Below are 115,343 nucleotides of genomic sequence, written 5' to 3' on the forward strand. Positions count from 1 at the left end.
TAGACAATGGAAGTTTATTACACGATAGAAAGAAAGGCAGTAGCGGAGTTTAAGGACAGAGGCAGTAAATTCCTCGCATATGCATACCCCGTAAAAACCACAGATGAGGTGAAAGAATGTCTGCAGGAAGTGAAAAAAGAGCATCCTAAAGCCACTCACCACTGTTATGCTTACCGGCTGGGCACAGACGGGCTGCAGTTCCGTGCGGTAGATGACGGGGAGCCTTCGGGGTCTGCCGGTAAACCCATACTGGGACAGATAGACAGCAAGCAGCTTACAGACGTGCTGGTAGTGGTGGTGCGTTATTTCGGCGGCACCCTGCTGGGTGTGCCAGGGCTCATTAATGCATATAAAATGTCCTGCGCACTGGTATTGCAGCTCATCCCCGCTGTGCAAAAGAACGTGGAAGCCCGGTATAAACTGTCTTTTGACTATACTATCCTGAACGAAGTGATGATGGTGGTCAAGCAGAATAACTGCACCGTGTTGCAGCAAGACCTCCAGTTATTCTGCAGCATGGAGATCGGCATCCCCAAAGCCAGTCTTGACCTGTGTTTGCTGCGCCTCAAAGACATTTATAACCTGGATGTCAGCCCTGCTTCATAATTTCCGCCAGCGTAACGCCAAACAGTTTTTTCACCACCGGCCCCAGGCGTTTTTCTTCTCCCTGCAGGTGAATGGTGCGGTGGTAGTGCTCCAGTGAAGCGCCGGGTTTGAGGCTGGCAGCGGGAGAGGAGCTTTCCAGTTCAAAAAAGCGGCCTAATTGTGGCTGTCCTTCTGCGGGAGGCCCATCGTTGTAGGCATTCAATACGTCGCCGCCAAAAGGCGCGGCTGAAGGGTCCCACGCGGCATTGACATACCGTTGCGGGTTGCGGGGCAGGGTGAATTGCACAATGGTGAGCACTTTGTGCTCCGCGTCATAACTGCCCAGGTAATTGTAGCAGTCTGTTTGCCGCACGCCTATTTTGCTGCGGTAGCTGGCGTCAGCCCTGAAATACGCAATCTTGTTCCTGTCATCTATCACCAGCCGGTTGCCTGGTACTTTCCCGAAATATGCATCGTTTACCGTACGGCCGTTACGCAGCGGCACCATTACCGTGTTTTGGGCCCCGGCGGGGAACATGCCCAGTATCCAGATGGAGGGCATGCCATACGCCGTATCCCACTTGTGCTTACCGTTGTTGATGATGGTATTGGCGGAGTGGAAGGCCACGGCGTGAATGCTTTTGTGCAGGTCAAGGCCAAGATAGTTGCGGATGTCCCGGCGGGCAATCAGCGTAACTGTGCGGCGGGTTTTGATGTCAAACACATTGCCTTTATAGTTGGTGAGCTGCATGTTCTTTTCAAAAGATACCGATGCCCGGCTTTGCTGCACCACGTTGAAAGGTTCCGTATCAATGGGGGCGGGTACCTGCCAGCGGCTCAGGTCAAATGTATCTCCGGGAGCAAAATAAAAGCTGTTACGGCTGCCCTCAGGGCCCAGCCAGAAGCGGTCTTCCCCGCCGTAGGCGTTGATGCGCGGCTGTACCTTGCCGTCTGCTATCAGGCTATGGTTGAGCCAGCCCAGGCTCCGGCCTTCATCTCCCGCCGCTGTGCTGGTCATTACCCGGCCCTGCCATGCCGGTACAATAGCAATGGCGGCCTGGCTGGTACTGTCTTTCAGCACAATAGTGTTCACATGGCCCTGTAAAAAGGCCACATCCGCGCCAAAATTTTCCGGTCTTGAAATGGATTGCTGCTGGTTGGCCTGCTGTTGTTGTTGCTGCCGCTGCTGCTGGCCGGTGCCACAAGCTGCCAACAGCAGAACGCTGCAGATCAGGTAATTTTTCATGATATGGCGGAATAGTTCCATGCTTGAATAATTTACAAGTATAAAACATTAATTCCTTTAACAAGCGGATAATTACGGCCGCCAGAGCGGTTCTGCACGGTTGTTCCGGATTTTTTGCAATGGATGAAAAAATTATTTGCTGATTTCAATCTGTTTCCTATTTTTGCAATCCCAAAACGGCAAACGCGGAAGTAGCTCATTTGGTAGAGCACGACCTTGCCAAGGTCGGGGTGGCCGGTTCGAGCCCGGTCTTCCGCTCAGAACACAAAAAGCCTGGTTGTATCAACCGGGCTTTTTTTATGCGGCACATTTTGAGGTCTCCTTCATCGTACCCCTTTTCACCCGGGTACTGTTCACTTACTTTATTGTTTTATTTCATGCAAAACCGGAAAATTGATTTTTTTCAGCCTGAATAATTGTTGATGAAGGTGGTAAAACGCTTGCCTGTAGCGGATTTGGGCGCCCTAAAACGAGTAAGGTCCCTATCTGGCAAGGGTTTGGGCCGGTGAGCAACGAAGGAGTAACGAAGGAGTAACGAACAAGTAACGAACGAGCAACTTTTCGTTACTTGTTCGTTCATCTCCGGGGGAAGCTTCGTTATTCCTTCGTTCAAAGTGGTCTTTTTACCGGCTGGCGGCCCTACATTCTGCAGAAAAGCTAAATAATTCTCCGGTAGTGCTAAATTTTGCCCGGAGGGGTATGCTAACTTCGTCTGGCAGGCGGGGAGGTCCGGAATTCCCGGCGGCATACTGGCAAAACAATCTTTGCTCACAACCGGCAGGGCGGCGGTAGTAAATTGTTGATTTTCAGTTGTGATTGAGCAACGCGGGTTGGCATAAAAAAAGCCGCACCCAAGGCGCGGCTTCTATAAGAAGGTAGTGATCGCTTATTTGTATTTCGGCTCATACAGGCTGCTTTCCGGAACGCTCACTTTCGGCTTTTTGTAGCGGTGTTCGAAAAGTTTATAACAGCCACCCAGGAAAAACGCCAGAACGCAAGCCAGCTTTAAATAGAAAAGGAAACGGGAGGAAGAGACCCAGTCGCGGGTAAAATCGTTCTTATTTTCAACTGTATGATCCATATTGATTTTTTTCGCTCCGCAAACTTACAAAGGAAATTTACAAAGTCCAAATATGAGGTTTATTTCTTCTTTGGCCGCCACAGCTCGCGGAACGTTTTTTTATGCAGGAAATAATAGCGCCAGATCATGATGCCGTGAAACACGCCCTGCAGGTCGTAAAGCCGTTTGCGGGGGAGGGCGTCCTGCAGTTTCTTTTCTTCTGTACGCCGCCACCGGTAATAGTCGCGGTACGCCCTGAAAATGGCCATCATGTCTTTCGGTTTGCCTGAAACCAGGCTTTTAAAGGCGGCCAGCAGGTCCAGCACGAAGCGTTGGGATAAAATGATCCATTGCTCCTGGAAGTGCAGGTTTTTGCGGAGCATGATGAGGTTATTGCGGAAGTTGAGGTACAGCTTGCGGGGGTTGCCCTGCGGCAGGCTGCCGCCGCCCACGTGGTACACCACGGAGCCAGGGCAGTAGCAAATGCGGTAACCGGCGCGCTGCAGCCTCCAGCAGAGGTCTACTTCTTCCATATGCGCAAAAAAGAAGGGATCAAAGCCGCCTGCTTCAAAAAAGCAACGGGAGCGGATGAAGAGGGCGGCTCCGGTGGCCCAGAAAATGTCCTGCGCATTGTCATACTGGCCCCGGTCTGTTTCCGTGGTGTACAGTATGCGGCCGCGGCAGAAGGTATAACCCAGGATATCCATCCAACCGCCTGCCGCCCCGGCATATTCAAAACGCTCCCTGTCGTGGTACGCCCGAAGCTTCGGCTGGCAGGCGGCTATAGACGGGTCCCGCTCCATTTGCTCAATAACCGGGGTGATCCAGCCGGGTTCTACCTCTACATCCTGGTTGAGCAGTACGAATATGTCTGCCTGCACATGCCGCAGGGCCTCATTGTACCCGCCGGCAAAACCGCTGTTGTTGGCATTGCGGATGATGTGCACCTGCGGAAAGGCCGCAGCTACGTAGGCCAGGCTGTCATCAGTAGAAGCATTATCTGCCACGTAAATGCCGAGGTTGTCATAACGGGAAGCGCATACGGAGGGGAGGAAGCGCTCCAGAAAAGCTTTTCCGTTCCAGTTCAGAATAACTACCGCTACCGAAGGCAATACCGTCAAAAGACATTCGTTTAATCCGTGACAAAATATTTTTTAGCGTTGCAAATATGCAACAAAGCCTCCGAATATTATTAATTTAGTTGATAGTTAACGGCCGGGCGCCCGGCGGTGGCATTATAAAACAGCAGATGTTTAAACAGTATATTGGCTGGAGGTTTACACTGGTAGCAGTGGCCGTGGTGATCATTGTGGCCACCATCTGGTTCGTGAACAACCTGTCTGAGAAAATTCAGCACGAAGAAACCAAGAATGTGGCCACCTGGGTGGAAGCCAACCGGGAGCTCCTGCAGGCCCCGGAAGATGCCAACCTGAACCTGGCCGTATCCATCATTACCACCAATACTACCATTCCCCTGATATTGACGGACGATCATGGCAAGATCATTGACCACCGCAACCTGGACTCCGTAGAGGTAGCTAATAACCCTCATTATCTCGAAAAACAGCTGGCCAATTTCAAAAAGCAGCACCCGCCTTTTATCATGGCCATAGACGCCAAAACCAACAACTATATTTATTACGGAGATTCCCTCATCCTGAAGCAGGTGCGGTATTACCCTTACATCCAGCTGCTGGTGGTGGCTTTGTTCATTGGGGTGGTGCTGTTTGCCCTTTCCTCTACCAACCGGGCTACCCAGAACCAGGTGTGGGTAGGGCTGGCCAAGGAAACGGCCCACCAGCTGGGCACGCCGCTTTCTTCTATGGAGGCCTGGCTGGAAATATTGCGGGAGAATAATGAGAACCTTCCGCTGGTAACGGAGCTGGCCAAAGACGTAGACAGGCTGAAGCTCATTACAGACCGGTTCTCGAAGATAGGCAGCGTGCCCCACCTGGAGGAGCGCAACCTGGTGGCCCAGGTGGAAAACATGATGGCCTACATCCGCAAACGGGCGCCGCAGAAAGTAACTTTTTCCCTGCACAACACCGAGCCTGAAGTAATGGCCATGATCTCCCCGCCGCTGTTTGACTGGGTGCTGGAAAACCTGCTGAAAAATGCCCTGGACGCTATGGAAGGCACCGGCGAGATCTCCGTGGTAATTGAAAATCATACCGCCCATATTGTGATTGATGTGACAGATACCGGAAAGGGCGTTCCCAAGGGGCTGCACGACAAGATATTTACCCCCGGTTTCAGCACCAAAAAGAGGGGCTGGGGCTTGGGGTTATCCCTGGCCAAGCGTATCATCCAGGACTATCACAAGGGCCGGCTAACGGTGAAATGGTCAGAGCCGAACAAGGGCACTACCTTCCGGATCTGGCTCCGGAAATAAAATATATTTGCTTGTTTGCAAAAAGGCTTTATTTTTGCACACCTTAATACCCGCGGAGGTGGCGAAATTGGTAGACGCGCTACTTTGAGGTGGTAGTGCCTGAAAGGGCTTGGGAGTTCGAATCTCCTCCTCCGCACTAAAAAGGGGAAATTGCAAAATTTCCCCTTTTTTATTGTCCGGAAGATTGGCGCCATGCGCCGCCCGGCTATCTCTTCTCCCACTAAACTTTCTTACGATATTTATGTCCCTTCCCGGCCCGGGAAGCTGGCCGCCTGCTGGTATCCAGTATGGTTTCACCCAATGCCAGCTCTATTTTGGCAATGGTTTCCAGGGTGAAATTATGGGTGCCTTTCATCCATCGGCTTATTTCTGATTCTTTTTTTGACAGTTTCTCTGCCAGGTCTTTTTGTGTCCATCCCCGCCTGTCAAGGGCATTCAGGATTCTCTCCGAGATGTCGAAAGACTTTGACACCATCAGTTTGGTGTGTTCCGGTACTCTCTCGTAAATGACATCAAGTTTGGTGGCCATGGTTTAAAATTTAGGTGTTCCCAATTCAAAATGCAGATCTCCTGTCAAATCAAGGTAGTCAACTTCCCCATCTGAACGCACCTGCCAGCAAATGCTTTTTTCCTGCATCCTGCTCCTCAGCTCCTTGTCCAGCTCCACCATCAGCTCCCATGCGTTTCTACATTCGGGAGCATCTTGCAATCGCCTTTCATTTTTGAAACATCCGTTGCCTACGACCAATGCATTCCTGGAACACGGAATTACGTATAACCGCAAGCTGTCGGGGCCGGCCAGCAATGCATCTACGGGGCCTTCGCCTTTAGGTCTGAACCTTCTTCTGTCAACTCCCCGTTGTGCAAATTCCCGGAGGACTGCGGCAATGCTGTTGATATTCTCTGCATGTGCCGCCGTGTCATACCTTGACAGGAAATCATCAAACTCACATTCCGCTTTACCGGTCTCGTGAAAACTGTATAATGTAAATCTTCTGATACGCTGATACAAGAACAATCTGCCTGTAACTGAATTCACTTTTAAGTTAATTTCAAAGTTATACAATTTCTCCTGACAAACATCAAAAAACGCCAACTTTTTGCTCCGCCTGGTTACTTTAAACAAGAGACCCGCCAAAACTGGCGGGTCCGTATTTAAAAGTCATGTGTAGCTGCCCATAAAATGGGCGTATAATTAACCCCAAATACCAACGGTATGAAGCACCGCTGGAGAAGAAAACAATCCGCCAGGAATAACGGACCTTTTTAGATAACCATTCGATATACTTGAAGTAAATTTCTTGCCGTTTGTCACCTTTATTCCTCTCTTCAAAATTATTGCAGGCATCTTCCAGAACCTGAAAATAAACGCTATAATATTTCGTGAAAATCCTAGAATATTTCAGCTTTTCCGAATTTTTGAGCGGGGAATCAAAATCAACTAACTTTGTAGCACGCAAATACACTGCGCGGCAGTGCCTGTATTTTGGTTTTTGCGTATAATTCATGTTGAAACTATGGGAACTTCAATTACCTGTCCGAACTGCAAGCACCTTTTTGTAATGGAAGATGCCATTGCAGCGGACATCGAGAAAGAAATGCGGGCAAAGATGGCGGTAGAATGGCGTAAACAGCAGGATGGCCTCCAGGCTCAGAAGCAGGAGGTAGAACAGTTGCGCCAGCAAATAGCGTTAGAGAAGCAAAAAGTGCAGGAAGACCGCCGCACGCAGGAGGAAGAGCTGAACAAACGCCTTCAGGCGGAGAAAATAAAACTGCAGGAATCGCTGTCTGACAACATCCGCAAAAACCTGTCCGCAGAGTATGAAAACCAGCTTCGCGTAATGCGTGAAGCGCAGCACGAGAACGAAGAAAAGCTGAAAGAGGCCAGGCTGGCCCAATTGGAGTTCATGCGTAAAACGCAGGAACTGCAGAACAAGGAAGAAGAGCTGGAAATCAAGCTGCAGAAACAGATGATGGAAGAACGCGCCAGGCTGATGGAACAGATACGCCGTGAAGAGTCTGAGCGCAGCAGCCTGAAAGACACGGAATACCAGATGAAGCTGAAGGAAATGGAAAAGCAGCTGGAAGACCAGCGCCGCCTCGCGGAAGAAATGCGCCGCAAGGCGGAGCAAGGCTCCATGCAGTTGCAGGGCGAAGTGCAGGAGCTGGCGCTGGAAGAAATGCTGCGCAGTACTTTTCCCTTTGATGCCGTATCTGAAGTAGGCAAAGGCGTGCGGGGGGCAGATTGCATCCAGACGGTGCGCAACCAGTTTGGCCAAGAGTGCGGGAAGATCATCTATGAAAGCAAACGCACCAAGGGCTTTGAAAGGGAATGGATTGAAAAGCTGAAGTCAGACATGCGCAGCCAGGGCGCTGACGTGGCCGTGCTGGTAACGCAAACCATGCCAAAGGAAATGGACCGCTTCGGAGAAAAAGACGGGGTATGGGTTTGCTCCTTCCATGAAGTGAAGAGCCTTACCTACGTACTGCGGGACGCCATCCTGAAAGTGTACAACGTAGCCAAGTCGCAAGACAATAAAGGCGATAAAATGCAGCTGCTCTACCACTATCTCACCAGTGGTGAGTTTGCAGAGCAGTGGAGCGCTATCAGGGAAGGGTTCCGCTCCATGAAACTGTCTATCCAGAAAGAGCGGGAAGCCATGGAAAAACTCTGGAAAGCGCGGGAAAAACAATTGGAGAAGGTGTTACTGAACGCCGCTCATATCAAAGGCTCTATTGAAGGCATTGCCGGCAGTGATTCTGTAGACCTCCAGTTGCTGGACGATGCGGCTGAAGCGCTGCTTGGCGGCCCGGAAGATTAACATTTTATAAAATATTTCTATATAAATGCTTGGATACTACCTTGCGGCACCCTACATTTATGTTTATGAAGAACCACGCTTATCAATCCGTAATATTCGACCTGGGCGCCGTGCTGGTAGACTGGAATCCGCGTTATCTCTATAAAAAGATATTTGCTACACCTGAAGAGACCGAGCACTTCCTGGAACACATCTGCACGGCAGACTGGAACGAAGAGCAGGACGCCGGCCGCAGCCTGCAGGACGGAACGGAGATGCTGGTTGCCCGCCACCCGGAGTTTGAAGCGCAGATACGCGCCTATTACGGACGTTGGCGTGAAATGCTGGCGGGCCCTATTGCAGGTACCGTGGAAATATTGCGGCGGCTGAAAGACAGCGGGCACTTCAAACTCTACGCGCTCACCAACTGGTCTAACGAAACATTTCCTATTGCCCTCATGGAATATGAATGGCTCCAGTGGTTTGACGGTATTCTGGTATCAGGCAAAGAAAAACTCCGTAAGCCGCATGCTGATTTTTATCAGCTTTTGCTGGACCGTTACAGCGTGAATAAAAACGCCACCGTTTTTATAGATGATAACATCCGCAACGTAAAAGCAGCCGAAAAATTTGGCATAGAAAGCATTCTTTTTGAATCACCGGCGCAATTGCTGGCCGCCCTGGAGCAACGCGGCATCCTCAATAACCAGCAGCAACTTTCTGCGTAGCAGGAAATAATATTGTACTCTCTCCTTATATATTTAAAATGCCCCATGTATCGTACCCGGTGCGGTTTTTGATTTAACATTTCGTTAAGTTGATTTTAACTTTTCTGCTGTAAACGAGCAGTAACATTCTCCTGTCTATAGCGTTCAATAAAAGGAAGGTCGGAAGTGAGATGGAATGATGTGAAAGCGGTAATGTGTTGAAGTGCGGTTTTCGTGAAACAGTGAAGAGAGAAAATGTGCAATTGAACAAGTGAGGAACGGGGGAGCATGTTGATGCAGGTCCGTTGTAAACGGACCGCATCTTCCGGCCAAAGATCAATCACGGGTAAAAAATTAACACATATGAAAAGAACAGGAATGATTTTAAGTGCAATTGCCGTTGGCGCCCTGTTGTTCAGCAGTTGCAGAAAAGAACCGCTCAATGACATGACCGAAGAGGAATCACGGATCTATGTTACCAACTACGATGAGCAGGCCGATTTCACCACTTACAAAACTTTCAGCATAGTGGATTCAGTTGCCGTTATCAGCAACAGGGATTCTAAAAAAGAACTGACGGATTATGATGTCAAATTGCTGGGCAACCTCAAAAGTTCCCTGCAGGCAAGGGGCTACACCCTGGTAGACAAAAACGCCAAGCCTGATCTGGCGGTGAACGTAACACGTATAGACAATGCCCAGAGCGCCATCGGGTACAACCCCGGGTGGTGGACCGGCTGGCCTGGTTACTGGGATACCGGCTACTGGGGCTACCCCGGCTGGAACTACTGGTTCCCGGGTTACTACACGGTGTTCCGTTACAACGAACGGTCTGTGGCTATAGACATGGTAGACCTGAAAAACGCGCCGAAAGAGAACAACCAGCTGTCTGCCATATGGAACGCCATGTTCCGCGGTACCGGCGTATGGAACAGCGGCAACCTGGATTCCATGACAGCGGCAATATTTGACCAGAGCCCTTATCTGAAGGCCTCCGGTAACTGATTGGTCAAGCTAAACGAATAAAAACTACAACAATGAAAAGTATTAAAACCATCATATTGATCCTGATCGGCTCGCTGGGCGTGAGCAGCGCGTTTGCGCAAAGCAGTAGCAGCCGTCCGCCTTTTTCCTTCAACCTGAACTATTCCATTGCGCAGCCGTTTGGCTCCCTGAGTGATTACGCCAGCAAAACCAGCTTCCGCGGGTGGCAGGCAGGTTTCCAGTATGCGCTGAATGACAAGCTGAGCCTGGGCGCCAAGGTAGGGTTCGCTGATTTTTATGAAAGATTTCCCCGCGCGGTGTACCCTGGCAAAGGAGAAGATGTGTCTGCCGTACAAACGCATACGTTGCAGACCATTCCCATCCTGGCCACTGTACAGTATAATTTTGCCGGCCCTGAAGCAAGGGTGATCCCTTACGGCGGCCTTGGCATTGGTACGGCCAATATGAACTACGAAAAATTCTGGGGCGAGTTTGTGGAGAGAGAGAACAAATGGGCCTTCCAGGTAAGTCCTGAGCTGGGCATCAACGTTCCTTTCGGCAAATATTCACCCGTCATGCTGAATGCCAATGTGCAGTACAACTATGCACCGTTCAAAGTGCAGGAGATCAGCAATTTTAACTCGATACAGGCAAATATTGGATTGAAGTTCCATATCCAGTAGACCAAACATTAACAACGGAACATGTGAGAAAGGAAGGGGCTGCCCGCAGGGGCGGCCCTTGTTTATTGGTCTCGACCGTTAGTTAAAACTATGCACTTTAGTGCAAGGGCTTTAGTAATGCGAGAAAATCTATTGAGCAGCAAAAAACGGTCTAAGATTTACCTGGGTGCAGGACTTTCAGTCCGGCCCCAAACCTCTGCACTTTCAGTGCAGAGTATTTTATTCTGTGGCAAAGAAGCCGGGAGAGTATTTTTCCCTGATCTTGCCATCTTCGTCTTTGTACACATAATATGCGCCCAGCTGCAGTTTGGGATGGCGGGCAATAAAGGTCAGCCCTTCGTCAACACCCAGTAATATCAGCGCATTATCATAAGCGTCTGCCGTAATAGCGTCAGGCGCGGTAACGGTAACGGTGATGATGTTGTTATGTACGGCCTGGCCGGTACGCGGGTGAATAGTGTGGGCAAAGCGGGTACCGCCTTCGTCAAAGAAACGCCGGTAATTGCCGCTGGTGGCCACCGCCCGGTTTTTCAGCCGGAGTATGGCCTGTTCCGGGCCCTGCAGGCTGTCTGTTTCGGAAGGCCGTTCTATGCCCACGCTCCAGGGCTGGCCCTGTGCATTTAAGCCGGAAGCTACCAGCTCTCCACCCACATCTACCAGGAAGTTGCGGATACCTCTTGACAGCAGGAAGCGCCCCACCACGTCAGATGTAAAACCCTGTGCAATACCGTTGCAGTCTATTTCCACGCCGGACTTTTTTTTGATCAGGTAGCGGGAGCGTACCGTTAACAGGCGGTAGTCTACCACCTGCAGCGTTCGGCGGATGTCTGCAGCCGACGGCTGGCCCTTGCTGTGGCGCACCACGCCGAAGCCCCAGAGGTCTACCAGCGGTTTTACGGTAATATCAAACAGGCCGTTGGTAAGGCGGCTCACCTCTTGCGCCTTTTTCACCACGGTACGCATATGATCGTCCATCACCACCTGCTGGCCCTTGTTAAAACGGTTGATCAGCGAGCCGGGGAGATAGAGTGACAGGGAGCGGTCTATCTCCCGGAAAATACTTTCCACATCAGGCTGGAGCGATATGGAATCTTCTCCCAGGTATTTAACAATGTAGTAGGTGCCCTGTGCCTTTCCCTGGAAAGTGACGAGGCGCTGCGCCCCGGCACTAACTGTAAGGCATACACTGCATATCAGGAGCAAGGCTGTTGCTTTCATGCGCACAAAATAATAAAAGCTTCAGGAAAATGCGTTGAAACCGGTGATGTCCATGCCGGTGATCAGCAAATGCACTTCATGGGTGCCTTCATAGGTGATCACGCTCTCGAGGTTCATCATGTGGCGCATAATGGGGTATGCTCCTGAAATGCCCATGGCGCCCAGTATCTGGCGCGCTTCACGCGCTATGTGCACCGCTGTTTCGCAGGCGTTGCGTTTGGCCATGGAGATCTGCTCCGGTGTGGCCTTGCCTTCGTTCCGGAGCACGCCCAGCCGCCAGTTCATGAGCTGTGCCTTGGTGATGTCTGTGATCATTTCCGCCAGTTTTTTCTGGATGAGCTGAAAACCGCCAATGGGCCGGTCAAACTGCACCCGCTCCCTGGCGTAGCGCAGGGCTGTGTCATAACAGTCCATAGCCGCGCCAATAGCGCCCCAGGCAATGCCGTAGCGGGCGGAGGAAAGGCAGGAGAGGGGCGCCTTCAGCCCGCGAGCATCCGGCAGTATATTGGTTTTGGGCACGCGCACGTTGTCAAGCACCAGCTCTCCCGTAGCGCTGGCCCGCAGGCTCCATTTGCCTTTTGTTTCAGGGGTGGAAAACCCTTCCATGCCGCGTTCTACTATCAGTCCGCGTATCTTGCCCTCAGGGTCTTTGGCCCATACCAGGGCAATGTCTGCAAAGGGGGCGTTGGAGATCCACATTTTGGCGCCGTTCAGGCGTACATGGTCTCCGTCATCATCAAAATAGGTGAGCATACCGGCGGGGTTGGAGCCAAAGTCTGGCTCCGTGAGGCCGAAGCAGCCCATCAATTCCCCGGTGGCCAGGCGGGGCAGCCAGCGTTTCTTCTGCTCTTCGCTGCCAAAGCTGTGAATGGGGTGCATCACCAGGGAGCCTTGTACGGAGGCAGTGGAGCGCACGCCGCTGTCTCCCCGCTCCAGCTCCTGCATCATCAGGCCGTATGCAATATAATCCAGCCCGCCGCCACCGTAGGCCGCAGGAATGGTGGGGCCAAAGCAGCCCAGCCGGCCCAGGCCCGGAATGATCTGCGAAGGAAATTCCGCGCGCTGGCAATAGCCGTCGATAACGGGGGAGATTTCCTGCTTCACCCATTGCCGCACAGCTTCACGCACCAGTTTGTGCTCTTCGGTCAATAATTCGTCAATGAGAAAATAGTCGGGCGATTGAAACATGTCCTGCTGCATGGCTGATATTTTTAGAGGATGTTCCCAATTTACGGAATTACGGAGATTTACTACCTTAGGGCGAGCAAATCTGAGTGTATGGCCAAACTGTTACCTGTGTTTTTATTGGCAGTATTCCTGATCATTTTTATAGCCAGCTATTTACCTGAAAGGACCGGCCGCTCTGCCGCCGCTATTATCGATAAACAAGATTCCGTGCAGCATATGCAGGTGAAAAAATACTGGATGGTATTCCTGAAAAGGGGCGCCGTCAAACAGCAGGACGCCGTAACCGAAGCGCTGGTGCAGGAAAAGCACATGAGCCACATCCGCCGCCTGGCAGACGCAGGCAAGCTGCTGGTGGCCGGTCCTTTTGGAGATACCGGCACCTTGCGCGGCATATATATCATGGATTGTAAAGACAGTCTGGAAGTGGTATCCCTGATTGAGCCAGATACGGCTATTGTAACGGGGCGGCTAAAGTATGAGATCAAACCCTGGTGGACGGTAGAGAACTGCCTGTTTAAATAAAAAAGGGAGCGCTTCCCGGCTCCCTTTCGTTAAAATATTTTACATCGTTATCCGATGTGCCATTTTCGCGTCATCACTTAATATATTGCGCCATCTCCTGCTGGTAAGCCAGCGCCGCGGCCCTGGCATCTTCAGCAAATTGCTCGCCGTTACCGGCGTATATCACAGCGCGGCTGGCGTTCACCAGCAGCCCTATATCGTTATTCATCCCTTTTTCGGAAATCTCTTTCAGGCTGCCGCCTTGTGCGCCCACGCCCGGTACCAGGAAAAAGTGGTCTGGTACCAGCTTCCGGATGTCCGCTACTGCAGCGGCCTGCGTGGCGCCTACTACAAACATCATGTTGTCTGCGCTGCCCCAGGCGGCGGTGGTGGTCATTACTGTCTCGTATAACCGGGCATTGCCGGTGGTGAGCTGCTGAAAGTCAGCACTGCCGGCATTGGAGGTGAGACCCAGTACAATAGCCCATTTGCCGGGGAAAGCAAGGAAAGGCTCCACGCTGTCACGCCCCATGTACGGCGCTACCGTTACGGAATCAAAGCCGTAGGTCTCGAAAAACGTTTTGGCGTAGTAGGTAGAGGTGTTGCCAATGTCTCCGCGCTTGGCGTCGGCAATGGTAAAAATATTTTCCGGGATGTATTCCACCGTGCGTTGCAGGCTTTCCCAGCCGCGGATGCCCTGGCATTCGTAAAATGCCGTGTTGATCTTGTAGGCCACACAAAGGTCTTTGGTAGCGTCAATAATGGCCTTGTTGAAGGCAAAGATGGGGTCTGCGTGGGATAACAGGTGTTTGGGAATCTTTTGAATGTCCGTATCCAGTCCAATACAAAGGTAAGATTTCCGCTCCCTGATAAGTTGCACCAAGTCCTGTCTGTTCATAGTATAAATTGCAATTAGCCGCGAATTTCATGCATTTTTACCAAAACCCGATTTTGATTTTCCAATTTTAGTTCTTAATTTTTCCTCATCCACAGTTATCGAAAAAGCAACAATTCCATGAAACGGCTCTTATTTCTTACCCTTTTTCTCTTTTCCTCCGCACTTTTTTTGCAATCGAATGCACTACAGGCGCAGCTGCCCCGTATAGGCGTAGCCACTTCCATGGAAAATGACAGCCTGCTGAAAGCAGCGGGATTTGATTACATAGAGGAAGGGGCGCGCAAGCTGTTTGGCCCCGCCGTGCCAGACACTACGTGGGAGCGCACACTGGCGCGCATGGAAAAAATGCAGCTCAGGGTGCCCAGCTGCAACCTGTTCTTACCCGGTACGGTGCGCCTGATAGGCCCAACGGCCAACGAGCAGGTAATACTGGGGTATGTGGATACGCTGATGCAGCGCGCCCGCCAGGCAGGGGTACGCATTATTGTGTTTGGCAGCGCCGGGGCCCGGCAGCTGGAAGACGGCCAGGACCCTGAAGAAGCAAAGCGCCAGCTGATAGCTATTTCCCGCAAAATGGCCGTGGTAGCGGCCAAGTATGACCGTATCATTGCCATCGAGAACCTGAACAGAACGGAAGATAATTTCGTTAATACCCTGGCCATGGTTACAGACATTGTGAAGGCGGTGAACCATCCCAATTTCAGGATCACGGCAGACATTTATCATATGAAGAAGGAGAATGAAGCGCCGGCAGCCATTGCGGCGGCCGCGCCCTACCTGGTGCACTGCCATATTGCGGAAAAAGAAGACCGCCGGGCGCCGGGCACGCAGCCGGACGACTTTGTGCCGTACCTGGCCGAGTTGAAAAAAGCGGGCTACAAAGGGAATATCACTATTGAGTGCCGCTGGAAAGACATGAAAGAGGAATGCCGCTCTGCGCTGGCCTACCTGCGCGGCCAGCTGCAGCAGGCTTACCGGTAAACAATCAACATCACGTATAAAAACAGTTAAGAAAATGACAGAAACCAATAAGAGCCGCCGCGAATTTTTGAAGCTCTCCATGATGGGAGGGGCAGGTGTGGCCCTGAGCGCCATGGGCATGCCCGCCAGCAGTTACGCCCGCATATTGGGCGCCAACGACCGTGTAAATGTAGGCGTGGTGGGTTTTTCAGACCGTTTCCTCCAGGCTTTGATGCCCAGCTTCCTGAAAAATTATAAGGAACTGAACTTTGACATAGTGGCCGTTTCAGACATCTGGAACCGCCGCCGCGAAGAAGGCAAGAGCATACTTTCAGAAAAAATGGGCCATTCCGTACAGGCCTGTGTGAACAATGATGAGCTGTACCGTATAAAAGACCTCGATGCTGTGATGATTGCCACGGCAGACTTTCAGCACGCTTTCCATACCATTGAGGCGGTACGGAACAAAAAAGACGTGTATTGCGAAAAACCCTTTGCCGAAACCATGGAAGACGCGCGCAATGCGCTGAAGGCCGTGAAAGAAAGCAAAAAAGTGTTCCAGGTGGGTACGCAGCGCCGCAGCGGCCCGTCTTACCATGCCGCCGCCAAATTCATACAAGACGGCAAGTTTGGCCCCATCACCATGGTGGAAATGACCTGGAACGTAAACCAGCCGGGCCGCTGGCGCAGGCCGGAGCTGACGAAGATCATTAAAGAATCTGATGTGGACTGGAACCGTTTTCTCTGCAGCCGCCCCAAAGACAGCTGGGATCCGCGCAAATACCTGGAGTACCGCCTCTTCTGGCCTTATTCTTCCGGCATTTTCGGGCAGTGGATGACGCACCAGATAGACACCGTACACTGGTTCAGCGGCCTGAAACACCCGCGCAGCGCGGTGGCCAACGGTGGTATCTACCAGTGGAAAGACGGGCGTACCAATGCAGACACACTCACCGCGGTGTTTGACTACGGCCCGCAAAATGACCCCGCTAACGGCTTTCAGGTAGTGTACAGCTCCCGCTTCCACAACTCCGCGGGCGGCACCAAAGAACTGTATTACTCTAATGGCGGCATGATAGACATGAGCACCAATAAAATAAGCCCCACCGGCGGCTTGCGCGAAAAAGAAGCGAAAGAGATGGGTATGAAGGCCAACCTGCTGCCCAGCATGGACCTTTCTGCCACTGCCGCAGCCGTAGAAACCAGCGCCAACACCGGCGGTGACGATACCACCCTGGCCCACGTGCGCAACTGGATGGAGTGCGTGCGCAAGCAGGATGTGAATACCAACGCGCCCATTGAAGCGGCCTATTCCCATTCCATTGCGCTCATTATGGGTACAGCAGCGTACCGTACTGGTATGAAAGCTACTTTTGACGAAGCGAAGCAAGATGTGATGGTGGGAGGGAAAGTGTTTACGCTGTAACGAACATATTCAGATAAAAAAAAGCGGCATGAGTGTTTTTCATGCCGCTTTTTTTATGGATGGATTTAGGTGTTCCGTTCCCTCCGCTTCTCCATTTCCTCCGCAATACGCCGGGAGTGGTCATCTCCCGCCGCCCTGAGATGGTCTGTTACGCTGAAATAATCCTGGTCATTGCGGTTCTGGCTCAGCTTGAAACGGGTATCTACCCGGTCTATGCTCAGCTCAAAGCCGGTAATGGCCTTCAGGTTATTGCGCAGTTCTTTCTCCCCGATGTCAGTCATTTTAACGGGCTGTGCTGAAGCCGCCTCATAGCGGTCCATCAGGCGGGTGAGAGATTGCAGCAGTTCCCCCTCTTCCAGTATGCGGAGCTGGCCGTATACGTGCACGGCAATATAGTTCCAGGTGGGGATCTTCTCTTTGGCGTACCAGGAGGAAGAAATATAGCTGTGCGGGTCCATAAACACGGCCATAAAGGTTTGGCCGGAGGTGAAAGTATGTGATTGCGGGTTGGCATTGGCAATGTGACCGCGCAGTACAAAGTCTCCCTGGCCCGGAGTTTTCTCCTCCAGCTCAATAGGCAGGTGCGTCCCTTCCGGCAGTCCGTTCTGCACGCTTACCAGCAGGGCAAAGCTGTTTTGGCGAATGAAATCTGCAACGGTGTTCCAGTCTTTTTCCTGGTTATATTTTGGGGAGTACATAATGTTGGCGTATAAATGCCCGGCGCCGCATGCAGGCGCCGGGCCATGAATGATCTATACTGTGATTTCCACTACCTGGGTGGGCTCTATGTTGGCGTTGCGCATGGCTATGCTGCGGGCGGCAGTGCCGGCAAAATCCGCAAAAGCCTGCTGGGTAACGGCATCGCCGCCGGCAACGGCCGGTACGCCTTCGTCTCCGCCTTCGCGAATGCTTTGTACCAGCGGTATCTGGCCCAGGAAGGGGATTTCCAGCTCTTCGGCCAGGCGTTTGCCGCCTTCCTTGCCAAAAATGTAATATTTGTTGTTGGGCAGTTCCGCGGGCGTGAAATAGGCCATGTTTTCTACAAGACCAATAATAGGCACGCGTATTTGCGGGCTGCTGAACATGCTGATGCCTTTTTTGGCGTCTGCCAGGGCCACGTCCTGCGGTGTGGTCACAATGATAGCGCCGGTTACAGGCACGGTTTGCACCAGGGTCAGATGAATGTCTCCGGTGCCGGGGGGCATGTCTATGATGAGGTAATCCAGGTCATCCCAGTACACGTCTGTCACAAACTGCTTCAGCGCGCTGCTGGCCATGGGCCCGCGCCATACAATAGCCTGTTTTTCGTCTACCAGCAAGCCGATAGACATGAATTTGATGCCGAACTTTTCCATAGGAGCTATCATGCCCTTGCCTTCAATATTCACCATCATGGGCCTTTCCCCGCGTACGCCGAACATAATGGGAACGGAAGGGCCGTAAATGTCCGCATCCATCAGTCCCACTTTGGCGCCGTCTTTGGCCAGCGCCAGCGCCAGGTTGGCAGCCACGGTAGATTTTCCTACACCTCCTTTGCCGGAGGCTACCATAATGATATTTTTAACGTTGGGCAGCAACGCTTTCCCGTCTTTGCGGTTAGAGCTTACGTTGGCTGTCATTTTTACATCCACCTCCGCATCTTTGCTCACCAGGTGAACTATAGCGTTCACACAGGCGTTTTTGATCATTTCTTTCAACGGACAGGCGGGCGTGGTCAGCACCACCGTAAATTTAACTTTATTGCCATCGATCTCAATGTCCTTCACCATGTTGAGCGTCACCAGATCCTTGCCCAGATCGGGTTCCTCCACATTTGACAGGGCCTCAAGTACCTTCTCTTTTGTGATCATAAATTGTTGTTAAAATTGTTTCCGATCAGCAAAGTTAACCTAAAATGAGGTTTAATTTGTCGGTTTTATATTCGGGTTTCCGGGTGGAACTCTATATCTTAGTAGCTGCATGCACAAAAGACTGATCATACTTTTTTCCCTGCTGTTTCTGCCGTTTTTGTTAAAAGCGCAGCTCAAGGCGTTCAAAGACAGCATTATACAACTTTCCGGTATTACCATGACGGCAGACAGCCTGCGGGCCATTCCGGCCGTGAGCATACTGGTGAAAGGGCAAAACCGCGGTACTATTTCCAACAGCCAGGGCGTATTTTCCATTGTAGCTTTTAAGGGAGATACCCTTACCTTCAGCGCCATCGGTTTCAGGAAAAAAGATTACAAGATCCCCACAGACCTTATCGGCAACAGTTTTTCCATGATACAGCTGATGACGGAAGACACCGTGTACCTGGCAGAGACCATCATCAAGCCATATCCCTCCCGGAGGGAATTTGAGAAACTGTTTGTGAGCATGGACATCCCGAACGATATGTATGAAATAGCCCGCAAAAACAACGAGTCCGCCAAACTCAGGGCACTGGCCAAGTCTATGCCTATAGACGCGGGCGGCGCATACAACGTGTTCATGCAGAAACAGCAGCAGTCTCTCTACTACGCCGGGCAAACGCCACCGCAAAACATCTTCAACCCCCTGGCCTGGGCGCAGTTCATAGAATCCTGGAAGCGGGGAGACTTCAAGCGGAAAGATTAGCGGCGCGCCTTGTGAATGGTTTTTCCTTAAATTGCCGCTTTATTCAACCATTCACCAAAATAATTCCTTATGCAGAAAATAGCTGTGATTGGCGCCGGTACCATGGGCAACGGTATTGCACACGTATTTGCCCAGCATGGTTTTTCCGTTCACCTGGTTGATGTTGCGCAACCCGCGCTTGACAAGGCGCTGGCTACCATCGGGAAAAACCTTGACAGGCAGATTGCCAAAGAAGTGATTACCGCGGAAAAGAAACAGCAAACCCTTTCCAACCTGCAAACCTTTACCAGCCTCTCTTCCGGCGTGCAAGACGTGCAGCTGGTAGTGGAAGCTGCTACGGAGAACACAGATCTCAAACTGAAAATATTCCGTGAGCTGGATGAGCATACCGGCCCCGCCACCGTGCTGGCCACCAACACCTCCTCCATCTCCATCACCAAAATAGCGGCTGTTACCAGCAAACCCGGCAAGGTAATAGGCATGCACTTTATGAACCCCGTGCCGGTCATGAAACTGGTTGAGATCATTAACGGGTATGCCACGGAAAAGGCCGTTACGCAGCAGATCACAGATCTTTCCGTGCAATTGGGCAAGGTGCCCTGCGTGGTGAACGACTATCCTGGTTTTATTGCCAACCGCATCCTGATGCCCATGATCAATGAGGCTATTTATTCGTTGTACGAAGGCGTGGCGGGTGTTACGGAAATAGATACGGTGATGAAGCTGGGCATGGCGCACCCCATGGGCCCACTGCAGTTGGCTGATTTCATTGGGCTGGACGTATGCCTTTCCATTCTGAACGTGCTATATACCGGCTTCGGCAACCAGAAGTATGCCCCCTGCCCGCTATTGGTAAACATGGTAACGGCCGGGCACCTAGGCGTGAAAAGCGGCGCCGGGTTTTACACCTACACTACCGGCAGCAAGGAACTGACCGTGAGCGAGCGTTTTTCCTGATCAACCTGCGTATTTGGCCCGGTACTCTTTGGGGGAAAGGCCTACTATTTTGCGGAATACCTGCCGGAACGCTTTGGCGTCTTCATACCCGGCATGCATCATTACACCGGTAATATTTTCCTGCTTCTGCTCCAGCAGCTTTTTGGCCGCTTCAATACGTATGCGCTGCAGGTATTCAATGGGCGTAATGCCGGTAGCTATTTTGAAGCGGCGGATGAAGTTGCGGCGGCTCACCGGCAGGTCACGTATCACTTCTTCTACCGTTACCCGGTCGCGGAAGCGATTTTCCATACGCATTTGCGCTTCAGACACCAGCTCATCCTGGTGCCGGTGGGAGGGAGACCATACCGCAAAATAAGATTGCTGCTCGCGGTCCATGTCAATAGCAAACAGTTTGGCTACATAAATGGCCACCTTGCGGCCGCAGTATTTTTCAAGGATATGCAGCAGCAGGTGAAAGGTAGAGGTGGCGCCGCCGCTGGTGTAAACGCCGCCATCGTCTGTTACTATGGCCTTGGGCTGCACTTTGATTTCCGGGAATTTGCGCGCCAGCTCTCCGGCGGCGGTTACGTGGGTTGTAGCGCTTTTATTCTGCAGCAGACCGCTGGCCGCCAGCATGAATACGCCCGTACAAAAGCTGGCCACTTCTGCGCCGCCCTTAAATTGCTGCTGCAGCCAGGGCAGAAATTGCGCATTTTCCTGTAAATGGGTCACCATGTCTCCGGGCTGAAAGGCGGGCACCAGCACCAGGTCTGCCTGCGGGGCTTTGTGCAGGGGTACGGGCTGGTACATATCATACAGCAGCCGGGAATCCGGCTCTGCCTCCGGGCTCACGAGCGTAAGATCGAAGAAAGCCTCTCCGGTATTGTCATTGTAAAAGGCGTTGACGGTCTGGAATACGTCAAGAATAGCCGCAATACTGATGTGGCGGTACTTCCGGCTTAATAAAACAGATACTTTTTTCATAATCTTTGGGGAATAGCTGACCCTAAGGTAAGGTATTTTATTGGCACAAATGCCCCCTTTTATTGACTTTATTGCCATCTGTCCGGGTGTTCCGTTCCCCTTAATTTTGTATAAAAGGCTGACTTTCGCCGTTCGATTAATTGACAACAAAAAAAGGTATCTGCTGGGCGCGGATACCTTTTATTGTATGGGGCAATAGGAAATACTGCCTTCCTCATGGCCGGCATGTGGCCAGTTGTCTGTCAGGTGTTGTTGCCGGAATTCTCAAATTCGTACCCGCAATAGGCACAGTGGGTGAGGCCCGCCTGTTTGGCGCTGTGCGCCCCGCAGGCCGGACAGTCTTTTCCTTTCATGTGTTGCAATTTTTCCTCCTCTGCAGGTGGGTTTAACTTCAGGTTGTCAATGATGTTCAGCGGCTTGTTTGTTTCTTCGTTCATAGCTCTGATGTTTCCTTGTTCTATGTGGTCCCGTCGCTGAGCTAAATATAATAAAATAATTTAAATTAAAAAGTATTTATACACCACCGGGAATGGGATTCAGGAGGTTTTTTTCAGGCTGCGGGCGGTAGATGCCGGCGGCAATCTCTTCCACGAAAGATTTCGGGAAAAATTTCGGCAACAGTGCGTTGAGCCGGTTGGTAAAACCGGGTATAATTTCGGCTTTACCGGCAAAGAGGCCTTCCACAGCGGTTTTTCCTACGCTTTCCGCCGTCATGTTGAAACGTCGTGCAATTTTGAGCGTACTCGCGCCCATGCCTGCACGATTTACAAACGCTGTATCTGTGCTGCCGGGTATGAGGCAGCTGACGGAAACAGGAGATTGTTTCAGCTCATGGCGGAGGCCGCGGGTGAAAGAGAGCACAAAAGCCTTGGTAGCGGCGTATACGTTGAGGTAGGGTACAGACTGGAAGGCTGTAGTGCTGCCCACGTTCAGCAGGTAGGAGCGTGGAAAGCCCCTCAGCACGGGAATGAATGCGTGAGAAACGGCTACCTGCGTGCGGATGTTCAGGTCTATGATATTGAGCTGCGCTTCCAGCGGCAGTTCTTCAAAGCGGCCGTTGAGGCCGTACCCGGCATTGTTCACCACCACGTTCAGCAGGTGGTGGTAGCCGCCCGTCCACAGCTTCAACTGGTCTGCCGCGCCGGGCTGCGAAAGGTCTATCTGCAGGTACTGAACGTCTACCCGGTACTGCGCCGTCAGGTCTGCCGCAGTGCGTTGCAGCGCAGGGCCGTCTATATCTGCCAGTAACAGGCGGTATTTCTTTTCCGCCAGAGAGGCTGCAATGGCCCTGCCAATTCCTTTGGCCGCGCCGGTAATGAGAGCATATGACATGTTGTTGTTTTAACAGGTGATGGAGGATCAGGCGCGTACATTCAGCTCCGGCACCGGCGCTGTGTTTGCCGCCGGCGCAGGGCGCAGCCTGATCTGTGCCAGCCGGTGGTAAAAAGGAGTGGGGCTGCCGGCGTGTTTGGGCTGGTACGCCCCGGTAATCACCGGGATGTACATCACCCTGCGCCGGCTTTTTTCTCCTGTGAACGGCGACTGCTGTACACGGTGCCATAACCGCCCGTCGTGGATCGTGAGGTCGCCCGCCTCAATGTCGAAGCCCACTTCCTTTTTATCTGGTTGATGATCAATAAAATATTTTTTCCTGAACAGCAGGCGGAATAAGCCTTGCCGGTGCGTACCGGGCAACACCCGCAGACCGCCATGTGCATGCGGGCAATCGTCAAGATGAAGGCCCACGTTCAGCATGGGCATAATACGGCTGCCCAGGAACAGGTCTCGCGGACTGTCTGTATGCCAGCCCAGTTGTTTGAACTGGCTGTTTTCCGTGTTGAGATAGTGGTTCACCACCAGCCCGTCTTTCTCGTTCTCGCTGATGCGCCCGTTGTAAGGCTGCAGCAGCACTTTCAGTGCATCCAGCCGTTTGTCTTTGAGGAAATTACTGAGCACGCTGCTATATTGCGAAGCAAATGCAATGCGCTGGATGAAAGGCCGGCCTTCATCATCCTGACCGAACTTCAGGGGAATGCCATTCACTTTCCGGATGTCATAACGCAGCAGCTGCTCCTGCACCTGCTCTGTTTCCCGGATGAAACGTGCTACTGTGGCCTTGTCTACAAAATTTCTGAACTGGATGATGCCGTGTTTACGGAAGTGTTGCAGTTGGGACGGGGTAATGGCGCCCTCAAAATGGAACACAGGTTGGTTTGCTTTTTTCATAATAAAAAAAGTTTGGCTGGTTTTTGAAATACGATGAACGGGCCTGCCGCGGTGCAGGAAAAAATGAATGGTTGGTGCAAATGTTTTGAAAAGCAGTGGTTAGCGGCAACAACAACATGCACCGGGGCGCATGACGGTTATTGCCTGCAGGTAGCTTGCGGAGGGCGATGTGTGGTGTGCTGTCATGGTTGGAATTTTATTAGTCTACCAATCTTGTAGACAAATGTAAAAGGGAAAAACAACACCACAAAATTTTTTTTTTACCCGCGGGCATTTTTGCTGAAAAGTTTTACCTAACGGCGCAATGGTGTTACATTTGAAAATACAATGCATGCACTATGAACTACCAGGTATTAGGCCGTTCCGATTTGAAGATCAGCGAAGTGTCTTTCGGCTGCATGTCACTTGGCATGAACGATGCGGAGAACGAGAAGCTGCTTCACCACGCCATTGCGCGCGGCATTAATTATTTTGATACGGCAGACCTTTATGATAAGGGTTTCAATGAAAGCTCCGTAGGCAAAGCGTTGCGGGGCAAGCGTAAAGATGTGATAATAGCCACCAAGGCAGGTAACCAGTGGCGGGCAGACGGCAGCGGCTGGGACTGGAACCCGCGTAAAGACTATATCCTCTCCTGTGTGGAAGGCAGCTTGAAAAGGCTCGGCACAGATTATATTGATCTCTACCAGTTACATGGCGGCACTATAGATGATCCGATTGATGAGACCATTTCGGCTTTTGAGGAGCTGAAAGCACAAGGGAAGATCCGCTATTACGGCATCTCCTCCATACGCCCCAATGTGATACGGGAATACGCCCGGCGCTCCAATATTGTCAGTGTGATGATGCAGTACAGTTTGCTGGACAGGCGGCCGGAAGTAAGCTGCCTGCCACTGCTGCAGCACCATGGTATCAGCGTGCTGGCGCGGGGCAGCGTAGCAAAAGGCTTGTTGATCAACAAGCCCGCGGAGCCTTACCTGTCTTACAGCGAAGCGGAGGTGCAGCAAGCCAAAGACGCGGTGGAGGCCCTTTCAGGTCCGCAGCGTTCTCTGGCGCAAACGGCGCTGAAATATGTGCTGATGCACCCCGTGGTAGCCTCTGCCGTAGTGGGCATCCGCACCATGGAGCAACTGGAAGAGGCCACCGCCAATGCGCCGCGGCTGAACGAAGCGGAGTATGAGCAGCTCACCGCGTCTATCCCCATCAAGGATTATGACCAGCATAAATAACCACCTTTTACTTCAGCAGACCTTGTGTGGTAAGCTCATGTACAATGGCTTTGGTGTAGCTCCTTGAAAAATCGTCCACGCCGGCTGGATTGAACGTGGCAGACTGTACGGAAAAGAGCAGCGCTTCAGTCTCAGCATCATACAGGTTGGTTTCCATGTAGTACGTTTTGTCTGTAGTATAATAACCAGGGTTATACATCATGGGAGACCAGTAATTGTAATATCCCCAGAAACTGCCGTACCAGCCAAAGCGCGGATAAGGCGCATAGGGGCCGGAACCCGGCACATAACGGCTTTCACTTTCTTTTTTTACCAGCGTAACGGTGTAAATGGCATCGCAGCCCAGTTCCCGTAACTTTTGCAGCATGGCTTCCCGGCTGGGCGCTTTTTCACGCGTGAAATTAGGCGGGAAAATATCCCCGCTTTTAATGGCTTTTAGCCCTTTGGCTTCGGCCGCGGCGGCTACATTGTTCTCAATGGACGCCTTTGCGTTCACGCTGTTCACCAGCGCAGCCACAAAAACAGTGTGGTAAGTTTTATTAACAGGCTCATTGGTTTTCCAGAAATTGGTAACCTGTGTGGGAGTGCTGCAGGCACACAGTAACATGAGCAACAGCAGCCTTGTGATGTTTTTCATGAGCGGTAGGTTTTACTTACAACATCCGTACTGCCAGGATTGTTGCTGAATGTCCATTTCCGGACAACTGCTGTTCCGAAAGCGGACAAGCTCAATACTTGGAAAGATGGGATGTCTTGATTATCAATAAGTTCATACATGGTATCCCGTTTGTTGCATCCGGTTAACCACACTCAAAAACCGTACTATGTTCCGCAACTACCTCAAAACTGCCTGGCGCAACCTGTGGAAGAACAAGACCTATTCCACTATCAACATCCTGGGGTTGGCCATCGGTATGGCTGCCTGCATCGTGATCCTGCTGTTCGTGATCTATGAAAAGGGCTTTGACGGCATGCACAGCAAAAACATTTACCGGCTTTGTGAGGTACAGAAGTTTGAAGGCATGGTGGCGCCGCAAAATGTGGCCCTCAGTATGTACCCGATGGGCAACACACTGAAGGAAGAGTTCCCTGAGGTAAAAGACTTTGTGAGGGTAAGCGGCAACGGGAATGTTGACCTGAACTACAATAACAAACGCATCTTTGCGGAAAGCCTTTTTATTGTAGATTCTACCTTCCTGAAGATATTTGATTTTAAAGTAACGGCCGGCCAGCGGGAAAGTGCGCTGATGAAGCCGAACAGCATTGTGCTCACGGAGAAAACAGCCAGGAACCTGTTCGGGAATGAAGACCCGGTTGGCAAAACCGTGATGCGTTATATTGGTGACACTACGGCGCTGATGGTAACAGGTGTGGTGAGCGTACCGGAAAACTCGCACTTGCAGTTTGATGCGCTGGTTTCTTTCAGCACCATCTACAATCCCCGCATGTCTCAGAACTGGGGCGGCAACTGGCTCACCACATACCTGGTGCTGGAGAAAAACACGAACGTGGCAGCCCTGGAGCGCAAATTCCCCGCTTATCTGAAAAGGCATATGCAGGAAGGAGACCGGTGGAAAAACTATGAGCTGTTCCTCCAACCATTATCTGCCGTACACGCCGGCTCTACCAACATTACGCATGACTACCTGAATGCAAAGAAGTTTGACCAGCGGTACACCTATATCTTTTCTATTATCGCCGTTATCATACTGGTCATTGCCTGTATCAATTTCATGAACCTCTCTACGGCGCGGTCTTCAGAGCGGGCCAGGGAAGTAGGCGTACGCAAGGCCATTGGGGCACGGCGCGGCCAGTTAAGCTGGCAGTTTATGGGAGAATCCATCCTGCTGTCTTTACTGGCGCTGGTAGCGGCCCTGCTCGTAGTTTGGCTGGTACTGCCCTGGGTGTCTGATTTCAGCAACCGGAATATTGAATTACCGCTTTTCAGCAATCCTTTTGCACTGCCGGGTATTATTGCGGCAACCGTGCTGGTAGGTATGCTGGCGGGTTTATACCCTGCCGGCTACCTGGCTTCCTTTGAACCGGTAAAGGTATTGAAAGGCTCTCCACAAACCGGCCGCAACCGCGGTACACTGCGTAACATACTGGTGGTGGGGCAGTTCACCGCCGCCGTATTCCTCATTATAGCCACCATTTTTGCGCTCAAACAATTGCGTTTTATGCAAACGAGAGACCGTGGCTTTAACGGGGAACAGGTGATGCTGATCGGCCTTGACCGTGAAACGAATCGCAAGTACGACGTGATCAAACAGGAGCTGCTGGGCAGCAGCCTCGTGAGCGGCGTTACGGCATCACAACAGCGGCTGGGCGGCAATATTCACCAGGCCGGGGTAGTATACCACAGCGGCAACGGGCCCCGGCGGGAGCTGACTTCTTCAGGCGTAGTGGTAGATAAAGATTATCTGCGTGTCTACAAAATACCCATTATTGCCGGCAGGGATTTCTCAACAGACGTGGGCAACAACGGGAGAGAGTACGTGATCAATGAAACGCTGGCCCGCGAGCTGCTGAAGGAAGACAAGAAAGGCGCTACCATGGAGTCACTCATCGGCAAAATGTTCGGTTATATGGGCATTGACTCCAGCGGCCGGATAGTGGGCGTGGCAAAGGATTTCAATTTCAACTCGCTGCATCACAAGATTGAGACCCTCATGATGTTCAACCAGAAAGATTTCGGCTACAGCGAAATATGCGTGCGTATTGACGGCGGCCGCGCCAAAGAAGCGGTAAGTTTTGTGGAAAGCGTGTGGAACCGGCAGGCGCCCGGCCACCCCTTCAAATACAGTTTTCTTGACCAGCAGTTTGAACAGATCTATAAGGCAGATCAGCAGGTAAGCACCGTAGTAGGCGTACTGGCCGGCCTGGCCATTATCATTTCCTGCCTTGGCCTGTTTGGCCTGGCTTCCTTTGCGGCGGAGCGCCGCGTCAAGGAAATCGGCATCCGCAAGGTGATGGGCGCCAGCGTGCAGAACATTGTAACCATGCTGAGCCGGGATTTTGTGAAGCTGGTCATCATTGCCAACCTGATTGCCTGGCCCGCGGCCTGGCTGGGGGTGAACACCTGGCTGAAAGATTTTGCCTACCGTATTGACGTGAGCGCCTGGGTATTCATTATAGCAGGCGTCATAGCAGTGGCTATTGCCCTGTTCACCGTCAGTTTCCAGGCCATCAAGGCGGGCAGGATGAACCCGGTGCAGAGCCTTAAGTCAGACTGAAAATGTGGGCATGATTTTGTATCATTGTTTTCATGTTGATCGAACTCTGCCTGCTCTTTTTTGCCATTGCTTTAGTGTATTCATCCGCCGGCTTCGGCGGCGGCTCCAGCTACCTTGCACTGATGGCGCTGTGGGGCGTGGGGTTCCTGCTCATGAAATCTACGGCGTTGTTCTGCAATATTGCCGTGGTTACCGGCGGGGTCTATCACTTTGCCCGTAATGGCCACCTGCCCATGAAGAAAGCGCTGCAACTCAGTATTATCAGTGTGCCGGCGGCATTCCTGGGCAGTTATTTCCCACTTCGTCAACAAACGTTTTTTCTCCTGCTGGGCATTGCGCTCACCACTGCCGCCTTGCTGATGGGTTACCGCATGTTCTTCGAAAAACAAACCCACATCAAAACCAAGGGTGGATTTGCCTATAGCCTGGTAGGCGGCGGCATTGGCCTGCTGTCTGGCATGACGGGCATAGGCGGCGGTATTTACCTGGCGCCGGTGCTGCGCCTGGGCAGGTATGATACGCCCAAGAACATTGCGGGCCTGAGCAGTTTTTTTATTCTCGTCAATTCCATAGCTGGCCTGGCCGGACAGGCGGCAAAAGGAGCCATGATCTTCCAGTGGAACTTTACCTTGCCTTTGCTGGCTGCAGTGATAGTGGGCGGACAGGTAGGGTCGCGGGTGAGTGCTGCCTGGTTGAAGCCCCGGTGGGTAGAGGGCTTTACGGCATTGCTGATTTTATATGCAGGAGTGAGGTTGCTGATCACGAAGGTGTAAGGCCATCATCCTCCTATCACAGACATGCTTTCATGTTGGGAACGCTGGCTGGCGGCGGCCGCTTCAAACCCGTCTTTCTTTTTATGCCATACCGCAGTTTGTAACGCTTCCAGCAATGCTGCATCAGAAGCGCCGCTACGCAGGCTGTCACGGATATTCATCACATCATCACCGTACAGGCAGGTTTTAACCCCTCCGGTAGGCGTAATGCGCAGGCGGTTGCAGGTGCCGCAGAACGTTCTGCTGTAGGCGGGTATAACGCCTACAGTGCCAAGGTGGCCGGGAATGATGTAATTGAGGGAAGTGCTCCCTGCTTCGTCCTGTATTTTTTTCAGCGTATACTGTTCCCCCAGCGTATCCAGTATTTTCCGGTAATGCCAGTTGATGCCGGAAAAGCCCTTGCCCTGGCCATTGAAGGGCATCTCTTCTATAAACCTTACGGAGAGCCGGTTTTCCCTGGTGAGAGCGGCAAAGGCATGCAGCTCATCCGTATTCATACCGTCCATCACCACCATGTTCACCTTTACGTCCATCTGGTGGGCCAGCAGGTTTTCCAGCGTGGCCATCACCTGGGTGAAGCGGTTGCGCCGCGTGATGCGGAGAAACCGGTCTGCCTGCAGGGTGTCAAGGCTGAGGTTTATTTTCCGGATGCCCAGCTCTTTGAGCGCCGGTATGAAGGGTGTTGTGAGCACACCGTTGGTGGTAATGGAGATGTCAGTAAGCGGCGCCAGTTTTCCCAGCAGGTGCAGGAGGTTTTTACGGAGAAAAGGTTCGCCGCCGGTGATGCGCAGTTTGGTAACGCCGGCCGATGCAAGTACCCGCATGGTGCGTTCAATTTCTTCGTAAGAAAGCAGCGCGTCCCGTTCCAGGAACTGCATGTGCTCCGGCATGCAATAGGTGCAGCGCAGGTTGCACCGGTCCGTTACGGAGAGGCGTACGTATTGAATGCTGCGGTGGTGTGCGTCTTTTAGCATGTATGGCTGCTCAGCGGGTTCTCAAATGCCAGGCTTTCATCTTCGCCCCGCTCTGTGAGACATTTAAAATCTTTTTCTACCAGTATTTTCAGCTCCGAACCGTCAGGGTTGGAGATAACGGCGTCAAAGCCGGTGAGGTTGCTGCCCGTCCAGGCCTGTATCTGCGCTGCGGGCACCGCCAGATGCACTGCCGGGCCTTCCAGCTGAATGGATGGCTGCTGAATGCCTTCTTTGGAGCGCACGCAGAAGTGAAGGGAATGAGCACCTATGCGGGTATGCTCTTCCACTTTCCCTTTCGCTTCCAGTACGGCTATGTCTGCCTTGTCCAGCCGGTACCTGATGCTATTGCCCCTGATCCTTATTTTCATGTGATTTTATTTAAATGAGCCACACTAAAGTTAAGAAATTATGTAGCTTTATTGCATGAGAGTTTTGTTGTTCGGCATCATGAAGGAAATTGCGGCAGCGAACACGCTGGATATTGCGGAGCCGCTGCCGGATGTGGGGCAGCTGCGGGCCTGGCTGCTGCAGCAGTACCCAGCCATGAAAAACCTGCGGGCCGTAATGGTGGCCGTGAACAGGACCTATGCGCCGGATGGGCAGCCCCTGGCCCCCGGAGACGAAATTGCCATTATTCCCCCTCTCAGCGGCGGTTAATTTTTACATATGGAACACTGGACGAGGATAGACCACAGCATTACGGTGCAGGAGGCGGTTGATTTTGTACAATCTCCCGCCAGCGGCGGTATTGTTACGTTTACCGGCACCGTTCGTAACCAGACGCAGCAGCGGCCTGTGCTGAAGCTTTTCTTTGAATGTTACGAGCCCATGGCCCTGCTGGAAATGGACAAAATTGTGCAGGCGGCCAAAGAAAAATGGCCGGTGCAGCGCATGGCCATCCTGCACGTGAAAGGGGAGAAGCTGCCCGGCGAGGTGGTAGTTGTTATTGCAGTAGCGGCGGCCCACAGGGCGGCGGCGTTTGAGGCCTGCCAGTTTGCTATAGACACCCTCAAGGAAACGGTACCTATCTGGAAAAAGGAGTTTTTTGAAGACGGTGAGGTGTGGGTGGCGGCACATCCGTGATCAGCGCAATTGCTTCAGCGCTGCATGCATTTCTTCCGGCGTATTTGCATTAAACTGTTCATCCGCAAAAGGATTGTGGAGAATGGCCGTATCGGCATAGTTCAGCGTTTTACGGGGACAGGTTTTCCCTTCCCCGAAATCTTTCTCCAGTTGCGCAAGCCCCGCCGGCTCCCAGATGGCTATCAGCGGCTCCGGCATATTGTTAAACGGGCTGAGGAAAGCCGTGGCGGCCTTTTGCGGCTGGCGGTGCTGCAAGAGGTAATCTACACTGCGGGGACTGATAAGCGGGAGGTCACAGGCCAGCACCAGCCACGACGCGCCTGGTGCAAAGGCGTGAGCGCTCAACAGCCCGGCTGAGGGGCCGGCGCCTTCTACACTGTCTGTGATCACCTTGTCCCAGCCGGGGTACAGCTGTTCTGCGCGGCAGGAGAGGTATACCTCCGGCAGAAAGCCCTGCAGCAGTTCCGACAGGTATTGCCACTGTGGCTTGCCATGATAGGTGATGGCGCTTTTGTCCTGCTGCATGCGCGTGCTGCGGCCGCCGCACAATACCAGGCCTTTCAGGTTATTGGTGGATGTCATGTTTGCCTCCGGTTTTGCTGATCAGTTTCGTTTCGCGTATCACCATTTCCTGGGAGAGCGCCTTGCACATATCGTAAATAGTAAGCGCGGCTACGCTGGCGCCGGTGAGCGCTTCCATTTCCACGCCGGTTTTACCGGTGGTTTTCACCGTGCAGCGTATCACGGCCTCACTATCCTGTACCGTAATCTGCACATCACATTTGTCAAGCAGCAATGTATGGCAGAGCGGAATCAGCTCCGGCGTTTTTTTGGCGGCCATAATGCCCGCTATCACCGCAGTCTGGAACACGGCGCCCTTTTTGGTCACCAGCTCCTGCCCGTTGAGTTGTTGCAGTACGGGCGGAGGCAACAGCACCCGGCTTTCCGCCACAGCGGTGCGCACGGTGGGGTTTTTATCACCTACATCCACCATCTGCGGTTTTCCTGCTTCGTTCAGGTGCGTGAAGCTTGATGCATTGGCCATAATTGAATAAATTTATCCAGGCAAAAATAGTTAAAATGATGATGCGTGTTTCAGAAGCTTTTGCTGCTGTAATGGCAGCGGTACGTGACTTCGGCACGGAAACCGTTGCTTTTGATGCGGCCTGCGGCCGGGTGCTCCGGGAAAACGTTGCGGCAGACCGCCCTTTCCCGCCATTTGACCGGGTGATGATGGACGGCATTGCCATTCATTTTGACAGTTATGAGCGCGGCCAGCGCATTTTCGGGCTGGAAGACGTGGCCGCCGCCGGCATGCCGCAATTGCAGCTGGCCAATTTTGCGGACTGCATGGAAGTGATGACGGGCGCTGTATTGCCTGAAAATACAGACACCGTTATCCCTTATGAGCACCTTGAAATTACTGAACATGAAGGCTTTCGCCGCTTCACCATTCTGAAGGATGCCATCAAGGGCCAGCACATCCACCGCCGGGCCTCAGATGTGGCCGAAGGACATGTGCTGCTGCAGCCCGGCGCCCTTGTTGGCCCGGCGGAAGCGGGTGTGCTGGCCACGGTGGGCAAAACGGAGGTAACAGTGAGCCGCCTGCCCCATATTGTACTGGTAGCCACCGGCAACGAGCTGGTGCCGGTAGCGCAAACACCGGGACCTCATCAGCTACGCATGTCAAACATTTACAGCCTGCGTGCCGCCTTGCAGCAGGCCGGCCTCCCGGCTGAATATGTTCACCTGATGGATGATGTAGCGCACCTGCAGGAGGCGTTGGGAACTATCGTAAAAAAAGCCGATGTGCTCATTTGCACCGGCGCCGTATCTGCCGGCCGTTTTGACCATTTGCCGGAAGTGCTGCGCAGCCTGGGCGCTCAGCAGGTGTTCCACAAAGTGCAGCAGCGGCCGGGCAAACCTTTTCTTTTCTGTACTTTCCCGAACGGCCCCGTGGTGTTTGGCCTGCCGGGCAACCCGGTGTCTGGCTTCATGTGTTTTTACCGTTATGTGCTGCCCTGGCTGAGAGCCTGCCTGCAGTACCCTGAGGTTGTACAGGAGTACGCCGTGCTGGAGGAAGAAGTGCTGTTTGACAAACCGCTGGAGTATTATTTGCCGGTTCAACTGTCTGCCCGCAACAGCGGCCAGCTAACCGCAAAGCCTGTTCCCTATCACGGCTCCGGAGATTTGGCCAGCCTGCTGCATGCGGATGCTTTTATGGCCTTGCCGGCCGAGCAGCAGGTGTTCCCGCAGGGACATAGCTTTCCCGTGTGGCGCTTCAGGTAGCCGGGTGCCGCAGCGATGCGGCCGCAATGCTTATAAATTCTTCTTTCCCGGCCCCGCAGATGTAACAATCATACGTGTCCGGCAACGCTTCAAAGGGTGTGCCTTCCTCAACTTGCCGCAAGGGGTCTCCGGCGGCCTCGTCATATACCGTAAAACAATGCGGGCACTGGTGTACCGGTTTTTCCGCCGCCGCAGCGGGCGGCAGTTGCTGCTGCGCGTACTGTTGCAATACAGGCTGCTCGCTGCCTTTTTCGTAATAGTGTTTGCAGAGCGAAACAATGTAAGGGCCCAGGTGCTCTTTCAGCACATTGCTCCTGTACACCGTCAGCTCCGTGGCATTGGGATTAAAATCCGCCTTGTACAATATCTCGAACCGCTGCATGTATTTCAGCCTTGTATTGTATTTATCTTCCTGCTTGCGCACCAGTATGGAACCGAAGTGGCCGCCCGCCGCATGCAGGCGTATGCTGAAACAAAGCCCGTAGGTACGCACATCTGCCGTGTCGAAGTGGCGGATGATGTGCCTTTTCAGGATGAGGCTGTCTTCACAATTATCTGCCACCTGCCAGTTCAGCTCGTTGGCGGCATGCCTTACGTTGATGTTGTATTTGCCCAGCACATAGTCCCACAGCTTGCGGTGCGCGGGCTCAATGTTTTTGATGATCACAGATTTCCAGGGGGTGGCATACAGCTGGCCAATGCCTGTTTCCAGGCATATTGCACAGAGATCTTCCAGGAAATGAAGCGGGAAAAATTCGTTGCGCCGGTAAATGCCCAGCCAGTAATTATTGCCTTGCCGGTTGAAACCTTCGTAGTAAGGCAGGTGAAAGGCCGGCAGCTCCAGCGCTTTGTCAAGCGGGCGGGAGATGCTTTCCGGCGGCCGCTGGGCAATGCTTTCCGGTGTTTCGGCGGCCAGCCGTGTTTCCAGCTCGCGGCTGAGGGAGGCTATGCTATTGGTATACACCAGCGCAGGCCAGCAGAAGGTGTGTTCTTCTCCGGGCCGGCGGATGTAGAGATACCAGTAATTGAGGTAGGGGGAAGATATCCAGTTGAGATGGCCGGTGAAAAACGGGCTGAACGTCTGCTGACTGTCGCAGATGTTGATCTTGAGCGAAGGCTGGTAATTGAAAAGGTCGAAAATATCCTTATAGATGCCTTCGGTTACCCAGCCGTCTCCGTTGAAAATACCGGCGCCGGGGTAGGAGCTGGTGATGTTGGGATGCTGATGGGAAGCGGCATGCCAGGTGATGTTGGCGGCCTCGCAAGCAGCGGTGAATGATTGGATCTGCGCTTGCGCCACTTCCAGGAACAGTTCCTGCCGCAGCCCGAAGCGCAGCTCTTTTACTTTTGCTTCGCCTGCTATGCGCAGCAGTTGCTGCAGGTAACCAGGGGAAATAATGCCGCCCCTGAAGTTAATGCGGATGAGTTGTGATTGCCGGGCCATGAGTACGCATTTGTGTTTTGATTTTCGGTTTGCAGGCGCTCAGAAGGTTTTGCACTTCCGGGCGGCAGCTGCCGCAGCCAAGGCCGGCGCCGGAAGCGCGGCAAAGCCCTTCCAGTGTGGTATGCCCTTCCCTGATCTTTTCCTGTATGTTGCCTTCTCCTACATTACCGCAGGAGCATACCAGCTTGCCCAGTACGGCCGCTCCCTTTCCGCCGGAGCGCAGCAGCTGCAGCCGCTTTTCAGACAGCTCCGTTTTCTGGCGGATGAGGTCGCTGAATTCCATGAACTCGGATTTGTCTCCGATGAGGATGGCGCCCACCAGCCTGTCCTGATGAATGATACATTTTTTATAGTACCGGTGCGTTTTGTCAATGAATATCACTTCTTCATACGCCGGGTCTGGCGGGGTTTCCACCATGCCCATGGAACAAAGCTCCATGCCCTGCATTTTGAGGATGTTCATCAGCAGGGAGCCTTCGTAATAACCGGAAATATCGCCGCCCAGGTGCCGGGCCACCACGCCTGCCTGCTGCTCTGCGGCGGCGGTGATGCCGTACAGCATGTTGTTGCAGGAGGCAATTTCGCCGATGGCGTAAATGGAAGGGTCGCTGGTTTGCAGGTATTCGTTCACCACTACGCCGCGGTTGCACTCCAGTTGCGCGGCCCGCGCCAGCTCAATGTTAGGCACCGTGCCGATAGACATTACAACGGCCTGGCAGGCAATACTGCGGCCGCTTTTCAGGCGTATGCCTTCTACCTTCCGGGCGCCGGCAAACTGCTCTATTTCATCGTTAAAAAAAATATCGATGCCCCTGTCTTTCAATTCCTCATGCAGCAGCTGCGCGCCCAGCGCGTCCAGCTGCCTGTCCATCAGGCGGGAGGTGCGCTGTATCACCGCTACTTCCATATCCATTTCGCGGAGGGAGGCGGCCAGTTCAATGCCCAACAGTCCTCCGCCGGCTATCACTATTTTTCCGCCGCCGGGGTGGATGTGCCGGAGAAAGGCGTCGGCATCCATCCTGCTGCGCATGGTGAAAATGCCCTGCAGGGGCGGCGTGTCCCGCAGCGTGGCAGCGCGGCTGCCGGTGGCCAGTATCAGTACGTCGTAGTGATGGGTGTTACCTTTGCTGTCCGTCAACCGGCGCTGGGTACGGTCTATTTTTTCAATGCTGAGGCCGCGGTGGAGGGTGATGTTGAAATCTGTTTCTTCTGCGGCAGACATCTTTACCAGGTGCGCCCATTGTTTGGCGCCGCTGATGTAGTCTGGCAGCATCACGCGGTTGTAGAACGGCAGGTCTTCCTTGCTGAATACGGTAATTTCGTCCCGCTGGTTGAGGGCGCGGTATGCCTTTACAAAGCCGTAAGCACCTGCGCCCGCACCTATGATCGCTATTTTTTGTACCGGTTTTTCGTAACGTGCAACTTCTACGGCAGTATATTTCAGGTCTGGTTGTTTGGATATTGCGTCTACAAGATTATTGGTGAGGTTGTTGGCCCTGTTCAGATCATTGTTGAGTATTTTGCCCCAGTGCATGGGCAGAAATACCACGCCGGGTTTGATGGTATTGCTCAGCCGCGCTTTTACACGTACCATGCCGTTGCCGCTCTCTACTTCCACCATATCATTCTCCTGTATGTTGCGGGGCCGCGCGTCTGCCGGGTGTATTTCCAGGAAGGCGCTGTCTATATGCTGTTTGAGCTTGCTTACCTTGCCGGTTTTGCTCATGGTGTGCCACTGGTCACGGATGCGGCCGGTGGTGAGAATGAGGGGGAAGCGTTGGTCAGGCGGTGTGGACTGGTTTTCGTCTCCAAAGCTGTGGATCACGGCTTTGCGGTGAGGCGTGTAGAAATGATGATCTGTAAACAGGCGCGGCGTACCGTGGCCATCTGCCCCTTGCGGGTAGGGCCATTGCACGCTGCGCTGCCGGCGGAGCACGTCGTAGTCAAGGCCGGTAATGTCTATATTGGTACCGGCAGTTAACCGGCTGTGCTCCGCATATATTTCGGATACATGTTTGTAATCAAATCCATGATACCCCATCTTTTGTGCAAAGCGGCAAATGATCTCCGCGTCTGGCAGCGCTTCTCCAGGAGCGTCGGTGATTTTGGCAAGATAGCTGATGCGGCGCTCCGCGTTGGTCATCGTGCCTTCCTTTTCCGCCCACGCGGCGGCAGGCAGCACTACGTCTGCAAAGCGGAGTGTTTCCGGCTTGCCGGATATTTCCTGCACTACCACAAAGGCCGCCTTTTGCAGCGCTGCTTCCATAAAGCGTGCATCCGGCAGGCTCACCAACGGGTTGGAGCACATGATCCAGATGGCTTTAAGCTGGCCGCTGTGCAGCGCTTCAAACATTTGTGTGGCGGTGAGGCCGGGTTTGGGAGAGAGTGTTGTACCGCCCCAGAACTCCTGTACTTCCTTGCGGTGCTGCGGATTATCCAGCACGCGGTGGGCTGGCAGCAGGTTAGCTAGCCCGCCAACTTCGCGGCCGCCCATCGCATTGGGTTGGCCGGTAAGGGAAAAAGGCCCGCTGCCGGGTTTGCCGATGTGGCCGGTGATGAGGTGGAGGTTGATGAGGCTGAGATTTTTGTGCACGCCCACCACGCTCTGGTTCAGGCCCATCGTCCACATGGTCATAAACCCGTTCGCATCCGCAATGTAACCTGCCGTGCGGTGCAGGTCTTCTTCTGATATGCCGCAGATGGCCGCCGCTTCTTCAACGCTCCGCTGCATCACAGCCTCACGGTAGGCGTTAAAACCTTCGGTATGTTGCGAAATGAAAGCGGTGTCTGTGTTGCCTTTCTCTATCAGGATGCGGCCAATGGCGTGGTGGAGCACAATGTCCATACCCGGATTGAGCTGGAGGTGTACGTCTGCTATGGCGCAGCTCTGGGTGATGCGCGGGTCGCTCACAATGATCTTCAGGCGGGGATTGGCCGTGCGCGCGGCTTCTATTCTCCGCCATAAAATAGGGTGGCACCAGGCAGGGTTGGCGCCGGCCACCCAGATGCAGTCTGCCTGCTCAATGTCTTCATAGCTGCCGGGCACCGCATCTTCTCCCAAAGCCATTTTGTAGGCCGCCACGGCGCTGCTCATGCAGAGGCGCGAGTTGGTGTCTATATTGTTGCTGCCAATAAAGCCTTTTATCAGTTTGTTGACCACGTAATATTCTTCTGTGAGGCACTGGCCGGAGGCGTAGAAGGCCACAGCATCCGGCCCGTGGCGGCGGATGATCTGCGTGAACACCGCCGCCGTTCTTTCCAGCGCCTGCTCCCAGGAAACGCGTTGCCGCGGCATAGCGCGGTTGTAGCGCATCTCCGGGTGCAGCAGCCTGTCAGACGTGTCCATCACGGTGTAGTGCAGGTTCATGCCCTTGGAGCATAACATGCCTTTGTTCACCGGGTGGTCTTTGTCCCCTTCTACCGTCAGTTTTCCCAACCTGTCTTTCCGCACTATAATGCCGCAGCCTACACCGCAGTAGCAACAGGTTGTTTTGAATGAATCCGGCATGTTGTGTTATTTGTTTTGAATGGACATCTATTTCTTCTCCCTTACAAAAACAGGCTGCGGCCGGGCTGCCGGCGCCGCGCCGGGTTGCTTGCCGAAGCGCGTGAGCAATACCAGTATGCCGGTACCTATAACGGCGTAGCCGATGTAGGTAAAAGCCTGCTCGTAGCTGATGTTCTCCGATTTGAACAGGAAGCCGAAGAGCATGCCGCCCAGGTTGCCGCCTGCGCCAACAATGCCGCTAACGAGGCCAACGTTTTTTTCATTTACAAAAGGCACTATGCCGTAAGTGGCGCCGTTGGCCATTTTGAGGAACAGCGCAAAGCCCAGCATGGCAATGATGGCCAGGGTGAGCGAAGCGGCTTCGGCAAAAAGCAGCAGCCCGCCGCCTTCCGCCAGCAGCACAAAAGCCAGCAGGGTACCTTTTCCCTTCATGCCCTGTTTTTCACCGATCCGGTCTGAAACAAAGCCGCCCAGCGCGCGGGCAAAAATGTTCATCAGCCCGAAAATGCCTGCCCAGAAACCGGCGCTGGCCTGTGATAGTCCGAAGGTGTCTACAAAATGAAGAGAAGCTACGTTGTCAAAAGTGATCTCCATGCCGAAGCACATGGCGTAAGCCAGCGTGAGCGCCCAGATGCGCCAGTCTGCCAGCACCGTCCAGTCTGTTTTCGTTTTCGCGGCATGGCGGTTGATATCAGTGTAGTTGCCGTCTGGTGTGTCTTTGGTGTACCGCGCGTAAAGAAAGGCTGCGCCCAGCATCATCAGGCCGGGTACTACCATGGCCAGCCGCCAGGCTTCCTGGCTGGTATAGCCGAAGCCTACAATGGCGGCAAATATCAGCGGCATCACCATATTCGTTACGCCGCCGCCCAAATTGCCCCAGCCGCCGGCAATAGCGTTGGCCGTGCCTTTAATGCGCGGCGCAAACATGATGGAGGTATGGAACTGGGTGATCACAAAGGAGGCGCCTATTACACTGATGGCTAAACGAAACAGCAGAAAGGTAACATAGTCATGTGCCAGTCCCACCAGGAATACGGGTATGGAGCCGAACAGCAGCAGCCGCACCGCGGTTTTGCGCGGGCCCCAGGTATCGCAGAGGCGGCCAATAATGAGGCGGGCAATGATGGTACCGGATACGGATACGATAATGATGTTGCCCACCTGCGATTTGGTGAGCCCCAGGTCTTCCCGGATAGTAGGCATCAGCGGCGCCAGGCCGAACCAGCCGAAGAAACACACAAAGAACATCAGCCAGGTAATGTGGAACGTGCGCATTTGCACGGTTTTCAGGCTGAAGAGGGCAATTTTTTCGAGCGGCTTATTATGGAAGGTCATGTTGCAATGTTTTTATTTGGAGAAAAGTTCCGGTTTGATGTTGAGGGAGAGCCAGGCCCAGTGGTTGCTGCTTTGGGCATCCGCCACGTTTTTGGCGGCAGCCAGGTGACCGCTGCTCCAGAAGTGGCTGTAACCGCCTTCTACCGCTACAAACTTTGACAATTGACAGGAAGCGGAGAGGTCTGCTTCCGTGCCGAAGTTGTAGGAAGCGGCGCTGAAGAACTGATGTACGTCTGCACCCATGGCCCATTTGGAAGCGGGTTTGTATTTGGCGCGGAGGTAATAGTCTTGCAGGCCTTTGTTGCCGAAGCCGCTGGCTACGTAGAAATAATCCATGGCGCCCCAGAACTTGTGCGGCGTGCCATACAGCGGGTCAAAGGCGTTGCGGGTATTGCCGCCGGTGGTGTAGTCGATGCCGGCTTCCGCACTGAAACGGGTGCTGAAAGGATGCTGGTAGGCGGCAGACAGCAGGGCGGCGCTGAGGCTTTCCCCCAGGGGCGTATGGCCAAACTGGTAATACGCGGCCAGCGTCAGCCGTTTTTTCCAGGAGTAGAAAAGCCCGGTGGTCATGCGGTTGTAGGCGGAAGATTGCCATTGTTTTGCGCCGGTGCTGTCTGTGCTATATTTCGAGAATTGGTCTGCAAGGAAAAGGAAAGAAACGCCCATCTTCTGTATGTACAGGAACTCCATGCTCTTGTACTGCTGCCCGCCATTGGTATTGGCGGGGTAGTTGCCGGGCGGCAGCGGATTGTACACCGTGCCGGCAGCGTTCTCCTTATTCTGGTTGAAAGCGCCGCCCAGGTGCATTACCCAGCCGCTATGCCTGAACTTAAGCAGAGCCGCATCGTGCCGCCGGCCCTGCTGCAGCCAGTCAAGGTTGCCCAGCAGGCGGCTGTCGTCATACACCAGCTCCTGCCGGCCTACCTTCAGCTGCAGGCTGTCCGCAAGATCTACTTCGGCCCAGGCTTCATGCAGCATGAAGCCGTTGTTGTCTGCGGTGGTGGTGCGGTGAATGGTAGATGCATCCTGCCCCCATACCCGCACGTCCTGTACGGTGAGGCCCAGCTTCAGGCCGGGTATGGCGTACGCAGCGGAAAGGCGGGTGCGCTGGGAGGTGAATATTGCAGGTTTTGCGCCGGCGGGGAGCGGGCCGCCCTGGCCGTGGCGCAGCTCTGTACGGGTGCGGAGCTGCGCGGAGAGGGAGAACTGGGCTTTAACGTTCTGCCAGCAAAGGGCGCTGAAGAAAATGGAAGATGCCCCGGAAAGGAACCATTTTTTCATGTAAATTTGGTAAATTTTAAATGAGCCAATCATATTAAAATCCAGAAGCCCGGCCAGTCTGCCAACTGCCGGGTTTCGTCTTAATATGCATTACTAACGCCAATGTACACACGGTCATCTTCCAGCCTTACCGGGTAGGTGGTCAGCGAGCATTCATGCTCGTCATTCAGGCAGCGCCCGTCTTCCAGCGAAAAGGTCTTTTTATGAAAGGGGCAGGCCACTTTGGGCTCTCCCTGCTGCGTGCCGGTGAGGCCTCGGCTCAGGGCCATCTGCCGGCGGTGGGGACAAAGGTTCTGCGTGGCGTACCAGCTGTTGGTGCGGCTAAAGTAGAACAGCGCTATCTGCTCGTCTTTGTACTTCACGCAAACGCCCCCGTTGGCCGGAACGTCTGTTGTTTTACAGGCAAAAAACCAGGTGATGTCTGTTGTGGTGATGGCTGACATAATTAACAAAAGTTTGGTAAGCAATATTTATTTCCATTCTGCGGCCCTTTTCTGGGTGCGCATGGCCTCGAATTTTACGGTTGGGTCTTTTTCTTCAGGCGCGTTCACAAAGTGGGAGAAGCGTTTGCGCAGCTCCGGGTTCTCTACCACTTCGCGCCATTCGCATTTGTAGGCATCTACCAGCTGCTGCATTTCTTTTTCCAGCTCTTCGGCAATGCCCAGGCTGTCATTCACTATCACGTTGCGCAGGTAGTCCATGCCGCCTTCCAGCTTGTTGAGCCAGGTAGCGGTACGGGTGAGCGGGTCTGCGGTTTTAATGTAGAACATCAGGAAGCGGTCTATGTACCGGATGCAGGTCTCGCTGTCAAGGTCTGCCGCCAGCAGTTTGGCATGCTGCGGTTTGGAGCCGCCGTTGCCGCCTACGTAGAGGTTCCACCCTTTTTCTGTGGCTATGATGCCGAAGTCTTTAGACTGGGCTTCGGCACACTCGCGGATGCAGCCTGATACGGCAGATTTTATTTTATGCGGCGCGCGCAGCCCGCGGTAACGTTCTTCTATCTGTATGGCAAAGCTCACGCTGTCATGCAGGCCAAAACGGCACCAGGTAGAGCCTACGCAGCTTTTTACCGTGCGCAGGGCTTTGCCGTAAGCGTGGCCGCTTTCAAAGCCGGCTTTGATGAGGGCTTCCCAAATATCAGGGAGGTCGCTGAGGTGCGCGCCGAAGAGGTCTATGCGCTGGCCGCCGGTTATTTTGGTGTAGAGGTTGTACTGTGCGGCAATCTGGCCTATCACGATCAGCTTCTCAGGCGTGATCTCTCCGCCCGGAATGCGGGGCACCACGGAGTAGGTGCCGCCTTTCTGGATGTTGGCCAGGTACCGGTCGTTAGAGTCTTGCGCGGTATCATTGCCTTTGGCCAGTATCATATCGTTCCAGAGACTGGCCAGTATGGAGCTTACCACCGGTTTGCAGATCTCGCAGCCGTCTCCGTGGCCATAGTGGTCCAGCACCTCATCAAAAGAACGGAGGCTTTTTACTTTCACGAGGTCCAGCAGCTCCTGGCGGGAATAGTTAAAATGCTCGCACACCACGTTGCGGATGTATTTGCCCTGGGCTTTCATGGTGGCGGCAATGATGTCTTTCACCATGGGCGCGCAGCCGCCGCAGCAGGTGGCCGCTTTGGTGCATTTTTTTACCGCATCGAGCGTTTCATGGCCGCCTTCCACTGCCTTGCAGATGGCCGCCTTGCTGATGTTCTCGCAAGAGCAGATCACCGCATCATCCGGCAGCTCCATGTTGGCAGGCTGCGCGCTGCGGCCGCCCAGCAGCAGATCTGCCGGTTCCGCGGGCAGGGCCAGTTTGTTTTTACAGGTTTGGAGCAGCAGGTTGTAGGCGGAGGCGTCACCTATTAAAATGCCGCCCAGCAGCAATTGCCCGTCCTTAGACACGTTGATGCGTTTGTAGATGCCTTTGGTAGCGTCTTCCAGCACAATACTGTCTCCCTCATCAGGGGTAATGAAAGGGTTGCCGAAGCTGGCCACGTCTACCCCTATCAGTTTCAGCTTGGTGCTCATGTCAAAACCGGTAAAGGTTTTGGATACATCTGCCGCTTCAGCGGCCATATGGCACAGCCGGGAGGCTACCACTTCAGCCATTTCATAGCCGGGCGCCACCAGGCCGTAGATCATACCATTATACAAGGCGCACTCGCCAATGGCAAAAATGTCGGGGTCAGTGGTTTGCAGGTGGCTGTTAACCACAATGCCGCCGCGGGGACCGGTTTGCAGGCCGCATTGTTTGGCCAGCTCGTCCCGCGGGGCAATGCCGGCGGAAATCACCAGCATGTCTGCCGGCAGGGTGCTGCCGTCTGCAAAGCTGAGGCCGGTAATGGCGTCGTTGCCCAGGATGGACTGCGTGCTTTTGGAGGTATGCACCTGCAGGCCCATGCGTTGCAGGCGGGTTTTTAATATATCGGAGCCCTTATCGTCTATCTGCCGCGGCATAAGCCGGGGCGCAAACTCGATCACATGTGTTTCCGGTATGCCCAGGTCCATCAGCGCCTTGGCGGCTTCCAGGCCCAGGAGTCCCCCGCCTATTACGGCGCCGCAGGTGGCCCGGGGGGCGTAGGCGGTCATCAGGGCCAGGTCTTCCAGGGTACGGTAGAGGAATACGCCTTTTTTATCTGTGCCGGGTATGGGAGGCACAAAGGCGGCGGAGCCGGTGGCAAATATGAGGTAATCGTAAGATTCGGTGAGGCCGCGGTGGGAGTGTACGGTTTTCTGCTGGCGGTCAATATGTTGTACGGGGTCTCCCAGGTGAAGGGTGATGTTGTGCCGGCGGTACCAGTCCAGCGGGGCCAGGCTCAGCTCTTCTCCGGTTTTGCCTGAAAAATACTCGCTAAGGTGCACCCTGTCATAGGCTTGCACCGGTTCTTCACCAAAAACAACCAGCTGGATAGCGGAACTTCCGGATTTATCAATTATTTTCTCGCAAAATTTATGGCCCACCATGCCATTCCCGATAACTACGATTTTCATGTGCGAACTGTTTTAATTAAATTATGATAATTTATATATTATCATTACAAGCGAAAACAAACTGAAAATCGTATGAGGTGTATGATATATATCATAAAAATAAGCCAATTTGTTTTAATTTTATGCTTGTTGATGATATAAATCATTACATAAATAAATTAATAATGTGTTTATAGTATGCCGGAACCATATTTATCTTTAGTGGGCGCAGGGCCGGGAGACCCGGAAATGATCACACTGAAAGCCATCCGAACCCTTCAGCGGGCTGATGCCGTATTATATGATGCACTGGTAAACCCCGCCCTGCTGGAATATGTGCCCAAAACGGCTTTTGTGCAATTTGTAGGTAAACGGTATGGCTGCCATGCCCTTTCCCAGCAGGAAATCAACCGGTTAATGGTGAGCTGCGCGCACAAATATGGCCATGTGGTACGCCTGAAGGGGGGAGATCCCTTTGTATTCGGCCGCGCCGTGGAAGAAATAGCCGCCGCCAGGGAAGCGGGCATTCCGGTAGGCGTGGTGCCCGGCATATCCAGCGCGCTGGCAGTGGCAGCCTCCCAAATGATACCGCTGACCGCACGGGGTACTACGGAAAGCTTCTGGGTCACTACCGGCACTACCCGCAGTGGTGACATTTCCGGGGATGTATACCTGGCCGCCCGGTCTACCGCTACAGTGGTGATACTCATGGCCATGAGCCGGCTGGAAGCTATTATGGACATTTTCAGCAACAGCGGCCGGGGGGATGTACCGGTGGCCATTATCCAGAACGGCACCACCCCGCAGGAAAAAATGCTGACAGCCACGGTGGCCGACATTGCGGCCCGGGCGCAGGCGGCAGGCATGGGCAACCCGGCCATTATTATAGTAGGAGAAGTGGTTGGCCTCAAAGCCGCCATGGAAAACATCGTTCATACCGCCGTAGCATATGAAGAAAAACAAACAGGGATGTGACCGGCAAACGTGCCTGGTATGCAGGCTGTGCCTGAAAGAATGGCTGCCGGCCGTGCAAACCCAGAAAAAACACTTTGACTGTAAAAAAGGAGATGTGCTGTTCAGGGAAGGAGACCCGGTAACGGGCATCTATTTCCTCTACAAGGGAAAGGTAAAAGTGCATAAGCACTGGGATGACGGCAAGGAGCTGATAGTGCGTTTTGCCAGGGAAGGAGATATTGTTGGCCACCGCGGCATAGGAACGGATATGGTATACCCGGTAACCGCTACCGCCCTGGAGCCGGCTACGGTCTGTTATTTTGAGCTGGATTTTTTTAACGCTTCCCTCAAAGTGAACCATGAGCTGTTGTATGAACTGATGCTCTTCTACGCCCGTGAGCTGCAGGAGTTTGAAAAACGCATGCGCAACCTGGCGCATATGCCCGTAAAAGGGCGGCTGGCCAATGCGCTCCTTACGCTGAAAGAAAAGTTCGGTTACGATAAAGACGGGTTTATCGCCTTCCCGCTCAGCCGGCAAGACCTGGCTTCCTACATCGGCGCCACTTACGAAACCACCTTCCGCATGCTCAACGCCATGATAGAAGAAAACCTGGTGGCCGTTTCCGGCCGGTACATCACCCTCACCAACGAAGAAAAGCTGCACCTGTTGCGGAAGGAACCTTTTTGAAATCCCTTCTTCGATTTACATCGTTGTAATCCCTGCCCGTCCGCACAACTATCAAATTTTTTTACATCTTAGCATTATGTATCTAATGCAACAAACAATGCGCTGGTTCGGGCCGAATGACCCCGTCAGTCTCGAACATATCCGCCAGGCCGGTTGTAGCGGGGTGGTAACCGCCCTGCATCATATTCCCGTAGGGGAGGTATGGAGCGTGGAAGAAATTCAGCAACGTATAGCCACCATTGCTGAAGCCGGCATGCAATGGGCGGTAGTGGAGAGCCTGCCTGTACATGAAGACATCAAGCAACAGCGGGCCGGCTTTGAAAAGTACATAGAGAATTACCGGCAAAGCCTGCGTAACCTGGCGCAGTGCGGCATCAAGGTGATTACCTACAATTTTATGCCGGTGCTGGACTGGATGCGCACAGACATTTCCTACGCCATGCCGGACGGCAGCAAGGCGCTTTATTTTGAGCGGGCGGCTTTTGTGGCTTTTGACCTCTACCTGCTGCAACGCCCCGGCGCGGAAAAAGACTATACGGAAGCAGAAATAGCCACTGCAAAAAAACGCCTGCAATCCATGACGGCGGAGCAGCAGGCCACCTTATACCACAACGCGCTGCTGGGCCTGCCGGGTAGCGACGAGCGGTTCACCAAAGAAGTGATACTGGCCGCCCTGCAGCAGTACGCGCATATAGACGCCAACAAGCTCAAGCAGCATCTTTTTCATTTCCTGCGGCAGGTGGTGCCCGTAGCGGAAGAGCTGGGCCTGCAGCTGGCCATTCACCCTGATGACCCGCCTTATCCCTTGCTGGGCCTGCCCCGTATTGTAAGTACGGAACAAGACCTGGCAGACATTCTGCAAGCCGCGCCCTCTCCGGCCAACGGCCTTTGTTTCTGCACAGGCTCTCTCAGCGTACACCGCAGTAACGATCTGCCGGGCATTGTGCAGCGGTACGGGAATAACATCCACTTCGTACACCTGCGCAACACCAAACAGGATGCGGCAGGCAATTTCTACGAGGCAGACCACCTGGACGGAGACGTGAACATGTTTGCCGTGGTGAAGGAGCTGGTGAAGCTGATGGAAAAAAGAAAAGCGGCTATTCCCATGCGGCCTGACCATGGCCACCAGATGCTGGATGATCTGCACAAGACCACCTACCCCGGCTATAGCGCCATCGGGCGGCTACGGGGGCTGGCGGAACTGCGCGGGCTGGAAATGGGCATAGTTTTGTCTCCACATCAATAGCTGTTACCCAGCGCTCATTGGCAGCGGATTGCTTACATTTATGAAAATGTTTCCTTATGAGCGTTCCCTTGCATGTAATCATTACCGGCGCCACCGGCATGGTGGGAGAAGGTGTGCTGCTGGAGTGCCTGAACAGCGCCAGTGTAGCCAGCGTGCTCATTATAAACCGCAAACCGGCGGGTATCAGCCACCCCAAGCTGAAAGAGATCGTTCATGCAGATTTTTTTGACATCAGCGCCCTGCGTGAGCAGCTAAAAGGGTACAATGCCTGTTTCTTTTGCCTGGGCGTATCTTCTGTTGGCATGAATGAAGAAGCATACCACCATGTTACCTACACATTGACGCTTTCATTTGCCCGTACGCTGGCGGAGCTGAACCCTGATATGGTGTTCTGTTATGTTTCCGGCGCCGGTACGGACAGTTCTGAAAAAGGCAAGGTGATGTGGGCAAGGGTAAAAGGAAAAACCGAAAACGATCTGATGAAGCTGCCTTTCCGCAAGGCATACGCCTTCCGTCCCGGCCTTATGAAACCCGTGGCAGGGCAGCAAAACATCAAATCTCTTTACCGGCTGCTGGGATGGATGTACCCGGCGGTGCGGGCGCTGTTTCCCGGCTTTGCCAGTACGTTGGGCGAAGTGGGGCAAGCCATGATACAGGTGGCCACAGCGGGCTACAGCAAGCCGGTACTGGAAGTAAAAGACATTGTACGCCTTGCCGGGGAAACGAGGTGAGGGCGCCAGGGGGGCGCACTCCTGCCGTTGTGTTTAACCCTCATTCTTTTTCAAATTCCTCTTTCGCCAACAGGTTGTTACACATAGCTCCGGCCAGGTGCCCGCCGGCCGCTGCTGCAGATACCTGCTGCGGCGTGCCGCCAGCTACATCTCCCGCCGCCAGTACACCCTGTACAGAAGTTTCGCATTGCGCGTTCACCTTGATGCCGCCCTGCTCTGTTAACTCACAACCCAGTTGTACGGCCAGTTCCGTGTGGTAAACAATGTTCGTTTTTATGTATGCTGCGCTTTTGTGCAACACTGTTCCGTTGCTGAAAGTGATCAGGATGCCGCCGGGCGCGTCTTCCACCTTTTCCACCGTTTCTTCCAGTACGGTAACGTTGCGGCGGGCCAGGCTTTTCCGTTGCTCTTCCGTGAAAGTGGCCGGGCCGTTGGTGCAGATCACCAGGTCTTTATTAAGATGATAAAGCAGGCGCGTAAATTCATAGGCCATTTCACCGTTACCAAAAAGCGCTACCGGCAGGTCTTTCACCTCCCAGCCGTGGCAATATGGGCAATGGAACAACTTATTGCCCCAAAGCTCCGCCACACCGGGAATAGCGGGCAATTCATCCTTCACGCCGGTGGCTATGATGACCCGCTGTGCGTGATAAGTGTGCCCGTTGTCTGCCTGCAGCGTAAAGCGGCCGTGCTCTGCCCTGGCGCTGGTGATGGCCGCCTGTTCTATTTGCACGGTAGGGTAGAGCACCAGCTGCTCCCGCGCTATGCGCAGCAGCTCTGCGGGCGGCGTACCGTCTCTTGTAAAAAGATTATGCGCATGGGCGGCCGGTTTGTTGCGCGGGCTGCCGGTGTCAAATACAATAGCGTTCCTCATGCTGCGGCCCAGGGTGAGGGCCGCGGCCAGTCCTGCTGTAGCGCCGCCTATTACGGCTACTTCCGTTTCAATAGTTTTCTGCATATGGCAAATGTAGGAATAAATTATGCAACTTAGTTGCAATTATTAAGGGTGTTCCTGTACAAATCGCCGGCAGCGTTTGCCGGAATTATCGCAAACAGCGGCAGATGGCCGGTTTTTTGCCTTACTTTCGCTGCGGCATTGGCTGTACAGATCAACTCATCTATTCATGACAACAGGCAAAAGGGAGCATTTAAAGCGCTGGCAGGTTTTTTTCTTGTCTTTTAAAGACGCATTCAAAGAGCTGAATGCAAACGACCCGCTGCGCATGGCGGGCGCCACGGCTTTTTTTACCACTTTTGCGCTGCCCGCCATATTGGTGATCATTATCCAGACCCTGCGGCTCATTTTTGAACCGCGTAATATCAGCCGCCAGCTTTTTGCCCAGCTGGGCGAGATCATAGGTCCTGAAGCCACGGCGGAAGTGATCAAAACGCTGCGTGCCTTCCGCGGCATTGCGGAAAACTGGCTGGTTGCCATCGGGGGTTTTATTTTCCTTTTGTTTGTGGCCACCACCTTGTTCAAAGTGATCAAAGGCTCCATGAACCAGCTATGGAGCATCCGCATCAACAAACGGCAAACTTTCGGGCAGGTGATGCGCTCCCGCCTGCGCGGTGTGCTGGTCATATTGCTCACGGCGGTGCTGTTCATAGCGGGCATACTGGCAGATTCCGTGCAGGCCTTCCTGGGGCAGTACATTGACAGGTATATCCCTGCCGTTTTCACCTACTACGATAGTGGTTTGCGTTACATCATTTCCATTCTCACGGTTACCCTGTGGTTTGCACTGGTGTTCTATCTTTTGCCAGACGGCCGCCCGCGCTGGAAGATCATTTTCACCAGCGCTTTTGTGACCAGCATATTGTTCAATATAGGTAAACTGGTGCTGCGGTGGATGCTTTCCTACAGCAACATCAACAGCATTTACGGCGCCTCGGCGGCCACGGTGCTGCTATTGCTTTTTGTGTTTTACGTGTCCCTGATATTCTACTATGGCGCTTCCTTCGCCAATGTTTGGGCCAACGCCAACAACAAGCCTATTCAGCCGCTTCATCATGCCATTAAATACCAGCTGAAGAATGTGGAGGAAGAGGATGAATGAGGCCTGACTCATCCTATTCCCTGAGCAGCCCCCTCACCAAACTTTTCCATTGCACTTTAGACAGGCCCAGCAAGGCGCCCAGCCATACCACCACATTGCGGAGGGCGCCCAGGAAGGAGCGGGGTGTTGTATTGGGCTGCTCGTTGCGGCCGTATACACCGGCGCTCACTATTTTGCCCCGTTTTTCAACAATGAAAGAACTGGTAGCGGTGTTTTTGAAGAAATGGGAAACTTCTGCCGGCATTTTCTCCGGCGCTTTCACGGGCCTCACGCGCATGCCGGTATAGGCGGATGAATTGCGGTGGGTGGTGGTTTCGAAAATGCGCTCCACTTTTACCCAGTCGTATTCCTGGCCGTCTGCCGCATCCGGGCCGGGAATGCTGATGCGGATCAGGTCTCCTTCACGGGCCAGGCGCCTTACAAAATGACCATGACTGTCGTTCAGCGTAAACACGGCACTCTGCCGCCCGCTGATGTCTTTCCAGTGGTTCACGTCCAGCAACCGTGTTTTGGCGGACTGGTATAGCGCCCTTGCTTCTTTCTGACTCTCTGTTTTAACCGTATGCGTGGTATTGGATTGGCCGCCCTGCTGCTGGGTGGGCACCAGTTCATGCGAGGATAATACAGGGTTCATTACGCGCTTTTTTAGAAACAGCGCCAATTTCTATGCCATGGCCCTGTAGCTGAAAAGAACGGCCAATTGCGCAAGTTTCTCCACAAAATGAGCAGGTTTGCGGCCCGCGCCATCGGCTGTTGCACGTGGCATGGTATTTACACCTCTTCCTTTAAAAAGCAGAACATGGAAAAGAAACCGGATCGCATCAACCTGCCGGATGCAGAAGACATCCCCGGCCAGGAAAACATCAAGCCGGCTCCCCTTGGCGAGCTGGCAGACACTACCGCCTCTTCCGCGGATGAGGAAGGTGAAGGTACGCTGGATGAAGAGCCTTTGGTAACGGGAGACAGCAACGTAACGGCTGAAGAGCAGGAATTGCTGGATGAAGCAGCGGAGTCAGACCCGGCTTACCGGGATGAGCGTAACCTGCGTGATTCGGAACTGGACAACCGGGACGATGACGGGGAATTGCTGAATGAAGCAGGAGACCTGGACGTACCCGGCGCCGAGCTGGATGACGAAGGGGAAGACATTGGCGCGGAAGACGAAGAGAACAATCCCTACAGTTTGGGAGACAATGATTGACAACACTAAAAATATAAGATCATGGCAGCAAATTACAATCCTGAACACCAGGAAGGACAAGTGGCGGAAGCCATTGAGGAACAAACGGCCAAACTGCCGTCAGACTGGTACCTGTGGGCTTCCGTGGGCGCTATGAGCGTTTCGCTGGCCTTGCAATGCATGGGCCGTAAACATCTCAGCCTGTTCATCGGGCAGTGGGCGGCGCCGTTCCTGCTTTTCGGCATCTACAACAAATTGGTGAAGCAGCAGGGGCACGACTGATGTGAGCCAGGTGCGCTTTCTACTTCACCTCCGCCAGGTACTTATGTACAAAGCTGATAGCCATTGAGCCTTCCCCCACGGCAGCGGCTACACGGTTCATGGCGTGGGCGCGCACGTCTCCGGCGGCAAATACGCCCGGGCAGCTGGTTTCAAGCAGGTAGGGATCTCGCGGCTGTTTCCATACCTTGCCGAAAGCCGGGTAGTTTTTCAGTTCGCCGCCGGTTTCTATGAAGCCCTTTTCGTCTTTGATAATGTTCAGGGCAATCCAGTCCGTAAAGGGTTTGGCGCCAATGAAAATGTACAGCGCATCTGCCTCTTCCGTGGTTTTTTCGCCGGTGGCGATGTTGTGTATCACCAGTTGCTGAAGGCGCTCGTTGCCGCGGGCCTCTTCTATTTCGGTGAATGGGCGCACGGTGATGTTGGAAGCGCTTCCGATCTGGTCTATGAGGTAGGCAGACATGGTGCTGGTGAGGTCTTCCTTGCGGATGAGGATATATACGTTGCGCGCAAACTTGGAGAGGTACATGGCGGCCTGGCCGGCAGAGTTGCCGCCGCCTACCACAAACACCTGCTTATCCCGGCAGGCGGTAGCCTCCGTCATGGCTGCGCCGTAGTAAATGCCCGCACCGGTGAAGTCGGCAATGCCTTTTTTGTCCAATGTACGATAGTCTACACCGGTGGTGATGATCACGCTGCGGGTGTTGATCTCCGTATCATCTTCCAGGATGATCTTGTTGTACCCGTCTTTCTGCCGGATGTCTTTTACAGACTGCGGGGCCAGAAATTCCGTGCCCAGGCGCGTGGCCTGTGTAATGGCGCGGCGGGTAAGCTCCGCGCCTGTGAGCCCGCTGGGGAAACCCAGGTAGTTCTCAATGCGGGAGCTGGTGCCGGCCTGGCCGCCCGGGGCGCGCCTTTCTATCAGCAGGGTTTTCAGGCCTTCTGAAGCGCCGTACACGCCCGCGGCCAAACCGGCAGGGCCGGCGCCTATGATCACCACATCGTATACGTCATGTTTGATCTGCGGGGTGAGGCCGGCCTTGCGGGCAATGTCAGCAATAGCGGGTTTGATGAGGTAGCTGCCATCTTCAAAAAATACCACCGGCAGGTCTTGCGTGCCGAGGTTGTTCAATTGCAGCAGGCTTTTCCCTTCTTCAGACGTTTGTATGTCCAGCCAATGATAAGGAATAAGGTTGCCGGCCAGAAAATCTTTGATGGCGTGTGACTGCTGGGAAAACTGGTACCCCGTTACCTTGATGCCCCTGAACTCCGGGCGGTGCTCATGATGCCAGTCGTCCAGCAGCTCGTCAATAACCGGGAAGAGCTTTTCTTCCGGCGGGTCCCAGGGTTTCACGAGATAATAATCCAGCTGTACCTTGTTAATGGCTTTGATGGCCGCGTCTGTATCTGAATAGGCGGTGAGCAGCACGCGTTTGGCATTGGGGTAGAACTGCATGGCCTTTTCCAGGAAGGCTACGCCGTCAAGCTGCGGCATGCGCTGGTCTGATACGAACATGGCAATGGTCTCGCCTTTATTTTTCAGCTCGCGCAGGCTCTCCAGCGCTTCCGTTACGGCGGTGGTGGCCAGCACGCGGTACTCGCCGCGGTATTTGTTCTTCAGGTCGCGGGTAATGGCGCGCAGCACCTGTTCATCGTCATCAATACAAAATATGATCGGTAGTTCCATTGTCCGGATAATTTTTAAGCTTTAACGGGGAGGGATACACTGAATTGCGTGTTGCCTGGTACAGACTGCACTTTTATGTTGCCCTTGTGCTGCCTTACGATCTGTGATACAATATCCAGGCCAAGCCCTGTGCCTTTTCCAACCTCCTTGGTGGTAAAGAACGGGTCAAAGATGCGGGGCAGCACATCTGCCGGTATGCCGGGGCCGTTGTCTGTGATAGATACCTTGATGCAGTCTCCATCCTTTTCTGTTTTAATGCTGAGGATGCCCTGCCCGTTGGCGGCCATGGCGTCCAGCGCATTGTCTATCACGTTCGTCCACACCTGGTTCAGCTCACCAATGTAGGCTTTGATGGGCGGCAGGCCGGTGTTGAACTGTTGCTCTATGCTGATGTTCCCTTTCCTGATCTTGTGCTGCAGCATGGTGAGGGTGTTGATGATGCCTTCATGAATATCGGCCGTCTGCTGGTCGTGCCCCTGGTCCATGTGCGTGAACACCTTTACGGAGTTGATGAGCGTGGCAATTCTCCGGGAGGCCTCATCTATGTCAGTGACCATTTTTTCTGTTACCAGGTTGTTGTTGATCCAGTTGATGACGGGGGAGAAGTGGGCTGCAGGGATATGCTGGCGAAAGGCCTCCAGGTCTTCCGCCGTGCCGCCGAAATCTGTAAAGTTCTCCGCTATTTCCGCCGCGTTCTCCACGTTGTACTGCTCCAGCAGGTCTGTCAGCTCGTCTTCCCTGTCCGTGCGCTGCATCAGGCTGAGGGTTGCATTGCGCGGGCGGCGGAGCAGGTTGAACATCATGTCTGTTACGATGTCTACTTTCTCCGCGGGCATTTGTATGGTGCTGATCTTTTTAAAATACTCCGGTATGAGGTGAAGGTGCTCCCGCAGTGAAGTGGCGCCACGCACCACGGCAGCGGCGGGGTTGTTCAGCTCATGGGCCAGGCCGGCAGACAATTTTCCAAGCGCCACCATTTTCTCGTTCTGCAACTGGTTGGAGGTAAACTCCCTCACCCGGTTGGTCATCTGGTGGACCAGCGCCTGCGTCAGCTCAAAATGGTTACGGATAAGCTCGCCGGCTTTTTCCCTGGGAAACCGGAGCACTTCCGTGTCTTCCAGCGCCTGCCCTGTAGCTATGGCCAGGTTGCCCCTTGAATAAGGCAGGTGCCCCGTGATATTTTTCGGTTCAAACACCGCTATCTCGCGGGCTTCCTGGTTTTGAAGAATAAAAGCCCTTACCCTGCCTGAAATAATGAATATGGTGCTGGTAATGGGGTCATTTACCTTGAACAGGTATTCCCCGGCGGGGACGGTTTCCTGTACGCTGTTGTCTGCCAGCCACTGCAGCTGGTCAACAGGTACGTCTTTCAATGCGTCAATGGATTGCAGCCAGCCGGCGGATACTTTGTTCATGGGTTCTCGGTTCTTGATTGAAGTTAACGGATTTTGCGGTGGGGCAAAAATCTTTGCCCGGGTTGGAACACCCGGGCCGGCCAGCTGGCTGCGCCGGGCTGTAAATGGAGGTTTGTTGTTGATTATTAGTTTGTTACGCTTTTATTATAAATAATTTTCAACACAATACCTCCGGCCCCTCTTCACAATATGTCCACATCCCGTCCGTATCAAGTCCGTACCAAGTCCACCTACCCTTCGCTTCTCGTTCGCTGATCCTTGTGTTATTCTTTACTTTTCCTTTTCTTCAAAAGTGCAATGCCGGCATCCATGCATGTCCCCGGCTATGATCGGGAGCAAAAGCCCCGGCAGTAAAGGATTTGGGCAAACAGTCCCAAAAGTGCACAAACTATTGTTTTTTGTTTATAAAACGCCTGTGTGCGGGGCGCCGCGCCGGCCTGTAAAAAAACAGCGCGAAGGATGATTCCTCCGCGCTATTGTTTTAAACCATTGTTTCTATTGCTTGTCTATTCGTCTGCTATTTTATCTTCTTTCTGAACCGCTCTACATCTTCAAAAGATATTTCATACGTCTTGTTGCCCCAGCTGTTCCGGATGTAGTTGGTGATGGAGGTTACATCTGCGTCACTGAGGAAGCTGAAGGCAGGCATCTGTTCGCCTGATTTGAGCGTACCGCTTTTCCCTTTCAGGATAACGGCCACCAGGGCCTGCGGTTTGCCGTTCACGATCTTGTTCCCGTCAAGCGCAGGGAAAGAGCCTTCCACGCCTTTACCGTCAGATTTGTGGCAGGATTCACAGTAACTTTTATAAAGGGCCTGCCCTTTGGAAAGGCTGACGGTCAGCGTGTCCGGCCCCAGCGGCCGCACCGGGTTGGCGGTTTTGGCAATGGGGGAGAGGCGCAGAATACGGTCATCTTCCTGGATGGGAAAACCTTTACCGGGGTTCCAGTCACGGTTGCTGGTGGCAATATATACATCCCCGGCCGGAGACACGCATATGGCGCGCAGGCGGCCATACACGCCGGTGAGGAAGGTTGTTTCACCTGTAATGGAATCTTGTTCGGCATTGAGCTGCAGCACGCGCAGGCTGGATGTTTTGAGCGTAACCATCAGCAGGCTGTTTTGCCATTCCGGTATGGCGGAGGAGTGATAGTGCGTAATGCCGGCGGGCGCAATGGTAGGCGTCCAGGCTTTGGCGGGGTTGATGAAAGGGAAGGTGTCTGCGTAGGCCTTTTCGTCATCACGGTCTGCATACCCTTCAATGCCCGGCCAGCCGTAGCAACCGCCCTTTTGTATGTAGTTCACTTCATCGTCCATAGCATCCCCGTGTTCGGAAGCAAAAAGGCGCCCTTTGTCTGTATAGGCAAGGCCTTGTATGTTGCGGTGCCCGCGAGACCACATGGGGTTGCCGGGGTAAGGGTTGTCTGCCGGAATGGAGCCGTCAATATTAAAGCGCAGCACCTTGCCGTTGGGAGATGCCGTGTCAGGCGCGTTGGCGCCGCGCGTTGCATCGCCGGTAGACCATATCACTTTCCCGTCTGGCGAAATAGCCACCCTGGAACCGTTGTGGCCCGTGGCGCCCGGCACTTCATACAGCAGCAGCGGGTCTTTCAGCGTATCTGCCGTGTAGGTGTAACGTGCCAGCCGTGATACTACGGAAGAGTCAGGCTTGCGTGTGGTGTAATCAATGAACAAAAAGGGCTCTTTCGGATGAATGGCCATGCCCAGGATACCCAGCGTGCGTTTGAGATATACTTCCGGTATGATGAGCAGCTGCTTCTTTTTACCAGTAACCGGGTCTATTTTATTGATGGTACCGCGTTGTTCCGTGAACCATATCTGGTTGTCAGGCCCCCAGCATATTTCCCAGGGTACGTGCAGGCCGGTGGCAACAGTGGTAACGCCCAACGCGCTGGATTCCAGCATTACCGTAGCTTCTACCGGAAGCTGGCGGCCCTTCGGCCGCAAAAAATAAAAAATAGCGGCTATGGCCACGCATAATACGAGGAGCAGCGGTACAGCGATTCGTTTCATTTTTTCCAGATATTGGCTGTTTTCGTGGATTCATCCGGTATAACCTGCACAGGTACTGATTTTGACGGATACAGTTACATGTTTTCCGGGTACGTTACCGAAGATATAAATATTCTTCTGGAAATGCAGATATTTGAGCCATAAATTTTTTTACGGATGGACGGGAAATTATGGTATGAAGCCGGCTGCAAGCTGGGAGAAAGTCCCATGTGGCACGCCGGAAGGAAAAGTTTTTTCTGGGTAGACATAGAAGGAAAGGCTTTGTACGAAAGGGATATGCAGGGCACGGTACGCCGGCATACGTTTGAACAAAGGGTATCCATGGTGGCGCCAGGCAGGGGAGAGGAGGTGATATTGGGGCTGCAGGGAGGCGTAGCGCGTTTCCATCTTGCAACAGGCGTGCTGGAATGGGTCACCACGTTCAACATGGCGTGGGATACCATCCGTTGTAACGACGGGCGGGCAGACCAGGAAGGGCGCCTCTGGATAGGCACCATGCCCATGCAGGGCCATGAAGGCGCAGGCAATTTGTATTGTGTGGAAGCCGGCGGGCAATACTGCGTGCAGCAAACCGGCGTAGCTATATCCAACGGTATGGCGTGGACGGCAGACAATCGTTACTTCTATTATACAGACAGCGCCACGCGTGAAATATGGCGCTATGCCAGTCACAACGGCCGCATCAGCGGGCGGCAAACGGTGATCACCATACCGCCGCACCTGGGCTTGCCGGACGGTATGGCCATTGATGCCGCGGGCATGTTGTGGATTGCGCTGTACGGCGGCTCCGGCGTTGGCTGCTGGGACCCGCACAGCGGAAAAATGATCGACTTCATTTCCCTGCCGGTGCCTAACGTTACCGCCTGCGCCTTTGCCGGTGACAGCCTTGATCAGTTGGTGATCACCACCGCCGCTGGAGAAGGCGGCGGCCATCTGTACATGGCTGTGCCCGGCGTAAAAGGTGTGTTGCCGCATGTGTGCTTGCTGTAATTAAGCAGGCTCCCCTCGCTTTTTTTCGATAAATTTGATGTTCAACTCATATGATATGGCAGGAACATTCTCAAAAATCAAAGGCGCAATTCAGCTGCTGAAAACAATAGATTTTGACAAGCTGGGCAAACTGTCCGAAAAGGTAGACCTTCAGAAAGTGATGGACGGGTTTTCCAAACTGGATGACAACCAGTTGAAAGGCCTGATGAAAATGCTGAACAGCGGCGGCGGGAAAAAGAAGGAGCTGCCGCAGATCAACGGAGATTTCTATGAGCTGCATCTGCGCCTGAGTGAAGAAGAACGTGCTATACAATTGAAGGTGCGCGAGTTTATGGAGCGGGAAGTGCAGCCCATTGTGAACCATTACTGGCTGCGCGATGAATTTCCTTTTGAGCTGATACCCAAGTTTGCGGAACTGGGCCTTTGCGGCGTAACATATAAGGGCTACGGCTGCCCCGGCCTGCCGTTTCTGATGGAAGGCATTATTGCCATGGAAATAGCGCGGGTAGACAGCTCCATTGCTACTTTCTTCGGCGTGCAGAGCGGCCTGGCCATGGGCTCCATCTATATGTGCGGGTCCGAAGCGCAAAAGCAGGAGTGGCTGCCGCAAATGCACGAGTTCAGGAAGATCGGCGCCTTTGGCCTGACAGAACCGGAGGTAGGCTCCGGCGCCGCCGGCGGCCTTACCACTACGGCTAAACGAACAGAAAGCGGCTGGGTGCTCAACGGCCAGAAAAAATGGATCGGCAATGCGCCCTTTGCAGACGTTACCATCATATGGGCCAGAGACCTGGATGACGGGGAGGTGAAAGGCTTCCTGGTACGGAAAGACACGCCGGGCTTTGAGGTGGAAAAAATAAAAGGCAAGATGGCGCTGCGTATTGTACAGAACGGCCTCATTACCATGAAAGACTGCGTAGTGCCGGAAAGCGACCGGCTGGAGCATGCCAACTCTTTTAAAGATACCGCGAAGGTACTGCAAATGACCCGCGCCGGCGTGGCCTGGATGGCGGTAGGCTGCGCCCGCGGTGCGTATGAGAACGCGCTGGACTATACCCGTAAACGCAAACAGTTCGGCAAGCCTATAGCGGCCTTTCAGCTGATACAGAACCACCTGGTGGAAATGCTCTCCAACCTCACCGCCATGCAGTCTATGGTATACCGCTTGTCCGAGCTGCAAGACCAGGGCCTGCTGAAAGACGAGCACGCCTCCCTGGCAAAAGTGTTCTGCAGCCTGCGTACGCGTGATATTGTCAGCAAATCCCGTGAGGTGATGGGCGGCAACGGTATCCTGCTTGACCATAATGTGGCGCGTTTTGTAGCAGACGCGGAAGCTATTTATTCTTACGAAGGCACCAAGGAGATCAACTCCCTCATTGTAGGAAGGGCCATTACAGGATTCAGCGCATTTGTGTAAACAATAAAAATAAAAAAAGGCGCTTCCGGGTAAAACGGAAGCGCCTTTTTTATTGATAACCGGCTATGTTACTGTTTCACCATCACCGTCCAGCAAATGGCGAGGCCGGGGTTATGGTTATCATTGGTGGCATGGCTCTGGGATATTTTGTCATATTGCCCGGTGGCAGGGTTTTCCACTACTGCAACGGTAGCGCCTCCACCGTTCATGTACACCGCCCCGGCGGCGCCTACTCCCTTCATGATCTCTGCGATCTCAACCGGTGAAAACCCGTTGGAAAGAGACAGTTTTCTGCCGTCCCCTACAAAAAGATAAACCTTGTTGCGGTCAGAGTAGCCAATGGCCGTACGGGGTTCACGGGCTGCGGTTACCACCACCACTTCTCCGTCTTTCAGGATCACCCTTCCGCCCAGCGCTTCCTGGAGGTTGTTTTTGCTGGCGTCAAACTCGGCTTTACGGCCCAGCACAAATCCCGCGTTATTTTTCAGGATGCCAAAAAACTCATCAGCAGGAGCATAAAAGTCGTCTTTCAGCACGGCGCCGTTCCTTACAAAAGGCCCGTTGGGGATGTAAGTTACCGGCGCAGGCGTGGTAACGTAGAAGTCTCCCGTGGTGGCGGCCAGCACCCGCCAGCCTGTTCCTTCATAAGCCGCATTTTTGGCGGCGGCCATATTGGCAAGGGTATGAATGGCCGTGATGGGAGGCGGGGCGTTGTTGGGGGTGCCGCCTTCCAGTTTTACGCCAGGATTGTTGAGATCAATCTCGAACATGTTGAAAGACGTAACAAGCCCGGCGCTATTGATATACTGTGCGGCAGCGCGCTTCACGCCGGGCGCTATTTCCGTTTCGCTGCTGGCAATAACAGACCTTACCAGGGTGGTATTCAGCACAATGCGGTCCATCATGGGCGGCTCTACGTAGGCTTCCTGTATGTCATCCTGCATTCTTATGCTCAGGCATGCTGCGTCGTTCCTCCAGGTGAGTACGCCGGTCAGCACATCGGCTTTTGCGGGCATGGTGATGTCAACGTTGCCCGGCACAAATACCAGCGTGGCGCCGGTATTGTCAGCAGCCTCATAAAGTTTGCCGTCCGCTTCGTCACTAACATGCCGGAGGCTCACATTGGAAACGCTCACCAGTGATGAAGCGTATTTCCCCCAGTCTGGCAGCAGCGCAGATACGGGGAGGGAAATGGAAGGCGCGGAGGCAGGCTCCATCTGCTCAACGCCGCTCACGTCAGCAATAAAAAATGCTTCACGCTGTTTTGACAGCGTGCTTCCGCCTATTACTACCTTTGTACGCTGCCCGATGGCCAGCTGTGCGCCCTGTGCATACAATACCCTGACGCCGAGGCCTGTTTTTTCCTGCAGGTAAAAGGCATTGTTTTCAGTGCCTACAACAATACCTTCGGTATAGAAGGCCGGGGAAAGCTTGGTGGGCGCCTCTTTGTAAATGCTCATCAGTTCCTCCAGCGTTACCTTTTTGGTAAAAGGAGCAGGGTTTTGCTCCCGCTGCTCGAAGCCATGCTTGCTGCATCCCGCCGTCAGAACGGCCAGTGCGCAAAGCAGTTGCTTTATATAAGAGATCTTCATTGTTATCCGGTTTATGTCTTTAAAGTGGTTTGCTTTTTTTTCTGCCATGGGCTCATCAGGTAGGTTACCAGCGTATTGTCTGCTGTCAGCTCAACCACCCTGAACTGCCGGTCAAACAGGCCCCAGCTTCCGCCTACGCGGCCATCGAACATAAAAGGGACATTACCCGTTGTTTTGATGCCTTCATCGTTATGGTCATGGCCATTGAACACGGCCCTCACGTTGGGGTACCGGGCCAGCAGTTCCTTAAATTCATTACAGCCTACGTGGTCATAATACGGGTAGATGTGGAGGAAGATGAAAATGTTCTGCGCGTTTTTGTAATGCTCGAGCTTTTGTTCAAACCATGCCAGGTCAGGACATAACTGGGCGCCGGTAATGTTGGACGTGGTGCCCATGAGTATGGCTTGGTCTTTTATCACCACATCGTGGTTGAAGGAGATGCCCCAGGTATCACGCCAAACCTGCTCCGTTACCCGGTCGTGATTGCCTTGTGTTACGTACAGGCGCGGGTGTATTGTTTTCAGCAAGCTGGCCGCGGGGGCAAGAAAAGCAGGATCGTTGTGGATGATATCCCCGTTCATGACGAAAAATTCGCTGGGGGTATTGGCATTAAATTCCCGGAAACCTTCCAGGAGGTTATTGAAGTGTTTGATGTAATCTGTGTTGGGCTCGCCATAATGCCAGTCTGATGCAACAGAAAAGCGGAATTTCACAGGTGAGGGAACAACATCAGGCGCTGAATTGCCTTTTTTGCCGCAGGCGCTCAGGATGATGACGGAGCCAAGTTGTTTGATAAATAATCTTCTTTGCATGATGACCGGTTTATCAGTTATAGTCTGGGTTCTGAACAAGGGCCGCATTGCGGTTAATTTCCGTTTGCATGATGGGAAAGAGGTCGTAATGGCGGCGGTACACCCTCCTTTCCAGGAAGAAGCGCTCAAATTGATAGCCGCCGGAGGTGCTGCGGGTCACCATCATGCCGTAAGCGTCAGGCATTACCTCCAGGCCAATGCGCCAGCGCTTGATGTCAAAGAAACGGTGGCCTTCAAAGGCCAGCTCTATCTTCCTTTCATGCCTGATCCGCTCGCGCATCTGCTCTTTAGACAAACCGGCGGGCAGCGGCGGCATGTTCACGCCTGGCCGTGACCTGATGGCGTTCACGGCGTTGTACACATCCTGGCTGGGCTGCTCCAGGCTTTCATTCAGGGCTTCCGCATAGTTGAGCAGTACTTCCGCGTACCTGAAATAGATCCAGTAGTTGTTGCCGTTTCTTACACTGGGCGTGCGGTTGGCGGTTTCATCTACCGTTTTGGCAAGGTAATAGCCGGTAGGCGTATTGTTGAACCCGCCGTTGATGCCATCACTGGGTGCGCCAAAATAGGTATACACAGTGGTGCCGTGCCAGCTGGCGCCGTTGTAAAGGATAGACATGTAAAAACGCGGGTCGCGGTTTACGTAGGGATTGGCCGGGTTGTAGCCTGATGCGGGATTGATAGCGGGAGCCAGGCCTGTTTGCCCTTTCAGGAAAGGTTGCTGGCCGTTGCTCATTTCATATTCATCTACCATGTTTTGCAGCGGGGCTACGCCCACCTGTCCGCCCAGAGATGGAATGAAGGTTTGCAGCGTATAGTCTGTATAGTTGACCGTGTGCTGGAAAATGATCTCTTTGGATACCCTTGTGTGGAACAGCAGCTTGTAATTGTTATGCAGCTCATAAAACTGCATGGCCATGATGTCTTTGGCGGCGGCTGCGGCCCGTTCCCACTTTGCCGCGGCGCCGGAAGGGTTGTGAAGCGGGCTGGCGGCATACAGCAGCACGCGGGCTTTCAGGGCCATGGCCGCCCCCTTGGTGGCGCGGCCGAGGTGATTGCTGGTGTATTCCGTGCCCAGCAGCTCCGTAGCGGCATCACATTCTTTCACAATAAATTCTACTACTTCTTCCGCCGTGTTGCGGGGTATCTGCATGTTCTCCGTAACGTCAAGCGGCTGCTCAATGATGGGAACTCCGCCCCAGCGCCTGAACAGGTCTGCATAAAAAAAGGCGCGCAGGAAATGCGCTTCACCGGTCATCCGCGGCTTGTCTTTCTCCTGTTCTGCATTCAGCACGGGAATTTTATGGGCGTTGGCCAGGAAGATGTTGACGGAGCGGATGGCCTGGTAAGTGGCCGTCCAGTTATTATAGGGATTGCCGGCAGGGGAGAACACGCCGTTGTTGATCTGGTTCTCGGCAGAAGTGCCATGCGGGCTCTTGGCTTCGTCTGATGCATTGCAATATTTGGTGGCGTATTCTGAAGGCAGGCGAGAGTATACGTTGGCCAGGAAGCGTTCAGACTGCACGAAGCTGCCAAATACCTGTTCCAGTGTTTGCCCGCCTGACTCAGCCTTGTCAAGATAATCATCTACCTTTTTACAGGAGGTGACGGCAAGACAGGTTGCTATGAAATATATGCACTGAAGTAAATGTATCCTTTTCATGTCTTTTGATTAAAAGTTGGCAGAGACGCCTAAATTGAAAACTTTTACCTGCGGGTAGCTCCAGTAGCGGCCGCCGGACGCTTCGGGGTCAAAGTCACCTTCTGTGGCATCTATGGTGAAGAGGTTCAGGCCGCTTCCGTAAATGCGTACGGACGAGAAGCCGGTTTTCTTTGATATTTTCAGCTGGCGGAAGGTATAGCCCAGCTCCAGGTTCTTCAGCCGCAGGTAGTCTGCCTTGCGCAGGAAGAAGGTAGACTTCCGGTGGTTGTTGTCGTTGAAGCCCGTGTGCAGCACCGGGTAGGTAGCCGTGGCAGCCGTTGCCGGCGTCCAGCGGCCCAGGTGTATGTCCATCACCTTCCCGCCGTTGTAAAACTCGTAAGCCGTTTCCAGCTCCCGCACATAAGAGAAGCCGGCGCCGCCCTGCAGCAGGAAGCTGAAATCCCAGTTCCGGAAGTTCAGGCCGCCGGAGAAGCCGTACATCAGCTCAGGGATAGTGCTTTTCCCGATGGGCGCCTGGTCATTATTGTCAATAATGCCGTCGCCATTCACGTCATAGTATTTGAGGTCTCCCGGTATTACCTTGCCGAACGTTTGTTCCCGGCTGTTGATCACATCTTCCTTGTCTTTAAAGAAACCGATGGCTATCAGGCCAAACTCCTGGCCTATAGGGCGGCCTGTTCTGAAAAGGTTAGGGTAGGCCTGCGTTTCTTCGTCCATTTCCAGGATCTTGTTGCGGGCAAAAGACGTATTGGCGGTAAGGAAGTAGGAAATGCCCCTGACGCGGTTGCGGTGCGTTACTTCTATTTCAAACCCTTTATTTTCCGTGGTGCCGAAGTTGGCGGGCGGCAGGTCTGCGGAAGGGATACCGCTCATGTAGGGAATGCTTTGCGGCAATACCAGCATGTCTTTCCGCTTTTCATAGAATACGTCTGCGGTGATGCCCAGCAGGCTGTTGCGGAACAGTTTCAGCTCAATGCCCGCATTGGAGCGTTGCGCTGTTTCCCAGGTAACGAGCGGGTTGGCCAGCGCGCCTTCTTTAACACCGGGAATATTGGCCAGCTGCTCGCCAAAGCTGTAGCCGGTGCCCGTTTGGTATTCTTCAATGAACAGCCAGCGGCGGTTAGATACCGTCAGCTGGTCATTGCCCGTAAGGCCGAAAGAGCCGCGGAGCTTCAGCAAGTCTATCACGGGTTTGCCTGCAACGGCCACCCAGCCTGCAGATACGGCGGGGAAGAAACCGTACCGGTTGCTTCTCGCAAAGTTGTCCGTTCCGTTGTAGCCCGCGTTAAATTCTGCAAAATAGCGGTTGTTGTAGTTATACGCTACTCTTGCCACCAAACCCTGGGAAACATAGGGTATTTCACCGCCTCTTACCTGCTGCTGGCGGTTGGCAAGCAGCATGCCTATGAAGGAGTGCCTGCCGAAAGAACGCTGGTAGTTAAGGCTGAGGTCTATCCAGGTATCCCGGTTCTGGTTAAAGGTAGAATTAGGAGCGCTCAGCGGAAGGTCCTGGTCACGGTAGGTATAGTTGGTGGGGTCATTATAATCACCGGTACCATTGTATACGGCCTTGCGTACGTCCATAGTGCGGGAAAAATTGTTCTTGAAATACCCGTCAAAAGAGAAATTGGCTTTGATGGACAGCCCTTCGGTAATGAAATCGAGCTTCCGTATGGCAGAGGCCATGCCTGACAAAGACGAGTTGAACTCCTGCGTAAAACCGGAGTTGTTGATCCTGGCCAGCGGGTTGCCGTAACCTGTTGCGTGTATGCCCCAGAAACCGGTAGGGTACCTTACCGGGAAGGCGTTGGGCGGTATGCGAGACAGCAGGCTGCCAAACATATTGCCTGCTGAAACGTTGGGGTAGTTGCGGTCTTCAATAGAGCCGTAGAGGTTGAGGGCCACGGAGAAGTCCTTGTCAAAGTCAATATCTACATTGCTGCGGAAGTTGTAGCGCTTCAATTCGAAATTGGGGTTGTACAGGTCGTTCTTTTGTGTTTTATACAAGCCGTCCTGGTACATGTATCCCATATTTACAAAGTACCGTACCATTTTTCCGCCGCCGCTCAGGTTGAGGTTTGTCTGGGAGGAAAGCGAGTTCTTCACTACCTCGTCTATCCAGTCAACGTCAGGGTATTTCAGCGGGTCTGAGCCGGTACGGTATGCTTCCAGCGCTTCTTCAGAGTAGGGCATTTGTGTACCGCCGGGGTTATCATTCAGGTAGGCTTCATTGTACAACCGGGCAAAATCATATGAGCCGAGGAAGCGGGGCATGCGGGTAGGGACCTGCATGGCAGACTGTGTGCGGAAGGTCATCACCGGCTTGCCTTCTTTTCCACGGCGCGTGGTCACGATCACCACGCCGTTGGCGCCTTTTACGCCATATAACGCGGTGGCCGAAGCGTCTTTGAGAATGGTGATGTTCTCAATCTCGTTAGGGTCAAGCGTGGTGATGGCGGAGTAGTCTTTCTGAACGCCGTCTATGGTCACCAACGGGGCGGTACTGTTCAGGGTGGCCCTGCCACGGATGAAGAGATCGGATTTGTCACGGCCCGGCTCGCCGGAGCGCTGTACAGTGAAAAGCCCCGGCAGGCGGCCTGCCAGTGCGTTGGTGATGTTTGACACCGGGCTTTGCATCAGCTCTTTATTGGAAATGGATGAAATGGCGCCTGTTTGGGCGATTTTTTTCTGGGTTTGCCCAAACCCCAGTACTACCACTTCGCCCATCAGCCTGGAATCTTCCTGCAGCTTGATCTCCATGGCAGCGCCGGCATCTTTCACGGCAATTTCCCGCGAGAGGAAGCCCATGAATGTAATCACAAGTATATCATCCGGGGAGGCGTCAATGGAAAAACGGCCGTTCTCGTCTGTAATGGCGGAACGGGAGGTGCCCTTTACGGAAATGGAAGCTCCCGGCAGCGGGCTTCCCGAAGCATCCGTTACCCGGCCTTTCAGGGGCGGCAATATTACCGGCTGCTGCGGGGCGGTACGGTTTTTTTTCGCTTTGATGACCACGGCAACATCGCTGATCTCGTAGTCTACCGGCTGATCTTTCATGACCAGGGCCAGAAACTGGTTCAACGGCATGTTTTTCACTGCCACGCTCACCGGCCTGGTATCTTTCAGCAGCTCGATATTGTAAAAGAATACCACGCCGGCCTGTGCTTCCATGGCGGCAAAGACTTTCTTCAAAGGCAGGTCTTTTCCTGACAAGGTGATGGATTGTGCTTTGCTGCTTGCATAAACCTGCATAAAAGCAGCCGTCAGAAGGAGCATCATGAATTTCATCAACAGCAATTTTTTTAGCATGCGCCCGTGAAAGCCCTTCGGTCGGGGCTTGGGAATGGCATGCGGCGGCTCGCCGGGGAATGCCGTCCCCCGGGCACAAAGACGTTTTTTTGACATAACTTTGTACTGGTTTGGTTAATAATGTTTGTTTCTACAGGAATAATAACGGCAATGACCAGACATGTCCGCCGCGGTGTAGGAGCCGTGGCGGTTTCTTTTATTGACACTACGTTATTGCAGGAATTGATCAGGGCAGTACCACCAGCCGCCTCCCTTCTTCGAGGCGGAAGCGTACGCCGGAAACTTCCAGTACTCTCAGTACTTCAGACAGTTTTGCCCCCATTTTCATTTTACCGCCGAAGCGGACAGGCCGCACTCCGTTTTCATACACCACATCTATATCATACCACCTGGAGAGCTGCCGCATAACCGTTTCAAGGTCTGCCTGCTCGAAGTTGAACAGGTTCTTCCGCCAGGCAACGGCCTGCAGCGTATCTACGGTATTTATTTTTGTACCGCCGTCTGTTTTTGACAGGGAAGATTGCTGCCCCGGCCTTAGAATATTGACCGCGGCTTTGCTCCGCACTTTTACACTGCCTTCAAGCAGGGTGGTGCGGATGAATTTTTCGTCAGTATAGGCGTTGACGTTGAAGTGTGTACCCAGCACTTCTATTTCAGACATTCCGTCTGCTATTACTTTAAAGGGATGTTGCCTGTCATGCGCCACTTCAAAATAAACTTCCCCGCTGACCTCCACCATTCTTTCTCCGGCCCCGCGGAAGGAAACGGGAAAACGGATGGTGCTGGCCGCATTCAGCCAGGCACGCGTGCCATCGGGCAGCGTGATGGAGAAGCGCCGGCCGCGCGGTGTTGTAACCGTATTGTAGGTTTTGCCGGCTGGCTGGCCCGCGTCATGTTCCGCATAGGCCAGGCTTCCACCCTGGAGCAGCACCCGTACGCCCTGCTGCTGCGCCAGCATCTGGTCTCCCAGGCTGTCCAGCGCTACTTTACGCCCGTCTCCCAAGGTGAGCACCGCCCCTTCATGGCCTGGCGGAATATCTGCCGGGGAAAGCACCTGGCCGGCAACAGGCCTGGCTGCATCCCTGCCGGTATTTTGCCAGAGGTATGCTCCCGCCAGCAGCAACACTGCAACGGAAGCGGCTGCCACCCAGCGGTAAGGGGGCTTCCGGCGGGGGAGCGGGTGAACGGCAGCCTCCCTGTTTTCCTGCAGCATGGCGTTGAGCTGCGCCCATACCCTGCGGCTCCTGTCTGTGGCGGCAAGGTCATCCGCCGTATGGTGATGCAGGTCTGCCAGCAGCTCCTGCCCCAGCAGCGGCTCAAACTCCGGCAGGCGGGCATGCTCAAGGAATTGCTGCAATTCCTCTGCCGTGAGGCGCTGTTGTTTATAGCCTTCCAGCAGGCGTTTGAACTCTTTTTCGGTCATGTGGTAAACAGGTTCTACGGCAATAAGACGTACAAGTTTGGGATCAGGAGGACAGGGGCAGAAAAAAAAGTCAGCAGGGGGCAAGGCAGCGGAACAGGGTGCCGGCCAGCAGGAACATTACATCGGCATGCTCCGCCAGGTAGGAGCGGATAGAGCGGAGGGCCCTGGAGATATGCTCCTTTACCGTAGTGCGCGCAATGCCCATTTTAAGCGCAATTTCATCATAGGTTAAACCGGCTTCGCGGTTGAGCAGGAAGGATTCCCGTTGTTGCGGGGAAAGCCGCATCATGGCTTTTTTCCATAGCTCTTCCTTTTGGCGCAGCAGCAGCAGATGTTCCGGGGTATTCCGTTCTTCATCAAAGATATCTTTCAGGTACTGCTGGTACCCCGCTTCTGCAGAGCGTTTCCGGAAACGGTCAAGAAATTCGTTGCGGGCCGCCATAAACATCCAGCCCAGGGGCTTTTCAATGGCTGGCATCATGCTCCGTTTTTCCCAGAGTTTTACAAATACGGACTGTACAATGTCTTCCGCATCGTCAGGCACTTTTGTATAACGGAGCATGGCGGCATAAAGCGTGTTGAAGTAACGGTGAAACAGCCTGCTGAACGCTGCTTCGTTGCCCTCAGCAATAAGATGGAATAGCTCTTTGTCTGTATGTACTTCACCAGTTGACAACACCAAGTAATTTCGAGAATGCAAAAAAAAGAAAATAATCCTACCCGGCTGATTAATTAATTATGAAATAAACATCAGGCTGGTTAATTTACTGGAAATTGGTTGACAGATACACTGCTGTGTTCGGGCAAAATACAAAAAAAGCAATAAAGTGCTTTCAGGGAGGTGCGTTAGATGGCAGGCTTTTGTTTTCCACAGGGAAATTTTACATTTACAAAATATTCATTCACCACATCAGCCATCCACGCATGAAAGCTCCACGTTTCATTTTCATTGCCATCCTTCTGCTCTGTTCTGTTACCGCGTTCCCGCAACACCAGCTGCCAGACTGGGCCCTGGGCGGTTTTGTGCGCCCGTCCGGCCTCAACCCCGTGCTCTTGCCGGATACCGCCAGCTATTTCTATTGCCCGATGCAAAAAGCCAACGTAGCATGGGAATCCAACGATACTTTCAATCCCGCCGCGGCGGTCAAAAAAAATAAAGTAGTGGTGCTGTACCGCGCGGAAGACAAGTCAGGCGTTGGCATTGGCAAGCGCACTTCCCGCATAGGGTATGCAGAAAGCGCGGACGGGCTGCATTTCACCCGGAACAAAAAGCCGGTGCTATACCCCGGTAACGACGGTCAGCAGGCCTATGAATACCCCGGTGGTTGTGAAGACCCGCGGGTGGCCGTTACCCCAGACGGTACCTACGTGATGTTCTACACCCAGTGGAACCGGGATGTGGCGCGTATTGGCGTAGCCACTTCCAAAGACCTGCTGCACTGGCAGAAACACGGGCCGGTGTTCGCAAAGGCATATGGCGGCAAATTCCTCAACAAGTGGAGCAAATCCGCCTCTATTGTAACTAAAATAGAGAATGGCCGGCAGGTGATCACCAAAGTGAACGGCCGGTATTTTATGTATTGGGGAGAAGAAAGCGTGTTCGGCGCCGTGTCTGACGACCTCCGCAACTGGCAGCCCGTGCTGAATGATACCGGCGGCCTGAAACCTTTTATCAGCCCGCGTCGGGGATTTTTTGACAGCGATCTTACAGAGTGCGGTCCGCCCGCAGTGGTGACAGACAAGGGCATCCTGCTGCTCTACAACGGTAAAAACAAGCGCGGAGATGGCGGAGACCGCCGCTTCAACGGCAACGCCTACTGCGCCGGCCAGGTGCTGTTTGACAAGAAAGACCCTACCAGGCCCATTGCCCGGCTGGATGAACCTTTCCTGCGGCCTATGGAGCCGTTTGAAAAGAGCGGGCAATATGTAGACGGTACGGTGTTCATAGAAGGCCTGGTATACTTTAAAAAGAAATGGTTCCTCTACTATGGCTGCGCAGACTCCAGGGTGGCCGTAGCCGTATATGACCCCGCTGTGAAAACGCCGGCAGACCCCGTTCCGCCGCGGCCGGAGCGGAAAGAAAAAGAAGAGTTTAATTACGATGAATCCAAAGTTGGCCGCTACCAGCTGCCGGAAATACTGCAACAGGCCAATGGCAGAAAGGTAACCAGCAAGGCCGCATGGGAGAGCGGCCGGCGGCAGGAAGTGCTGCAGCTTTTCCGGGAACACGTATATGGCGCCTTCCCGGGCGCCCCGGCCGGCATGCATTACAGTACCTTGACTGTAGATTCCGCCGCTTTGGGCGGCCGCGCCATTGCCCGGCAGATCAGGATCTTTTTTGGCCCCGGAAACCAGGCGCCGTTTATGGATATGCTCCTGTACGTTCCCCGCAACGCCACCGGGCCGGTACCTGTTTTTACAGGGCTGAACTTTAAAGCCAACCACAGTGTGAATGCAGATACAACCATTGCCATTACCCGTAGCTGGATGTCAAAACCCTCCAGCCGTGCTGAACAGGCCAGCCGCTGGGAGGCAGAAAAAATAATAGAGAAGGGGTACGCCCTGGCCACCGCCTATTACGGAGACCTCGAGCCGGACCATGCGGAAGGCTGGAAAACCGGCATCCGCACTACGCTGCAGGAAAGCCTGCAAACCCCGGCAAGCAGTTGGGGCGCCATAGGGGCCTGGGCCTGGGGGCTTTGCAGAATGGCAGATTACCTGCAAGCAGACCCTGCCATCAAACGCAACGGCATCATAGTTACCGGCCACTCCCGCCTGGGCAAGGCCGCCCTTTGGGCCGCAGCTAATGATCAGCGTTTCGCCATGGTTGTTTCCAACAACTCCGGAGAAGGTGGCGCCGCCCTTAGCCGCCGCTGGTTTGGAGAAACGGTGGAAAGGATCAACACCAGCTTCCCGCATTGGTTCGTTGCGAAATATAAAACCTACAATGGCCGGCCGGATGGCATGCCTACAGACCAGCATATGCTGCTGGCACTGATGGCGCCGCGGCCGCTATATGTGGCCAGCGCTACGGAAGACCTCTGGGCAGACCCCAAAGGTGAATTCCTGTCCGCCCAGTACGCCAGCTCTGTCTATGGCCTCTATGGCTTCAAGGGACTGACATCTGTTACCATGCCCGGGCCAGACAGCCCGGTAGGAGAAATTGTACACTACCACCTCCGCACCGGCAAACATGATATTACCTGGTACGACTGGGAGCAGTACATTCAGCTGGCAGACCGCTACGTAAAATAATTTGCCGCCTTTTTGCTTCGCCCACCTTCATCTTTTCTTGTAACCGGCTAAATCGATTTTTAACCGGGCAGCCCTTTGCCTTCAAAATTAATACAGCGCCCTGCAACCTTTTTTTTTACCGGCCGTCTTTATTGAATAGGGGCGAACGAAAGGAATAACCTAGCTTTAATATGCCGGTGGTTTATTGCCCCGAAAACCGGTATACATTCAAGCCTTGCTATATGAATAAACTTGTCTTATTGAGTGTATTGTTGTTTGCATCCCTCAAATTGTTAGCCCAGGAAGCGCAAACAGGCAGGATAGCCATCAGGATAACAGATGCGTCCGGCAAGCCCCTCCCTTATGCCAGCGTAGCCGTACGTGCCGCGGCAGATTCAGCTTTGATAAAAGGCCAGATGAGTGATGAGGACGGCAAATGCCTGTTCGAAAAAATGAAAACCGGCAAGTATTATATAGAGGCCTCCCAAATGGGATATACTAGCGTGCGCAGCGCCGCCTTCCAGCTAACGGAAGCCGGCAAAACGGTAACCGTTCCCGCCCTGGCCCTGCCCACCGCGCCGAAGAACCTGAAAGGGGTGGAAGTGACCGCACAAAAACCTTATGTGGAAAGGGCCGAAGGCAAAACCATCCTGAACGTGGAAAGCAGCGTAACAGCAGCCGGCAACACCGTGCTCGACCTGCTGCGCCGGGCGCCGGGAGTAACGGTAGACAAGGATGATAACCTGATACTGAAAGGTAAACAAGGTGTTACGGTCATGATAGACGGTAAGCTCACCTACCTTTCCAATGAAGCGCTGGCAGAACTGCTCAAGAGCATGACGGCAGAATCTGTAGCGCAGATAGAGATCATTACCAGTCCGGGCGCCAAGTATGATGCAGCCGGCACATCCGGTATCATCAACATCAAAACAAAAAAAGGCCAGCTTACCGGTTTCAACGGCAGCATCAATACCAGCATAGGCGCAGGCAAATATGTGTTCGGCAATGGCGGCGCCAACCTCAACTGGCGCACCAAAAAGTTCAACTGGTTTGCCAACCTGAACGCCGGCGAATGGAACGGCTTCAATACCCGCCTGCTCATCAGGAGAACGGGCGGCGCCATCCCACTGAATTTCCAGCAGGATGTGTACCAGACCAGCCGTTTCCTGAACAGGTCTATGAAAACCGGGTTTGATTATTTCATCACTCCCAAACATACGGTGGGCATTATGGTTACCGGCTATACCAACGCCTTCTGGCGCAATGCGCCCAGTGCCACGCAGGTGGCCAACCAGGGCGGGGTTACAGACTCCATCCTCCATACGGGGCTGCAGGGTAATAACCGCTTCCGCAACATTTCCTATAATCTCAACTACAAGTGGAAGATAGACACCAGCGGCTCCGAACTGACAATGGACGCAGATTATGCCAAATTCTACAACCGCATGAACACCTACCTGGCAGACAGTATGGTGAACGCGCACAGCGGCGCCACTATGAAACGCAGCGGCATCCGCACGCTTCCCTATACCAATATTTCTATCAAAAGCTTCAAGGCAGACCTGGTGCGTGTGCTGGACAAAACCTCCAAAATAGAGGCCGGCGCCAAAACCAGCTTTGTAAGTACAGAAAACAACATGCGCTTTGACTCGCTGGAAAACGGTTCGTTTGTACCGGTCTTGTCGCAATATGACCAGTTTGTATACAAGGAAAATGTACTGGCTGCCTATCTCACCTACAGGAAACAGATCAATAAAACAGACTTCGTGCTAGGCCTGCGCCTGGAGCAGACCACTTCAGACGGTAATTCCATTTCCCTGAAAAGCCGCATCAAAAGAACATACCTCGATTATTTTCCGAACGTTTCCGTAGATCACAAGTTTTCAGACAATCATAAACTTGGTTTGGCTTTCAGCCGCCGCATCAACCGCCCCGGTTACGGGCAGCTGAATCCCTTTATGTTTTTCCTCGACAAGTTCACGTACTTTAGGGGTAACTCTTTCCTCACGCCTGCCTATACTCAGAACACTGAGCTGACCTATATGTTCAAGCAGAAATATATTGCGGTGCTGGGCTACAGCAGAAGTACAGACGTGATCAACGAATTCCTGATGGTGAATAACGAAACCAAAGTAACCATCAGCACCAATAAAAACATTGGGGAACAAATCATGTATTCCCTTAACCTCACCCTGCCGTTTGACCCGGTAAAGTGGTGGAATTCCAATAACAACGCGTCATTGTACTTCAACCAGTACCGCATCAGGGATTCCGCGCTGGCGTTCAACAACGAGCAGTTTTCGAGTAACTTTAACTCCACCAACACTTTCATGCTGCCCAAAGACTATAAGCTGGAGCTAAGCGGCTGGTTTGAGTCTCCCAACGTATACGGCATTTTCCGTGGCCGGTGGATGTGGGGCGTAAGCGCCGGCGCGCAAAAGCAGATACTGAAAAAGAAGGGCACCATCAAAGTGAACGTGAATGATATATTCGCCTCCAACCGCTTCAGGGGGCAGGCAGAGTATGGGGATGTGTTCCTGTACGTCAATAACCGCTGGCAGAACCGCACTGTGAACGTTTCATTCAGCTACCGCTTTGGTAATAACAAGATAGAAGGGGCCAGGGAGCGGCAAACCGGGTCTGCTGATGAGTCCCGCCGGGCAGGGAATTGATGCAAAGGGCGGTAGATATTATCAAAAACGGGCGTTAAACCGCCCGTTATCCTCAAGAAAAAAGTCGCTCGGCCTACCGCTTGTTGATCGTATCGTAATACACGCCCAGGTGCTTGTGCATGGCTTTCCGGAATTCTTCCGGCGTGCCTTTTTTCAGTATCATAAAGAGGTCAAAGTGCGAAACGGGATCTTTGATCTTTTGTTTGTCTTTTTCACCCACCTGGTAATACGACTTGAATACATGGTCGAACACCGGCAGCAACAGGCTCTGGAAGCGGGTGAAAGTTTCGTTCCCCGTCATTTCATACAGTTTGCCATGGAAGGCCACTTCGTCTTCCTTTGTAAGCGTGGTAAGGCCCTTTTGTTTGTTCACGATCTCTTCCAGCGCGTCAAGGTCTTTTTTGTTCTTGCGGGCAAAAAGAAATTCGGCAATGCCCATCTCGAGAATAAGGCGCATTTCAAATATATCTTTCAGGTTATCCTGGCTGAGGATAAAAGGGTTCATTACTTTTTCAATGCCCGCCAGCAGGTCTGGCTGCGCCATGGTCATACCCCTTCTTGGCCTTGCTTCAACCATTCCCAGCATGCGCAGGCGGCTCAGGGCTTCCCGAACCACGTTGCGGCTTACATTCAGTTTCTGTGAAATCTCGATCTCGTTCGGAAGCTGGTCGCCAGGTTTGAAACCATTATCTGCAAAGTATTCTCTCAGTATATTTTCCACTCTGTCCGTCATGGACAAACTCTCCAGGGGCTCAAGCTCATTGGGTCTTGACAACGACATGTTATTTTTTTGAGGGCAAAGATAGACAATAACGGTATAAATAATTTATTTCTACAATTATTTTGATATTAAAAAAGGATGATTATATTTGTCCTACAAATGTAACTATAGATTCCACTCCGCTTCAAAGCTGATACTTCATGCCAAAATCGTAACTAAATGAACACAGTAAGAAGGTTATGTTTCGCAATGCTGGCCCTGTTATACCTCCCGGGGCTATCTTTTACCGCAGGCGCGCAGGAGCGGCTGGTCAAAGGCCGTGTAACCTCCGGCCAAGACAACGCCCCGCTGTCTTTTGTAACTGTGCAGGTAAAAGGCACGCAGCAGGGCGCCAGCACAGATGAGCAGGGCCGCTACCAGCTCAGGGCCTCTACAGGCCAAACACTCATTTTCAGCTTCATGGGCTTCGATTCAAAAGAAATAGTGCTGGCAGAACAGGTGGAGGTGAACGTTTCCCTGGAGCCCAAGGTCAATAACCTGAATGATGTAGTGGTGGTAGGGTACGGCTCCCAATCAAGAGCAACGCTCACCACTTCCATCTCCAAGCTGGATACGGCCGTGCTCAAAAACAAACCCTATGCAAACGTGGCCACGGCCTTGCAGGGCGCCGTGTCAGGCGTAAGGGTGCAAACCACCACCGGCCAGCCCGGCGCCGCACCGCGGGTAATTGTACGCGGTGGTACTTCCATCAATAACCCCAACGGCGCTTCACCGTTGTACATCGTTGACGGCGTGATCCGTGCAGATCTCAACGATATCAGCGCAGACAATATTGCCAGCATGCAGGTGCTGAAAGATGCTGCCGCTACCTCTATTTACGGCGCCAGAGGGGCTAACGGCGTAGTGATCCTTACCACCAAAACAGGCGCTATGGGCAAGGCAGACATCAGCTACCGCTATAACATCGGTTTTTCCGATTTTAACCGGCGTTTCGATTTTGCTTCCGCGCAAGACTTCATTTATTTCAACCGCCTCGGCATAGCCGCTACCGGACAGGTGAACCCTACCCAGCTTTCCCGTCTCACCATGGCCACAGGCTCAGGTACGGGTAACAACCTCACCAACCGTACCGGCTTCACGGTGATGTACCTTACACCGGACAACGAACATAAGCTCCAGCAGGGCTGGAAAAGCATGCCTGACCCGCTTGACCCTTCCAAAACCATTATTTACCAGGAAACAGACTGGCAAGACGTGTTGTTCCGCACCGGCATCACCCAGCAGCATTATCTTTCCTACGCGGCCGGAACGGAAAAAGTGCGCCTCTTTGGGGGTGTTGGGTACCTGACAGATCAGGGTGTGGCCATCGGTACAGGGTACAAGCGTTTCAATGCAGACCTGAATGCTGACGCCAATATCCGGGATAACGTAAAAGTGTTTTCCCGTGTAAACTTCAGCAACTCGCAAGACAATGAGGTGTACAACATCAACAACATTTTTGAAAGGTCTATAGGCCTGCCTTCAACCGCTAAAATGTATTATGAAGACGGTACGCTGGCCCCGGGGCAGAACCGGAGCCTGGGCAATCCGCTGTATCACCTGGACAAGTACAAGACCGGCAATAACCTGAACCGCCTCTCGCTTTCCGTAGGCGGTGAATGGGCCATCATCCCGGAACTGAAATTCGAGCCCTCCGCTTCATTGTACATGGTGCAGGGCATTACCAACGCCTTTCAGCTGGCATACTACAACACGCCCACACAGTTTGTTGACACGCGGGATGCCAGCGCCGGCCATACCCTTTACCTGCAGAAACAGTTTGACGGCGTGTTGACCTACAGCAAATCTTTCTCCGCGCATAACTTCCAGGCAAAAGGCGGTATCTCCTATTTCAACAGGGTTAACTATGGCCTGTCAGCCAGCGGCCGGGGAGCTTCTACAGACCTGATCCCCACGCTGAACGCTGCGGCTGAGCCCGTGTCTGTATCCAGCAATACCTCCAGGCAGATCATTGCCGGGTATTTCGGCAGGCTCACCTATGACTACAGCGGCAAATATCTGCTGGAGGTGAATGCCAGGTACGATGGGGCTTCCAACCTGGGCAACAACTACAAATGGGGCCTGTTCCCCGGCATATCTGCCGGTTGGAACGTGCATAAGGAACAATTCTGGACAGCAGGCCGCACTTTAAGCACCCTGAAACTGCGCGCCAGCTACGGTGTGAACGGGAACATCAGCGGTTTGTCTGATTTCCATGCGCAGGGTCAGTACAGCGTGGGCGCCCGGTACAACGGCCTGGCTGCCATCCAGAACCAGCGCCTCGCCAACCAGGACCTTCAATGGGAGCGCTCTGCCACCTTTGATGTGGGGCTTGACGCAGGTTTGTTCAACAACCGCATTTCCATTGTGGCAGACTATTACAGGAGGGTTACCGATAACCTGCTCACCAATCTCGACCTGCCGCATTACACCGGCTTTGCCAGCATCCTGACCAACCTGGGCTCTCTGGAGAACAAAGGTTTTGAAATAGAAGTGAATGCAGACCTGCTGCGGCCTGAAAGTGAAGTGAAGGTGAACGTGGGCCTCGTATCCAGCTTCGTGAAGAACAAGATACTGAAGCTGCCCCCTAACGGGAACGAGTTTAACCGGGTAGGCGGCATCTACATCTATGACCCCAAACGCAACAGCTACGTATGGGCCGGCGGTTTACAGGAAGGCCAGCCTATTGGAGACGTGTTCGCCTACAAGCAGCTTTCCATATATGCTACAGACGCGGAAGCAAAAGCCGGTCCGGTAGATATGGTAGTGCCGCTCGCCAACAAGACCAAATATGGCGGAGATGTGAACTGGATGGACATAGACCGGAACGATACCATAGACACGCGGGACAGGGCCTATGTTGGCAACATCTATCCCAAATGGACAGGCGGTTTCAATACCACCGTTACCTACAGGAATTTCACGCTCACCGCCAGAACGGACTTTGCTATTGGCCATACCATCTATAACTACACCAGGGCGCAGTTCATTGGCCAGTTCCAGGGAGACATCAACATCCTGAGCGATGTGAAGAATTCCTGGCAAAAACAAGGGGACGTAACAGATATTCCCCGCTACTACTGGGCAGACCAGACGGTGCGCAGCAATATTTTCAGAGGCAATTCCAGGTATTACGAAAAAGGAGACTACCTGGCCCTGCGGGAAGTAACGCTTTCTTACAAATTACCTGCTTCGCTGATAAGCAGGGTAGGCATGACCAACGCCCGTGTTTACGCCACCGGCAGCAACCTGCATTATTTCACCGCCTACAAGGGCCTGCTGCCGGAAGAAGGCGGGGAGGAAAGAGGCCGTTACCCGGTACCGCGCTCATTTATTTTAGGTGTTAACGTAAACTTCTAAGCATGAAAAAGTTACTCTATACAATATTGCTGATGACAGGGGTTGTAGCGGTTTCCTGTACATCCAGCCTTGATCTGAAGCCCGTCAGCGAAATATCCGTGAACTCTTTCTGGAAAACGGAAGAAGATGCAAAAGGCGGCCTTAACGGCATGTATGTACGGCTAAGGTCGCAGGCGCAGGCCAACCTTTTTCTCTGGGGGGAATCACGGAGCGAAGTGTTTGACTTTGGTATTGAAGGCGCGGCCAACATGCAGCGTTATTTCCAGAATACGCTTGACCCGGTGTTTTCAGGGCCAACCTGGGTGGGGCTGTACACCATTGTGCATGATGCCAACCTCATTCTGAAGTATGTGCCGCAGATAACTTTTACGGCAGAGGCGGAAAAGAAAAAGATACTGGCGCAGGCGCATGCTATGAGGGCTTTCGTATATTTTGTAATGGCGCGTACCTGGGGCGGTGTGCCGCTGGTAACGGAACCCACGGAAGGGTATGACCCCACCGCTACCCGTAAAGCAAGGAGCACGGTTGAAGAAATTTTCAAACTGATCAAGGAAGATATCGAAAAAGCGCTGGAGCTGTTTCCTGACAATGCTTTCATAGGAGCGCGCAGCTTCTGGGCCAAACCGGCCGTGAATGCGCTGAAGGGTGACGTGTATCTCTGGACGGCGAAGAAGCTGAACGGGGGAGAAGGCGATTACAATATTGCACTGGCTGCTTTGGAAGATATCAAAACTGCAGACGTGCAGTTACTGCCCAATTTTGCGGACGTTTTTGCCAACAATAACAAAGGCAACAAGGAAATACTGATGTCTGTCCGTTTCCAGGATATTGAGGCTGCCAATAACAATTACAGCACCATGTACATCCGGGACGACCAGATTCCCGCTACTACAGATGCCGCCACCAAAGCGCTTATCCAGACAGGCGGCGGTTCCAACAACTGGGCGCCTTCTGCCGTATTCAGGGCACAGTTTACGGCAGATGATCTGCGGAAAAACACGTCGTTTGTTGAAATATATACTTATAACGGGAATGTTGCCACTTATTACGGCACTGTTACGCTCAAATTCAAAGGCTTTGTGCAAGCCGGCATCCGCAAGTTCTTGGACGACGTGATCTTGTACCGCTATGCTGATGTGCTGCTGATGAAAGCGGAAGCGAAGAGCGGGCTGGGGCAAGACCCTTCAACTGAAATGAACGATATAAGGCGGCGTGCCTACGGCGCTGCTTATAATAACCATGTATTTGTAAACGGCACAAAAGCGGAAAACGATGAGGCTATTTTAAAGGAGCGGCTCTTCGAGCTGGTGTTTGAAGGAAAACGTTGGTGGGACCTGGTGCGCTTCAACAAGGCATTCGAAAAAGTGCCTTCCCTTTCGGGCCGCAGCAACAAGCCGGGGCTCATGCTGTTCCCGATTTCAGAAAGCACTATCAGCCTCAATTCCGCCATTATTCAGAATCAGGATTATTAACCGGTCAATCGACAACACTATGCGTAAGACGATCAAATTACTCTGTTGTTTACTGCTGCCTTTTCTGGCAGCAAATCAGGCTACGGCCCAGCAACAACTGGCATTGCAACTGAACCCGGGAGAAGATAACCCGCGTAACAGCGAAGGGGACTTCATTACCTTGAAGAACGGCCGCATCCTCTTCGTATACAGCCGTTATACTGGTACCTCTACCAGTGATCATGCGCCTGCCTACCTGGCTGGCCGCTATTCTTCAGACGGTGGAAAGACCTGGACAAAAACGGACGAAGTGATTGTGGAGAAAGAAGGAGATATGAACGTTATGTCTGTTTCCCTGCTGCGACTGCAAAACGGGAAGATAGCATTGTTCTACCTGAAGAAAAACTCGGAAACCGACTGTATTCCCATGCTGCGCCTGTCTGATGACGAAGCAAAGACCTGGAGCGCGCCCGTGCCCTGCATCACGGATAAAAAAGGATATTTTGTGCTCAATAACAACCGCGTTATCCAGTTGAAGAGCGGCCGCCTGCTGATGGCCGTGGCAAAGCATACCACCGTTGACGGCAAATGGCAGGGGAAAGCCAACCTGTACAGTTACTTCTCTGATGACAACGGCGCCACCTGGAAACCGGGGGCAGAGGTGCCGAACACCACAGACATCGTTACCCAGGAACCCGGGGTGATTGAGCTGAAAGACGGGCGCATTATGATGTTCATCCGTGCCAGCGGCGGGTATCAGCAACTGTCTTATTCAAATGACAAGGGAGAGACCTGGAGCCATATTGAAAAGAGCAACATCCAGTCTCCTCTGTCTCCCGCGTCTATAGCCCGCATTCCTTCCACCGGTGACCTGTTGCTGGTTTGGAACAATACGCCCGGGAAAGACCGTACGCCGCTCACTATTGCCGTCTCAAAAGATGAAGGCAAAACCTGGCAGCATGTCCGCAACATTGAGTCAGACCCGCAGGGGTGGTATTGTTACATTGCCATCCATTTTACGAAGAAAAAGGATGTATTGCTGGGTTATTGCGCCGGCAACCGCCCCAGGCGCACGCACCTCTCTGTTACGAATATTACCCGCCTTTCACAAAAATCATTATACAAGTAATGGCATATACCAGAAGGGATTTTATAAGAACTGTAGGCCTGGGTGTTGCGGCAGCGCCGCTGACAGCTGCTTTTACGCCGGTTTTAACGGGAGACCGGGAAACTGTAAAAGAGCTGCTGCAACGTAAAACGCCCAACACCTGGCTTTTTACGGGAGACAGTATTACGCATGGCGCCAAGCACACCCATGGCTGCCGTTCTTATCCTGAAGTATTTGCCGAGCGCATCCGCTGGGAGCTGGCGCGTGTGAGGGACGTAGTGATCAATACCGGCATCAGCGGCAACACCACGCAGCACATATTGAACGATTTTGAATGGCGGGTAGCGCGGTACAGCCCGTCTGCCGTATCGCTCATGATCGGTACCAATGATTGTGCAAAGCCTGAGCTGCCGCCGGCAGTTTTCCGGAAGAACCTGGAGCAGTTGGTGAAGAAAATCCGGGAAACCGGCGCCGTGCCGCTGCTGCACACGCCTAACATCATCATTGTCACCGGCGCGCCGGAAAGGAGACGCCTGCCGGAGTACATCCCGGTTATCCGCGAAGTGGCTGCGGCGGAGGGTGTTTTGCTGATAGACCATTACAAGTATTGGGAAAGCCGGCCGCAGGAAACCGTTTTTAAAAACTGGCTGAACGATCCGCTGCATCCGAATGCGGAAGGCCACCGTGAAATGGCGCGGCTGCTGTTCAGGGAACTGGAAATTTTTGACGCCTCTGCCCCTACATGCGGCGCACCATACTATGAAGGAGCTCACTAAAATAATAACCGCTTCGCGCAAAGGGCCGAAGGTACTGGTAATGGCCGGTGTGCACGGAGATGAGTATGAACCTGTGGTGGCGGCGCTTGAACTGGCGGATGCCCTGCCTTCGTTATTGACCGCCGGGTCTGTGCAACTGCTGACATTGGCCAGTGCGGGCGCTTATGAAGCGGTCAGCCGCTTTGGTGCGGATGGCCTTGATATGGCGCGCAGATGTCCCGGTGCTGCAGACGGCAGCAGTACAGACCAGGCAGCGTATGCCGCCAGCGCCCTTATAAGAGCGGCTGATTATTTGATTGACATGCATACGGGCGGCCTGACCTACGATATTTTTCCGCTGGCGGGCTATATGCTGCATCCCGTGCAGGAAATATTGCAGCAGCAACAGCAGATGGCGTTGGCCGCCAATTTACCACTGGTTTGGGGCACAGATTTCAGGCCGGACGGCAGAACCTTGTCTGTGGCACGAGATCACGGCATTCCCGCTATTTACCTGGAGTATGGCGGTGGCACAGGCTTCAGGCGTGAGGTGGCGGAAGCCTACCGGCAAGGCGTGACCAACATTCTGCGCCACCTGGGCATGATAAGCGGCCATGCAGTAGTGCAACCGGCGGCAGAGCGCTACTGGGTAGAAGATCACCGTACAGATAGCGGTTTTCTGCAGGGCAAAATGCCTGCACCGGCGGAGGGTATTTTTATAGCAGATGTGAAAACCGGTAATATAGTGGCCGCCGGCAGCCGCTGGGGCGTCATCATTGATCCTTACACAGGCAGCAGCACTCCTGTCTATACAGATGCCGGTGGGCTGGTGTTTTTGCTGAGAACAATGGTGAAAGTAAAAAAGGGAGATGCCCTGGGCGGCGTGTTACCTATTTCGCAACCGGGAAAAATCGTGATATGAAAACAGTCATCATTACAGGGGCAGCAGGCGGCATTGGCAGTGCTACGGCCTGTTTGTTCGCGGAGCATGGCTACCGGCTGGTGTTGTCAGATGTTGATGCGCAGGGCCTGGAGGAAGTAGCGCGCAAAGTATACGGCCGCTACCAGGTAGCATGCATTTGCTGCCGGGGCAACCTGGAGAACGCGGAGCACTGGGAAGAGCTGGTGCAGCGGGCCATGCAGGAGTTTGGGCGTATAGATGTGCTGGTGAACAATGCCGCCTGGCGTACCATTGAAACCTTGCGGAGCATGGAATTGGACACCTGGGAAAAAACGCTTCGTGTATGCCTCACTGCACCGGTTTTTCTGTCAAAGCTGGCCGCGGAAAAAATGCGGCCCGGCAGCGTAATAGTGAATGTAGGCAGCATGATGGCAGAACGGCCTGCCGGCACATCTCCTGCATATATTGCCGCAAAGGGCGCGCTTGACGCGCTTACCCGCGAGTTGGCCATTACCTATGGCCGCAACGGCATCAGGGTGGCGGGCGTAAGCCCGGGATTTATTGATACAGACCTCAGCCGGGATTATAGCAATGCCCCGGCGCTGATAACGGAGATTATTGATTTTATACCGCTGCACCGCGGCGGCACGCCTGAAGATGTAGCGGCCGCCATTTACTGGCTAGGTTCTGAACAGGCGGCTTATGTAACCGGTACCACATTGGTGGTAGACGGCGGCTTTAAATCCAATTTCAGCCGGTATTCTATTAAAAAAACACAATTCCCTGACACGTATTGAAAACGATCTGGTCATATCAGGAGCATTTGCCCGCAGTAGCGGAACAGCACCGCGTGCTGCTGGGAGAAGGGCATACACCGCTGGTGCGGTCTGTAGCCATTGGCCCGCGGCTGGGTATTCCTCACCTCTATTTCAAGCTGGAAAATCTGAACCCTACCGGCTCTTACAAAGACCGGTTTGCCGCCGTACTGGTATCTGAGCTGAAGGCGGCAGGGCAGAAGGTATGCATTGCCACTTCCAGCGGTAACACGGGCGCCGCTTTGGCGGCTTACTGCGCCGCGGCCGGTATCCGTTGTTTCCTGGTGGTGGTTGACGGGGCGCCCGCGCCCAAAATAAAGCAGATGCAGCTGTATGGCGCGGAAATCTGCATGGTGAAAGGCTTTGGCAAAGATCCGGCGGTAACAACCGGGGTTTTTAACATGCTGGAGCATCTCTGCAGGGCGCAACGCCTGCCGCTCCCCATCAGCGCTTACCGCTACTGCCCTTCCGGCATGCAGGGCGTGCAAACCATAGCGTATGAGCTGCTGGAAGCCATGGAACGGAACGTTCAGCACATTTTTGTACCGGCAGGAGGGGGCGGTCTCACGCTCGCAGTAGCAAAAGGGCTTGCGCAATATGGCGCCGCCGTGCGGGTAAACTGCGTGCAGCCGGAAGGGAATGATACCATTGCAACGCCCTTGCGCAACGGCGCAGGAGCGGCGCGTGCGGCGGCCTCATCTGCCACCGGTATCAGCGGCCTGCAGGTGCCCAGCGTAATTGACGGTAACGAAGTCATTTTATCCTGCCGCGCTAGTAACGGTAATGGTTATACAGTGAATGACCGGCGGGTATTTGCATGGCAGCAGGCACTGGCGCAAACAGAAGGCATTTTTGCCGAGCCGGCGGGCGCGGTAGCGCTTGCCGGGCTGGAGGATGCCGTGCAGCGCAATGAAGTGGGGCCGCATGAAAAGGTAGTATGCCTGGTTACCGGCAGCGGATTTAAAGACATGCTTTCAGTAGACACTTATTTTGACCTGCCGCCGGTAACACCGGTGGAGAGCGCACAGCTCGAAAGCAGGATACAATATTTTTTCTAATACGATAATGATAAACGGTTATGAGCAACAAAAATGATATGTTCCAAGGCCTCTGGCCGGCCCTGTTTACGCCTGTTAACCCGGACGGAAGTTTTAACAGCAGCGAAATGGAAAAGCTCGTAGAGCTATTGATTGAGCAGAACGTAGACGGCCTATACCTGCTCGGGTCTACGGGGCAGGGCTTTTTGTTCAGTGAACGGGAAAGAAAAGAGATCACGCAGGCTACACTGGAAATTGCCAATAAAAGAATACCGGTAATGGTGCAGGTAGGCGCGTTGAATACAGAAGAGTCTGTAAGGCTGGCCAAACATGCGGCCCGCCTGGGAGCGGATGGTATTTCTTCTGTAGGCCCCATTTATTACGGCGCCACGGCAGATATGGCTTTTGAGCACTACCGCCGCATAGCCGAATCAACCGATGTACCGTTTTTCCCTTACCAGATAGGGAATGCGGCCAGCCAGGAGGTGATAGACAGGTTGCTGGCCCTGCCACAGGTGCATGGCCTGAAGCTGACCACGGTGAAATTGCTGGAGATCAGCAATATCCATAACCAGGCGCAGCACTGGAAGCTGTTCAGCGGGGCGGATGAACTGATGTGCCAGGCTGCCATGTGTGGTACAGTGGGCGCCATCGGTACCAGCTACAACCTGTTCGGGCCCACCTGCAAATATATCAGGGAGTCTTTCCTGGAAGGTAATACGCGCCATGCCATGGAATATATGTTAACGTTCCAGCGTTTTATAGATAGTATATTGCCGGTGATCTGGTCTTTCTTCAACCGGGCCATGCAGCTGAAGTACAATATCACCATTGGAGACCCGAAGCCGCCGTTGCTGGGCAGGCCGCTGCCATGGTCTGATGAAGAGGTGATGGGCATGGTAGAGGAAATAGAAAGTTTTTACACACCGGCAACCTAAACGGAGCATATGAAGAAAATGACCGGGTATTATCCCTGGATGGTAGTGGCGCTGCTTTGCGTAGTGGGATGCCTCAACTACCTTGACCGGATGATGATCACTACCATGCGCAGTTCCATACTGGAAGCCATACCCATGACGGATGCGCAGTTCGGGTTATTGACTTCAGTCTTTTTGTGGATATATGGCTTGCTGAGCCCGCTGGCGGGTTTCCTGGCAGACCGTTTCAGCCGCAGCAAGGTGATCATTGTCAGCCTGTTTGTATGGTCTGCCGTTACCTGGCTCACCTCACATGCTACCACCTTTGAAGAGCTGCTGCTCACCCGCGCGTTGATGGGCATCAGCGAAGCCTGTTACATTCCCGCAGCGCTGGCGCTGATCGTAGACTATCATAAGGGCAATACGCGTTCCCTGGCTACGGGTATTCACATGGGCGGTATTATGCTGGGCCAGAGCCTTGGGTTTATCGGCGGCTGGATGGCGGAAGAGCATTCCTGGAATTTTGCTTTCAGCATATTCGGTATAATCGGCATCTGCTACTCCGTGGTGCTGCTCTTCACCCTGCGTGATGCAAAGCCTGCAGCAGAGGGGCATGGGGCAGCAGCACAACCTGCAGCAAGTTTCTCTGCCGCCATGGCCAACCTCTTCCGCAGCCGCGCCTATTTTATGGCCCTGCTTTTCTGGAGCCTGCTGGGCGTTGCGGGCTGGATGGTGGTAGCCTGGCTGCCTACCTATTACAAAGAGCATTTTTCCATATCGCAAAGTATGGCAGGCGTATATGCCACCGGCTATTTTCATACGGCGTCACTGGCAGGCGTATTGCTGGGCGGTTTCCTGGCAGACTACTGGAGCCGTACCAATCCCCGCGGGCGCATCCTGGTACCCATGCTGGGATTGCTCATAGCGGCGCCGGCCATCTTCATGGCCTCCGGCACCGGCTCATTGTATGTGGCCGTAGTATGTTTTATGATCTATGCGCTGACACGGAGTTTCAGTGATGCCAATATGATGCCCATTCTCTGCCTCATTACAGATGCGCGGTACCGCGCCACGGGGTACGGTGTGCTCAACATGTTCAGCGCCATTGTAGGCGGCATCGGCATTTATGCGGGCGGTGCGTTGAGGGATGTGCAGATCAACCTCGGCAGCGTGTTCCGCGTAGCGGCCCTCATCCTGCTGGTGTGCGCCGTTGTATTGTTCATTATCAGAAATATTAAAACCACAGAAAAATGAATTTTGAAGATCTGACCGCCCGCTTGTACGTGGCCGTATTGTCTGACGTACTGGACCAGTTGGGATACAAACAGCAGGCTACCCGGTTGCCTTTTCATGCATACACAGGCATTCCCAAACTGCTGGGCCGTTGCAAAACAACGCTGTGGGCAGATATGTACCATGAAGATAAAAATCCCTATGAGCTGGAGCTGCAGGCAGTAGATTCCTGCCAGCCGGGAGATGTGCTGATATGCGCCGCGGGAGGCTCCACCCGCTCCGGCATCTGGGGCGAGCTGCTGTCTACCGCCGCCCGCAACAGCGGCTGCACCGGCGTAATTGTTCACGGCGCGGTAAGAGATATTGATAAAATGAAGACAATGGGATTCCCGGTGTTTGCCACGTCCAGGAACCCTTATGACAGCCAGCACCGCCAGCGGGTAGTGGATGTGGACGTTGCCGTGGAAATAGACGGGGTGCGGTTTAACCCGGGAGACCTGGTAATGGCAGATGAAGACGGGATTGTAGTGGTGCCGCGCCACCTGGAAGAGCAAGCCCTGAAGGCCGCGCTGGAAAAAGTAAATGCGGAAAATATTACAAGAGATGCCATTCGCAATGGTATGAAGGCATCTGAAGCATATAAAAAATACGGAGTGTTATGAGTCAAAAGAAAGTGATCAGCGGCAGCAATATCCCGCAAAGCCATTTACCCTTTTCACCGGGCATTATTGCCGGAGATTACCTGTTTGTATCGGGTCAGGCATCTGTAGATGACCAGGGGAATATCGTGAAAGATACGTTTGCAGGGGAATGCCGCCGGTCTTTCGATAATCTGAAAAGAATTGTGGAAGCAGCTGGTGCTTCGCTGGCAGATGCCGTGCAGGTGCGGAATTACGTAGGCCGGCAGGAAGACCTGGCGGAGTTTAATGCCATCTACCGCGAATATTTCAGTGCGCCTTACCCGGCCAGAACAACCCTGATAGGCTGCCTGGGAGACCTGCTGAAATTTGAAGTGGACATTGTGGTTTATACCGGAAAAAAATGAAGAAACGCATTGCCCTGCTGGGCATCTACCATGAAACCAATACGTTCATAGCAACGCCCACTACACTCGGCGATTTCAGGAGCGGTTACTGGCTGGCGGGAGAAGGTATCCTGCAGGAGTATGCCGGCGCGCATCACGAGATCAGTGGCATTATTGAGGCCATTGGTACCTGCGGCGATATGGAGCTGGTGCCGGTGCTATACACCATGGCCACGCCCGGTGGCATTATCGTAAAAGAGGCGTATGAAACAATGGTGTATGAAATGATGCGCATGCTGGATGAAGTACTGCCGGTAGACGGGTGTATTGTTGTGCCGCATGGGGCCGGCGTGGCGGAAGGTTATCCGGATATGGACGGGCATTGGCTGGGCTTGCTGCGGGAAAAACTGGGCGCACATATTCCGGTTACCGGTACGCTTGACCCTCATGCCAATGTTAGCCCGGCTATGGCTGCGGCTACTGATGCACTGGTAGCGTATGCTACCAACCCGCATACAGACCAGCGGGCAACCGGCCGCAAAGCCGCCCTGCTGATGATAGACACCCTCAGGGGAAAAATAAGACCTGTGCAGCAGTTGGTACAGCTGCCGCTGGCCATCAGTATTGAGCAGCAATATACAGACCGCTCTCCCTGCAAGGAATTGTACGCCTTCGCAGAACAGGTGAAAACGGAGAACAGCTTGCTGTCACTGAGCGTGCTTCTGGGCTTCCCTTATGCGGACGTGCCGGAAATGGGCACTGCCTTTCTACTGGTGGCAGACGGTGCGCATACCAATGCTGCTGAGGCATTACGCTCATACATACGGGAAAGAAAAACAGATTTCAACGGACAAAAACAAAATATCGAAACGGTCATCCCTTTATTGAAAGACATGCCTGCACCGGTGCTGCTGCTGGACATGGGAGATAATGTGGGAGGCGGGGCGCCCGGTAACAGCACCCTGCTGCTGGAAGCCATGGAAAAAGCGGGCCTGGGCCCCGGGTTTATTTGCATTCATGACCCGGCGGCAGTGGAAGTATGCCGCCGGTTTTCGACAGGAAGCCGCTTTGCCCTCACCACCGGCCATTATAACACAGAGGCAACGCTGCTGCAGCTGGCAGACGGGCGGTTTGTTGAAACTACACCCAAACACGGGGGCTTTGTGAATTACGATATGGGGCCGGTTGCCGTTATCAAAACACACGCCGGCAACACGGTGATGTTCACCACGCGCCGCACGCCGCCGTACAGCCTCCGCCAGATGACCGCTTTTAACCTTGGTCCCGCAGACTTTGCATGGGTTGCGGCAAAGGGCGTAAATGCGCCCATAGCCGCGTACGCAGGCGTATGTCCTTCAATTGTACAGGTAGACACGCCGGGTGTTACCGGCGCTGACATGACGCTTTTTAATTACCGGTGTAGAAGGCGGCCAATGTTCCCCTTCGAAGAAAACATATAACATGGCATCATACACCATTTCACGGCTGCTGGATTTGCCCTTCTACACGGAAGGCCCTGCCGTGGATGCAGACGGCAATCTGTATTTTACGACGCTCACCGGCGGGACCATAGGCAGGTTGGGAACAGATGGCCAATATCGGCCATGGGGCCAGGCAGGCTGTCCCAACGGACAGTCAATATTGCCGGGCGGGGAGCATTGGGTGTGTGATACGGGAAAAGCCGCTATTAGCCGCTTCAGTCCGCAGGGGGAGTGGCTGGGGCACATTATACAGGCATCCTGCGCAGGTGTTGCTTTTGATACACCGAATGACCTGGTGGTGGATGCGGCACAACATCTTTACTTTTCCGATTCCGTAAGAGAGAACGGCAAGGTCTGCTTTGTTGGCGCCGGCGGAGAACAACGCATTGTAGCCGCAGGTCTTGACTACGCCAACGGGCTTGTATTGTCTGCTGACGGGAGCCGGCTGTTTGTGGCGGAAAGTTACCGCAACCGTATTCTGCATATTGCACTAAGCGGCCCGGGGGTAGCCGCAGGGCCGCCGGAAGTATTTGCGGAGTTGCCCTTCAATCATAACGGATATAACCTGCCGGACGGTTTAGCGGTAGACAGGCAGGGCCGCCTCTGGGTGGCGCATTACGGCATGCAGGCCGTGCATGTATTAAGCGAAACGGGCGAGTTGCTGTTTACCATAGATACAGGTATGCCCCTGGTGAGCAATCTTTGTATAACCGCCGACAATGAAGAGGGGCAAACCATTCTTGTAACCGGCGGCTATGGCGAACCAGGCCCCGGGGCATTGCTGGAGATCAAAATAAAAGGGTGATGAAATTTTTATGCTGGATATGTATGCTGACAATTACAAAACTTGCCGCGCAAGATACATTGCAATGGGCCGCCCTGCCGGAGTTGCCGGGCGGCAAGGGCTGGGCCGGTATGTATGCCGGCGTGAGCGGCGGTGCGCTGATCTGTATGGGCGGCGCCAACTTCCCCGGGCAAATGCCCTGGCAAGGAGGAAAGAAAGTGTGGTATGATGACATCTATGTACTGGAGCCAGGCAAAAGCTGGGCAAAGGCAGAACAGAAATTGCCCCATCCCGCTGCATATGGTGTATCTGTTACCTGCGGGAACAAGATCATACTGGCCGGCGGCAGCAATGAAAAAGAGCATTTGAATACGGTGACGGCGTATGAATGGAACGGGAAAAAGCTGGAACAGACAAGTTACCCTTCTCTTCCGCAACCGCTTGCCAACATGGCGGGCGCCGTTCTGGATGATGCCATGGTGGTGGCAGGAGGCAGCAACAGCGCTGCAGGCGGCGCTATTAAAAAATGTTATGTGCTTGACCTGCGCAGGCCGCAGCAAGGCTGGGCCGAAATCACACCCTGGCCGGGCCCTGAACGGATATTCCCGGTTTGCGCAGTGTATAAAGACGCCATGTATATGTTCAGTGGTGAAACCACGCGTTTAAACAGCAAGGGCGAAAAATTCAGGCATATTCTGCAGGACGGGTATACGCTCCGCCTTCACAGAACAGCCAATGGATGGGCGCCGGAATGGAAAAAAATACCGGTGCCCATGCCCCGTGGCGCATCTGCCGCAGGCGGCACCGTGCCCGTATTACAAGACGGCCGTTTTTTATTTTGGGGCGGTGTAGACGCCGTTACGGCGCGGTATAAAGACCCGGCTACGCATCCCGGTATTGTGCGGAACATCCTGTATTACGCGCCGGAAACAGAAACATGGGAGCTGGCCGGCTATGAGGCGGCATTCCCTTCCCGCGTAACCCTGCCCGTTGTATACTGGCAAGGCCGGTGGATTTACATCAGCGGCGAGATCAAACCAGGTGTCCGTACGCCGGCGGTTATTGGTGTGAAATAAAAAGAAATGGAAACAACTGAACATAAGGGCTACCGGTTTTCCAGGCTGTGCCTCGGCACGGTGCAGCTGGGCATGCCTTACGGTATATCTAACCATACAGGCGTTCCTTCGCTGCAGGAAAGCATCAGCATGTTGCAGCACGCGGCTGCCGCCGGTATCAATACTTTTGATACGGCCCGTCAATATGGCCATGCGGAAGCAGTGCTGGCTGATTACATGGCTGCCTGCGCATCAAAGCCGCACATCGTCTCAAAGTTCAAGATCAGTGCCGCAAATATTACCAACCTGGAAGCGGCCTGGCTGGAAGCGGCAAGCAGTGTAAAAGAATCGTTGCGGGTGCTGAACATTCCGCAGTTGCCTGTTTGCCTGCTGCATAAAAGCACGGAGCCTGCCGGTGAGCTGATGAAGATAGTTCCGGAAATTCTCCGCCGGTTGAAGGCGGAAGGGTTGATCAACATTGGCGGTATTTCCGCATTTTATCCTGAAGATGTGGAATACGTGCTTGGCGAAGAAAGCATTGAAGCTACCCAGATACCGGTAAACATGCTGGATCAGCGGCTGATTCGTAACGGCAACCTCACCCGCCTGCAGCAGCAGAACAAACTGGTGTTTGCGCGCAGCATATTTTTGCAGGGGCTCTTTTTTATGGACGAAGCAGCACTGAGAGGCAATCTCACGGCCGCCGCACCACATCTGCGCCAACTCCGGCAGCTGGCGGCGGAGGCAGGCATGAGCGTGGCCCAGCTGGCATTTTCATTTGTGCGGGATTTGGCGGGCATAAGCAGTCTTGTAATTGGCGCGGCAAACACGGAGCAGATAGCGGAGAATGTAGCGCTGATGAACGGCCCGGCTATACCGGCTGCCGTGTACGCAAAACTGGCCGATGTTTTCAGCAACGTGGAAGAGGTGGTACTGACCCCTGGAATGTGGAACAAATAGAACTTCAAAACAAAAAGCATATGCAGCATTTATTCAGCCTGGAAGGGAAAGTGGCCATTGTAACCGGTGGAGCAGGTTTTTTTGGTGTGCCCATTTCTACCGCCCTGGCAGAAGCCGGCGCCCTGGTTATTATTGCTTCACGGGATGTTGAGAAATGCCAACAACTGGCGGAAAGCATTCGGGCAAAGGGCTGGCAGGCAGAAGGCATGGCGCTCAACCTGGAAAACGAAAGCTCCATTGCCACATTTGTAAAGGAGGTAAAGCAGCGTTTCGGACGCATTGACGTGCTGGTGAACAACGCCGTTTCACGGGAAGGGTTTGCCAACCTGGAAGACATTGATGTAGAAAGCTGGGAGAGGGCCCAACGCATTAATGCTACCGGCCTTATGTTGATGACCCGCGCAGTAGTACCGGTCATGAAAGCGCAGGGAGGCGGCAACATCATCAATATCGGGTCTATACAAGGCGCCGTAGGCCCCAACTTCCCGGTGTACGGCAATACCGGCATGACCAGTCCTGTTAATTATACGTATGACAAATGGGGCATGGTAGGCTTTACCAAGTGGCTGGCCAATTTTTACGGCAGGTACAATATACGGGCAAACTGCATCAGCCCGGGCGGCTATGGCCCCGGTGTAATGCAAACTGCCGGCAGGGACGAGTTTGTGGAAAACTATAAACGCCTTACGCCGCTGGGGAGGTTTGCGGAAGATGATGATATCAAGGGGCCGGTGGTATTTATGGCCTCGGACGCCGCGGCTTTCATTACCGGGCATCACCTGCTGGTAGACGGCGGGTGGACCAGCTGGTGAAGTCATACCACCACTCATCACTTGCCGCCAAAAAGTACCGGATATTTTTTTAGCTTTAAGTATGCTGAAACCGTATATCCTCATATGCCCGCTGCTACTCTCCGCAGCTTCCATGAAAGCCCAGGTGATGGACTTTGAAAAGTATGACCCCGTGTCTACTCTCGTAGTGCCGGAACACCCGCTGAAAAAAGCAAAATTCCCTTTTATTGATGTGCACAACCACCAGCGCGGCCTGGGCAATGGTAATCTGAGCGGCCTGCTCAAAGACATGGACGCCCTCAATATGAAGGTAATGGTGAACCTGAGCGGCGGCAACGGGCAGGGCCTGAAGAACATGACGGACAACATCAAGGCCCATGCGCCCAAACGCTTCATCGTATTCGCCAACGTTGATTTTAACGGCATCGGGGAACCGGGCTGGACGGAAAAGGCCGTGCAGCGGCTGGCGGAAGACGTGAAGAACGGGGCTAACGGCCTGAAGGTGTTCAAAAACCTGGGCCTCAGCGTGAAAGACAATACCGGCAAACGGGTGCCTATTGATGATCCCCGGCTGGATGCCATCTGGGCCAAATGCGGGGAGCTGAAAATACCGGTGCTCATCCACGCGGCAGACCCGCAGCCTTTCTGGGGCCCGGAAGATAATACCAACGAGCGGTGGCTGGAGCTGAAAACACACCCAGGCCGCAAGCGCAGTGATGCCAATCCCGCCCCCTGGCAGCAGATCATAGACGAAGAGCACCGCATGTTCAAAAAGCACCCCCGCACCACGTTCATCAACGCCCACTTTGGCTGGTATGCCAACAACCTGGCCCACCTCGGCAAGCTGATGGACCAGATGCCCAATATGTACGTGGAGTTTGGGGCCGTTATTGCAGAACTGGGGCGGCAGCCTAAAATGGCCCGGCAGTTTTTTGAAAAGTACCAGGACAGGATACTGTTCGGTAAAGACTCCTGGCAGCCTGACGAGTACGGCACCTACTTTCGCGTGCTGGAAACAGCAGACGAATATTTCCCCTACCATAAAAAGTACCACGCCTTCTGGCGCATGTACGGCATGGACCTGCCTGACGATATCCTGAAGAAGATCTATTATAAGAACGCACTGAAAATCATCCCCCGTATAGACAAAAGCCTCTTCGAATAGCGCGGCAGGGAAAAAGGAATTTGGATTTCAAAGTAATTTGCTAATTTTAAGTGGTCTACGTTATGTATTGAAATTCCACTATTCCTGTTCTTCCATGGAGTCTGCTAACAATGAAAAAGAACTGCTGCGTTGTTCCGCCGAAGGAAATGAAGCTGCATTCGCCTCCCTGTTCAGGATGTACAGCCACAAGCTGTACGGCTTTCTGCTCCGCGCCACCGGCTCTCCGGAAACTACGGAAGACGTGATCCAGGACGTGTTCCTGAAACTCTGGAAAGACCGGAAAAACCTTCTCCATATTGAACAGTTTGGCGGCTACGTATACCGCATGGCCCAGAACCGGGTGATCAATTCCCTGAAAAGAATGGCAAAGGAAACGCTCATACTCGAAGAGCTGGGAAAAGTGCAGCCCCTGGTTGCAGCAGATACGGAAGAACAGTTGTCTCAAAAAGAAGTGCAGCACAACCTGCATTCCGCCCTCAACACCCTGACGCCCAAGCAGAAGCTGGTGTTCACCCTCAGCCGGGAGCAGGGTCTGAAGCACGATGAAATTGCCGCTTTCCTCAAAATATCCCCCTCTACCGTCAATAACCATATGATCGAAGCCCTCCGCCAGCTGCGCCGCCAAATGAGCGCATCCCCGGAAACCTGCAGCCTGCTGCTGATAGTGCTGTTTTTCCTGCCTTGAAAATTTTTTTCTGAAAAACTAGGTATCTCTTTTTTCCCGCTTGTCTATTTAACAGGAAGATAAATCACTCACCATGTTGAGAGAACGCTTACAATACCTGGTAAACAGGTATTTCAACGGTACCTGTACGGAAGATGAGCAAAAGGAACTGGCACGTTGGATTGATTCCGCCCGCAACGATGATACGCTGAAAGAGCTGCTGGAAGAGGCCTGGAGCGGGTACAAACCGGATGTGGCCATGCCTGGGGAGATGTCTGAACGGATATTGTCTGCTGTTTTTGAAGAGGAAAGGCCCAAGACCCGGCCTCTTCACCGCCTGCAACGCTGGTGGCCCGCCGCTGCGGCCGCCGTGGTGTTGCTGCTGGCCGGCGCCGCCTACCTGTTCAGGGGAGCAGGCGAAGGCAACCCTGTGGCGGAGCAGCCCCGCTACCGTAATGAGGTGCCGGCCGGGGGCAACAAGGCCGTGCTCACACTGGGAGACGGTACGGTCATTACGCTGGACAGTGCGGCCAATGGCATACTGGCGCAGCAGGGCAATGTGCAGGTGGTGAAAACCGCCAAGGGTCAGTTGAGCTACCAGGGCAACGGCGCCTTCGGGAACGCCAACGCACTGAACACCATGCGCACGCCCAGGGGAGGAGAATATCGCCTCACCCTGCCGGACGGTACCAGGGTATGGCTCAACGCCGCATCTTCCATCACCTTTCCGGTGGCTTTTGCAGACCATGAACGGGCGGTGAAAATAAGCGGTGAAGTATATTTTGAAGTGGCGCCCAACAAGGCGCGGCCTTTCCGCGTTACTACGGGCAACACAACGGTAGAGGTGCTGGGCACGCATTTTAATATCAATGCGTATGAAGGGGAAGCAGCTATCAAAACCACCCTGCTGGAAGGCGCGGTGAAAGTGAATACCGCTTATGAGCGCACGGTGCTGGAGCCCGGCCAGCAGGCCCGCGTAACCGGTAGCGGCAAAATGAGCGTGGCTGATGACGTTGACCTGGATGAGGTAATGGCATGGAAGAATGGGTACTTCCAGTTTAACGATGCAGACATGCCCAGCGTGATGCGGCAGCTGGAAAACTGGTACGATATTACCGTTACTTATGAAGGCGGCTGGGTGCCGGACAGGAGCTTCGGCGGCGGCATGCAGCGCTCCCTGCCCTTGTCTAAAGTGCTGAAAATACTGGAAGAGAACAACGTGAAATTTAAAATAGAAGGAAGGAATATTACGGTGTTAAAATAGAAAAACTGAACAATAACCGCCCTGTCAAAAAAAAGCCAGAAATGCTGCGAACATCTCTGGCGGACATTTGGCGGGGAACGAACAAAACAATCGGCTAGAACTGCCTATTCATTCAACCAAACAATGCAAATGTATGCAATTTAAATTTATCGCTCTTTGCAAGCGGATAGCTGCGGCTATTCCGTTACCTGTATCATCCGCGGGTTCTGTTCACCACAAATTCCATCTGCTATCCTCAACCAAAATGTTGTTAGCGATGAAGTTAACATTCGTGCTAATTATGGCGGCCATGCTAAATGCCAGCGCCTCCGTGTACTCTCAGACAGTGAACTTTAGCGGCAGGAACGTCAAGTTGAAATCTGTTTTTACTGCCATCAGGAAACAAACCGGGTACGTGGTGTTTTATGATAACCAGCTGATAAAGGCGGCCCGGCCGGTAACGGTGTCTATGCAGCACGCGTCTGTAGATGCGCTGCTTTCCGCTGCGCTGGAAGGCCAGGGGCTTACCTATTCCATTACGGACAAGACCATTTCCATCCGCAAACAAACGATTAATGCCCGGAAAATACCTGACCTGGTGTTTTTCCCGCCGCCACCGGTGGTGATCTCCGGTAAAGTGACCGATGATGCGGGAGAGCCGCTGCCTGGTGTTACCATCATGGTACAGGGCACCACCAAAGGTACCACCACGGATGACAAGGGTGAGTTCAGGCTCAGCAATGTAGATGATAACGCCACGCTGGTATTCACTTATATCGGTTTCGAAAAATACAGTGTCACCCTCAGCGGGCAGAAAAACCTGCAGGTGAAACTGACCAAAGCGCTGGATACCGCGCTGGAGGGCGTAGTGGTAGTAGGATACGGCTCCATGAAAAAAGCAGACCTGACCGGTGCGGTATCTGCCGTGCAGGGTGAGGCCATTACCGAACGTAAAACGGCACAGATCTCCACCGCCCTGCAGGGTACCATGCCGGGCGTGATGGTAACCCGCAGCAGCAGTGCGCCGGGCGCCACGGCCAATATCCGCATCAGGGGTATTACCACCATCGGCGGCGAAGGCATAAATCCGCTCATTATCCTGGATGGAGTGCCCATAGATGACATCAATACCATCAACCCGAATGATGTGGAAAGCATCTCCGTATTGAAAGATGCAGCGTCCGCTTCCATCTATGGCTCCAGGGCTGCGGCCGGAGTTATAGTAGTGACCTCCAAACGTGCCAAGGGCAACCAGTTGAGCATGGACTATGCGTACGAGTACGGGATAGAAAAGGCCACCAAGCTGCCTGATTACGTGGATGTAGTGCGCTACATGCAGCTCACCAACGAACTGCGCTGGAACGATAACGGCAACAACGCCAATGAATACCCCACTTACCCGAAAGCCACGGTAGATAATTATCTTCAGCTCCACGCCGAAAATCCTGATGAATACCCGAATACAGACTGGCGTGGGTTGATGCTGAATAGTTACGCGCCGCGGCAAAGCCATATACTGGGCATCAACGCGGCAGGCAAGAACGTTCGCTCCAAGGTATCCCTGGGTTATGACGACCTGGGGGCGCTCTACGATGGCCGCACTTACAAGCGCCTCACTGCCCGCTTGAATAACGATATTGTTATCAATAAATACCTTACCGCTACGGCAGACATCAACTTCAGGCGAACTAACATTGACCAGCCGGTAGTGGTGCCGTTTTACAAAATGAGCATTATGCCGGCGCTGTATGCGGCAGAATGGTCAGACGGGCGCATCGGCGCTGGCAAGGATGGCGCCAATATCTACGCCCAGATGAAACATGGTGGTTTCAGCAAAGAATGGTACAACCAGTTAGGCGGCAAGCTGGGCGTTGATTTTACGCCCATTGATGGGCTGAAGCTGTCCGGCGTGGTGTCTCCCTTCCTGAATTTCGATAAAACAAAAAACTTCAGGCGCAAGATAGAATACACCAGCTGGAGCAATCCCAATTCTCCCGCCGGCTATATCCAGGATGCGCCGGAAACCAGGCTGAATGAGGAGCGGAACGACAGTTACCGCTATACCGTCCAGTTCCTGGCTAACTACGCCAAACAGCTGGGCGGCCACAATATCAACCTGCTGGGTGGTTACGAATATTTCAAGGCGTTCAACGAAAATCTGGGTGCTTCCCGCGGGCAGTATGTGCTCACCTCTTACCCTTACCTCAACCTGGGCCCGCTGGAGTTCAGGGACAATAGTGGTTCAGCATGGGAAAATGCTTACCGCTCCTGGTTTGGCCGGGTAATGTACAACTACAGGGATAAATACCTGCTGCAGGCCAACATCCGGTACGATGCCTCTTCCCGCTTTGCGCCGGGCTACCGTTGGGGTGCTTTCCCCTCTGTATCCGCGGGCTGGGTGGTATCTCAGGAATCATTTATGAAAAGGGCGGCACCCTGGCTTTCTTTCTTCAAGGTGCGCGCCTCCTGGGGCACGCTGGGCAACGAGCGCATCGGCAACTACCCTTACCAGTCCATTCTTTCTTTTGAGAACAATTCGCTGTTTTACCAGGGTAATACAGTGGTGTCTGCCCAGTCTGCCGCACAATGGCAATATGTTATCCGTGACATCTCCTGGGAAACAACGGCCTCCACAGACATCGGTATAGACGTGAACGTGCTGGATAACCGCCTGCGTTTTACCGGTGACTATTTCAAAAAGACCACCAGTGATATGCTGCTGGAGCTGGAAATACCGGATTTCATCGGCTTTGACAACCCGGACCAGAACACCGGTAAAATGTATACCACCGGCTGGGAGATGATGGTCAGCTGGAATGATAAGGTAGGCGACTTCAACTATAGCGTGTCTGCCAACCTCTCCGACTTCCGCTCCCGCATGGGAGACCTGGGCGGCACAGAGTTCCTGGGTGACCAGATCAAAAAGCAGGGCAGTGAATTCAATGAATGGTACGGCTACATTTCAGACGGGCTTTTCCAAACGCAGGAAGACGTTGACAAATTCCCCAAAACCAATGCAAACGTAAGGCCGGGTGATGTACGTTACCGCGACATCAGTGGCCCCAACGGCGTGCCTGACGGTAAAATTTCCCCGGAATATGACCGTGTACTGCTGGGTGGCTCACTACCCCGTTACATGTATGGCGCCACTTTGCAGGCCGGTTACAAAAACTGGAACCTGGGCGTGGTGCTGCAAGGGGTAGGTAAACAGAATGCCCGCCTGTCTGCAGACATTGTGCGGCCGCTGATGGAAAATTATGGTGGCTTCCCCGTGATCATAGACGGCAACAGCTGGAGCAAATACAACACGCCTGAGCAGAACCTTCGGGCAAAATACCCCCGGTACAGCAATACATCTGTCGGCAACAACTACGTATTGTCTGACTACTGGCTGATCAACGGCGGCTATTTCCGCCTCAAGAACATCAACCTGGCCTACAACCTGCCCAAAAACCTGGTACAGAAAGCCAGGGTACAGGGTATACGTTTATACGCTACCGTTACAGACCTGCTCTCTGTTCATAACTTCCCGAAAGGCTGGGACCCTGAGCAGAACTCACTGGGTTATCCCATTACGGTCACTTACCTGGTGGGCGCATCTGTTAAATTCTAAAACCGCAACATCATGAAACAAAGAATATCCATCGCTTTTATCAGCTTTCTGTTTTTTATGTCGTCATGCGGTAGCCTTGACCTGAACCCGCTTTCAGACGGCTCCGGTGAAACCTGGAACTCTACGCCGGAAGAAATTGTGATGTCGCTGAACGGCCTGTACAAAGATGCGTTCTGGATGGTAGACAGTGACGAGTGGACGGATGATTTCCTGTACCGGGACGCTACCACGCCTGTTACCGGCGCCACCATTAACGGCGAAACGGATTTTGTCAGGACCTGGTGGGTCAACACCTACAAGGCCATTGCCCGTGCAAACGCCATTGTGCTGAGTGTAGACAGGGCATCCGATGTACTGTCTCAGGCGCAGATCAGCCGCTATTCAGCAGAGGCCCGCTTTGTACGCGCCTGCCAGTATTCCCGCCTGTTGTCTCACTACGGCAATATCATTTATACGGAAGAGGAGCTGGATATTGAGCAGGCCCTGCAGCTCAGGCAGGTAGACAAGGCGGAGGTGCTGAAGAAAATATACACTGATTTTGATTCCGCTATCGCCAACCTGCCCAAAACCTATGCAGGCACAGAACTGAAGCGCGCATCCGCCGGTGCGGCCATGGCCATGAAAGCACGCATTGCTCTGCAAATGGGAGACTACGCTACGGCCAGGGATGCCGCGAAAGCTTGCATAGATCTCAAGCAGTACAAGCTGCATACAGACTTCGGCAATCTTTTCCTCTCCAAAACCAAGAACTCCGTTGAAACCATTTTCGGCCTGCCCCGTTCTATAGCCCTGAAAGTAACGCTGGGAGACTGCCAGAACTACGTGAGCAGGAACGCGGGCGGATGGGGCGCCAAAAACCCGTCGTGGGACCTGTTCTGCGCTTTTCTTTGCACCGATGGGCTGCCTATAGATGAATCGCCCAGGTTCAATCCCCGTCAGCCCTTCCTTAACCGCGATCCCCGTTGCGCCGCTACCATCACGGAGTTCCAGACCACTCACCTTGGCTATACATACCAGCCGCACCCTGATTCCCTGAAGGTGTTCAAGGTGGCAGACGGCAAGTATGTGGAAAATAAAGACACCCGCTCGGTAGCCATCTTTGCATCGTACAACGGCCTGGTACGCAAAAAGGGCGTTGACGCAGACTGGACGCAAAATTCCTGGTCAGTAGAGCCAGACAAGATCATTGTACGGTATGCAGACGTGCTGCTGATGTACGCCGAAGCAAAAATTGAGCTGAATGAAATAGACCAGTCCGTGCTGGACGCTATCAACATGGTGCGTGCCCGCGCATACGGCGTAAGCCACACCGCCACCGGTTCTTACCCGGCCGTAACTGTTACAGGGCAAGCCGCGCTTCGCAAAATACTGCGCGTGGAAAGAAGGATGGAATTTGCCCTGGAAGGTATCCGGTATATGGACATCATCCGCTGGAAGCTGGCCGGCAAGGTATTGAACAAACAGAATTTCGGTTTGCTGGACCCTGAAGACCTGCGCAACAAGGTAACCAAACCGGGCCTCTGGTTCTTCCCTGAAACACCGGAGATAGATGAAGACGGCATTGCTGATTTTTCAAACATGTACAACGCAGGGTTGATCAAGCAGATTGCGCTGCGTAAATTTGATGAAACACGCCAGTACCTCTGGCCCATCCCTTCAACAGAAGTATTGATCAGCAACCTGACCCAAAACCCGAACTACTAGGTATGACTTTCAAGAAAAACGTTAGCATTCACTCTTTATTATTGATGATGTTGCCGCTGCTGGGTAAAGCCCAGCAGCCTTCTTACAGCGGAGTATACCCGCACCTGGCCATGTATAACAACGAAGGGGAATGCGGTACCGGCGCGGTGGTGCCCTGGGCAGGCAAACTTTGGGTGATCACCTACGGGCCGCATTTGCCTTTGGGCTCTTCAGACAAGCTGTATGAAATATCGCCTTCCCTGCAGCAAACCGTGCGCAGCGAAAGCATTGGCGGCACGCCGGCCAACCGCATGATACACCGGGAAAGCAACCAGCTGTTTATTGGCCCTTACGCCATAGACGGCAGCGGCAAAGTACGCGCCATTCCCTACAGCGCCATGCCCGGCCGCCACACCGGCAATGCGCGCCATCTCTCAGACCCTGCTGGAAAGATCTATTACGGCACCATGGAAGAAGGTTTTTATGAAGTAGACGTAAAAACGCTGCAACCGGTGATGCTGTATGAAGACGGCAACATGAAAAAGAAAAAGGGAGACGATGCCACGGCCAACCAGGCTACAGACCTGTTGCCCGGCGCCCATGGCAAAGGCCTTTACTCCGGCCAGGGCGTAATGGTATATTCCAATAACGGTGAGCCGGGCCCGCAGGCGCTTAAACAGTTTGATATAGAGGCCGGTTCTCTCAGCGAATGGGACGGTAAAAAGTGGACGGTGGTACGCCGCAACCAGTTTGTGGAAATCACCGGTCCGGGCGGTATCTATGGCAACGCGAGCCCCGCAAATGATCCCATCTGGGCTACCGGCTGGGATCACAAATCCGTACTGCTGGGCGTGCGTGACGGCGGCCGCTGGCACTTTTACCGTCTGCCCAAAGCCAGCCACAGTTACGACGGGGCGCATGGCTGGAACACGGAGTGGCCGCGCATCAGGGACGTAGGCACACCTGGAAAGCCTGATTACCTGATGACGATGCACGGCCTGTTCTGGCGCTTCCCCGGCAGTTTCTCCGCCTCGCAAACGGCAGGCATCCGGCCGCGCACCGCCTACCTGAAAGTAATAGGAGACTATACCCGCTGGAATGACCAGCTGGTGTTTGGCTGTGATGATTCCGCGCAGCGGGAATTCCTGAACAAACGCAAGGCAAAAGGCGGCATTGAAGGGCCGGGGCAATCCAATTCCAACCTCTGGTTCACCTCTTTCCAGCTGCCTGACCAGCTGGGGCCCAACACCGCGGAAGGCGCCGTATGGCTGAATGAGAACGTAGAGGCCGGTGAAACGTCAGAGCCTTTCCTTTTTGCAGGTTGGCCTCACCGCACCGCCTGGGTGCAAAACAACGGCGCTGCCCCGGCCACTTTCACTTTTGAAACAGATAAGACCGGCAATGGCAGCTGGGCTGTGCTTGAAACATTGTCTCTCGCCGCCGGTGAAGCAAAGCCGCTGGTGTTTGCATCAGGTGCACCGGGAGAGTGGGTGAGGGTGAAAACGAACGCCGCCGGCAATGCCACAGTATATTTCTCCTACACGGGTAAAGAGGTGCGCAGCAACCAGCCAGCCGCTGTTTTTACAGGCCTTGCGAAGGTGGGAACGGTTGCAAATACCAGTGGTGGATTAATCTACGGCCTTGGCAATAATAGACGTACTTTAGGTATCAACGCCATGCAGTTCAAAGGAACTGCAGCAACGGAGCTGGGGTATTATGAGCTGAACGAAAGAATGCAGCTGGTGAAAAAGGATGATACCGGCACGGCCCGCTTCATCCGTGAAAAATTTGCCATTCCGGAAAAGGTGGTGACCATAGATGATGCTTCCGTTCTGGTAGTGGATGATAAAGGCCGCCGCTGGCGCCTGCCCCTGGGAGCGGATGCATTTACCGGCCTTACAGACAAAGCGGCGCTGCGTATTTGCAGGGAAGTGGCCACGGAGAGAGACCTGTTCAACTGCCACGGCACCTTCTACGAGCTGCCCGCAGAGAACGCAGACGGCTACGCCAAAATACGGCCGGTAGCCTCGCATCCCTACCGCATACACGATTATGCTTCTTATCGTGGTTTGCTGGTGATGACGGGCATTGAGCCCGGCGCCGCCAACAAGGCGCACATCATCCGCTCCGCAGACGGCAAGGCGGCTGTTTGGGCCGGGGTAATAGACGATCTCTGGAAGCTGGGCAAGCCCACCGGCCGCGGTGGCCCCTGGAAAAACAGTGCGGTAAAAGCCGGTGAGCCTTCAGACCCCTACCTGATAGGTTTCTATGACAAGCGCAGCCTGCAGCTGCGGCATTCCGCCCAAACGCCGGTCACCTTCACCATAGAAGCAGACCCCGCCGGCAACGGCGTGTGGATGAAATACAGGGAGGTAACCGTTGCGCCCGGCCAGGTATTTACGTATACCTTCCCTGCTGCCATACAGGCGCGCTGGGTAAGGTTTACCGCCAACAAAGATTGTAAAGCCACAGCGTGGCTGGAATATAAATAAAGGAAACCCATGCGGTTGATATGGCTGATGATATGGATGCTGCCTGTCATGGCGGCGGCTGCGGTACCGGGGGAGCAAATTCGCACGTTTGAAATAAAAGACAGCAGCGGCTCCACCTACACCCTGAAACTGGCGCTGGACAACAGCGGGCGGCCGCAGTACTTTTTCAGGAACATTTTCACCCCCGTTTGTAATACCGGGGAGTGCAAGCCCGTGTACATCAACTTCTACTGGGACCTGCTGGGCAACTACACCCGCTTTGACATGCCGGCCGGTGAAGTGCTCACCAAAACAGACCACCGGGAGTTCAAGGAAGAAGAATACCGCAAGCTGCAGGAAATCATCTCCCGTGAAACCTCCATCTTTTCCGAACTGAAAATGGAAGACCTGGTAGTGAAAGGCACGGAAAAGATATCAGACTCTGCAGACGTAAAAACCGGCGCCACGCTGAAAACCATCAAGAACGAAGTGATAGAAGGCGCCGTGTACACCTGCTACACACTCTGGCACCTGGCCCACGGCAGCGTGGTGGAAGAAATGCGGAAGATCACGGAAACCTACACCAGTACGGCATTGCTCCACCAGTTCCTGCAAAGCAACAACCACCATTACCAGTACTGGGCCATGGAAAAAGTGATGAACGCGGAAGGGCGGGTGCAGAAGGGGTTTGAGAACGATATTGCCGGCATCATCAGCGGCAGCAACATATTTACCGCGCGTTTCGCCTTGCAGAAGGCGGCGCCGGAGTATTTCACGCCGGCACGGCAGAGCTGGTTGTGGGAGGTATATACCAATGCTGCTTACCCGCTGCAGATGGCTATTCTTAAAAAGATGGCGGGGCTGCGGCTGGGGGAAGCGGTAATGCTGAAAATAGCAGCTGTGGTAACGGAAGGCAACCGGCAGCAGTTCAATGCAAAAATGGCCCTGCTCGCTGACGCGGGCCCCAAAGTGCAGCAACGGCTGGCCGCGCAGCTGGTGGAGGCAGAGCCTTCCCTGGCAGCGGACATGTATACCGCCCTGCAAAAAATGAACAGTACAGACAAAACCGTACGGCAAAAAATGATGCAGTACGAACAAAAAACTAAACAAACCGACAACTGATATGAAAGCAAGATGGAACCGCCTGGTAACGGGCCTGCTTTTGATGATTTTTTCCACGGCCCCGGCATATGCGCAACGGCATGTGTATGTAGAAGCGGAATCTTTTGAGAACAAGGGCGGCTGGGTAACAGACCAGCAGTCTTTTGTAGTAATAGGCTCTTCTTACCTGATGGCCCATGGCATGGGCCGCCCCGTGAAAGATGCTTCCACCACGGTGCAATTTCCCGGCACGGGCAAATACCGTGTATGGGTGCGTACCAAAGACTGGGCGCCTTTTCCCAAGGGCCCGGGCAAATTCACCCTGCACCTGGGCGGGCAGCAGCTGGGCAACGTGTTTGGAGAAAGCGGCTCTGACGAATGGAAATGGTACGATGCCGGTGTGATAGACGTGAAGGAAACTTCCGCCAAACTGGTCATGAAAGACCTCACAGGTTTCAACGGCCGTTGTGATGCTATTCTTTTTACGGATGCGCTCAAATTCACACCGCCCAACACGCTGGCCACCCTGAACGCTTTCCGTAACAAGGTATTGCATACGTCTTCCACACCGGCAGACGGTGGCCACTTTGACCTGGTGGTGGTAGGAGGCGGTATTGCCGGCACCTGCGCGGCCATCAACGCCTCCCGCCTGGGCCTGAAAACCGCCCTCATACAAGACCGGCCTGTGCTGGGAGGTAACAATAGCTCTGAAGTAAGGGTACACCTGAGGGGAGACATTGACAAAAACCATTATCCCAAATTGGGCCGCATTGTGCGCGAAATGGACAACGGAGACCCCGGCAACGGCCATCCTGATGCCAGCGAGTACGGAGATGCGCGTAAGATAGCTATCGTAAAGGCTGAAAAGAACCTCACGGTTTTCCTCAATACCCATGTGCACAAAGTGGAAAAGGAAAAAGACCGCATCACGGCTGTAATTGGCCGCAACATCAATACAAACCAGGAAACGCGTTTCACCGGCACCTATTTTTCAGATTGTACGGGAGATGGCACGGTAGGTTACCTGGCTGGCGCAGACTTCCGCATGGGCCGTGAAAGCAAGGCGGAAACAGGAGAATCCCTGGCCGCTGAGAAGGCAGACAGTTTTACGCTGGGCACCTCCAACCTCTGGGCCTCCCTTGAAAAAGACACCGTGTCTTCTTTCCCGGAAACGCCTTGGGCGCTGCAGTTTTCAGACGAGTATCATATTGACCAGGACAGGTCAGACTGGGAGTGGGAAACAGGTTTCGGTAACTTCAACACCATTACAGACGCGGAAAAGATCCGCGACCATAACCTGCGCGCCATTTACGGCAACTGGTCTTACCTGAAAAAGGGCAAACCGGAAAAATACGCTAAACGGGAACTGGCATGGGTAGCGTATATAGGTGGCAAGCGCGAATCACGCCGCATTATGGGAGACCATGTGCTCACACAAATGGACATCCAGGAAGGCAAGCGCTATCCGGACGGGGCGGTAACCGCCACCTGGACCATTGACCTGCACTTCCCCAACGAAAAGAACAGCAAATATTTTGAAGGGCAGGAGTTCTTTGCCAGCACCAAACACATCAGGGTGGCGCCTTACACCATTCCCTACCGCTGCCTGTACTCCCGTAACATTTCCAACCTGTTCATGGCGGGCCGTAACATTAGCACCACGCACGTGGCCTTTGGCAGCACGCGGGTAATGCGTACCTGCGGCATGATGGGAGAGGTGGTAGGTTACGCCGCTTACCTGGGCAAAAAATACAAAACAACGCCCCGCGGCGTATACCAGCAACACCTGGATGAGCTGATGGGCATTCTGAATGACGATGTGCCGCAGCAGCAGGGGGTAGATAACAAAGCGGGCCGCCAGTAAAATGATCACCGCGCTGGCCATATGGTGCATGTCTCTTGTGTACGCGGGGCCTGATGCTCCGCCCGAGATCAGCATGGAAGGAACAGCGCAGGGCACCACCTGGCATATTATATATACAGACGCGGCCGGAAGGCATTTTAAAAAGCAGGTAGACTCCATGCTGCTTGCCATTGATCTGTGTTTGTCAACCTACCGGACTGATTCCGAAGTCTCCGCCTTTAACCAGTTTGACGACTTCCGGTATCAGTCCGGGCATTTTTACCCCGTACTGCAACGCTCTCTTGAAATATACCGCGCCACCAACGGCGCGTTCGACCCTACCGTGATGCCCATCACCGAGGCTTACCGCAAGGGCAAAAGCACCGGCCGGCCATGGCTGCAGCAGGTAGATTCATTGCTGCAATACGTAGGTTTCCAGTACATCGTTTTTGACCGGGAAACGGTGCATAAAACAAAAGAGCACGTGCGGCTTGACTTTGACGCCATTGCCCAGGGCTACACGGTAGATGTGATAGCCGGCTGGCTGGAAACACAGGGCATTACAAATTACATGGTAGAGGTAGGCGGAGAACTGCGCTGCAAGGGCCTCCGGCAAGGCGCCCAACCCTGGACGGTAGGCATTGAAAACCCGTTGAATCCCGCAGAAGAGCTGCTGCGCCTCAACATAGGCAACCGCGCCATTGCCACGGCCGGCAATTACCGCAACTTCTACGTCCGCAACGGGCAAACCTACCGCCACATCATTCACCCCAAAACAGGTCTTGCCAAACAAGACCCGCTTCTGAGCGCCACCGTGGTAGCGGCAGACGCTATCACCGCAGATGGCTTTGACACCGCGCTGCTGGCCATGGGCCTCGAAGAAAGCAAACAGCTGCTGCAGCGGGAAAAAGACCTTGACGCCTGCCTCATCTATCAGCGGCCGGACGGCAGCGTGGCCGTATTCCTCACAGAACGCCTGAAAGGCATGCAGGTGTTTGGTGTAATGGGTAAAAGGGAATAAATTGCCGGTATAATGTTCATGATATGCATGCAGATTACGAATCCCTCCAACTCGTCAACAACACCGCAAAGCACCGTTTTGAACTGGCCATAGGGGGCTATACCGCTTTCATCCTTTACCGGCACGTACAGGGTAAAACCACGCTCATACATACCGAAGTGCCGCCAGAGCTGGAAGGCAAAGGCGCAGGCAACGCCATCGTGGAAAAAACATTGCAGTATATTGAAGCGCAGGGAGACAAGCTGGTGCCGCTGTGCCCGTTTGTAAGGGCCTTCATCAAACGGCACCCTGAATGGAAACGGATTGTCAGCGAAGACGTGAACATCTAAATCGGACCGTATGAAATACAAGCTGGAAAAACCCGTACACGGTACCATCGGTACGGAAAAATACAAGATTACTATTGAATGGCGCAACGGCGTTTTTATTGCAGACGAGCCGGTAACCACAGGTGGTAAAGACCTGGGGCCGGACCCGTACACGCAGCTGATGTCTTCCCTGGCCTCCTGCACCCTGGCCACCCTGCGGATGTACATAGACCGCAAGGGCTGGGACATTCCGCAGATTGCCGTCAACGTGAACTTTTACCAGGAAAAGGAGAACGATAAAACCGTTACCATCGTAGACCGCGATATCTCCTTCATCAGCCATGTGGAGGAAGAAAAACGGGCCCGCCTGCTGGAAATAGCCAAAGCCTGCCCCATATCCCGCATACTGGAAGGAGAGCTGAAGCTGCGTACCTTTTTGCTGCGGGATGAAGACGTGGAGAAAAAAATGCATTACACTAACGGAGAGGTCACCGTGGTCTGGAAACCGGAGTTCTGCAAGCACGCCGCCCGTTGTGTGGGCCAGCTGCCCGAAGTGTTCAACGTCAACGCCAAACCCTGGATCAATATGCAGGGCGCTACTTCCGAGCGTATTGTGGAGCAGGTGAAAAGATGCCCCTCCGGCGCGCTGTCCTATTTTTATAACGAAGACAAAGAGAAGAAAGAACCCCGCGGTATTACCGGCGGCTGATAAAACGCCCCAAAAGTCAGCCAGGTTGTCAAAAAGGCTCCCCGACCCAGGGAGCCGTATTATCGAATTGTTAACCAGTGAGGGGTTTGCTCCCGGCAAACGAATATTATAAAAAGCACGGTTTTATTCCTTAAATTACTATTCATAATCGTTATGAAGTTCGCGATCCCCCTTATCGCTTTCAGCGTATTATCGGTTTTTTGTTGCATTGGCTGCAAAAAAGACAAGGACACCAAAAAAGCAGGGTCCGGTAAATATGAAATGGTAGCCGGAAGCTGGAGCCAGAAAGACCTGGTGCTGGCCGTGCCGGTGAAGCTGGGCGGGCAAAACATCCCCGCGGGCACCAGCATCATCACCCTGGCGCCTATGCTGGGGCCCGCAGGGCAATATTTTACCTGTACCAAAAACAACGTGTATAATTTCAACAAAGACAGTACCATGCAGGTGGAAGGATGTACAGACCTGATTCTGCCTGTTACCGGAAAAGAAGGTACCTGGCGGCTGGATATCTACGATGCGGTGCTGCTGCTGAAATCCAAAGCCGGAGAGGCAGACCCCCACTGGATCAATGAGGTGACGAACAATACCATGAAGATCTCTGTAACCGCCGCTATTCCCAATGTTGCCTCCGTGCCACTGACGCTGATACTCGAGAAAAAATAACCTGCGGCACTTTTATGATGATGGTCTATGCAATGCAATGTACAGGATATTAAAAATGGAAATGTAGCTGCCTTCAAGATGGTATATCACCAGTACCATAACAAGCTCTATTTCTATATACTCAAGCATACCCAGTCAGTGTACCTGGCGGAAGAAGCTGTGCAGCTCACCTTCATCAGGCTGTGGGAGAAGAAAGAAACCCTTTCTTTCGATTATGAGCTGTCTTTCCAGGTGTTCCGCATTGCCAAAAGCATTATGATAGACCTGCTGCGCAAACAAAGCGTGCAGCACCGCCATATGGGCCAGTTCACGGAAGAAGCTACCGTGCTGCATATGGAGTTCGATTTTTCCAAGAAAGAAGAGCTGCAGCGCGTGTACCATTGCATTGAGCAGCTTTCTCCCGTACGCCGCCATGTATTTAAAATGAGCCGCTTCGAAGGGCTCTCCCATAAAAAGATTGCGGAACAATTGTCCATTTCGCCCAGAACGGTAGAGAACCATATTCTACGTGCCGTGCACCAGCTGAGGAAAGCATTGCTGATGCTGAGTTGTGTTGTGGCAGTGAGGGATTTGCTGTTCTAAAACGAATATCTAGTATGCATGTTTCAGAAGAGATCATCAACAGGTTCCTGAGCGGCTACGCCAGTGAAGCAGAGAAAGCGGCCGTTCGTGCATACTTCCTGGCGCACCCGCAGGAGCTGGAGAAGTATCTTACGGAAGAGAGCTGGAGCGCTTTTCAGGCAACGGAACGCCTGGCTGCGGCAGATTCGGAAAAGATGTTGCAGGCCATCGGAGACCTGACGTATCGCCGCCGTAGAGGCGGGGCCGTACTTTTTTTTCGTGTGGCGGCGGCGGTGGTGATATTGCTGGCAGCGGGCGCCGGCATCTTCTGGCTCAACCGTCAACCCGCTCAAGATGTGGCCATGGCCGCTGAAATTCCCGCCTCTGAAGAGGAGCGGGTGAACAATACGCCCAACGTGATGCAGGCCATTTTACCGGATGGTTCTCTGGCTGACATATATCCCGGCAGCAGCATCCGCTACCGGCAGCCTTTCGGTGAGCAGGACAGGGAAGTACACCTGCAGGGCCAGGCACGCTTCTCCGTAAAAAGCAATGCCGGCAAACCGTTTACCGTGTTTGCAGGCAACCTGGGTACCACCGCATTGGGCACTGTTTTCCGTATTGATGCGCGCCATGGCAAAGTGCTGGTGCAGCTGGAAAGCGGCAAGGTGATGGTAAGCCCGTCCTCACAAAACGCCGGCCAAACAATGGCGCCGGTGTACCTGAAGCCCGGCGAAAAGTTGTATTATGATGAAGAGCATCATACCGTGTCTGTTGAGCCTGTGCCTGCAAAGCCGGTGAAACCTGCACCCGTAGCCGCCACACCGGCAGAGAAGGAAATACCGGCCGTGGTGATGCTGCAGTTTGAGAACGAGCCGCTCAGCGCTCTTTTTAATACCATTGAAACAGAATATGGCATGCAGGTGAAGTATAAGCCTGGCACGCTGGACAATATGTATTTCACCGGCGTGTTTAACAGTGAGAAGGAGTCCCTGCCGGATTTTTTAAACACCATTGCATTACTGAACAACGTCACCATCCGTATCAGCAAGAATATTATTTACATAACACCATAACAAGCCGGTACCTGATTCTATACCTGTACCCTGAAAAGGGCGCCGGGATTGGTATGCCCAAAAAAAAGTAAAAATGCACTCAGTATTTCGAGAATCCAACAACCGGCACGCGCCCTGGGCCGTATGGCTGCTGCTGTTGCTGCCGTTTATGCCGGGCCGGGCCCATGCCCAGGCCATTGCGCCTTCTGCTGCGGGCATTGTAAGGAACGAAGCCATGGAGGCGCTGGAAGGCGTGGCCGTTGAGCTGTTCAATGAATCCGGGAAGCTGATGGCCAGCGCCATTACCAATAACAAAGGGGTGTTCACACTGTCAAGGATACCCTCCGGCGGCCCTTACTTTTTTGTGTTCTCCCATGTGGGTTATACGAAAGACACGCTCAGCAATTACATGGTGAATGAAACCACGCGCCTTTCCTTGTCTGTAGTGCTGAAAGACAAAACGCGGGAACTGGGCCCCGTTACCATCACGGCGCTGGGCATCAGGCGCGCCACCAAATCCCTGGGGTATTCTGTAGAAGAGCTGGGGGCGAAGGAATTTAACCGGGTGCCGCAGGAAAACTTCCTGAACGCCATGTCCGGCAAGCTGGCCGGCGTTACCATCAACTCTACCGGCGCGCCCGGCTCTTCGGTGAGCATGATCATACGCGGGGCCACATCGCTGAGCAGCGATAACCAGCCCCTGTTTGTGATAGACGGTGTGCCGCTGGCCAATACGCTCAACAATATCAGCGAAATAGGCAGCAACAACAAGGTAGACTACGGCAATGCCATTTCCGATATCAATATGGATAACATAGAGAGCGTAACCGTGCTGAAAGGCCCGAGCGCCGCCGCGCTTTACGGCTCCCGCGCGGGCAACGGGGTAGTGCTCATCACCACCAAAACCGGCAAGAAGGTAGACCGCCTCACGGTCAACGCATCGCAGAACGTGGTGTTCGACATTCCGTACAAATTCCTGCAATGGCAAACCAAATTCGGGCCGGGACAGTTCTCCGCCATCCCGGTGTCAAGAAGCGGCAACCTGCTCACCAATCCCTTCGGCTCCATCATACAGGAAAATATTGATGCCACCTACGGCGCCGAGCTGGACATGGGTTATGAGGAAGTACAGTGGAACAGCCCGCTGGACGCTAACGGCAAGCCCATCCCCATGCCGCTGGTATCTCACAAAAACAACGCAAAAAACTTCGTCAATACTGGCATTACTTCTACTACAGCTGTTTCACTGGCCAATAATAACAACCTGCTGGCCTACAGGATGTCTTACGCCAACATGACACACAAGGGCATATTGCCCAATACAGACCTCTACCGGAATGCGCTCAACCTTAACTCTACGCTGAAGGTCACCTCCCGCATCAGCCTCAGCGCCAACGTAGATTTCAGCCGCAGCAATTCCAACAACCGCGCTGCGGGAGACAGGGGCACCAACCCCCTGCAATGGGTGTACAGCGTTTCTCCGCATATTGACATCCGTGATCTCCGCAATTACTGGATGCCGGGGCAGGAGGGGCTGCAGCAGCGCACGCAGTACAACGGCGTGTTCAATAACCCCTATTTCCTGGCTAATGAAGTGAACAACGGTTTTGTGAGAGACCGTGTTTTCGGCAACATCCGCGCAGACTGGAACATTACGTCCAAGCTGAACCTGATGGTGCGTTATGCCATTGATAATTACAAGGAAGACAGGGAAACCAAAATTGCCAACAGCTATCTCGATTCGCGGAACGGCGCCTATGGTATCATCAATATCAGCAACTTTGAGCGCAACACGGATGCGCTGCTGACGTATAAAGACCGGCTAGGGGATTTCGATTTCTCCCTCTCCGCCGGCGGCAACCTGCGTTACCAGACGGGCAAGAACGTGACCAATGCCAGCAAACCCGGTACGGGCCTGGTGGTACCGGGCGTGTACACCTTGCAGAACATTCTGCCTGAAAACCTCAACTTCAACAGCAACAGCTTCAAAAAAGGCGTGCACAGCGTGTACGGCATGATCAACCTGGGCTATAAAAGCATGGTGTTCCTGGATGTAACGGGCCGTACAGACTGGTCCAGCACGCTGCCCAACGCAGACCCCTATTTCTATCCTTCTGCCTCACTGAGCCTGCTGGTGAATGAAATAGCCGGTGTTACGAACAGGAATATCAACATGATCAAACTGCGTGGCGGCGTGGCTAAAGTAGGTAACGATGCCAATCCTTATCAGCTGGCCGCTGTACTGGGTAACGCCGGCGCCTGGGGCGGCATTCCGCGTCTGTCTACCTCCGGTACCCTGCTCAATCCCTTCCTGAAGCCGGAAACCGCTACCTCTTACGAAGGCGGCATAGACGTTACCCTGTTTAATGACAGGCTGCGTTTCAGCGGCACCTATTACGTAGTGGAAAACGAGAACCAGATCTTCAACACCAAAATACCGCCCTCTTCCGGCTACTCTTCCAAGAACATCAACGCCGGGCTGCTGCGGAGCAGGGGCATAGAGCTTACGCTGGGCGGCACGCCGGTACAAACCCCTAACTGGCGCTGGGAAGTGAATGCCAACCTCACGCGCAACCGCACTAAAATTGTCAGCCTCACTAATGATATGCCGTACTACACCCTCTGGGAAGAAGCCCGCGGCGGGGCATGGACGTACGTGGGAGAAGATATCGGGGATATTTACGATGCGGAGCTGGTAACCGTTAAAGACGAAAAATCCAAATACTACGGTTACCCCCTGCTGGACGCTACCGGCAAATGGCAGGCCATAGACGCGCAGAACACCCGCAACAAAATAGGCAACTTCAATCCTGACTTTATCCTGGGCGCGCAAACCTCGCTCAGCTACAAAAGTTTCACCCTGAGCATGACGTTTGACTGGCGCAATGGCGGTGACTTTGTTTCGCAGACCTACCGCTACGGAGAAGAGCATGGCAACTCGCAGCGTTTCCTGGACAAGCTGATCAACCCCGGCAACCTGCGCGGGCAGGAGCTGGCAGACTACCTGCAGCAGCATGCCAATACCATGATCCATGTCAACGGTAATTCTTTCCCACTGGTAGGCGGGCCCACTCCTGAATACAATGGTTATCCCTTTACTTATGGCCCCTACACACTGCCTTACGGCGGCGTGTTCATTCCCGGCGTGCGGGCCACAGGCTACGATGCGCAGGGCAACCCCACAGGATACATTGAGAACCTGGGCGGCCCCGGTACGCTCACGCTGCCCTATGCCGGCAGCACCGCCTGGTCTTTTACACGCGCTTTCCTCTTTCCTGCCTCTTACCTGAAACTGCGGGAAGTATCGCTGGCGTATGAGCTGCCCGGCAACATTGCCCGGTTGGTGCATGCGCGCAACGCCAGCTTCTCGGTATACAGCCGCAACATTATACTGTGGACGGCGGCCAAAATAGGCATAGACCCTGAAAACGCCTACCAGCCTGCCGCCGCGGTGCAAGGCTCCGGCATACAGTTCAAACAGGGCATAGAAAGATACAATGTAACGCCATGGAGCATACCCCTCGGCATGAAATTGAACCTGACCTTTTAAATGAAGGAATGATGCAACGCAAAACTACATATCAATACACCGTGCTGGCCTGTTTTCTGGCGGCAGCGGTCTTTGCGATATCTTGTAAAAAACACCTGGTATCGCTCAACGAAAATCCCAACGGGGCCAATCCTTCCACCACCAACCCTTCCTTTGTATTGTCTACCGTGCTCACTGAAACCGGCCGCGCTTATGTAGACCTGGGTTTTAATGACATTGCGGGCGTAATGCAGCATACACAGAAAGATGGCTGGGTGGGCACGCACAACGAGTACGACTGGGGCGGCTCCAACAGCTGGTCTGGCTACTACGACATTTTGCGCAACAACCAGCTGGTATATGAAAAGGCGGTGGAGTCAGGCTTAGAGCTGCACCAGGGCGTATCATTGGTGATGAAAAGCATGCTCTTCGGCCTCATCACAGACCTTTGGGGAGATGCGCCCTACACGCATGCCCTGAAAGGGGACAAGGAGGGCGATGACAATGCCCGCCCGCCGCTTGACCCGCAGGAAACCATTTACATGGGCATCCTGGCAGACCTTGAAAAGGCCAACGACCTGCTGTCCAAACCGAAGAACCAATATACCGGTCCCATAGATGCCGTAGATGTATATTACCAGGGCGAGCCGTCCAAATGGCGGAAAATGGCCAATTCCCTGGCCCTGCGCTACTACATGCGCCTGGCGGAAAAGCTGCCGGCTGTGGCAAAGGCGGGCATAGAAAAAATTGCAGCCAGTCCTGATAAATACCCCATCATCACCAGCGCCTCGGAAGATGCCGCCATGCCTTTTGTGGGCACCAGTGACGCAGATTCATGGCCCACCAACAGCACGTACGACAGAGATAACGGCAGCCGCTACCGCCGCATCAAAATGTGCAATACGCTCGTCAAATCCCTGCAGGCGCTGAATGACCCGCGGCTGGGCGTGTGGGCCAGGAAGGTGGAATGTTTCCTGCTGGTAGACCCTTCCAAACCCACCGGCACCGGTACCATCTACAAGGCCGTAGATACCATCGTGGCCGGAGAGCCGCGGAAGGTGCGGTATATTTCCCCGGACGTGCTGGCCGCAAAAGGTTTAACTTTGGCAGACATCAACCAGGACGTGAATTATGTAGGCATTCCTCCCGCGCTGGTAGGCCCTGCTGTATACAACCTGAGCAACGATGCGGCGCAGGCTTCTACCAACACGCATGTATCCTGGCTCAGCGGCATATACGCGGAGCCGAAGGGGCCCTTGCTGAAAGCGCGCCTTATTTCCGCCGCCGAGGTACATTTTATACTGGCGGAAGCGGCAGGCGTGAAAGGATGGGCCGCCGGCAATGCGGAAGCGCACTACAAAGCAGGCATACAGGCCAGCTTTACCGCGTGGGGCGTTGCAGACAAATACAACGCTTATGTGAACAGCCCCGCAGTAGCTTTCAAGAATACGCAGCAGCAGATCATTGAGCAGAAGTGGATCGCGGCCTGGAGCGCTGCAACAGAGGCCTGGTTCGACTATAAAAGAACAGGTTTCCCGGTGCTGACGGCGGGCCCCAATGCCAAAGCCCCTGCCGTGCCTGTAAGGTTCTATTACATGCTGGATGAGCGGAACCTGAACAAAGCGAATATAGACGCAGCGGCAGCAAAGCTGGAAACCACCGGGTTCTCCTCCTTTGGCGCCAACGGCCCGCAAAACAGTCCCTGGTCAAAACCATGGGTGCTGCAGGGCACCGGTAAACCCTGGTAAATTTGAATTGTACATCATAATAGCTTAGCAATGAGAAAACCATTTGTAAAAAAGAGCGTACTGTTTCTTGTTCCCGTTTTTTTTGTGCTGCAGGCACTTGCCCAGCAGCCCGTTACACCCGCCAATGCCCTGCAAAGCTACCTGCATAATGGCGATAAAACGTTCAGCTGGGTAGTGAAAGACTCCTTTGCCGTAAACAATGTAAAGGCCTACAGCCTGCTGCTCACCTCGCAGCAATGGCGGGAGCATACCTGGAAGCACCAGCTCACCGTTTTTATTCCCGCTGACATTCAGCACGATGGCGCTTTGCTGTTCATCACCGGCGGCGCGCTGAAAGACGGGGAGCCCAAGTGGAACGGGGAAAAAGACAAACTGTTCCAGGGTGTGGGGAAAATAGCGGGAGACCGGAAGGCCGTTACCGCCGTGCTGCGCCAAACCCCCAACCAGCCGTTATATGATAACCTGACGGAAGATGCGCTCATTTCTTTCACCCTGCATAATTTCAAGAAGGACAATGACTACACCTGGCCGCTGCTGTTCCCCATGGTGAAAAGCGCCGTGCGCGCCATGGATGCCGTGCAGGCGTTCACCGCGTCAAAAGCCACCCCGCCTGTGAACAAATTCGTAGTGGCCGGCGCTTCC

Annotated in this window: 100 protein-coding genes and 2 tRNA genes (2 of these 102 only partly in view); 64 read left to right on the top strand and 38 right to left on the bottom strand. The window is 53.6% G+C overall.

Annotated elements, in window-relative coordinates; genetic code table 11:
• On the top strand, positions 1 to 3 hold the 3' end of the coding sequence (gene ribD, locus ABDW36_RS11125) for a bifunctional diaminohydroxyphosphoribosylaminopyrimidine deaminase/5-amino-6-(5-phosphoribosylamino)uracil reductase RibD (protein ID WP_343701971.1). The gene continues 1,017 nt to the left of window position 1, outside the view; 3 of the gene's 1,020 nt are visible here — the last part of the coding sequence; its start codon lies beyond the left edge, outside the window; it ends in the stop codon at positions 1 to 3.
• Between the two features lie 3 nt (positions 4 to 6).
• Positions 7 to 606, top strand: coding sequence for a YigZ family protein (locus ABDW36_RS11130; RefSeq protein ID WP_343701972.1), 600 nt, complete (start codon positions 7 to 9; stop codon positions 604 to 606).
• Here ABDW36_RS11130 and ABDW36_RS11135 read toward each other — a convergent pair.
• Positions 590 to 1,852 (bottom strand): DUF6786 family protein, encoded by a 1,263-nt coding sequence (locus ABDW36_RS11135; protein WP_343701973.1) that lies wholly within the window; start codon positions 1,850 to 1,852, stop codon positions 590 to 592. The genes ABDW36_RS11130 and ABDW36_RS11135 overlap by 17 nt on opposite strands.
• 164 nt (positions 1,853 to 2,016) lie before the next feature.
• Between ABDW36_RS11135 and ABDW36_RS11140 the strand changes: the two genes are divergently transcribed.
• Positions 2,017 to 2,089 (top strand) — tRNA-Gly (locus tag ABDW36_RS11140).
• Positions 2,090 to 2,717: 628 nt separating this feature from the next.
• Here the strand turns inward: ABDW36_RS11140 and ABDW36_RS11145 are convergent.
• On the bottom strand, positions 2,718 to 2,912 hold the full coding sequence (locus ABDW36_RS11145; RefSeq protein WP_343701974.1) for a hypothetical protein: 195 nt from the start codon (positions 2,910 to 2,912) through the stop codon (positions 2,718 to 2,720).
• A gap of 59 nt (positions 2,913 to 2,971) precedes the next feature.
• On the bottom strand, positions 2,972 to 4,012 hold the full coding sequence (locus tag ABDW36_RS11150; protein WP_343701975.1) for a glycosyltransferase family 2 protein: 1,041 nt from the start codon (positions 4,010 to 4,012) through the stop codon (positions 2,972 to 2,974).
• 128 nt (positions 4,013 to 4,140) lie between these two features.
• On the opposite strand from ABDW36_RS11150, the gene ABDW36_RS11155 reads away from it, so the two are divergent.
• Complete coding sequence (locus ABDW36_RS11155) at positions 4,141 to 5,283, top strand: HAMP domain-containing sensor histidine kinase (RefSeq protein ID WP_343701976.1); 1,143 nt, start codon at positions 4,141 to 4,143, stop codon at positions 5,281 to 5,283.
• A gap of 52 nt (positions 5,284 to 5,335) precedes the next feature.
• Positions 5,336 to 5,419, top strand: a tRNA-Leu gene (locus ABDW36_RS11160).
• A gap of 84 nt (positions 5,420 to 5,503) precedes the next feature.
• Here the strand turns inward: ABDW36_RS11160 and ABDW36_RS11165 are convergent.
• The 3 genes from ABDW36_RS11165 to ABDW36_RS11175 are packed head-to-tail and all read right to left on the bottom strand — an operon-like array spanning position 5,504 to position 6,791.
• Entirely contained in the window at positions 5,504 to 5,812 is a 309-nt protein-coding gene (locus tag ABDW36_RS11165) for a helix-turn-helix transcriptional regulator (protein WP_343701977.1), read from the bottom strand.
• Between the two features lie 3 nt (positions 5,813 to 5,815).
• Positions 5,816 to 6,379: a hypothetical protein gene (locus tag ABDW36_RS11170; protein WP_343701978.1), complete on the bottom strand. Its 564-nt coding sequence runs from the start codon at positions 6,377 to 6,379 to the stop codon at positions 5,816 to 5,818.
• A 22-nt stretch (positions 6,380 to 6,401) separates the two neighbouring features.
• On the bottom strand, positions 6,402 to 6,791 hold the full coding sequence (locus tag ABDW36_RS11175) for a hypothetical protein (RefSeq protein ID WP_343701979.1): 390 nt from the start codon (positions 6,789 to 6,791) through the stop codon (positions 6,402 to 6,404).
• Positions 6,792 to 6,800: 9 nt separating this feature from the next.
• Here ABDW36_RS11175 and ABDW36_RS11180 point away from each other — a divergent pair, with 9 nt between their 5' ends.
• From ABDW36_RS11180 to ABDW36_RS11195, 4 genes are all read left to right on the top strand, one after another.
• Complete coding sequence (locus ABDW36_RS11180) at positions 6,801 to 8,105, top strand: DUF2130 domain-containing protein (RefSeq protein ID WP_343701980.1); 1,305 nt, start codon at positions 6,801 to 6,803, stop codon at positions 8,103 to 8,105.
• A gap of 65 nt (positions 8,106 to 8,170) precedes the next feature.
• Entirely contained in the window at positions 8,171 to 8,812 is a 642-nt protein-coding gene (locus ABDW36_RS11185) for an HAD family phosphatase (RefSeq protein ID WP_343701981.1), read from the top strand.
• Positions 8,813 to 9,154: 342 nt separating this feature from the next.
• On the top strand, positions 9,155 to 9,796 hold the full coding sequence (locus ABDW36_RS11190; protein WP_343701982.1) for a DUF4136 domain-containing protein: 642 nt from the start codon (positions 9,155 to 9,157) through the stop codon (positions 9,794 to 9,796).
• A 32-nt stretch (positions 9,797 to 9,828) separates the two neighbouring features.
• Positions 9,829 to 10,458, top strand: a complete 630-nt coding sequence (locus ABDW36_RS11195; RefSeq protein WP_343701983.1) for an outer membrane beta-barrel protein — start codon at positions 9,829 to 9,831, stop codon at positions 10,456 to 10,458.
• Between the two features lie 219 nt (positions 10,459 to 10,677).
• Here ABDW36_RS11195 and ABDW36_RS11200 read toward each other — a convergent pair whose 3' ends face one another.
• Together ABDW36_RS11200 and ABDW36_RS11205 are read right to left on the bottom strand one after the other, a co-directional pair.
• Positions 10,678 to 11,676 carry an FAD:protein FMN transferase gene (locus ABDW36_RS11200; protein WP_343701984.1) on the bottom strand — a complete coding sequence of 333 codons (999 nt, stop codon included), beginning with the start codon at positions 11,674 to 11,676 and terminating at the stop codon, positions 10,678 to 10,680.
• Between the two features lie 21 nt (positions 11,677 to 11,697).
• A complete protein-coding gene (locus tag ABDW36_RS11205; RefSeq protein WP_343701985.1) occupies positions 11,698 to 12,876 on the bottom strand; it encodes an acyl-CoA dehydrogenase family protein in 1,179 nt (392 codons plus the stop codon).
• A 78-nt stretch (positions 12,877 to 12,954) separates the two neighbouring features.
• Between ABDW36_RS11205 and ABDW36_RS11210 the strand changes: the two genes are divergently transcribed.
• Entirely contained in the window at positions 12,955 to 13,386 is a 432-nt protein-coding gene (locus ABDW36_RS11210; RefSeq protein WP_343701986.1) for a YciI family protein, read from the top strand.
• 73 nt (positions 13,387 to 13,459) lie between these two features.
• Here ABDW36_RS11210 and pyrF read toward each other — a convergent pair whose 3' ends face one another.
• Positions 13,460 to 14,263 (bottom strand): orotidine-5'-phosphate decarboxylase, encoded by an 804-nt coding sequence (pyrF, locus tag ABDW36_RS11215; protein WP_343701987.1) that lies wholly within the window; start codon positions 14,261 to 14,263, stop codon positions 13,460 to 13,462.
• A gap of 117 nt (positions 14,264 to 14,380) precedes the next feature.
• Here pyrF and ABDW36_RS11220 point away from each other — a divergent pair, with 117 nt between their 5' ends.
• Both ABDW36_RS11220 and ABDW36_RS11225 read left to right on the top strand, forming a co-directional pair.
• Positions 14,381 to 15,244, top strand: a complete 864-nt coding sequence (locus ABDW36_RS11220) for a sugar phosphate isomerase/epimerase family protein (RefSeq protein WP_343701988.1) — start codon at positions 14,381 to 14,383, stop codon at positions 15,242 to 15,244.
• A gap of 34 nt (positions 15,245 to 15,278) precedes the next feature.
• Complete coding sequence (locus ABDW36_RS11225; protein WP_343701989.1) at positions 15,279 to 16,649, top strand: Gfo/Idh/MocA family oxidoreductase; 1,371 nt, start codon at positions 15,279 to 15,281, stop codon at positions 16,647 to 16,649.
• A gap of 65 nt (positions 16,650 to 16,714) precedes the next feature.
• Here ABDW36_RS11225 and ABDW36_RS11230 read toward each other — a convergent pair whose 3' ends face one another.
• Together ABDW36_RS11230 and ABDW36_RS11235 are read right to left on the bottom strand one after the other, a co-directional pair.
• A complete protein-coding gene (locus ABDW36_RS11230; protein ID WP_343701990.1) occupies positions 16,715 to 17,347 on the bottom strand; it encodes an FMN-binding negative transcriptional regulator in 633 nt (210 codons plus the stop codon).
• A gap of 54 nt (positions 17,348 to 17,401) precedes the next feature.
• Positions 17,402 to 18,499 (bottom strand): Mrp/NBP35 family ATP-binding protein, encoded by a 1,098-nt coding sequence (locus tag ABDW36_RS11235; protein WP_343701991.1) that lies wholly within the window; start codon positions 18,497 to 18,499, stop codon positions 17,402 to 17,404.
• Between the two features lie 109 nt (positions 18,500 to 18,608).
• On the opposite strand from ABDW36_RS11235, the gene ABDW36_RS11240 reads away from it, so the two are divergent.
• Both ABDW36_RS11240 and ABDW36_RS11245 read left to right on the top strand, forming a co-directional pair.
• Positions 18,609 to 19,247 (top strand): carboxypeptidase-like regulatory domain-containing protein, encoded by a 639-nt coding sequence (locus ABDW36_RS11240; protein WP_343701992.1) that lies wholly within the window; start codon positions 18,609 to 18,611, stop codon positions 19,245 to 19,247.
• 69 nt (positions 19,248 to 19,316) lie between these two features.
• Positions 19,317 to 20,204 (top strand): 3-hydroxybutyryl-CoA dehydrogenase, encoded by an 888-nt coding sequence (locus tag ABDW36_RS11245; RefSeq protein WP_343701993.1) that lies wholly within the window; start codon positions 19,317 to 19,319, stop codon positions 20,202 to 20,204.
• On the opposite strand, the gene ABDW36_RS11250 is transcribed toward ABDW36_RS11245, so the two are convergent.
• The 4 genes from ABDW36_RS11250 to ABDW36_RS11265 all read right to left on the bottom strand — a co-directional run bounded on the left by ABDW36_RS11250 (position 20,205) and on the right by ABDW36_RS11265 (position 23,396).
• Positions 20,205 to 21,170 carry a helix-turn-helix domain-containing protein gene (locus ABDW36_RS11250; RefSeq protein WP_343701994.1) on the bottom strand — a complete coding sequence of 322 codons (966 nt, stop codon included), beginning with the start codon at positions 21,168 to 21,170 and terminating at the stop codon, positions 20,205 to 20,207.
• A gap of 242 nt (positions 21,171 to 21,412) precedes the next feature.
• Positions 21,413 to 21,607, bottom strand: a complete 195-nt coding sequence (locus ABDW36_RS11255; RefSeq protein ID WP_343701995.1) for a hypothetical protein — start codon at positions 21,605 to 21,607, stop codon at positions 21,413 to 21,415.
• Between the two features lie 76 nt (positions 21,608 to 21,683).
• A complete protein-coding gene (locus ABDW36_RS11260) occupies positions 21,684 to 22,502 on the bottom strand; it encodes an SDR family NAD(P)-dependent oxidoreductase (protein ID WP_343701996.1) in 819 nt (272 codons plus the stop codon).
• A gap of 27 nt (positions 22,503 to 22,529) precedes the next feature.
• On the bottom strand, positions 22,530 to 23,396 hold the full coding sequence (locus ABDW36_RS11265; protein WP_343701997.1) for a phytanoyl-CoA dioxygenase family protein: 867 nt from the start codon (positions 23,394 to 23,396) through the stop codon (positions 22,530 to 22,532).
• A 338-nt stretch (positions 23,397 to 23,734) separates the two neighbouring features.
• Here ABDW36_RS11265 and ABDW36_RS11270 point away from each other — a divergent pair, with 338 nt between their 5' ends.
• Complete coding sequence (locus ABDW36_RS11270) at positions 23,735 to 24,625, top strand: aldo/keto reductase (RefSeq protein WP_343701998.1); 891 nt, start codon at positions 23,735 to 23,737, stop codon at positions 24,623 to 24,625.
• 7 nt (positions 24,626 to 24,632) lie between these two features.
• Here ABDW36_RS11270 and ABDW36_RS11275 read toward each other — a convergent pair whose 3' ends face one another.
• Complete coding sequence (locus ABDW36_RS11275) at positions 24,633 to 25,262, bottom strand: hypothetical protein (RefSeq protein ID WP_343701999.1); 630 nt, start codon at positions 25,260 to 25,262, stop codon at positions 24,633 to 24,635.
• A gap of 187 nt (positions 25,263 to 25,449) precedes the next feature.
• Here ABDW36_RS11275 and ABDW36_RS11280 point away from each other — a divergent pair, with 187 nt between their 5' ends.
• Positions 25,450 to 27,861 carry an ABC transporter permease gene (locus ABDW36_RS11280; protein WP_343702000.1) on the top strand — a complete coding sequence of 804 codons (2,412 nt, stop codon included), beginning with the start codon at positions 25,450 to 25,452 and terminating at the stop codon, positions 27,859 to 27,861.
• 32 nt (positions 27,862 to 27,893) lie between these two features.
• A complete protein-coding gene (locus ABDW36_RS11285) occupies positions 27,894 to 28,634 on the top strand; it encodes a sulfite exporter TauE/SafE family protein (protein ID WP_343702001.1) in 741 nt (246 codons plus the stop codon).
• Positions 28,635 to 28,639: 5 nt separating this feature from the next.
• Here ABDW36_RS11285 and moaA read toward each other — a convergent pair whose 3' ends face one another.
• A complete protein-coding gene (gene moaA, locus ABDW36_RS11290; protein WP_343702002.1) occupies positions 28,640 to 29,608 on the bottom strand; it encodes a GTP 3',8-cyclase MoaA in 969 nt (322 codons plus the stop codon).
• Entirely contained in the window at positions 29,602 to 29,976 is a 375-nt protein-coding gene (locus ABDW36_RS11295) for a hypothetical protein (protein WP_343702003.1), read from the bottom strand. The genes moaA and ABDW36_RS11295 overlap by 7 nt, the downstream gene beginning before the upstream one ends.
• Before the next feature lie 55 nt (positions 29,977 to 30,031).
• Here ABDW36_RS11295 and moaD point away from each other — a divergent pair, with 55 nt between their 5' ends.
• Entirely contained in the window at positions 30,032 to 30,265 is a 234-nt protein-coding gene (moaD, locus tag ABDW36_RS11300) for a molybdopterin converting factor subunit 1 (RefSeq protein ID WP_343702004.1), read from the top strand.
• Positions 30,266 to 30,274: 9 nt separating this feature from the next.
• Entirely contained in the window at positions 30,275 to 30,691 is a 417-nt protein-coding gene (locus ABDW36_RS11305; RefSeq protein WP_343702005.1) for a molybdenum cofactor biosynthesis protein MoaE, read from the top strand.
• On the opposite strand, the gene ABDW36_RS11310 is transcribed toward ABDW36_RS11305, so the two are convergent.
• Positions 30,692 to 31,273 (bottom strand): NTP transferase domain-containing protein, encoded by a 582-nt coding sequence (locus ABDW36_RS11310; RefSeq protein ID WP_343702006.1) that lies wholly within the window; start codon positions 31,271 to 31,273, stop codon positions 30,692 to 30,694.
• Positions 31,257 to 31,736 carry a cyclic pyranopterin monophosphate synthase MoaC gene (moaC, locus tag ABDW36_RS11315; protein ID WP_343702007.1) on the bottom strand — a complete coding sequence of 160 codons (480 nt, stop codon included), beginning with the start codon at positions 31,734 to 31,736 and terminating at the stop codon, positions 31,257 to 31,259. The genes ABDW36_RS11310 and moaC overlap by 17 nt, the downstream gene beginning before the upstream one ends.
• A 35-nt stretch (positions 31,737 to 31,771) precedes the next feature.
• Here moaC and ABDW36_RS11320 point away from each other — a divergent pair, with 35 nt between their 5' ends.
• The gene (locus tag ABDW36_RS11320; protein ID WP_343702008.1) at positions 31,772 to 32,980 is read left to right on the top strand and encodes a molybdopterin molybdotransferase MoeA; all 1,209 of its coding nucleotides are present in this window, start codon (positions 31,772 to 31,774) and stop codon (positions 32,978 to 32,980) included.
• Here the strand turns inward: ABDW36_RS11320 and ABDW36_RS11325 are convergent.
• From ABDW36_RS11325 to nirB, 6 genes are all read right to left on the bottom strand, one after another.
• Positions 32,973 to 34,424, bottom strand: coding sequence for a rubredoxin (locus ABDW36_RS11325; RefSeq protein WP_343702009.1), 1,452 nt, complete (start codon positions 34,422 to 34,424; stop codon positions 32,973 to 32,975). The genes ABDW36_RS11320 and ABDW36_RS11325 overlap by 8 nt on opposite strands.
• Positions 34,393 to 37,932: a molybdopterin-dependent oxidoreductase gene (locus ABDW36_RS11330; RefSeq protein ID WP_343702010.1), complete on the bottom strand. Its 3,540-nt coding sequence runs from the start codon at positions 37,930 to 37,932 to the stop codon at positions 34,393 to 34,395. The genes ABDW36_RS11325 and ABDW36_RS11330 overlap by 32 nt, the downstream gene beginning before the upstream one ends.
• Before the next feature lie 27 nt (positions 37,933 to 37,959).
• Entirely contained in the window at positions 37,960 to 39,267 is a 1,308-nt protein-coding gene (locus ABDW36_RS11335; protein WP_343702011.1) for a NarK family nitrate/nitrite MFS transporter, read from the bottom strand.
• 12 nt (positions 39,268 to 39,279) lie between these two features.
• Complete coding sequence (locus tag ABDW36_RS11340) at positions 39,280 to 40,548, bottom strand: alginate export family protein (protein WP_343702012.1); 1,269 nt, start codon at positions 40,546 to 40,548, stop codon at positions 39,280 to 39,282.
• 80 nt (positions 40,549 to 40,628) lie between these two features.
• Positions 40,629 to 40,991, bottom strand: coding sequence for a nitrite reductase small subunit NirD (nirD, locus tag ABDW36_RS11345; protein ID WP_343702013.1), 363 nt, complete (start codon positions 40,989 to 40,991; stop codon positions 40,629 to 40,631).
• Positions 40,992 to 41,018: 27 nt separating this feature from the next.
• Positions 41,019 to 43,526, bottom strand: coding sequence for a nitrite reductase large subunit NirB (gene nirB / locus ABDW36_RS11350; protein WP_343702014.1), 2,508 nt, complete (start codon positions 43,524 to 43,526; stop codon positions 41,019 to 41,021).
• A 177-nt stretch (positions 43,527 to 43,703) separates the two neighbouring features.
• Between nirB and cobA the strand changes: the two genes are divergently transcribed.
• The 4 genes from cobA (at position 43,704) to ABDW36_RS11370 (ending at position 47,127) form a co-directional block, all read left to right on the top strand.
• Positions 43,704 to 44,480, top strand: coding sequence for a uroporphyrinogen-III C-methyltransferase (gene cobA / locus ABDW36_RS11355; RefSeq protein WP_343702015.1), 777 nt, complete (start codon positions 43,704 to 43,706; stop codon positions 44,478 to 44,480).
• Entirely contained in the window at positions 44,455 to 45,147 is a 693-nt protein-coding gene (locus ABDW36_RS11360) for a Crp/Fnr family transcriptional regulator (RefSeq protein ID WP_343702016.1), read from the top strand. The genes cobA and ABDW36_RS11360 overlap by 26 nt, the downstream gene beginning before the upstream one ends.
• Before the next feature lie 85 nt (positions 45,148 to 45,232).
• Positions 45,233 to 46,396: a mannonate dehydratase gene (gene uxuA, locus ABDW36_RS11365; protein ID WP_343702017.1), complete on the top strand. Its 1,164-nt coding sequence runs from the start codon at positions 45,233 to 45,235 to the stop codon at positions 46,394 to 46,396.
• Between the two features lie 56 nt (positions 46,397 to 46,452).
• Complete coding sequence (locus tag ABDW36_RS11370) at positions 46,453 to 47,127, top strand: NAD-dependent epimerase/dehydratase family protein (protein WP_343702018.1); 675 nt, start codon at positions 46,453 to 46,455, stop codon at positions 47,125 to 47,127.
• A 40-nt stretch (positions 47,128 to 47,167) separates the two neighbouring features.
• Here the strand turns inward: ABDW36_RS11370 and ABDW36_RS11375 are convergent, their stop codons facing one another.
• Positions 47,168 to 48,085 carry an NAD(P)/FAD-dependent oxidoreductase gene (locus ABDW36_RS11375; protein WP_343702019.1) on the bottom strand — a complete coding sequence of 306 codons (918 nt, stop codon included), beginning with the start codon at positions 48,083 to 48,085 and terminating at the stop codon, positions 47,168 to 47,170.
• Between the two features lie 166 nt (positions 48,086 to 48,251).
• Here ABDW36_RS11375 and ABDW36_RS11380 point away from each other — a divergent pair, with 166 nt between their 5' ends.
• Positions 48,252 to 49,184, top strand: coding sequence for a YihY/virulence factor BrkB family protein (locus tag ABDW36_RS11380; RefSeq protein ID WP_343702020.1), 933 nt, complete (start codon positions 48,252 to 48,254; stop codon positions 49,182 to 49,184).
• Between the two features lie 13 nt (positions 49,185 to 49,197).
• Here ABDW36_RS11380 and ABDW36_RS11385 read toward each other — a convergent pair whose 3' ends face one another.
• Positions 49,198 to 49,818: a hypothetical protein gene (locus ABDW36_RS11385; RefSeq protein WP_343702021.1), complete on the bottom strand. Its 621-nt coding sequence runs from the start codon at positions 49,816 to 49,818 to the stop codon at positions 49,198 to 49,200.
• 165 nt (positions 49,819 to 49,983) lie between these two features.
• On the opposite strand from ABDW36_RS11385, the gene ABDW36_RS11390 reads away from it, so the two are divergent.
• Both ABDW36_RS11390 and ABDW36_RS11395 read left to right on the top strand, forming a co-directional pair.
• Positions 49,984 to 50,385, top strand: a complete 402-nt coding sequence (locus ABDW36_RS11390) for a hypothetical protein (RefSeq protein WP_343702022.1) — start codon at positions 49,984 to 49,986, stop codon at positions 50,383 to 50,385.
• 21 nt (positions 50,386 to 50,406) lie between these two features.
• Positions 50,407 to 50,646 carry a hypothetical protein gene (locus tag ABDW36_RS11395; protein ID WP_343702023.1) on the top strand — a complete coding sequence of 80 codons (240 nt, stop codon included), beginning with the start codon at positions 50,407 to 50,409 and terminating at the stop codon, positions 50,644 to 50,646.
• 19 nt (positions 50,647 to 50,665) lie between these two features.
• On the opposite strand, the gene ABDW36_RS11400 is transcribed toward ABDW36_RS11395, so the two are convergent.
• The 3 genes from ABDW36_RS11400 to ABDW36_RS11410 all read right to left on the bottom strand — a co-directional run bounded on the left by ABDW36_RS11400 (position 50,666) and on the right by ABDW36_RS11410 (position 55,777).
• Positions 50,666 to 52,330: an FAD-dependent oxidoreductase gene (locus tag ABDW36_RS11400; RefSeq protein ID WP_343702024.1), complete on the bottom strand. Its 1,665-nt coding sequence runs from the start codon at positions 52,328 to 52,330 to the stop codon at positions 50,666 to 50,668.
• A 14-nt stretch (positions 52,331 to 52,344) separates the two neighbouring features.
• Positions 52,345 to 53,745 (bottom strand): ATP-binding protein, encoded by a 1,401-nt coding sequence (locus tag ABDW36_RS11405; protein WP_343702025.1) that lies wholly within the window; start codon positions 53,743 to 53,745, stop codon positions 52,345 to 52,347.
• 517 nt (positions 53,746 to 54,262) lie between these two features.
• On the bottom strand, positions 54,263 to 55,777 hold the full coding sequence (locus tag ABDW36_RS11410) for a PQQ-dependent sugar dehydrogenase (protein WP_343702026.1): 1,515 nt from the start codon (positions 55,775 to 55,777) through the stop codon (positions 54,263 to 54,265).
• Positions 55,778 to 55,933: 156 nt separating this feature from the next.
• Between ABDW36_RS11410 and ABDW36_RS11415 the strand changes: the two genes are divergently transcribed.
• Together ABDW36_RS11415 and ABDW36_RS11420 are read left to right on the top strand one after the other, a co-directional pair.
• Entirely contained in the window at positions 55,934 to 56,767 is an 834-nt protein-coding gene (locus tag ABDW36_RS11415) for an SMP-30/gluconolactonase/LRE family protein (protein WP_343702027.1), read from the top strand.
• Positions 56,768 to 56,822: 55 nt separating this feature from the next.
• Positions 56,823 to 58,184: an acyl-CoA dehydrogenase family protein gene (locus ABDW36_RS11420; protein ID WP_343702028.1), complete on the top strand. Its 1,362-nt coding sequence runs from the start codon at positions 56,823 to 56,825 to the stop codon at positions 58,182 to 58,184.
• A 68-nt stretch (positions 58,185 to 58,252) separates the two neighbouring features.
• On the opposite strand, the gene ABDW36_RS11425 is transcribed toward ABDW36_RS11420, so the two are convergent.
• The 6 genes from ABDW36_RS11425 to ABDW36_RS11450 all read right to left on the bottom strand — a co-directional run bounded on the left by ABDW36_RS11425 (position 58,253) and on the right by ABDW36_RS11450 (position 67,662).
• The gene (locus tag ABDW36_RS11425) at positions 58,253 to 59,776 is read right to left on the bottom strand and encodes a phosphodiester glycosidase family protein (RefSeq protein ID WP_343702029.1); all 1,524 of its coding nucleotides are present in this window, start codon (positions 59,774 to 59,776) and stop codon (positions 58,253 to 58,255) included.
• An 11-nt stretch (positions 59,777 to 59,787) separates the two neighbouring features.
• Complete coding sequence (locus ABDW36_RS11430) at positions 59,788 to 60,591, bottom strand: metallophosphoesterase (RefSeq protein WP_343702030.1); 804 nt, start codon at positions 60,589 to 60,591, stop codon at positions 59,788 to 59,790.
• 13 nt (positions 60,592 to 60,604) lie between these two features.
• A complete protein-coding gene (locus ABDW36_RS11435) occupies positions 60,605 to 62,254 on the bottom strand; it encodes a RagB/SusD family nutrient uptake outer membrane protein (RefSeq protein ID WP_343702031.1) in 1,650 nt (549 codons plus the stop codon).
• Between the two features lie 9 nt (positions 62,255 to 62,263).
• On the bottom strand, positions 62,264 to 65,542 hold the full coding sequence (locus ABDW36_RS11440; RefSeq protein ID WP_343702032.1) for a TonB-dependent receptor: 3,279 nt from the start codon (positions 65,540 to 65,542) through the stop codon (positions 62,264 to 62,266).
• 247 nt (positions 65,543 to 65,789) lie between these two features.
• On the bottom strand, positions 65,790 to 66,986 hold the full coding sequence (locus tag ABDW36_RS11445) for a FecR domain-containing protein (RefSeq protein WP_343702033.1): 1,197 nt from the start codon (positions 66,984 to 66,986) through the stop codon (positions 65,790 to 65,792).
• A 70-nt stretch (positions 66,987 to 67,056) separates the two neighbouring features.
• Positions 67,057 to 67,662, bottom strand: a complete 606-nt coding sequence (locus ABDW36_RS11450; RefSeq protein WP_343702034.1) for an RNA polymerase sigma-70 factor — start codon at positions 67,660 to 67,662, stop codon at positions 67,057 to 67,059.
• A 248-nt stretch (positions 67,663 to 67,910) separates the two neighbouring features.
• Here ABDW36_RS11450 and ABDW36_RS11455 point away from each other — a divergent pair, with 248 nt between their 5' ends.
• Positions 67,911 to 70,241, top strand: a complete 2,331-nt coding sequence (locus ABDW36_RS11455; protein ID WP_343702035.1) for a hypothetical protein — start codon at positions 67,911 to 67,913, stop codon at positions 70,239 to 70,241.
• Between the two features lie 221 nt (positions 70,242 to 70,462).
• Positions 70,463 to 72,892, top strand: coding sequence for an outer membrane beta-barrel family protein (locus tag ABDW36_RS11460; protein ID WP_343702036.1), 2,430 nt, complete (start codon positions 70,463 to 70,465; stop codon positions 72,890 to 72,892).
• Positions 72,893 to 72,965: 73 nt separating this feature from the next.
• On the opposite strand, the gene ABDW36_RS11465 is transcribed toward ABDW36_RS11460, so the two are convergent.
• Complete coding sequence (locus ABDW36_RS11465) at positions 72,966 to 73,673, bottom strand: GntR family transcriptional regulator (protein WP_343702037.1); 708 nt, start codon at positions 73,671 to 73,673, stop codon at positions 72,966 to 72,968.
• Between the two features lie 159 nt (positions 73,674 to 73,832).
• On the opposite strand from ABDW36_RS11465, the gene ABDW36_RS11470 reads away from it, so the two are divergent.
• The 33 genes from ABDW36_RS11470 to ABDW36_RS11630 all read left to right on the top strand — a co-directional run.
• Complete coding sequence (locus ABDW36_RS11470) at positions 73,833 to 77,012, top strand: SusC/RagA family TonB-linked outer membrane protein (protein ID WP_343702038.1); 3,180 nt, start codon at positions 73,833 to 73,835, stop codon at positions 77,010 to 77,012.
• A gap of 2 nt (positions 77,013 to 77,014) precedes the next feature.
• On the top strand, positions 77,015 to 78,484 hold the full coding sequence (locus tag ABDW36_RS11475; protein WP_343702039.1) for a RagB/SusD family nutrient uptake outer membrane protein: 1,470 nt from the start codon (positions 77,015 to 77,017) through the stop codon (positions 78,482 to 78,484).
• Between the two features lie 19 nt (positions 78,485 to 78,503).
• Positions 78,504 to 79,592 carry a sialidase family protein gene (locus ABDW36_RS11480; protein WP_343702040.1) on the top strand — a complete coding sequence of 363 codons (1,089 nt, stop codon included), beginning with the start codon at positions 78,504 to 78,506 and terminating at the stop codon, positions 79,590 to 79,592.
• Positions 79,592 to 80,347, top strand: coding sequence for an SGNH/GDSL hydrolase family protein (locus ABDW36_RS11485; protein ID WP_343702041.1), 756 nt, complete (start codon positions 79,592 to 79,594; stop codon positions 80,345 to 80,347). Before ABDW36_RS11480 ends, ABDW36_RS11485 begins: the two co-directional genes overlap by 1 nt.
• A complete protein-coding gene (locus ABDW36_RS11490; protein ID WP_343702042.1) occupies positions 80,331 to 81,248 on the top strand; it encodes a succinylglutamate desuccinylase/aspartoacylase family protein in 918 nt (305 codons plus the stop codon). The genes ABDW36_RS11485 and ABDW36_RS11490 overlap by 17 nt, the downstream gene beginning before the upstream one ends.
• Positions 81,245 to 82,024: an SDR family oxidoreductase gene (locus ABDW36_RS11495; RefSeq protein ID WP_343702043.1), complete on the top strand. Its 780-nt coding sequence runs from the start codon at positions 81,245 to 81,247 to the stop codon at positions 82,022 to 82,024. The genes ABDW36_RS11490 and ABDW36_RS11495 overlap by 4 nt, the downstream gene beginning before the upstream one ends.
• A gap of 26 nt (positions 82,025 to 82,050) precedes the next feature.
• Positions 82,051 to 83,100, top strand: coding sequence for a PLP-dependent lyase/thiolase (locus ABDW36_RS11500; protein WP_343702044.1), 1,050 nt, complete (start codon positions 82,051 to 82,053; stop codon positions 83,098 to 83,100).
• A 20-nt stretch (positions 83,101 to 83,120) separates the two neighbouring features.
• Positions 83,121 to 84,017 carry a dihydrodipicolinate synthase family protein gene (locus ABDW36_RS11505; protein WP_343702045.1) on the top strand — a complete coding sequence of 299 codons (897 nt, stop codon included), beginning with the start codon at positions 83,121 to 83,123 and terminating at the stop codon, positions 84,015 to 84,017.
• A 9-nt stretch (positions 84,018 to 84,026) separates the two neighbouring features.
• Positions 84,027 to 85,250, top strand: coding sequence for an MFS transporter (locus ABDW36_RS11510; protein WP_343702046.1), 1,224 nt, complete (start codon positions 84,027 to 84,029; stop codon positions 85,248 to 85,250).
• Entirely contained in the window at positions 85,247 to 85,891 is a 645-nt protein-coding gene (locus tag ABDW36_RS11515) for an RraA family protein (protein WP_343702047.1), read from the top strand. Before ABDW36_RS11510 ends, ABDW36_RS11515 begins: the two co-directional genes overlap by 4 nt.
• Positions 85,888 to 86,274, top strand: coding sequence for a RidA family protein (locus ABDW36_RS11520; RefSeq protein WP_343702048.1), 387 nt, complete (start codon positions 85,888 to 85,890; stop codon positions 86,272 to 86,274). The genes ABDW36_RS11515 and ABDW36_RS11520 overlap by 4 nt, the downstream gene beginning before the upstream one ends.
• Entirely contained in the window at positions 86,271 to 87,713 is a 1,443-nt protein-coding gene (locus ABDW36_RS11525) for a M81 family metallopeptidase (RefSeq protein WP_343702049.1), read from the top strand. The genes ABDW36_RS11520 and ABDW36_RS11525 overlap by 4 nt, the downstream gene beginning before the upstream one ends.
• 1 nt (position 87,714) lies before the next feature.
• A complete protein-coding gene (locus ABDW36_RS11530; protein ID WP_343702050.1) occupies positions 87,715 to 88,539 on the top strand; it encodes an SMP-30/gluconolactonase/LRE family protein in 825 nt (274 codons plus the stop codon).
• A gap of 23 nt (positions 88,540 to 88,562) precedes the next feature.
• Positions 88,563 to 89,594: a hypothetical protein gene (locus ABDW36_RS11535; RefSeq protein WP_343702051.1), complete on the top strand. Its 1,032-nt coding sequence runs from the start codon at positions 88,563 to 88,565 to the stop codon at positions 89,592 to 89,594.
• Positions 89,595 to 89,600: 6 nt separating this feature from the next.
• Entirely contained in the window at positions 89,601 to 90,533 is a 933-nt protein-coding gene (locus ABDW36_RS11540) for an aldo/keto reductase (RefSeq protein ID WP_343702052.1), read from the top strand.
• Positions 90,534 to 90,553: 20 nt separating this feature from the next.
• Positions 90,554 to 91,345: an SDR family oxidoreductase gene (locus tag ABDW36_RS11545; RefSeq protein ID WP_343702053.1), complete on the top strand. Its 792-nt coding sequence runs from the start codon at positions 90,554 to 90,556 to the stop codon at positions 91,343 to 91,345.
• A gap of 61 nt (positions 91,346 to 91,406) precedes the next feature.
• Positions 91,407 to 92,489: an amidohydrolase family protein gene (locus ABDW36_RS11550; protein WP_343702054.1), complete on the top strand. Its 1,083-nt coding sequence runs from the start codon at positions 91,407 to 91,409 to the stop codon at positions 92,487 to 92,489.
• Positions 92,490 to 92,583: 94 nt separating this feature from the next.
• Positions 92,584 to 93,174, top strand: coding sequence for an RNA polymerase sigma-70 factor (locus tag ABDW36_RS11555; protein ID WP_343702055.1), 591 nt, complete (start codon positions 92,584 to 92,586; stop codon positions 93,172 to 93,174).
• A gap of 73 nt (positions 93,175 to 93,247) precedes the next feature.
• Positions 93,248 to 94,417, top strand: coding sequence for a FecR domain-containing protein (locus tag ABDW36_RS11560; protein WP_343702056.1), 1,170 nt, complete (start codon positions 93,248 to 93,250; stop codon positions 94,415 to 94,417).
• 256 nt (positions 94,418 to 94,673) lie between these two features.
• On the top strand, positions 94,674 to 98,009 hold the full coding sequence (locus ABDW36_RS11565) for a TonB-dependent receptor (protein ID WP_343702057.1): 3,336 nt from the start codon (positions 94,674 to 94,676) through the stop codon (positions 98,007 to 98,009).
• Between the two features lie 12 nt (positions 98,010 to 98,021).
• Positions 98,022 to 99,713 (top strand): RagB/SusD family nutrient uptake outer membrane protein, encoded by a 1,692-nt coding sequence (locus ABDW36_RS11570; protein ID WP_343702058.1) that lies wholly within the window; start codon positions 98,022 to 98,024, stop codon positions 99,711 to 99,713.
• Positions 99,714 to 99,715: 2 nt separating this feature from the next.
• The gene (locus ABDW36_RS11575) at positions 99,716 to 102,184 is read left to right on the top strand and encodes a hypothetical protein (RefSeq protein WP_343702059.1); all 2,469 of its coding nucleotides are present in this window, start codon (positions 99,716 to 99,718) and stop codon (positions 102,182 to 102,184) included.
• Between the two features lie 9 nt (positions 102,185 to 102,193).
• Complete coding sequence (locus ABDW36_RS11580; RefSeq protein WP_343702060.1) at positions 102,194 to 103,285, top strand: hypothetical protein; 1,092 nt, start codon at positions 102,194 to 102,196, stop codon at positions 103,283 to 103,285.
• 1 nt (position 103,286) lies between these two features.
• Complete coding sequence (locus tag ABDW36_RS11585) at positions 103,287 to 105,128, top strand: FAD-dependent oxidoreductase (RefSeq protein ID WP_343702061.1); 1,842 nt, start codon at positions 103,287 to 103,289, stop codon at positions 105,126 to 105,128.
• Between the two features lies 1 nt (position 105,129).
• A complete protein-coding gene (locus ABDW36_RS11590) occupies positions 105,130 to 106,128 on the top strand; it encodes an FAD:protein FMN transferase (RefSeq protein WP_343702062.1) in 999 nt (332 codons plus the stop codon).
• A gap of 23 nt (positions 106,129 to 106,151) precedes the next feature.
• A complete protein-coding gene (locus tag ABDW36_RS11595; protein ID WP_343702063.1) occupies positions 106,152 to 106,457 on the top strand; it encodes a GNAT family N-acetyltransferase in 306 nt (101 codons plus the stop codon).
• A 10-nt stretch (positions 106,458 to 106,467) separates the two neighbouring features.
• On the top strand, positions 106,468 to 107,145 hold the full coding sequence (locus tag ABDW36_RS11600; protein ID WP_343702064.1) for a (4Fe-4S)-binding protein: 678 nt from the start codon (positions 106,468 to 106,470) through the stop codon (positions 107,143 to 107,145).
• 153 nt (positions 107,146 to 107,298) lie between these two features.
• Complete coding sequence (locus tag ABDW36_RS11605) at positions 107,299 to 107,808, top strand: hypothetical protein (protein ID WP_343702065.1); 510 nt, start codon at positions 107,299 to 107,301, stop codon at positions 107,806 to 107,808.
• A gap of 27 nt (positions 107,809 to 107,835) precedes the next feature.
• The gene (locus ABDW36_RS11610) at positions 107,836 to 108,390 is read left to right on the top strand and encodes a sigma-70 family RNA polymerase sigma factor (protein WP_343702066.1); all 555 of its coding nucleotides are present in this window, start codon (positions 107,836 to 107,838) and stop codon (positions 108,388 to 108,390) included.
• Positions 108,391 to 108,404: 14 nt separating this feature from the next.
• A complete protein-coding gene (locus tag ABDW36_RS11615) occupies positions 108,405 to 109,445 on the top strand; it encodes a FecR domain-containing protein (RefSeq protein WP_343702067.1) in 1,041 nt (346 codons plus the stop codon).
• 73 nt (positions 109,446 to 109,518) lie between these two features.
• Complete coding sequence (locus ABDW36_RS11620; protein WP_343702068.1) at positions 109,519 to 112,974, top strand: SusC/RagA family TonB-linked outer membrane protein; 3,456 nt, start codon at positions 109,519 to 109,521, stop codon at positions 112,972 to 112,974.
• An 8-nt stretch (positions 112,975 to 112,982) separates the two neighbouring features.
• Entirely contained in the window at positions 112,983 to 114,701 is a 1,719-nt protein-coding gene (locus tag ABDW36_RS11625) for a SusD/RagB family nutrient-binding outer membrane lipoprotein (protein WP_343702069.1), read from the top strand.
• A 30-nt stretch (positions 114,702 to 114,731) separates the two neighbouring features.
• Positions 114,732 to 115,343: the beginning of a PhoPQ-activated protein PqaA family protein gene (locus tag ABDW36_RS11630; RefSeq protein WP_343702070.1), read on the top strand. It continues 744 nt past the right edge of the window; the window shows 612 of its 1,356 coding nt (coding positions 1-612); its start codon is at positions 114,732 to 114,734; the stop codon falls past the right edge of the window.

Source organism: Chitinophaga sp. (assembly GCF_039596455.1).
In the GTDB taxonomy this organism is placed as follows: domain Bacteria; phylum Bacteroidota; class Bacteroidia; order Chitinophagales; family Chitinophagaceae; genus Chitinophaga.

Excerpts from the sequence above, each read along its gene's own strand:
- ABDW36_RS11200 (WP_343701984.1), bottom strand. The coding sequence starts at position 11,676 with ATGAAAGCAACAGCCTTGCTCCTGATATGCAGTGTATGCCTTACAGTT.
- ABDW36_RS11465 (WP_343702037.1), bottom strand. The coding sequence starts at position 73,673 with ATGTCGTTGTCAAGACCCAATGAGCTTGAGCCCCTGGAGAGTTTGTCC.
- ABDW36_RS11595 (WP_343702063.1), top strand. The coding sequence starts at position 106,152 with ATGCATGCAGATTACGAATCCCTCCAACTCGTCAACAACACCGCAAAG.
- ABDW36_RS11590 (WP_343702062.1), top strand. The coding sequence starts at position 105,130 with ATGATCACCGCGCTGGCCATATGGTGCATGTCTCTTGTGTACGCGGGG.
- ABDW36_RS11225 (WP_343701989.1), top strand. The coding sequence starts at position 15,279 with ATGACAGAAACCAATAAGAGCCGCCGCGAATTTTTGAAGCTCTCCATG.
- ABDW36_RS11230 (WP_343701990.1), bottom strand. The coding sequence starts at position 17,347 with ATGTACTCCCCAAAATATAACCAGGAAAAAGACTGGAACACCGTTGCA.
- ABDW36_RS11175 (WP_343701979.1), bottom strand. The coding sequence starts at position 6,791 with ATGAATTATACGCAAAAACCAAAATACAGGCACTGCCGCGCAGTGTAT.
- ABDW36_RS11335 (WP_343702011.1), bottom strand. The coding sequence starts at position 39,267 with ATGACCTTCCATAATAAGCCGCTCGAAAAAATTGCCCTCTTCAGCCTG.
- moaC (WP_343702007.1), bottom strand. The coding sequence starts at position 31,736 with ATGGCCAATGCATCAAGCTTCACGCACCTGAACGAAGCAGGAAAACCG.
- ABDW36_RS11390 (WP_343702022.1), top strand. The coding sequence starts at position 49,984 with ATGGAAAAGAAACCGGATCGCATCAACCTGCCGGATGCAGAAGACATC.
- ABDW36_RS11560 (WP_343702056.1), top strand. The coding sequence starts at position 93,248 with ATGTTGAGAGAACGCTTACAATACCTGGTAAACAGGTATTTCAACGGT.
- ABDW36_RS11185 (WP_343701981.1), top strand. The coding sequence starts at position 8,171 with ATGAAGAACCACGCTTATCAATCCGTAATATTCGACCTGGGCGCCGTG.
- ABDW36_RS11475 (WP_343702039.1), top strand. The coding sequence starts at position 77,015 with ATGAAAAAGTTACTCTATACAATATTGCTGATGACAGGGGTTGTAGCG.
- ABDW36_RS11205 (WP_343701985.1), bottom strand. The coding sequence starts at position 12,876 with ATGCAGCAGGACATGTTTCAATCGCCCGACTATTTTCTCATTGACGAA.
- ABDW36_RS11360 (WP_343702016.1), top strand. The coding sequence starts at position 44,455 with ATGAAGAAAAACAAACAGGGATGTGACCGGCAAACGTGCCTGGTATGC.
- ABDW36_RS11615 (WP_343702067.1), top strand. The coding sequence starts at position 108,405 with ATGCATGTTTCAGAAGAGATCATCAACAGGTTCCTGAGCGGCTACGCC.
- ABDW36_RS11330 (WP_343702010.1), bottom strand. The coding sequence starts at position 37,932 with ATGCCGGATTCATTCAAAACAACCTGTTGCTACTGCGGTGTAGGCTGC.
- ABDW36_RS11130 (WP_343701972.1), top strand. The coding sequence starts at position 7 with ATGGAAGTTTATTACACGATAGAAAGAAAGGCAGTAGCGGAGTTTAAG.
- ABDW36_RS11515 (WP_343702047.1), top strand. The coding sequence starts at position 85,247 with ATGAATTTTGAAGATCTGACCGCCCGCTTGTACGTGGCCGTATTGTCT.
- ABDW36_RS11555 (WP_343702055.1), top strand. The coding sequence starts at position 92,584 with ATGGAGTCTGCTAACAATGAAAAAGAACTGCTGCGTTGTTCCGCCGAA.
- ABDW36_RS11280 (WP_343702000.1), top strand. The coding sequence starts at position 25,450 with ATGTTCCGCAACTACCTCAAAACTGCCTGGCGCAACCTGTGGAAGAAC.
- ABDW36_RS11155 (WP_343701976.1), top strand. The coding sequence starts at position 4,141 with ATGTTTAAACAGTATATTGGCTGGAGGTTTACACTGGTAGCAGTGGCC.
- ABDW36_RS11285 (WP_343702001.1), top strand. The coding sequence starts at position 27,894 with ATGTTGATCGAACTCTGCCTGCTCTTTTTTGCCATTGCTTTAGTGTAT.
- nirD (WP_343702013.1), bottom strand. The coding sequence starts at position 40,991 with ATGTCAGCCATCACCACAACAGACATCACCTGGTTTTTTGCCTGTAAA.
- ABDW36_RS11375 (WP_343702019.1), bottom strand. The coding sequence starts at position 48,085 with ATGCAGAAAACTATTGAAACGGAAGTAGCCGTAATAGGCGGCGCTACA.
- ABDW36_RS11535 (WP_343702051.1), top strand. The coding sequence starts at position 88,563 with ATGCTGACAATTACAAAACTTGCCGCGCAAGATACATTGCAATGGGCC.
- ABDW36_RS11145 (WP_343701974.1), bottom strand. The coding sequence starts at position 2,912 with ATGGATCATACAGTTGAAAATAAGAACGATTTTACCCGCGACTGGGTC.
- uxuA (WP_343702017.1), top strand. The coding sequence starts at position 45,233 with ATGCAACAAACAATGCGCTGGTTCGGGCCGAATGACCCCGTCAGTCTC.
- moaD (WP_343702004.1), top strand. The coding sequence starts at position 30,032 with ATGAGAGTTTTGTTGTTCGGCATCATGAAGGAAATTGCGGCAGCGAAC.
- ABDW36_RS11495 (WP_343702043.1), top strand. The coding sequence starts at position 81,245 with ATGAAAACAGTCATCATTACAGGGGCAGCAGGCGGCATTGGCAGTGCT.
- ABDW36_RS11195 (WP_343701983.1), top strand. The coding sequence starts at position 9,829 with ATGAAAAGTATTAAAACCATCATATTGATCCTGATCGGCTCGCTGGGC.
- ABDW36_RS11265 (WP_343701997.1), bottom strand. The coding sequence starts at position 23,396 with ATGAAAAAAGCAAACCAACCTGTGTTCCATTTTGAGGGCGCCATTACC.
- ABDW36_RS11610 (WP_343702066.1), top strand. The coding sequence starts at position 107,836 with ATGCAATGCAATGTACAGGATATTAAAAATGGAAATGTAGCTGCCTTC.
- ABDW36_RS11190 (WP_343701982.1), top strand. The coding sequence starts at position 9,155 with ATGAAAAGAACAGGAATGATTTTAAGTGCAATTGCCGTTGGCGCCCTG.
- ABDW36_RS11395 (WP_343702023.1), top strand. The coding sequence starts at position 50,407 with ATGGCAGCAAATTACAATCCTGAACACCAGGAAGGACAAGTGGCGGAA.
- ABDW36_RS11255 (WP_343701995.1), bottom strand. The coding sequence starts at position 21,607 with ATGAACGAAGAAACAAACAAGCCGCTGAACATCATTGACAACCTGAAG.
- ABDW36_RS11540 (WP_343702052.1), top strand. The coding sequence starts at position 89,601 with ATGGAAACAACTGAACATAAGGGCTACCGGTTTTCCAGGCTGTGCCTC.
- ABDW36_RS11135 (WP_343701973.1), bottom strand. The coding sequence starts at position 1,852 with ATGGAACTATTCCGCCATATCATGAAAAATTACCTGATCTGCAGCGTT.
- ABDW36_RS11570 (WP_343702058.1), top strand. The coding sequence starts at position 98,022 with ATGAAACAAAGAATATCCATCGCTTTTATCAGCTTTCTGTTTTTTATG.
- nirB (WP_343702014.1), bottom strand. The coding sequence starts at position 43,526 with ATGAAAATCGTAGTTATCGGGAATGGCATGGTGGGCCATAAATTTTGC.
- ABDW36_RS11435 (WP_343702031.1), bottom strand. The coding sequence starts at position 62,254 with ATGAAAAGGATACATTTACTTCAGTGCATATATTTCATAGCAACCTGT.
- ABDW36_RS11565 (WP_343702057.1), top strand. The coding sequence starts at position 94,674 with ATGAAGTTAACATTCGTGCTAATTATGGCGGCCATGCTAAATGCCAGC.
- ABDW36_RS11490 (WP_343702042.1), top strand. The coding sequence starts at position 80,331 with ATGAAGGAGCTCACTAAAATAATAACCGCTTCGCGCAAAGGGCCGAAG.
- ABDW36_RS11370 (WP_343702018.1), top strand. The coding sequence starts at position 46,453 with ATGAGCGTTCCCTTGCATGTAATCATTACCGGCGCCACCGGCATGGTG.
- ABDW36_RS11580 (WP_343702060.1), top strand. The coding sequence starts at position 102,194 with ATGCGGTTGATATGGCTGATGATATGGATGCTGCCTGTCATGGCGGCG.
- ABDW36_RS11440 (WP_343702032.1), bottom strand. The coding sequence starts at position 65,542 with ATGAAATTCATGATGCTCCTTCTGACGGCTGCTTTTATGCAGGTTTAT.
- ABDW36_RS11165 (WP_343701977.1), bottom strand. The coding sequence starts at position 5,812 with ATGGCCACCAAACTTGATGTCATTTACGAGAGAGTACCGGAACACACC.
- ABDW36_RS11275 (WP_343701999.1), bottom strand. The coding sequence starts at position 25,262 with ATGAAAAACATCACAAGGCTGCTGTTGCTCATGTTACTGTGTGCCTGC.
- ABDW36_RS11250 (WP_343701994.1), bottom strand. The coding sequence starts at position 21,170 with ATGAAAAAAGTATCTGTTTTATTAAGCCGGAAGTACCGCCACATCAGT.
- ABDW36_RS11415 (WP_343702027.1), top strand. The coding sequence starts at position 55,934 with ATGGACGGGAAATTATGGTATGAAGCCGGCTGCAAGCTGGGAGAAAGT.
- ABDW36_RS11445 (WP_343702033.1), bottom strand. The coding sequence starts at position 66,986 with ATGACCGAAAAAGAGTTCAAACGCCTGCTGGAAGGCTATAAACAACAG.
- ABDW36_RS11430 (WP_343702030.1), bottom strand. The coding sequence starts at position 60,591 with ATGCAAAGAAGATTATTTATCAAACAACTTGGCTCCGTCATCATCCTG.
- ABDW36_RS11270 (WP_343701998.1), top strand. The coding sequence starts at position 23,735 with ATGAACTACCAGGTATTAGGCCGTTCCGATTTGAAGATCAGCGAAGTG.
- ABDW36_RS11425 (WP_343702029.1), bottom strand. The coding sequence starts at position 59,776 with ATGAAGATCTCTTATATAAAGCAACTGCTTTGCGCACTGGCCGTTCTG.
- ABDW36_RS11320 (WP_343702008.1), top strand. The coding sequence starts at position 31,772 with ATGATGATGCGTGTTTCAGAAGCTTTTGCTGCTGTAATGGCAGCGGTA.
- ABDW36_RS11400 (WP_343702024.1), bottom strand. The coding sequence starts at position 52,330 with ATGGAACTACCGATCATATTTTGTATTGATGACGATGAACAGGTGCTG.
- ABDW36_RS11405 (WP_343702025.1), bottom strand. The coding sequence starts at position 53,745 with ATGAACAAAGTATCCGCCGGCTGGCTGCAATCCATTGACGCATTGAAA.
- ABDW36_RS11235 (WP_343701991.1), bottom strand. The coding sequence starts at position 18,499 with ATGATCACAAAAGAGAAGGTACTTGAGGCCCTGTCAAATGTGGAGGAA.
- ABDW36_RS11470 (WP_343702038.1), top strand. The coding sequence starts at position 73,833 with ATGAACACAGTAAGAAGGTTATGTTTCGCAATGCTGGCCCTGTTATAC.
- ABDW36_RS11380 (WP_343702020.1), top strand. The coding sequence starts at position 48,252 with ATGACAACAGGCAAAAGGGAGCATTTAAAGCGCTGGCAGGTTTTTTTC.
- ABDW36_RS11220 (WP_343701988.1), top strand. The coding sequence starts at position 14,381 with ATGAAACGGCTCTTATTTCTTACCCTTTTTCTCTTTTCCTCCGCACTT.
- ABDW36_RS11600 (WP_343702064.1), top strand. The coding sequence starts at position 106,468 with ATGAAATACAAGCTGGAAAAACCCGTACACGGTACCATCGGTACGGAA.
- ABDW36_RS11325 (WP_343702009.1), bottom strand. The coding sequence starts at position 34,424 with ATGGCCCGGCAATCACAACTCATCCGCATTAACTTCAGGGGCGGCATT.
- ABDW36_RS11410 (WP_343702026.1), bottom strand. The coding sequence starts at position 55,777 with ATGAAACGAATCGCTGTACCGCTGCTCCTCGTATTATGCGTGGCCATA.
- ABDW36_RS11485 (WP_343702041.1), top strand. The coding sequence starts at position 79,592 with ATGGCATATACCAGAAGGGATTTTATAAGAACTGTAGGCCTGGGTGTT.
- ABDW36_RS11455 (WP_343702035.1), top strand. The coding sequence starts at position 67,911 with ATGAAAGCTCCACGTTTCATTTTCATTGCCATCCTTCTGCTCTGTTCT.
- ABDW36_RS11530 (WP_343702050.1), top strand. The coding sequence starts at position 87,715 with ATGGCATCATACACCATTTCACGGCTGCTGGATTTGCCCTTCTACACG.
- pyrF (WP_343701987.1), bottom strand. The coding sequence starts at position 14,263 with ATGAACAGACAGGACTTGGTGCAACTTATCAGGGAGCGGAAATCTTAC.
- ABDW36_RS11620 (WP_343702068.1), top strand. The coding sequence starts at position 109,519 with ATGCACTCAGTATTTCGAGAATCCAACAACCGGCACGCGCCCTGGGCC.
- ABDW36_RS11340 (WP_343702012.1), bottom strand. The coding sequence starts at position 40,548 with ATGAAAAAATGGTTCCTTTCCGGGGCATCTTCCATTTTCTTCAGCGCC.
- ABDW36_RS11605 (WP_343702065.1), top strand. The coding sequence starts at position 107,299 with ATGAAGTTCGCGATCCCCCTTATCGCTTTCAGCGTATTATCGGTTTTT.
- ABDW36_RS11480 (WP_343702040.1), top strand. The coding sequence starts at position 78,504 with ATGCGTAAGACGATCAAATTACTCTGTTGTTTACTGCTGCCTTTTCTG.
- ABDW36_RS11420 (WP_343702028.1), top strand. The coding sequence starts at position 56,823 with ATGGCAGGAACATTCTCAAAAATCAAAGGCGCAATTCAGCTGCTGAAA.
- ABDW36_RS11260 (WP_343701996.1), bottom strand. The coding sequence starts at position 22,502 with ATGTCATATGCTCTCATTACCGGCGCGGCCAAAGGAATTGGCAGGGCC.
- ABDW36_RS11385 (WP_343702021.1), bottom strand. The coding sequence starts at position 49,818 with ATGAACCCTGTATTATCCTCGCATGAACTGGTGCCCACCCAGCAGCAG.
- ABDW36_RS11525 (WP_343702049.1), top strand. The coding sequence starts at position 86,271 with ATGAAGAAACGCATTGCCCTGCTGGGCATCTACCATGAAACCAATACG.
- ABDW36_RS11310 (WP_343702006.1), bottom strand. The coding sequence starts at position 31,273 with ATGACATCCACCAATAACCTGAAAGGCCTGGTATTGTGCGGCGGCCGC.
- ABDW36_RS11550 (WP_343702054.1), top strand. The coding sequence starts at position 91,407 with ATGCTGAAACCGTATATCCTCATATGCCCGCTGCTACTCTCCGCAGCT.
- ABDW36_RS11460 (WP_343702036.1), top strand. The coding sequence starts at position 70,463 with ATGAATAAACTTGTCTTATTGAGTGTATTGTTGTTTGCATCCCTCAAA.
- cobA (WP_343702015.1), top strand. The coding sequence starts at position 43,704 with ATGCCGGAACCATATTTATCTTTAGTGGGCGCAGGGCCGGGAGACCCG.
- ABDW36_RS11575 (WP_343702059.1), top strand. The coding sequence starts at position 99,716 with ATGACTTTCAAGAAAAACGTTAGCATTCACTCTTTATTATTGATGATG.
- moaA (WP_343702002.1), bottom strand. The coding sequence starts at position 29,608 with ATGCTAAAAGACGCACACCACCGCAGCATTCAATACGTACGCCTCTCC.
- ABDW36_RS11245 (WP_343701993.1), top strand. The coding sequence starts at position 19,317 with ATGCAGAAAATAGCTGTGATTGGCGCCGGTACCATGGGCAACGGTATT.
- ABDW36_RS11625 (WP_343702069.1), top strand. The coding sequence starts at position 112,983 with ATGATGCAACGCAAAACTACATATCAATACACCGTGCTGGCCTGTTTT.
- ABDW36_RS11295 (WP_343702003.1), bottom strand. The coding sequence starts at position 29,976 with ATGAAAATAAGGATCAGGGGCAATAGCATCAGGTACCGGCTGGACAAG.
- ABDW36_RS11510 (WP_343702046.1), top strand. The coding sequence starts at position 84,027 with ATGAAGAAAATGACCGGGTATTATCCCTGGATGGTAGTGGCGCTGCTT.
- ABDW36_RS11545 (WP_343702053.1), top strand. The coding sequence starts at position 90,554 with ATGCAGCATTTATTCAGCCTGGAAGGGAAAGTGGCCATTGTAACCGGT.
- ABDW36_RS11520 (WP_343702048.1), top strand. The coding sequence starts at position 85,888 with ATGAGTCAAAAGAAAGTGATCAGCGGCAGCAATATCCCGCAAAGCCAT.
- ABDW36_RS11240 (WP_343701992.1), top strand. The coding sequence starts at position 18,609 with ATGCACAAAAGACTGATCATACTTTTTTCCCTGCTGTTTCTGCCGTTT.
- ABDW36_RS11305 (WP_343702005.1), top strand. The coding sequence starts at position 30,275 with ATGGAACACTGGACGAGGATAGACCACAGCATTACGGTGCAGGAGGCG.
- ABDW36_RS11180 (WP_343701980.1), top strand. The coding sequence starts at position 6,801 with ATGGGAACTTCAATTACCTGTCCGAACTGCAAGCACCTTTTTGTAATG.
- ABDW36_RS11210 (WP_343701986.1), top strand. The coding sequence starts at position 12,955 with ATGGCCAAACTGTTACCTGTGTTTTTATTGGCAGTATTCCTGATCATT.
- ABDW36_RS11585 (WP_343702061.1), top strand. The coding sequence starts at position 103,287 with ATGAAAGCAAGATGGAACCGCCTGGTAACGGGCCTGCTTTTGATGATT.
- ABDW36_RS11505 (WP_343702045.1), top strand. The coding sequence starts at position 83,121 with ATGAGCAACAAAAATGATATGTTCCAAGGCCTCTGGCCGGCCCTGTTT.